General features: G+C 45.5%; 100 protein-coding genes, 5 tRNA genes, 4 rRNA genes, 2 pseudogenes and 1 riboswitch (1 of these 112 running past the window's edge). Of the genes and pseudogenes, 61 read left to right on the top strand and 50 right to left on the bottom strand.

What is annotated here, in order from left to right; translation table 11 throughout:
• The 6 genes from rpmJ to rplQ form a co-directional block, all read left to right on the top strand.
• Nucleotides 1–68, top strand: the 3' portion of a protein-coding gene (rpmJ, locus tag MKS89_RS01580; protein ID WP_039969906.1) for a 50S ribosomal protein L36. 46 nt of this gene lie to the left of the window's left edge; only the last 68 of its 114 coding nucleotides appear in the window; the start codon falls outside the window, past its left edge; the stop codon is at nucleotides 66–68.
• Between the two features lie 148 nt (nucleotides 69–216).
• Nucleotides 217–573, top strand: coding sequence for a 30S ribosomal protein S13 (rpsM, locus tag MKS89_RS01585; protein WP_021019663.1), 357 nt, complete (start codon nucleotides 217–219; stop codon nucleotides 571–573).
• Between the two features lie 18 nt (nucleotides 574–591).
• Nucleotides 592–981 (top strand): 30S ribosomal protein S11, encoded by a 390-nt coding sequence (gene rpsK / locus MKS89_RS01590; protein WP_001118870.1) that lies wholly within the window; start codon nucleotides 592–594, stop codon nucleotides 979–981.
• A 27-nt stretch (nucleotides 982–1,008) separates the two neighbouring features.
• A complete protein-coding gene (gene rpsD / locus MKS89_RS01595) occupies nucleotides 1,009–1,629 on the top strand; it encodes a 30S ribosomal protein S4 (RefSeq protein ID WP_021019664.1) in 621 nt (206 codons plus the stop codon).
• 24 nt (nucleotides 1,630–1,653) lie between these two features.
• Entirely contained in the window at nucleotides 1,654–2,646 is a 993-nt protein-coding gene (locus tag MKS89_RS01600) for a DNA-directed RNA polymerase subunit alpha (RefSeq protein ID WP_038179109.1), read from the top strand.
• A gap of 26 nt (nucleotides 2,647–2,672) precedes the next feature.
• The gene (rplQ, locus tag MKS89_RS01605) at nucleotides 2,673–3,053 is read left to right on the top strand and encodes a 50S ribosomal protein L17 (protein WP_021019666.1); all 381 of its coding nucleotides are present in this window, start codon (nucleotides 2,673–2,675) and stop codon (nucleotides 3,051–3,053) included.
• Nucleotides 3,054–3,159: 106 nt separating this feature from the next.
• Here the strand turns inward: rplQ and MKS89_RS01610 are convergent, their stop codons facing one another.
• Both MKS89_RS01610 and bamJ read right to left on the bottom strand, forming a co-directional pair.
• Nucleotides 3,160–3,654 carry a DUF2780 domain-containing protein gene (locus MKS89_RS01610; RefSeq protein ID WP_072959066.1) on the bottom strand — a complete coding sequence of 165 codons (495 nt, stop codon included), beginning with the start codon at nucleotides 3,652–3,654 and terminating at the stop codon, nucleotides 3,160–3,162.
• A 109-nt stretch (nucleotides 3,655–3,763) separates the two neighbouring features.
• Complete coding sequence (bamJ, locus tag MKS89_RS01615; RefSeq protein WP_072959063.1) at nucleotides 3,764–4,384, bottom strand: BamJ family beta-barrel-assembly machinery protein; 621 nt, start codon at nucleotides 4,382–4,384, stop codon at nucleotides 3,764–3,766.
• 228 nt (nucleotides 4,385–4,612) lie between these two features.
• Here bamJ and MKS89_RS01620 point away from each other — a divergent pair, with 228 nt between their 5' ends.
• A complete protein-coding gene (locus MKS89_RS01620; protein WP_072959060.1) occupies nucleotides 4,613–5,230 on the top strand; it encodes a LysM-like peptidoglycan-binding domain-containing protein in 618 nt (205 codons plus the stop codon).
• A gap of 105 nt (nucleotides 5,231–5,335) precedes the next feature.
• On the opposite strand, the gene MKS89_RS01625 is transcribed toward MKS89_RS01620, so the two are convergent.
• The gene (locus tag MKS89_RS01625) at nucleotides 5,336–5,791 is read right to left on the bottom strand and encodes a GNAT family N-acetyltransferase (protein ID WP_072959057.1); all 456 of its coding nucleotides are present in this window, start codon (nucleotides 5,789–5,791) and stop codon (nucleotides 5,336–5,338) included.
• Between the two features lie 185 nt (nucleotides 5,792–5,976).
• A complete protein-coding gene (locus MKS89_RS01630) occupies nucleotides 5,977–7,947 on the bottom strand; it encodes a bifunctional 2',3'-cyclic-nucleotide 2'-phosphodiesterase/3'-nucleotidase (RefSeq protein WP_072959054.1) in 1,971 nt (656 codons plus the stop codon).
• A 232-nt stretch (nucleotides 7,948–8,179) separates the two neighbouring features.
• Between MKS89_RS01630 and cobA the strand changes: the two genes are divergently transcribed.
• The 5 genes from cobA (at nucleotide 8,180) to cysC (ending at nucleotide 13,985) form a co-directional block, all read left to right on the top strand.
• Nucleotides 8,180–9,067: a uroporphyrinogen-III C-methyltransferase gene (gene cobA, locus MKS89_RS01635; protein WP_072959051.1), complete on the top strand. Its 888-nt coding sequence runs from the start codon at nucleotides 8,180–8,182 to the stop codon at nucleotides 9,065–9,067.
• Between the two features lie 95 nt (nucleotides 9,068–9,162).
• Complete coding sequence (gene cysD / locus MKS89_RS01640) at nucleotides 9,163–10,071, top strand: sulfate adenylyltransferase subunit CysD (protein WP_021019673.1); 909 nt, start codon at nucleotides 9,163–9,165, stop codon at nucleotides 10,069–10,071.
• A 17-nt stretch (nucleotides 10,072–10,088) separates the two neighbouring features.
• The gene (gene cysN, locus MKS89_RS01645) at nucleotides 10,089–11,516 is read left to right on the top strand and encodes a sulfate adenylyltransferase subunit CysN (RefSeq protein ID WP_072959048.1); all 1,428 of its coding nucleotides are present in this window, start codon (nucleotides 10,089–10,091) and stop codon (nucleotides 11,514–11,516) included.
• A 43-nt stretch (nucleotides 11,517–11,559) separates the two neighbouring features.
• On the top strand, nucleotides 11,560–13,284 hold the full coding sequence (locus MKS89_RS01650; RefSeq protein WP_072959046.1) for an SLC13 family permease: 1,725 nt from the start codon (nucleotides 11,560–11,562) through the stop codon (nucleotides 13,282–13,284).
• 71 nt (nucleotides 13,285–13,355) lie between these two features.
• Nucleotides 13,356–13,985, top strand: a complete 630-nt coding sequence (gene cysC / locus MKS89_RS01655; protein WP_072959044.1) for an adenylyl-sulfate kinase — start codon at nucleotides 13,356–13,358, stop codon at nucleotides 13,983–13,985.
• 25 nt (nucleotides 13,986–14,010) lie between these two features.
• On the opposite strand, the gene MKS89_RS01660 is transcribed toward cysC, so the two are convergent.
• The 7 genes from MKS89_RS01660 to msrA form a co-directional block, all read right to left on the bottom strand.
• Complete coding sequence (locus MKS89_RS01660) at nucleotides 14,011–14,904, bottom strand: TIGR03899 family protein (RefSeq protein ID WP_072959041.1); 894 nt, start codon at nucleotides 14,902–14,904, stop codon at nucleotides 14,011–14,013.
• Between the two features lie 245 nt (nucleotides 14,905–15,149).
• Entirely contained in the window at nucleotides 15,150–15,650 is a 501-nt protein-coding gene (locus MKS89_RS01665; protein ID WP_077316196.1) for a DUF3299 domain-containing protein, read from the bottom strand.
• Nucleotides 15,651–15,658: 8 nt separating this feature from the next.
• Complete coding sequence (locus tag MKS89_RS01670) at nucleotides 15,659–16,918, bottom strand: ABC transporter permease (RefSeq protein ID WP_072959039.1); 1,260 nt, start codon at nucleotides 16,916–16,918, stop codon at nucleotides 15,659–15,661.
• Nucleotides 16,919–16,920: 2 nt separating this feature from the next.
• Nucleotides 16,921–17,631, bottom strand: coding sequence for an ABC transporter ATP-binding protein (locus MKS89_RS01675; protein ID WP_072959036.1), 711 nt, complete (start codon nucleotides 17,629–17,631; stop codon nucleotides 16,921–16,923).
• A gap of 61 nt (nucleotides 17,632–17,692) precedes the next feature.
• Nucleotides 17,693–18,355 carry a zinc uptake protein ZrgA gene (gene zrgA, locus MKS89_RS01680; protein WP_072959033.1) on the bottom strand — a complete coding sequence of 221 codons (663 nt, stop codon included), beginning with the start codon at nucleotides 18,353–18,355 and terminating at the stop codon, nucleotides 17,693–17,695.
• Between the two features lie 233 nt (nucleotides 18,356–18,588).
• Entirely contained in the window at nucleotides 18,589–18,903 is a 315-nt protein-coding gene (locus MKS89_RS01685; protein WP_072959030.1) for a DUF2607 family protein, read from the bottom strand.
• A gap of 86 nt (nucleotides 18,904–18,989) precedes the next feature.
• Nucleotides 18,990–19,619 (bottom strand): peptide-methionine (S)-S-oxide reductase MsrA, encoded by a 630-nt coding sequence (msrA, locus tag MKS89_RS01690; RefSeq protein WP_072959027.1) that lies wholly within the window; start codon nucleotides 19,617–19,619, stop codon nucleotides 18,990–18,992.
• 445 nt (nucleotides 19,620–20,064) lie between these two features.
• Between msrA and tamA the strand changes: the two genes are divergently transcribed.
• The 3 genes from tamA (at nucleotide 20,065) to MKS89_RS01705 (ending at nucleotide 26,070) form a co-directional block, all read left to right on the top strand.
• Nucleotides 20,065–21,783 carry an autotransporter assembly complex protein TamA gene (gene tamA, locus MKS89_RS01695; RefSeq protein WP_072959024.1) on the top strand — a complete coding sequence of 573 codons (1,719 nt, stop codon included), beginning with the start codon at nucleotides 20,065–20,067 and terminating at the stop codon, nucleotides 21,781–21,783.
• Nucleotides 21,780–25,559 carry an autotransporter assembly complex protein TamB gene (gene tamB, locus MKS89_RS01700; protein ID WP_072959021.1) on the top strand — a complete coding sequence of 1,260 codons (3,780 nt, stop codon included), beginning with the start codon at nucleotides 21,780–21,782 and terminating at the stop codon, nucleotides 25,557–25,559. Before tamA ends, tamB begins: the two co-directional genes overlap by 4 nt.
• A 160-nt stretch (nucleotides 25,560–25,719) precedes the next feature.
• The gene (locus MKS89_RS01705; RefSeq protein ID WP_072959019.1) at nucleotides 25,720–26,070 is read left to right on the top strand and encodes a gamma-glutamylcyclotransferase family protein; all 351 of its coding nucleotides are present in this window, start codon (nucleotides 25,720–25,722) and stop codon (nucleotides 26,068–26,070) included.
• Between the two features lie 86 nt (nucleotides 26,071–26,156).
• Here MKS89_RS01705 and ppa read toward each other — a convergent pair whose 3' ends face one another.
• On the bottom strand, nucleotides 26,157–26,687 hold the full coding sequence (ppa, locus tag MKS89_RS01710) for an inorganic diphosphatase (protein WP_038179066.1): 531 nt from the start codon (nucleotides 26,685–26,687) through the stop codon (nucleotides 26,157–26,159).
• Nucleotides 26,688–26,822: 135 nt separating this feature from the next.
• On the bottom strand, nucleotides 26,823–27,836 hold the full coding sequence (fbp, locus tag MKS89_RS01715) for a class 1 fructose-bisphosphatase (RefSeq protein WP_072959016.1): 1,014 nt from the start codon (nucleotides 27,834–27,836) through the stop codon (nucleotides 26,823–26,825).
• Nucleotides 27,837–28,140: 304 nt separating this feature from the next.
• Between fbp and mpl the strand changes: the two genes are divergently transcribed.
• The 5 genes from mpl (at nucleotide 28,141) to thiQ (ending at nucleotide 33,671) form a co-directional block, all read left to right on the top strand.
• Nucleotides 28,141–29,505, top strand: a complete 1,365-nt coding sequence (mpl, locus tag MKS89_RS01720; protein WP_072959013.1) for a UDP-N-acetylmuramate:L-alanyl-gamma-D-glutamyl-meso-diaminopimelate ligase — start codon at nucleotides 28,141–28,143, stop codon at nucleotides 29,503–29,505.
• Nucleotides 29,498–30,121, top strand: a complete 624-nt coding sequence (locus MKS89_RS01725; RefSeq protein WP_021019691.1) for a flavin prenyltransferase UbiX — start codon at nucleotides 29,498–29,500, stop codon at nucleotides 30,119–30,121. Before mpl ends, MKS89_RS01725 begins: the two co-directional genes overlap by 8 nt.
• Before the next feature lie 40 nt (nucleotides 30,122–30,161).
• Nucleotides 30,162–30,298, top strand: a riboswitch (TPP riboswitch).
• A 55-nt stretch (nucleotides 30,299–30,353) separates the two neighbouring features.
• Complete coding sequence (gene thiB, locus MKS89_RS01730; RefSeq protein WP_072959010.1) at nucleotides 30,354–31,364, top strand: thiamine ABC transporter substrate binding subunit; 1,011 nt, start codon at nucleotides 30,354–30,356, stop codon at nucleotides 31,362–31,364.
• 14 nt (nucleotides 31,365–31,378) lie between these two features.
• On the top strand, nucleotides 31,379–32,977 hold the full coding sequence (gene thiP, locus MKS89_RS01735; RefSeq protein ID WP_072959230.1) for a thiamine/thiamine pyrophosphate ABC transporter permease ThiP: 1,599 nt from the start codon (nucleotides 31,379–31,381) through the stop codon (nucleotides 32,975–32,977).
• Nucleotides 32,964–33,671, top strand: coding sequence for a thiamine ABC transporter ATP-binding protein (thiQ, locus tag MKS89_RS01740; protein ID WP_072959008.1), 708 nt, complete (start codon nucleotides 32,964–32,966; stop codon nucleotides 33,669–33,671). The genes thiP and thiQ overlap by 14 nt, the downstream gene beginning before the upstream one ends.
• A gap of 311 nt (nucleotides 33,672–33,982) precedes the next feature.
• Here thiQ and yjgA read toward each other — a convergent pair whose 3' ends face one another.
• Entirely contained in the window at nucleotides 33,983–34,510 is a 528-nt protein-coding gene (gene yjgA, locus MKS89_RS01745; protein ID WP_072959005.1) for a ribosome biogenesis factor YjgA, read from the bottom strand.
• A gap of 109 nt (nucleotides 34,511–34,619) precedes the next feature.
• On the opposite strand from yjgA, the gene pmbA reads away from it, so the two are divergent.
• From pmbA to MKS89_RS01770, 5 genes are all read left to right on the top strand, one after another.
• Nucleotides 34,620–35,966 (top strand): metalloprotease PmbA, encoded by a 1,347-nt coding sequence (pmbA, locus tag MKS89_RS01750; protein ID WP_072959002.1) that lies wholly within the window; start codon nucleotides 34,620–34,622, stop codon nucleotides 35,964–35,966.
• A 254-nt stretch (nucleotides 35,967–36,220) separates the two neighbouring features.
• On the top strand, nucleotides 36,221–37,105 hold the full coding sequence (locus tag MKS89_RS01755; RefSeq protein WP_072958999.1) for a hypothetical protein: 885 nt from the start codon (nucleotides 36,221–36,223) through the stop codon (nucleotides 37,103–37,105).
• Nucleotides 37,105–37,578, top strand: a complete 474-nt coding sequence (locus MKS89_RS01760; RefSeq protein ID WP_072958996.1) for a DUF1240 domain-containing protein — start codon at nucleotides 37,105–37,107, stop codon at nucleotides 37,576–37,578. The genes MKS89_RS01755 and MKS89_RS01760 overlap by 1 nt, the downstream gene beginning before the upstream one ends.
• Before the next feature lie 42 nt (nucleotides 37,579–37,620).
• Nucleotides 37,621–38,055 carry a DUF1240 domain-containing protein gene (locus tag MKS89_RS01765; RefSeq protein WP_072958993.1) on the top strand — a complete coding sequence of 145 codons (435 nt, stop codon included), beginning with the start codon at nucleotides 37,621–37,623 and terminating at the stop codon, nucleotides 38,053–38,055.
• A 158-nt stretch (nucleotides 38,056–38,213) separates the two neighbouring features.
• On the top strand, nucleotides 38,214–38,708 hold the full coding sequence (locus MKS89_RS01770; RefSeq protein WP_021019046.1) for an Hcp family type VI secretion system effector: 495 nt from the start codon (nucleotides 38,214–38,216) through the stop codon (nucleotides 38,706–38,708).
• Between the two features lie 83 nt (nucleotides 38,709–38,791).
• Here MKS89_RS01770 and mgtE read toward each other — a convergent pair whose 3' ends face one another.
• The 12 genes from mgtE to MKS89_RS01830 form a co-directional block, all read right to left on the bottom strand.
• Nucleotides 38,792–40,150, bottom strand: a complete 1,359-nt coding sequence (gene mgtE, locus MKS89_RS01775) for a magnesium transporter (RefSeq protein ID WP_021019047.1) — start codon at nucleotides 40,148–40,150, stop codon at nucleotides 38,792–38,794.
• A 112-nt stretch (nucleotides 40,151–40,262) separates the two neighbouring features.
• Nucleotides 40,263–40,541 (bottom strand): HPr family phosphocarrier protein, encoded by a 279-nt coding sequence (locus tag MKS89_RS01780; RefSeq protein ID WP_072958990.1) that lies wholly within the window; start codon nucleotides 40,539–40,541, stop codon nucleotides 40,263–40,265.
• A 40-nt stretch (nucleotides 40,542–40,581) separates the two neighbouring features.
• The gene (gene rapZ, locus MKS89_RS01785) at nucleotides 40,582–41,448 is read right to left on the bottom strand and encodes an RNase adapter RapZ (protein ID WP_072958987.1); all 867 of its coding nucleotides are present in this window, start codon (nucleotides 41,446–41,448) and stop codon (nucleotides 40,582–40,584) included.
• Nucleotides 41,449–41,466: 18 nt separating this feature from the next.
• Nucleotides 41,467–41,916, bottom strand: a complete 450-nt coding sequence (ptsN, locus tag MKS89_RS01790; protein ID WP_072958985.1) for a PTS IIA-like nitrogen regulatory protein PtsN — start codon at nucleotides 41,914–41,916, stop codon at nucleotides 41,467–41,469.
• Between the two features lie 2 nt (nucleotides 41,917–41,918).
• On the bottom strand, nucleotides 41,919–42,206 hold the full coding sequence (hpf, locus tag MKS89_RS01795; RefSeq protein ID WP_072958982.1) for a ribosome hibernation promoting factor: 288 nt from the start codon (nucleotides 42,204–42,206) through the stop codon (nucleotides 41,919–41,921).
• 26 nt (nucleotides 42,207–42,232) lie between these two features.
• Complete coding sequence (locus MKS89_RS01800) at nucleotides 42,233–43,705, bottom strand: RNA polymerase factor sigma-54 (protein WP_072958979.1); 1,473 nt, start codon at nucleotides 43,703–43,705, stop codon at nucleotides 42,233–42,235.
• A gap of 73 nt (nucleotides 43,706–43,778) precedes the next feature.
• On the bottom strand, nucleotides 43,779–44,504 hold the full coding sequence (gene lptB, locus MKS89_RS01805) for an LPS export ABC transporter ATP-binding protein (RefSeq protein WP_021019053.1): 726 nt from the start codon (nucleotides 44,502–44,504) through the stop codon (nucleotides 43,779–43,781).
• Nucleotides 44,505–44,507: 3 nt separating this feature from the next.
• Complete coding sequence (gene lptA, locus MKS89_RS01810) at nucleotides 44,508–45,005, bottom strand: lipopolysaccharide transport periplasmic protein LptA (RefSeq protein ID WP_072958976.1); 498 nt, start codon at nucleotides 45,003–45,005, stop codon at nucleotides 44,508–44,510.
• Nucleotides 44,986–45,549, bottom strand: coding sequence for an LPS export ABC transporter periplasmic protein LptC (gene lptC / locus MKS89_RS01815; protein WP_072958973.1), 564 nt, complete (start codon nucleotides 45,547–45,549; stop codon nucleotides 44,986–44,988). The genes lptA and lptC overlap by 20 nt, the downstream gene beginning before the upstream one ends.
• Nucleotides 45,546–46,103, bottom strand: a complete 558-nt coding sequence (kdsC, locus tag MKS89_RS01820) for a 3-deoxy-manno-octulosonate-8-phosphatase KdsC (RefSeq protein ID WP_072958970.1) — start codon at nucleotides 46,101–46,103, stop codon at nucleotides 45,546–45,548. The genes lptC and kdsC overlap by 4 nt, the downstream gene beginning before the upstream one ends.
• Nucleotides 46,103–47,074 carry an arabinose-5-phosphate isomerase KdsD gene (gene kdsD / locus MKS89_RS01825; protein ID WP_072958967.1) on the bottom strand — a complete coding sequence of 324 codons (972 nt, stop codon included), beginning with the start codon at nucleotides 47,072–47,074 and terminating at the stop codon, nucleotides 46,103–46,105. The genes kdsC and kdsD overlap by 1 nt, the downstream gene beginning before the upstream one ends.
• 21 nt (nucleotides 47,075–47,095) lie before the next feature.
• Entirely contained in the window at nucleotides 47,096–48,061 is a 966-nt protein-coding gene (locus MKS89_RS01830; RefSeq protein ID WP_072958965.1) for a calcium/sodium antiporter, read from the bottom strand.
• A 545-nt stretch (nucleotides 48,062–48,606) separates the two neighbouring features.
• On the opposite strand from MKS89_RS01830, the gene mlaF reads away from it, so the two are divergent.
• The 8 genes from mlaF (at nucleotide 48,607) to MKS89_RS01870 (ending at nucleotide 54,034) form a co-directional block, all read left to right on the top strand.
• Nucleotides 48,607–49,410: a phospholipid ABC transporter ATP-binding protein MlaF gene (gene mlaF / locus MKS89_RS01835; RefSeq protein WP_072958962.1), complete on the top strand. Its 804-nt coding sequence runs from the start codon at nucleotides 48,607–48,609 to the stop codon at nucleotides 49,408–49,410.
• Nucleotides 49,400–50,191 carry a lipid asymmetry maintenance ABC transporter permease subunit MlaE gene (mlaE, locus tag MKS89_RS01840; protein ID WP_072958960.1) on the top strand — a complete coding sequence of 264 codons (792 nt, stop codon included), beginning with the start codon at nucleotides 49,400–49,402 and terminating at the stop codon, nucleotides 50,189–50,191. Before mlaF ends, mlaE begins: the two co-directional genes overlap by 11 nt.
• 2 nt (nucleotides 50,192–50,193) lie before the next feature.
• The gene (mlaD, locus tag MKS89_RS01845) at nucleotides 50,194–50,703 is read left to right on the top strand and encodes an outer membrane lipid asymmetry maintenance protein MlaD (RefSeq protein ID WP_072958957.1); all 510 of its coding nucleotides are present in this window, start codon (nucleotides 50,194–50,196) and stop codon (nucleotides 50,701–50,703) included.
• 3 nt (nucleotides 50,704–50,706) lie between these two features.
• On the top strand, nucleotides 50,707–51,345 hold the full coding sequence (gene mlaC / locus MKS89_RS01850) for a phospholipid-binding protein MlaC (protein WP_072958954.1): 639 nt from the start codon (nucleotides 50,707–50,709) through the stop codon (nucleotides 51,343–51,345).
• The gene (locus MKS89_RS01855) at nucleotides 51,342–51,650 is read left to right on the top strand and encodes an STAS domain-containing protein (protein ID WP_072958950.1); all 309 of its coding nucleotides are present in this window, start codon (nucleotides 51,342–51,344) and stop codon (nucleotides 51,648–51,650) included. Before mlaC ends, MKS89_RS01855 begins: the two co-directional genes overlap by 4 nt.
• Nucleotides 51,651–51,667: 17 nt before the next feature.
• A complete protein-coding gene (gene ibaG, locus MKS89_RS01860) occupies nucleotides 51,668–51,922 on the top strand; it encodes a BolA family iron metabolism protein IbaG (RefSeq protein ID WP_072958947.1) in 255 nt (84 codons plus the stop codon).
• 9 nt (nucleotides 51,923–51,931) lie between these two features.
• Nucleotides 51,932–53,197: a UDP-N-acetylglucosamine 1-carboxyvinyltransferase gene (gene murA, locus MKS89_RS01865; protein ID WP_072958944.1), complete on the top strand. Its 1,266-nt coding sequence runs from the start codon at nucleotides 51,932–51,934 to the stop codon at nucleotides 53,195–53,197.
• Between the two features lie 93 nt (nucleotides 53,198–53,290).
• A complete protein-coding gene (locus MKS89_RS01870; protein ID WP_072958941.1) occupies nucleotides 53,291–54,034 on the top strand; it encodes a 1-acylglycerol-3-phosphate O-acyltransferase in 744 nt (247 codons plus the stop codon).
• 114 nt (nucleotides 54,035–54,148) lie between these two features.
• Here MKS89_RS01870 and MKS89_RS01875 read toward each other — a convergent pair whose 3' ends face one another.
• From MKS89_RS01875 to MKS89_RS01915, 9 genes and pseudogenes are all read right to left on the bottom strand, one after another.
• Nucleotides 54,149–54,535 carry a RidA family protein gene (locus tag MKS89_RS01875; protein WP_072958938.1) on the bottom strand — a complete coding sequence of 129 codons (387 nt, stop codon included), beginning with the start codon at nucleotides 54,533–54,535 and terminating at the stop codon, nucleotides 54,149–54,151.
• A gap of 86 nt (nucleotides 54,536–54,621) precedes the next feature.
• The gene (gene pyrI, locus MKS89_RS01880; RefSeq protein ID WP_021019068.1) at nucleotides 54,622–55,086 is read right to left on the bottom strand and encodes an aspartate carbamoyltransferase regulatory subunit; all 465 of its coding nucleotides are present in this window, start codon (nucleotides 55,084–55,086) and stop codon (nucleotides 54,622–54,624) included.
• A 14-nt stretch (nucleotides 55,087–55,100) separates the two neighbouring features.
• A complete protein-coding gene (gene pyrB, locus MKS89_RS01885) occupies nucleotides 55,101–56,030 on the bottom strand; it encodes an aspartate carbamoyltransferase (protein WP_072958935.1) in 930 nt (309 codons plus the stop codon).
• Between the two features lie 273 nt (nucleotides 56,031–56,303).
• Nucleotides 56,304–57,308, bottom strand: coding sequence for an ornithine carbamoyltransferase (gene argF / locus MKS89_RS01890; RefSeq protein ID WP_072958932.1), 1,005 nt, complete (start codon nucleotides 57,306–57,308; stop codon nucleotides 56,304–56,306).
• A gap of 291 nt (nucleotides 57,309–57,599) precedes the next feature.
• The gene (licT, locus tag MKS89_RS01895; RefSeq protein ID WP_072958929.1) at nucleotides 57,600–58,445 is read right to left on the bottom strand and encodes a BglG family transcription antiterminator LicT; all 846 of its coding nucleotides are present in this window, start codon (nucleotides 58,443–58,445) and stop codon (nucleotides 57,600–57,602) included.
• A 97-nt stretch (nucleotides 58,446–58,542) separates the two neighbouring features.
• Complete coding sequence (locus tag MKS89_RS01900; RefSeq protein WP_072958926.1) at nucleotides 58,543–60,411, bottom strand: beta-glucoside-specific PTS transporter subunit IIABC; 1,869 nt, start codon at nucleotides 60,409–60,411, stop codon at nucleotides 58,543–58,545.
• A gap of 213 nt (nucleotides 60,412–60,624) precedes the next feature.
• A complete protein-coding gene (locus tag MKS89_RS01905; protein ID WP_072959228.1) occupies nucleotides 60,625–62,016 on the bottom strand; it encodes a glycoside hydrolase family 1 protein in 1,392 nt (463 codons plus the stop codon).
• A gap of 403 nt (nucleotides 62,017–62,419) precedes the next feature.
• Complete coding sequence (locus MKS89_RS01910) at nucleotides 62,420–63,796, bottom strand: PhoH family protein (RefSeq protein ID WP_072958923.1); 1,377 nt, start codon at nucleotides 63,794–63,796, stop codon at nucleotides 62,420–62,422.
• A gap of 164 nt (nucleotides 63,797–63,960) precedes the next feature.
• Nucleotides 63,961–64,152, bottom strand: a pseudogene (locus MKS89_RS01915) (PhoH family protein); the annotation flags it as partial.
• Between the two features lie 482 nt (nucleotides 64,153–64,634).
• On the opposite strand from MKS89_RS01915, the gene rapA reads away from it, so the two are divergent.
• Nucleotides 64,635–67,541: an RNA polymerase-associated protein RapA gene (gene rapA / locus MKS89_RS01920; RefSeq protein ID WP_072958917.1), complete on the top strand. Its 2,907-nt coding sequence runs from the start codon at nucleotides 64,635–64,637 to the stop codon at nucleotides 67,539–67,541.
• 112 nt (nucleotides 67,542–67,653) lie between these two features.
• Here rapA and MKS89_RS01925 read toward each other — a convergent pair whose 3' ends face one another.
• The gene (locus tag MKS89_RS01925) at nucleotides 67,654–68,943 is read right to left on the bottom strand and encodes an NRAMP family divalent metal transporter (protein WP_072958915.1); all 1,290 of its coding nucleotides are present in this window, start codon (nucleotides 68,941–68,943) and stop codon (nucleotides 67,654–67,656) included.
• Nucleotides 68,944–69,283: 340 nt separating this feature from the next.
• On the opposite strand from MKS89_RS01925, the gene rluA reads away from it, so the two are divergent.
• From rluA to MKS89_RS01945, 4 genes are all read left to right on the top strand, one after another.
• The gene (gene rluA / locus MKS89_RS01930) at nucleotides 69,284–70,021 is read left to right on the top strand and encodes a bifunctional tRNA pseudouridine(32) synthase/23S rRNA pseudouridine(746) synthase RluA (protein ID WP_072958912.1); all 738 of its coding nucleotides are present in this window, start codon (nucleotides 69,284–69,286) and stop codon (nucleotides 70,019–70,021) included.
• A gap of 50 nt (nucleotides 70,022–70,071) precedes the next feature.
• Nucleotides 70,072–71,034 (top strand): D-2-hydroxyacid dehydrogenase, encoded by a 963-nt coding sequence (locus MKS89_RS01935; protein WP_072958909.1) that lies wholly within the window; start codon nucleotides 70,072–70,074, stop codon nucleotides 71,032–71,034.
• A gap of 205 nt (nucleotides 71,035–71,239) precedes the next feature.
• Nucleotides 71,240–72,409, top strand: a complete 1,170-nt coding sequence (locus tag MKS89_RS01940) for a YjgN family protein (protein ID WP_072958906.1) — start codon at nucleotides 71,240–71,242, stop codon at nucleotides 72,407–72,409.
• 2 nt (nucleotides 72,410–72,411) lie between these two features.
• On the top strand, nucleotides 72,412–73,407 hold the full coding sequence (locus MKS89_RS01945; protein ID WP_072958903.1) for a M48 family metallopeptidase: 996 nt from the start codon (nucleotides 72,412–72,414) through the stop codon (nucleotides 73,405–73,407).
• 94 nt (nucleotides 73,408–73,501) lie between these two features.
• Here MKS89_RS01945 and MKS89_RS01950 read toward each other — a convergent pair whose 3' ends face one another.
• From MKS89_RS01950 to pepA, 3 genes are all read right to left on the bottom strand, one after another.
• Nucleotides 73,502–76,363, bottom strand: coding sequence for a valine--tRNA ligase (locus MKS89_RS01950; protein WP_072958900.1), 2,862 nt, complete (start codon nucleotides 76,361–76,363; stop codon nucleotides 73,502–73,504).
• 95 nt (nucleotides 76,364–76,458) lie between these two features.
• Entirely contained in the window at nucleotides 76,459–76,908 is a 450-nt protein-coding gene (locus MKS89_RS01955) for a DNA polymerase III subunit chi (protein ID WP_072959225.1), read from the bottom strand.
• Nucleotides 76,909–76,977: 69 nt separating this feature from the next.
• A complete protein-coding gene (gene pepA, locus MKS89_RS01960) occupies nucleotides 76,978–78,489 on the bottom strand; it encodes a leucyl aminopeptidase (RefSeq protein WP_072958897.1) in 1,512 nt (503 codons plus the stop codon).
• Between the two features lie 191 nt (nucleotides 78,490–78,680).
• Here pepA and lptF point away from each other — a divergent pair, with 191 nt between their 5' ends.
• Nucleotides 78,681–79,790 carry an LPS export ABC transporter permease LptF gene (gene lptF / locus MKS89_RS01965; protein ID WP_072958894.1) on the top strand — a complete coding sequence of 370 codons (1,110 nt, stop codon included), beginning with the start codon at nucleotides 78,681–78,683 and terminating at the stop codon, nucleotides 79,788–79,790.
• Nucleotides 79,783–80,856 (top strand): LPS export ABC transporter permease LptG, encoded by a 1,074-nt coding sequence (lptG, locus tag MKS89_RS01970; RefSeq protein WP_072958892.1) that lies wholly within the window; start codon nucleotides 79,783–79,785, stop codon nucleotides 80,854–80,856. Before lptF ends, lptG begins: the two co-directional genes overlap by 8 nt.
• Nucleotides 80,857–80,879: 23 nt before the next feature.
• Here lptG and MKS89_RS01975 read toward each other — a convergent pair whose 3' ends face one another.
• Nucleotides 80,880–81,362 (bottom strand): RDD family protein, encoded by a 483-nt coding sequence (locus tag MKS89_RS01975; RefSeq protein ID WP_072958889.1) that lies wholly within the window; start codon nucleotides 81,360–81,362, stop codon nucleotides 80,880–80,882.
• Between the two features lie 200 nt (nucleotides 81,363–81,562).
• Here MKS89_RS01975 and MKS89_RS01980 point away from each other — a divergent pair.
• The 12 genes from MKS89_RS01980 to MKS89_RS02035 all read left to right on the top strand — a co-directional run bounded on the left by MKS89_RS01980 (nucleotide 81,563) and on the right by MKS89_RS02035 (nucleotide 91,802).
• A tRNA-Leu gene (locus MKS89_RS01980) sits at nucleotides 81,563–81,647 on the top strand.
• Nucleotides 81,648–81,926: 279 nt separating this feature from the next.
• Nucleotides 81,927–83,402 carry a hypothetical protein gene (locus MKS89_RS01985; RefSeq protein WP_072958886.1) on the top strand — a complete coding sequence of 492 codons (1,476 nt, stop codon included), beginning with the start codon at nucleotides 81,927–81,929 and terminating at the stop codon, nucleotides 83,400–83,402.
• Nucleotides 83,403–83,768: 366 nt separating this feature from the next.
• Nucleotides 83,769–85,043 carry a cyclic di-GMP phosphodiesterase gene (locus MKS89_RS01990; RefSeq protein WP_072958883.1) on the top strand — a complete coding sequence of 425 codons (1,275 nt, stop codon included), beginning with the start codon at nucleotides 83,769–83,771 and terminating at the stop codon, nucleotides 85,041–85,043.
• 357 nt (nucleotides 85,044–85,400) lie between these two features.
• Nucleotides 85,401–86,942: ribosomal RNA gene (locus MKS89_RS01995) — 16S ribosomal RNA — on the top strand.
• Nucleotides 86,943–87,124: 182 nt separating this feature from the next.
• A tRNA-Glu gene (locus MKS89_RS02000) sits at nucleotides 87,125–87,200 on the top strand.
• 17 nt (nucleotides 87,201–87,217) lie between these two features.
• Nucleotides 87,218–87,293, top strand: a tRNA-Lys gene (locus MKS89_RS02005).
• A 32-nt stretch (nucleotides 87,294–87,325) separates the two neighbouring features.
• Nucleotides 87,326–87,401 (top strand) — tRNA-Val (locus MKS89_RS02010).
• Between the two features lie 358 nt (nucleotides 87,402–87,759).
• Nucleotides 87,760–90,649, top strand: a 23S ribosomal RNA gene (locus MKS89_RS02015).
• An 82-nt stretch (nucleotides 90,650–90,731) separates the two neighbouring features.
• Nucleotides 90,732–90,847 (top strand): 5S ribosomal RNA (gene rrf / locus MKS89_RS02020).
• Between the two features lie 185 nt (nucleotides 90,848–91,032).
• Nucleotides 91,033–91,108 (top strand) — tRNA-Thr (locus MKS89_RS02025).
• Between the two features lie 25 nt (nucleotides 91,109–91,133).
• Nucleotides 91,134–91,249 (top strand): 5S ribosomal RNA (rrf, locus tag MKS89_RS02030).
• The 16S, 23S and 5S rRNA genes sit together here with 4 tRNA genes alongside, the layout of an rRNA operon.
• A gap of 127 nt (nucleotides 91,250–91,376) precedes the next feature.
• On the top strand, nucleotides 91,377–91,802 hold the full coding sequence (locus MKS89_RS02035) for a helix-turn-helix domain-containing protein (protein WP_159439587.1): 426 nt from the start codon (nucleotides 91,377–91,379) through the stop codon (nucleotides 91,800–91,802).
• On the opposite strand, the gene MKS89_RS02040 is transcribed toward MKS89_RS02035, so the two are convergent.
• Entirely contained in the window at nucleotides 91,799–92,755 is a 957-nt protein-coding gene (locus tag MKS89_RS02040; RefSeq protein WP_072954044.1) for an IS110 family RNA-guided transposase, read from the bottom strand. The two genes, MKS89_RS02035 and MKS89_RS02040, sit on opposite strands and share 4 nt — an antisense overlap.
• Nucleotides 92,756–92,971: 216 nt before the next feature.
• Here MKS89_RS02040 and MKS89_RS02045 point away from each other — a divergent pair.
• Nucleotides 92,972–93,599: pseudogene (locus tag MKS89_RS02045) on the top strand (IS630 family transposase); the annotation flags it as partial.
• 114 nt (nucleotides 93,600–93,713) lie between these two features.
• Here the strand turns inward: MKS89_RS02045 and leuD are convergent.
• From leuD to leuA, 4 genes are all read right to left on the bottom strand, one after another.
• On the bottom strand, nucleotides 93,714–94,316 hold the full coding sequence (gene leuD, locus MKS89_RS02050) for a 3-isopropylmalate dehydratase small subunit (protein WP_072960283.1): 603 nt from the start codon (nucleotides 94,314–94,316) through the stop codon (nucleotides 93,714–93,716).
• A gap of 2 nt (nucleotides 94,317–94,318) precedes the next feature.
• Nucleotides 94,319–95,734, bottom strand: coding sequence for a 3-isopropylmalate dehydratase large subunit (leuC, locus tag MKS89_RS02055; protein ID WP_072960281.1), 1,416 nt, complete (start codon nucleotides 95,732–95,734; stop codon nucleotides 94,319–94,321).
• A gap of 59 nt (nucleotides 95,735–95,793) precedes the next feature.
• The gene (gene leuB, locus MKS89_RS02060) at nucleotides 95,794–96,891 is read right to left on the bottom strand and encodes a 3-isopropylmalate dehydrogenase (RefSeq protein WP_072960279.1); all 1,098 of its coding nucleotides are present in this window, start codon (nucleotides 96,889–96,891) and stop codon (nucleotides 95,794–95,796) included.
• 100 nt (nucleotides 96,892–96,991) lie between these two features.
• Nucleotides 96,992–98,539, bottom strand: coding sequence for a 2-isopropylmalate synthase (leuA, locus tag MKS89_RS02065; protein ID WP_072960276.1), 1,548 nt, complete (start codon nucleotides 98,537–98,539; stop codon nucleotides 96,992–96,994).
• A 725-nt stretch (nucleotides 98,540–99,264) separates the two neighbouring features.
• Between leuA and MKS89_RS02070 the strand changes: the two genes are divergently transcribed.
• From MKS89_RS02070 to ilvN, 5 genes are all read left to right on the top strand, one after another.
• Complete coding sequence (locus tag MKS89_RS02070) at nucleotides 99,265–99,798, top strand: phosphatase PAP2 family protein (RefSeq protein WP_072960273.1); 534 nt, start codon at nucleotides 99,265–99,267, stop codon at nucleotides 99,796–99,798.
• Nucleotides 99,795–100,841 carry an MJ1255/VC2487 family glycosyltransferase gene (locus MKS89_RS02075; RefSeq protein ID WP_072960315.1) on the top strand — a complete coding sequence of 349 codons (1,047 nt, stop codon included), beginning with the start codon at nucleotides 99,795–99,797 and terminating at the stop codon, nucleotides 100,839–100,841. The genes MKS89_RS02070 and MKS89_RS02075 overlap by 4 nt, the downstream gene beginning before the upstream one ends.
• 404 nt (nucleotides 100,842–101,245) lie before the next feature.
• Entirely contained in the window at nucleotides 101,246–102,214 is a 969-nt protein-coding gene (gene leuO, locus MKS89_RS02080; RefSeq protein ID WP_072960270.1) for a transcriptional regulator LeuO, read from the top strand.
• A gap of 490 nt (nucleotides 102,215–102,704) precedes the next feature.
• Complete coding sequence (locus MKS89_RS02085; RefSeq protein WP_072960267.1) at nucleotides 102,705–104,426, top strand: acetolactate synthase 3 large subunit; 1,722 nt, start codon at nucleotides 102,705–102,707, stop codon at nucleotides 104,424–104,426.
• Nucleotides 104,426–104,920 carry an acetolactate synthase small subunit gene (gene ilvN / locus MKS89_RS02090; RefSeq protein ID WP_021020489.1) on the top strand — a complete coding sequence of 165 codons (495 nt, stop codon included), beginning with the start codon at nucleotides 104,426–104,428 and terminating at the stop codon, nucleotides 104,918–104,920. Before MKS89_RS02085 ends, ilvN begins: the two co-directional genes overlap by 1 nt.
• 59 nt (nucleotides 104,921–104,979) lie before the next feature.
• Here the strand turns inward: ilvN and pdxR are convergent, their stop codons facing one another.
• The 3 genes from pdxR to MKS89_RS02105 form a co-directional block, all read right to left on the bottom strand.
• Nucleotides 104,980–106,773, bottom strand: a complete 1,794-nt coding sequence (pdxR, locus tag MKS89_RS02095; protein WP_072960264.1) for a MocR-like pyridoxine biosynthesis transcription factor PdxR — start codon at nucleotides 106,771–106,773, stop codon at nucleotides 104,980–104,982.
• 125 nt (nucleotides 106,774–106,898) lie between these two features.
• On the bottom strand, nucleotides 106,899–108,176 hold the full coding sequence (gene gabT, locus MKS89_RS02100; RefSeq protein ID WP_072960262.1) for a 4-aminobutyrate--2-oxoglutarate transaminase: 1,278 nt from the start codon (nucleotides 108,174–108,176) through the stop codon (nucleotides 106,899–106,901).
• A 43-nt stretch (nucleotides 108,177–108,219) separates the two neighbouring features.
• Entirely contained in the window at nucleotides 108,220–109,647 is a 1,428-nt protein-coding gene (locus tag MKS89_RS02105; protein WP_072960312.1) for an NAD-dependent succinate-semialdehyde dehydrogenase, read from the bottom strand.
• A 219-nt stretch (nucleotides 109,648–109,866) separates the two neighbouring features.
• Here MKS89_RS02105 and MKS89_RS02110 point away from each other — a divergent pair, with 219 nt between their 5' ends.
• Genes MKS89_RS02110 through MKS89_RS02120 form a run of 3 tightly spaced genes read left to right on the top strand, consistent with a single transcriptional unit; the run spans nucleotide 109,867 to nucleotide 112,898 of the window.
• On the top strand, nucleotides 109,867–110,886 hold the full coding sequence (locus MKS89_RS02110) for a TRAP transporter substrate-binding protein (protein WP_072960259.1): 1,020 nt from the start codon (nucleotides 109,867–109,869) through the stop codon (nucleotides 110,884–110,886).
• Between the two features lie 55 nt (nucleotides 110,887–110,941).
• Nucleotides 110,942–111,589 (top strand): TRAP transporter small permease subunit, encoded by a 648-nt coding sequence (locus tag MKS89_RS02115; protein WP_072960256.1) that lies wholly within the window; start codon nucleotides 110,942–110,944, stop codon nucleotides 111,587–111,589.
• Nucleotides 111,579–112,898: a TRAP transporter large permease gene (locus MKS89_RS02120; RefSeq protein ID WP_072960253.1), complete on the top strand. Its 1,320-nt coding sequence runs from the start codon at nucleotides 111,579–111,581 to the stop codon at nucleotides 112,896–112,898. Before MKS89_RS02115 ends, MKS89_RS02120 begins: the two co-directional genes overlap by 11 nt.
• 179 nt (nucleotides 112,899–113,077) lie before the next feature.
• Here the strand turns inward: MKS89_RS02120 and serA are convergent, their stop codons facing one another.
• Nucleotides 113,078–114,307, bottom strand: a complete 1,230-nt coding sequence (gene serA / locus MKS89_RS02125) for a phosphoglycerate dehydrogenase (RefSeq protein ID WP_072960251.1) — start codon at nucleotides 114,305–114,307, stop codon at nucleotides 113,078–113,080.
• 249 nt (nucleotides 114,308–114,556) lie between these two features.
• Nucleotides 114,557–115,213 carry a ribose-5-phosphate isomerase RpiA gene (gene rpiA / locus MKS89_RS02130; RefSeq protein ID WP_072960249.1) on the bottom strand — a complete coding sequence of 219 codons (657 nt, stop codon included), beginning with the start codon at nucleotides 115,211–115,213 and terminating at the stop codon, nucleotides 114,557–114,559.
• Between the last annotated feature and the right edge of the window lie 130 nt (nucleotides 115,214–115,343).

Below are 115,343 nucleotides of genomic sequence, written 5' to 3' on the forward strand. Positions count from 1 at the left end.
TTATCAAGCGTAACGGTGTCGTTCGCGTGATTTGTAGTGAGCCAAAGCATAAGCAACGCCAAGGCTAATTAGCAGAATTTTTTACTTGAAAAAACAAGGTTGGTCGAGTATATTCCTCGGCCTACCTTTTGTGTGCAAAAGAAGTAGTATCCCGCAACGTATCCTCTACGGGCTTTGTTGCGGATAATTCTTTGATGAAAGTACTAGGAGTGAATAGTGGCCCGTATAGCAGGCATTAACATTCCTGATCATAAACATGCTGTAATTGCATTAACTGCAATCTACGGCATCGGTAAGACTCGTTCACAAGCTATCTTGGCTGAACTGAGCATTGCTGAAAGTGTTAAGATCAGTGAACTAACTGAAGAGCAGATCGATCAACTGCGTGATGGTGTAGCTAAGTACACTGTAGAAGGTGATCTACGTCGTGAAGTATCAATGAACATCAAGCGTCTTATGGATCTTGGTTGTTATCGTGGTCTTCGTCATCGTCGCAGTCTACCTCTACGTGGACAGCGTACTAAAACCAACGCTCGCACCCGTAAGGGTCCGCGTAAGCCGATCAAGAAATAATCGGGAAGGTAGAGTACAATGGCTAAACAACCAACTCGCGCACGTAAGCGCGTACGCAAGCAAGTCGCAGATGGCGTGGCGCATATCCATGCATCTTTTAACAACACAATCGTAACCATTACTGATCGTCAAGGCAATGCTCTAGCTTGGGCAACTGCTGGCGGTTCTGGTTTCCGCGGTTCTCGTAAGTCTACTCCGTTCGCTGCACAGGTTGCTGCTGAGCGTTGTGCTGAAATGGCTAAAGAATATGGCCTTAAGAATCTGGAAGTTATGGTGAAGGGTCCAGGTCCAGGTCGTGAATCTACTGTTCGCGCACTGAACGCTGCTGGTTTCCGTATCACAAACATTGTTGATGCGACACCAATCCCTCATAACGGTTGTCGTCCACCTAAGAAACGTCGCGTTTAACGTTTCGAGGAAGATTGGAGAAAGATCATGGCAAGATATTTGGGTCCTAAGCTGAAGCTTAGCCGCCGCGAAGGTACCGACTTATTCCTTAAGTCAGGCATTCGTGCGATAGATACCAAGTGTAAAATAGATAACGCACCAGGTGTACACGGCGCTCGTCGCGGTCGTCTATCTGATTATGGCGTTCAGCTTCGTGAGAAGCAAAAAGTCCGTCGTATGTACGGCGTTCTTGAAAAACAATTCCGTAACTACTATAAAGAAGCAGCCCGTTTAAAAGGCAACACTGGTGAAAACCTACTTCAGCTTCTTGAAGGTCGTTTGGATAATGTTGTTTACCGTATGGGCTTCGGTGCTACTCGTTCAGAAGCACGTCAGCTGGTTAGCCACAAAGCTATTCTGGTTAACGGTAAAGTAGTAAACATTCCTTCTTTCAATGTTACGGCAAACGACGTTGTTGCAGTGCGTGAGAAAGCTAAAAAGCAATCTCGTATCACAGCAGCTCTAGAAGTTGCAGAACAACGCGAAAAACCAACTTGGATTGAAGTGGATGGCAGCAAAATGGAAGGTACGTTCAAGCGTTTGCCAGAACGTTCAGATCTATCAGCTGACATCAACGAACAATTGATCGTCGAGCTTTACTCTAAGTAAGGTTTAAATTAAAGAGAGGACACAATGCAGGGTTCTGTAACAGAATTTCTTAAGCCACGTCTTGTTGATATCGAACAAATCAGCACGACACACGCAAAAGTAACTCTTGAGCCGTTAGAGCGTGGTTTCGGCCATACTCTGGGTAATGCACTTCGCCGAATTCTTCTTTCGTCTATGCCAGGTTGTGCCGTGACTGAAGTTGAAATTGAAGGCGTACTACACGAGTACAGCACCAAAGAAGGTGTTCAAGAGGATATCCTAGAGATCCTTCTGAACCTGAAGGGTTTAGCTGTTCGCGTTGCCGAAGGCAAAGATGAAGTGTTCATTACACTAAACAAATCAGGCTCGGGCCCTGTTGTTGCAGGTGACATCACTCATGATGGTGATGTTGAGATCGTAAACCCTGAGCACGTTATTTGTCATCTTAATGATGACAATGCTGAGGTCGCAATGCGCATCAAGGTTCAACGTGGTCGTGGTTATGTTCCGGCTTCTGCTCGTATTCATACAGATGAAGATGATCGTCCGATTGGTCGACTACTTGTTGATGCTACTTACAGTCCGGTGGATAAAATCGCCTATACTGTAGAAGCAGCACGTGTAGAACAGCGTACTGATTTAGACAAGCTTGTCATCGATATGGAAACAAATGGCACAATTGAACCTGAGGAAGCTATCCGTCGTGCAGCAACAATTCTTGCTGAACAACTGGATGCATTCGTAGATCTACGTGATGTACGAGTTCCTGAGGAGAAAGAAGAGAAGCCTGAATTCGATCCGATCCTATTGCGTCCTGTAGACGATCTTGAACTAACAGTTCGCTCTGCTAACTGTTTGAAAGCAGAAGCGATTCACTACATCGGTGATCTAGTACAGCGTACTGAGGTAGAATTACTTAAAACACCTAACCTCGGTAAGAAATCTTTAACAGAGATTAAAGACGTGCTTGCATCACGTGGTCTTTCTCTGGGTATGCGCCTAGAAAACTGGCCGCCAGCATCTATCGCTGAAGATTAATCGATACAAGTTAGAAGGATTTGGTCATGCGCCATCGTAAGAGTGGTCGTCAACTCAACCGCAACAGCAGTCATCGCAAAGCGATGTTTAGCAACATGGCTAGCTCTTTGGTACGTCATGAAGTTATCAAGACTACTTTGCCAAAAGCTAAAGAGCTACGTCGCGTAGTTGAGCCTTTGATTACACTAGCTAAGACTGACAGTGTTGCTAATCGTCGTCTAGCATTTGCTCGTACTCGTGATAACGAAGTCGTTGCAAAATTATTTAACGAACTAGGTCCACGTTTCGCTGCTCGTCAAGGTGGCTACACTCGTATTCTAAAGTGTGGTTTCCGTGCAGGTGACAAAGCTCCAATGGCATACATTGAGCTGGTTGATCGCCCAGAAGCTGCTGAAGCTGCTGAGTAATCAGTTCGTCATTTAGGAAAGCCGAGCGTATGCTCGGCTTTTTATTATCACTTAATTACTGCTTAGACAGTGGTGATTATTTTCCTGATTATGTATATCCCCTGAATTAATGTTGCCATAACTGAGTGAGCGAGCTCATTAATCCTTCACTTGCGCCCCGAGTATTGAGATATTTTAAGATAAGAGGGACGAATTTTGACACCATATCCGGACTCAATCCCAGCTGTTTGAACGTGCCGATGACCGCATTCATATCATTTATACTTGATAATCCATTCTTTATCCCAGTCTGATTGAGACTTGATAGATTTTCCATTCCGGGAATAAGTTGATTCAGTTCGGTATTATTCTGATCGGACAATCGATTCTGTGCTAACGACAATAATGCACCAACTCCACCGGTTGCTTGCTGACCGGAGACAGGAAGCTGCTCTGCGACCTGTGAAATCAGTGTGGAACTGTTTCCTGTGAGTCCCAGCGTTTTGCCGATGGTGCTGTTAAGATCTTCCGTATGATTACCGAGTTTGAAAAAAGCGTAGCTTGGGGATGTCAGTGTGGTACTTAACATCAGCGTCCATATCAGAGTGCGTGTCGTTGTCATAAATGGTATTCCCATTATTGTGAGCTGATGTTTAAGTTTAAATAAAAAAAAGCGGTGCTGAGCACCGCTTGATGTTAATTCTTTGCTAATTTATGGATAGCAGATTCGTTTACAGAATGTCGAGTAACTCGACTTCAAAGACCAACGCTGCGTATGGTGGAATTGCAGCACCAGCGCCGCGCTCGCCATAAGCAAGATCTTGAGGAATATAAAGTTTCCACTTTGATCCGACAGGCATAATTTGTAGTGCTTCTACCCAGCCTTTAATCACACCCGTTACAGGGAATTCGACTGGCTGACCACGAGTTACAGAGCTATCGAATACTGTGCCATCGGTTAGTTGACCATGGTAATGAACACGAACAGTCTTATCAGAAGTTGGGACTTCACCTGTACCTTCTGTTACGACTTCATACTGAAGGCCTGATTCTAAAACGGTCACTTCAGGACGGAGTGCGTTATCTTTCAGGAACGCTTCGCCATCAGCGGCAGCGACTTTCGCAGCTGATTCACGCACTTCTTGAGCTTTTGCATGAACGGCTTGCAATGCCTGATTAATGTCGTCGATTTCAATTGCTGGCATGTCACCAGTTAATGCTGTCGCGATACCAGCAGCGATCGCATCAACACTGAGTCCTTCTAAACCGCTACCAGCAAGCTGTTGGCCCATTTGCAAACCAATACCGTAGCTTGCCTTCTGTTCGTTTGTTTCAAGTTGTACGTCAGACATAACTGTCACTCTTTTGCGTTAAAACGCTAGAGAATAACAGTTATTAATAAATGATGAAATGAAGAACGGGGAGAATATTTCATTGCATAGCTTGATGTGACACATCTCCAAACTTAAGTGAAATTTTTTCAAGATTGTGTCAACATTTTAGTTATAGCTGTGATTCCCCTATACTCACTAAGCGCGAGTTTTTATACTAGCCGGAATAAGCATGGGAGAAGTGAATTCGTGAATCGCCGACGGGAAAAAAAGGTGCAAGGTGGCTATCTTGCTGTTGTTCAGGGCAAATGGTCAGCTATGAATTTTCAGCAGTCATTTCAGTCCGTTGTCAGACAGTGTCGTGGTCTATGGTGTAAATTACCGAAATTGCATCAACGTTTACTGATGGTTTTGGTGCCTGTAGTCATACTTCTTGTTCTGCTGCCTTGGCCGAAAGAGGAGCAAGTTGCATCTGAACAGCCGATTGTGGAGCCGTCTGTTGGCGAGCAGCGTGTTGCGCTGGCGCTTGATCCCGATAGCCTGAAGGAACCCACTGAATCTGTCGCATCCCCGCAAGCGGTAAAATCAGCTTCAGAACCTCGTACCACGACATGGGTTAACTATACGGTAAAAAATGGTGACACGCTTTCTAAGGTGTTCCGTACCAACGATTTATCATTGGCTGACTTGAATGCACTTGTTCAGGTCGAAGGTTCTGATAAGCCACTCAGTAATATCAAGCCGGGACAATTGATTCGTTATAAGCTGACGACGAAAGGTGATCTGGATATTTTGCAAATCGAACAAAAGGATCAATCGATCATGTTCTTTCGTTTATCCAATGGTGGATTTGGCCGGAGTAAATAACGTCAGCAACATGAAGGGGAATCGAGATGGGTTCTGTTCCCCTTATATATCGTTCACGTTTGGTATCCGTAAAGTGGCCATTGTGTCGATGCTTTGAGAGAGTATCTACGGACACATTCTCTTCATGTCGATATGTGAAATACCATCTTCAAGATAAGGTTCGGATGTCGGAACAAATCCATATTGGCGGTAAAATGTCTCTAATTGCGTCTGTGCGCCAATTTCGATGGATGTCTCCGGCCACAGATGCTCACATCGCTCAATGGCATGAGTCAGTAGCTGATGTCCAACACCTTCTCCTCGGACACATGCATGGGTTGCTATTCGACCAATACTACTTCCCGGATAGCTAATACCGGCTGGCATTAACCGGGCACAGGCAACGAGCTTTTCATCTTGATATCCCAGCAGGTGATGGACTCCGGGCATATGATCTTTGTCGTCTAATTCAGGGTAAGGACAGGTTTGTTCGACAACAAATACATCAATCCGTAGTTTGATTAACTGGTATAGCTGTGTCGTTGTCAGCTCGGGAAAGGAAAGTAGATGCCAAGTTATCATCGAAGTACCGACTAAGTGAATGAACGTGATGTTCGACAATCTACATCAACATGATGTGATTATCATTAAAAAATATTTCCCCACGAGTCGTCAAAAAGCACTGTTTTCTCTGTCAGCCTCTCAAAGCATGATCGTACAGCCGCCACTTTTGTTACGGCTGTACGATGATTCAGTCAGGTCTATTTTTATAGCTGAACCTGATAGACGGCGAAGCCGGTTTCATCTGTCATGAGCTGCTTCATCGGGTAACGCCCATATTGCTGAATGAACTGCGAAGCTTTGTTTCCCGGAGCCGTCTCGAAGCGGATATCAAGATTTTTGGTTGCTTGAATTGGCGCTAAACGCCAGTTGTTATCCGCTTTAGGATGAATTTCACCATGTTGCTTACTCATCTGAGCAATGTAATTGGCCAGAATTGTCCGGTTTTCATCTGGCGCGTCAAAAGCGACATGTGAGGCCCCGGTGCCGGGAAACTTGTTGCTATAGGCGCGATAGTTATTGGTGGCAATCAGGAATACTTGCTTATCTGGAATCGCCTTCCCCTGATAAGACAGATTGACAATTCGTCTGCTATCAGGAGCAACCAATTGACAGTTACCGTCATATCGGGCCGGCTGCGTGACATCAATCTGATATTCGATCCCATCAATGACATCAAAGTTGTAGGTTCTGAACCCATCCCAGTTGATGAGATATTGAGGGGTAGTTCGAGTCGGATCAATACGATTGAACTGGCCCGCGGAGCATTCCAGCCATTCTTTCAGCTCTCGTCCGGTGACTTTGAGTGCCACTAATGTGTTTGGATAAAGGTACAGATCAGCGGCGTTGCGGAATGTCAGTTGCCCGGATTCAACTTCGGTATAGTTTGAGGGATCATTTTTTCGGCCGCCGGCTTTAAATGGTGCAGCAGCAGACAGCACTGGCAATCCATCTAAATCCGGATCGCCCTGAATCATTTTTTCAACGTAGGCTTTCTGTGCCAGATTGACGATTTGAATGGTCGGATCATCCTGAACGAGCGCCAGATAACTATACATTTTATCACTGGCTCTGCCGATGGGTTGATTGACGAACTGTCGTGTTGCTTGGTGATCCGATTGAACGGCTTGACGAAGCTGAGCGTCAGCGGATACCAAAGCATGATGTGCGATATTGTCATAAATCGGACGTGCTTCTGATTGGCTGTCAGTCACTTGCCAGTGGTGATCTTTTTTCTCTACTGTCAGATCAATAATACCGACATGGCTGCCCCAGCGTCCGGGCATCACCGCCGCGACACCGTGAATTGTCCCTTTTTGGTTATCCACATCTGGCAGATCATTAAAGTCTTTGCCGGGGAAAACCGCATGCGCGTGACCAAAAGCGATAGCATCAATATCGGGGATTTCTGCGAGATAGTAAACCGAGTTTTCAGCACCGACATGATAAGGCGTGGTGGCAATTCCCGAATGGGGAATGGCAACAATGATATCAGCACCTTGCTGTTTCATTTGAGGGATCAGGGCCTTCGCTGTTGCTTTGATATCTTTGGTATAAACGTTGCCCGCTAAATTTTTCTTATCCCATACCATAATCTGAGGCGGAGCGAAGCCAATATAGCCAACCTTTAACTGCTGAGGTTTTCCATCGGTATCGGTCAATGTATATGATTTGATCAGGTAAGGACGGAAATAGTGCTGATCCGTTTTGGCGTCAAATATATTGGCATTGATATAAGGAAAATTGGCATCGTTGAGCGTTTCTTTAAGGTATCCGAGTCCGTAATTAAACTCGTGGTTACCAATATTTCCGACCTCGTAACCGAGGAGGTTCATTGCTTTATAAACCGGATGAACTTCTCCCGCCTTGATGCCTTTGGCTGCCATGTAGTCACCCATCGGGCTGCCCTGAATCAGATCACCGTTATCAATCAAAAGTGAATTCGGATTCTCTTCACGTGCTTTTTTGACAAGACTCGCGGCCCGGAGTAAACCAATTTTGTCTGACGATTTGTCTTTGTAATAGTCATAGTCCATGACATTGGCATGGATATCCGTTGTTTCTATGACTCGAAGATGGATGGTTTCTGCATTGACTGAGAATGATAGTGCTGATGAAGCAAGTATCAGCAACTCACTAAGTAATGACAGTGCGAGAATTTTTTTTGGCTGTTTCATACCCGTCTGATCCATAACAAATAAATAATCTGGCTAATGTAGCAAATATGGATGAAACCTATATTTCAATAAGTTAGAAAATGTGATGCGTATCATCCAATGTATAAACAGGCTTTTTTGTTGAAAAAAATGTTTCCTTATCAGTTTTTCGAATAAAAAATGAAATTTTAGAATTTCATGTCATATGTAGAGGTCGCCATAATGCACATATTCAATTTAGGTGGAGTGTGTTATGGCAAAGGATCAGGTTGTGACTCGTTTACCCGTCAAACAAGTGCGTTCGTCTGTGAAGGTCGATGCGTCAGAACAAATCAGCTACCACTTCACGAAATCTCAGTTGCAGGCCGGAGAAGTCGCATTGGTCGGTGCTGGCCCGGGGGATCCGGAATTACTCACTGTCAAAGCGGTTAGCTTTCTGCAGCAAGCCGATGTCGTTTTATATGACTATTTGGTCTCAGAGGAGATTATGTCTCTGGTGCCGGACAGTACGATTCTGGTGTGTGTCGGGAAACGAGCCGGCCATCATAGTGTGCCGCAGGATAAGACCAATCAGCTGTTGGTTGATTTTGCCAGACAGGGACACCGGGTCGTGCGAATTAAAGGCGGAGACCCGTTTATTTTTGGACGAGGCGGTGAAGAACTGGAGCGTTTGTTCGATGCCGGTATTCGCTTTCAAGTCGTTCCCGGTATTACCGCAGCCGCTGGGGCGACCGCCTATGCCGGGATTCCTCTGACACACCGGGATTATGCGCAGTCTGCCATTTTCGTTACCGGCCATGTCCGTGCTGAGCAAGATGAAATGGATTGGTCAACCTTGGCTCGGGGACGGCAGACTCTTGTGATCTATATGGGATTGATGAAATCCGGATATATCAGGGAGCAGTTACTTCAGTATGGCCGGGATGGCAAGACGCCTGTTGCCGTGATTGAACGAGGAACACAAGCCGCGCAGAAGCTGTTTCGTGGCACATTGAATCATTTGCCACAGTTGGCTGCTCAGGCTGATTCGCCCGCTTTAATTGTAATTGGTGAAGTGGTTTCACTGGCCGACAAACTCAATTGGTTCAACAGCACACGGGAAACAACTGCCAGTTCTTTGTATGCAGAAATAAAACAATAGGTATCCAGTCATTCAGGTTCAGTCATGGATGATTTATTCACTCAGAAACCGAATTGCATAACACACTCATCTTGTGAGTCAAAAGGAAGCAAGAGATGGATCAACAACGATTAACTCATTTAAAACAACTAGAAGCTGAAAGTATTCACATCATTCGTGAAGTTGCAGCCGAATTCGGCAACCCGGTGATGATGTATTCCATCGGAAAAGATTCATCGGTGATGCTACATCTGGCTCGCAAAGCTTTCTATCCGGGCAAAATTCCGTTTCCGCTCCTGCATGTCGATACGAACTGGAAGTTTCGTGAAATGATCGATTTCCGCGATAAAACCGCACAAAAGTACGGCTTTGAGCTTCTGGTCCATAAAAACCCCGAAGGGCTCGAAATGGGGATCAACCCGTTTGTTCACGGGAGTTCCAAACATACCGATATTATGAAAACTCAGGGCTTGAAACAGGCATTGAACCAATATGGATTCGATGCTGCATTCGGTGGCGCCCGTCGGGATGAAGAAAAGTCCCGTGCCAAAGAGCGAGTCTATTCATTCCGGGATAAGAATCATACCTGGGATCCCAAAAACCAGCGTCCGGAGATCTGGCATACCTACAACGGGCAGATTAACAAAGGTGAGAGTATTCGGGTGTTCCCTTTGTCAAACTGGACTGAACTGGACATATGGCAATATATCTATCTGGAAGGCATTGATATTGTGCCGCTTTACTTCGCTGAAAAGCGGCCTGTCGTCGAACGTGATGGGATGTTAATCATGGTTGATGATGATCGGATGGAGATTTTGCCGGGTGAAGTGATCGAGAATAAATCAGTCCGTTTCCGGACACTTGGGTGTTATCCGCTGACCGGAGCCATTGAATCGACGGCAAGTACATTGCCTGAAATCATCGAAGAGATGCTGGTGGCAACGTCCAGTGAGCGGCAAGGACGAGCGATCGACCATGATCAGTCCGGATCCATGGAATTGAAAAAACGTCAGGGCTATTTCTAAGGGGCGAGGGAAGTTTTATGAATAGTGCAGTTCAAGCTCAGTTAACTGAGTTGGGTATTGAAGGTTATTTGGATCAACACCAACACAAATCGTTACTTAGATTTCTGACATGTGGTTCTGTCGATGACGGTAAGAGTACGTTGATCGGCCGTTTGCTTCATGATTCAAAGCAGATCTATGAAGATCAGCTGGCGGCTGTTCATTCAGACAGTCAGCGCGTCGGTACAACCGGTGAGCGTCCGGATCTGGCATTGCTGGTGGATGGATTGCAGGCTGAACGCGAGCAAGGGATTACCATTGATGTCGCATATCGCTATTTTTCAACGCAAAAACGCAAATTCATTATCGCCGATACGCCGGGACATGAGCAGTACACGCGCAATATGGCAACCGGTGCTTCGACATGTGATTTGGCGATTATTCTGATTGATGCACGGAAAGGCGTGTTGGATCAGACTCGTCGTCACTCGTTCATTTCCAATCTCTTGGGCTTGAGACACTTTGTGGTGGCGGTCAACAAGATGGATTTGGTCGATTATTCTCAGGAGCGTTTTGAAGCCATTCGTCAAGAATATCTTGAATTCTCCCGACATCTACAGGGAGACACGGACATTCAGATCATTCCGATCTCCGCGTTGGAAGGGGACAATGTTGTTGAAAAAAGTCAGCACATGCATTGGTATCAAGGCCCCTCTCTGCTGGATTTATTAGAAACTGTCGATGTTGATCAGCTCAAAGGAACGGGGGCATTTCGTTTCCCGGTTCAATATGTCAACCGACCAAATCTCGATTTTCGCGGGTTTGCCGGCACTGTTGCATCGGGGATTGTCCGGGTTGGCGATCAAGTCAAGGTGCTACCGTCTGGTAAATCTTCCACCGTTGCCCGTATCGTCACTTTTGATGGTGATTTGGAACAGGCATATACCGGTCAAGCGGTGACGCTAACGCTGAATGATGAAATTGATATCAGCCGTGGTGATTTGATCGTTCTTGAGGATGCCCAGCTCGATACAACCAACCATCTATTGGCAGATGTCGTTTGGATGACAGAGCAGCCATTGCAAGCCGGGCGGGATTACGACATCAAAATTGCAGGCCATAAAACGATTGGTCAGGTGACATCGATCCGTCACCAATACGATATCAATAACCTTTCGACTTATCAGGCCGAATCTCTGCCGCTCAATGGAATTGGTTTATGTGAATGGCGGTTCAATCAGGCGATCGCTCTCGATAGATATCTCGACAGTGCTGATACGGGTGGCTTTATTATTATTGACCGACTGACCAATGTAACCGTTGGCGCAGGACTGGTTCGTGACAGCCTACAAACGGTGGCGCAAACGCAGGGCGATGTCTCTGAATTTGAGCTGGAACTGAATGCACTGATTCGTAAGCACTACCCACACTGGGGTGTGAAAGATATCAGTCAATTACTGAAATAGGCTGCTTGAAAGGGTGATTTTCACCCTTTCTGAGGGATGAGAGATGTGGGAACAAGGGGTGATAATTGCAATTCTATGCGGTGTGGTTGCCTGTTTGCTGCTTACGCGAGTTAAACCGAGTTTGATCTTTGCAGGCGCTGCTTTTATCACGTTTATTGCAGGTCTGATTGATATCAATGATTTAGCCGCAAATTTCACCAACTCATCCCTACTGACGCTGATTTTGTTGATTCTGGCTTCTGCCGGACTGGAAAAGACGCGGCTCATCAGTTGGATCAGTCGTAATATTTCTGAAGGGCGGCTCGGCACCGTGATCGCGAAGCTGGGTTTATCGACCGCTTTTCTCTCTTCTTTTACCAATAACACCGCTGTCGTCGTTTCTTTGATTGGTGCGATTAAACGCAATCAGCAACATGCACCTTCAAAGTTATTAATTCCGCTGTCTTACACGGCTATCTTTGGCGGTACGCTGACTTTGATTGGTACATCTACCAATCTGATCATCAATAGTTTTGTGGAAGATGCGGGATTGCCGAGTCTCGACTTCTTCGCCCCGACGATGATCGGTCTGGCTGTGCTTCTCGGCGGCGTATTGATTCTGATTCCATTGAGTTATCTGTTACCGAATAACGATGAATCAGGGCAGGATGAATTACCTTATTTTCTGGAAGCGAGTGTCGGTGAGACGTCACCATTAGTCGGACGCAGCATTGCCGAAAATAACCTGCGGGCGTTACGCAAGTTATTCTTAGCTGAGGTGATTCGAAATGGTGAGAGTGTCCCTTCCGTCGGACCTGATTTTGTCTTACAGGCACAGGATCGGCTGCTGTTTTGTGGTGATGTCGAGAGTGTATCGACACTTCAGGAAATCAAAGGGTTAACCTTGTTTGGTCAGCACCACCTTAACGGTCAGAATTTTGTTGAAGTAGTGGTGAGTTCTTCCGCCAGTTTTTGTCATAAAACACTGAAATCCAGTCATTTTCGCGAGCGGTTTGATGCCGTCGTCGTAGCCATTCGTCGGGGGCATGAACGTCTGGAAGGCGGGCTGGGAAATATTACGTTGACGGCTGGCGATACGCTGGTACTTGTACCGGGAAAAGCGTTCGAAGCGCAACGTCAGGCGCTGCATCGCGAATTCCTATTCATTAATGATTTGGATTCGAGTGCCCGCTTGGACAGCCATAAATCGAGTCTGGTATTACTCGGATTTATGGCGGTGATTGGTGCGGCATTGCTCCATTGGCTACCGATTATTAAAGGACTTGCGATCTATCTGATTCTGTTAGTTATTTTTGGCATCGTACACATCGGTGAATTACGTCGTCGTTTCCCTATCGATATTGTCGTGATTGTCGGTTCAGCATTATCGATTGCTCAGTTGATGATTTCATCGGGACTGTCACAACGCATGGGCGATTTTTTTATTCATACTATGAACGGTTGGGGCGTGTTTGGTGGCTTGGTCGCCACCTATCTGATTACCTTAGTTCTGACGGAGCTAATCACGAACAATGCTGCGGCTGCGCTGGCTTTTCCGTTGGGATACAGCTTGGCTGTCGGCTACGGGGTAGATCCGATGCCATTTATCATGGCGGTGTTATTTGGTGCCAGCGCGAGCTTTATTTCTCCCTATGGTTATCAGACCAATCTGCTGGTCTATAGTATCGGTAACTACAAAATGAGTGATTATGTCAGAATCGGTATTCCAATATCTTTGGTCTATTCTTTGCTCGTTCTGACCTTAATCCCGGTATTTTTTCCGTTTTAATCCATATTGTTTTTAATCAATATCGTTTTTAAACAATGTATTGATAAGTTTACGTATAAAGGAAGAGTGTTATGAGTATCGCGCCAAGTGAAAAAGAGCAACATATCGTCTGGCACCAGCACCCGATCGATAAAACATTTCGTGCGACGCTGAAAAAACAGAAACCCGCCGTGCTTTGGTTTACCGGATTATCAGGGGCTGGCAAATCAACGGTTGCTGGCGCACTGGAAAATCGTCTTGCACAATTGGGCTATCATACTTACCTGCTTGATGGTGATAATGTCCGGCACGGGTTATGTCGTGACCTCGGTTTTTCCGCTCAGGATCGTCGGGAAAATATCCGTCGGATCGGTGAACTGGCGAAGCTGATGGCTGATGCCGGACTGATCGTGCTTACTGCATTTATCTCACCACATCGAACTGAACGCCAGATGGTGCGGGAGTTACTGCCGGAAGGGGAATTTCTGGAAGTTTTCGTCAATACCACACTGGAAGTTTGTGAGCTGCGCGATCCGAAAGGGTTGTACAAAAAAGCCCGTGCGGGTGAGATCACCAACTTTACGGGCATTGATGCTGAATATGAAGTGCCGTTACAGCCTGAAATCGATTTACCTGCCGGTGAAATGGGCATCGATGCATTGGTTGAACAGTGTCTGACAGAACTGAGTCAACGCGGCATTATTGATGTTTCATCGCATTAATCAGTGGTTTCCGGCAGAAATTGAATCAGACTGTATGGTGAATGCTGCCGGTAGCATCGGTATGGATCATGAATTTTTGCCCTAACAGGGCAATTGTTTGATCATAGTATTGTTGGTTGAGCTTATTGCCCAGTAGTTTACATAACTCATTACCGGTGGGACTAAAACGATAATAGAGTAAATGTATCCCCTTGCTCATTGCCTGAAGAGACAGGTTTTTGCCCTGATAATGAAAGGGAAGCGCTGATTCTTGCTCGATTTCACCTGAGGCGAGCTCGGTAGCATGCAGTAAGCCGAGCTCGATCATGACAAGCAAACTTGAGTAGGGAAGCTGAAAACTACCCAGACTCAGCGTAATCGTGGTATCACGCTTGCCAAAGGTAAAAATCCCATTGTGTGCCCGTATCCCAACAAATAGTTTACGACTGCTGTCTTGCCCGAAACTACAAGCCAGTGCGGCTGATTTTTGGAGGATCTGAGCTTCTTTCGGTGTCATGTCTTTCAACACTTGCAAGGCTTTCATGGATGTGGAGCCCGGATTGGTGACTTCCCGTTTGAGCACTTGAGCCCACAGTCGCTGCATTGAAGAGTTATGGATATCCTGAGCCATATCGAAAAAGCGGTAGAGCCAGTCTTGATCGGGATCGCCAGCCGTTTCGTTTTTACAGGATTTATGGGCAAGTCTGACAATGCTCTCAAGGTTTTTTTGCCGCTGTTCTTTGCGTTTGCGTTCCCGCTTTAAGGCTCTGTCCAGTGGCGAAATGTCGGTTTTTTCTTCACAAATCAGCGCATCAAGACCATGATCTTTGGCAATATTTTGGATCCGACGACCACTATCTTTGATATAGCGTCCTCTTGAATGAGACTTTGTTGTCTCATCATCCTGATGTTCAATGACCGTGGGTGTGCGTTGTTCCATGAATAATTTGATACCGACTGACAATTGAGAGCAATAGTAACAATTTAACGCGGAATGCGAGAGACATCTAGCCGAATTGATCAAATTACGCTACTCAAAATGATAATATTTTGTTAAAATTGTTACCACTTATAATTTTGAACATTGATGATTCTAGTGAAAAAGGCTCTGTCTATCACCGTAGTATTTATTCTTTACTTTGCTTTACTCGGCTATCTCTCAAGCTTCCTTGTCGTATAACGCCCTTACTGATCATCGTAAGGTTCAATACGACTCCCCTCGATCTTATATCCGGCATCAGCAACGTCACTGCTGACAGGCTCCGCTTTTAGTTTACCCACGACATAAATGACATCCCACAATTCCTGAACGGGTGCGCCTTGAGGGAATTTAACATAGATAATCTGGTTGGGTGGCGGCGGTGGCACATGGATACATGCTCCGAAATAAGGCACCAGTAAGAACTCAGTGATAGTCTGATCGTCTCCTTCCAAAGGGATGACAAACCCAGGGATTTTGACATACTTTCCATCGAGTTCTGGTCTGACAGCACCGATATGACTCTGCTTGGCCGGAGTGTTACCGTTATGATTCACGGTCGGCATTCCTTGTTGATCAAACTGATGACGTTCTTGCTTCGGGATCAGATCCATCCAATCAAGCGTCAGCGGTTTTTGCGCCCCCAAGACTGAAACGGAGCATAGGGTCATGCACAGGAGCATGACCGATGAAAAAGCGTTTCTCATTAAATTTCCTATATTCTTATTGTCATACCATCGCTGAGTGATTGTCTGTAGGCTCGTAGTGCGGGGACGACCCCAATCAGAATCCCTGCGAGTTGTACGTAACCGAGCAATTGCCATTCATGATAGCTCAAACGGTCAAGTGTTATCATGATACCGTATTGTGCATGAATCAATGGTGCAATGATCGACATTAAACCATATAAACCCGCCACGCCAACAAGAATGCCGGCAAAGGTTAACGCACTGGCTTCACTGATCAATAAAGCAAAGACATGTTTGGGTTGTGCGCCCATGGCCCGGAGAATTGCCATCTCACGTCGCCTTTCTTGCAAACTGGTTAACAGACTGCTGAGCATTCCCATCAATCCGGCAATCACGACAAAGATCGAGACGGCCATTAACGCTTGTTCTGCCACCGACATCATGCCCCATAATTCCTGTAATGCGACCCCCGGAAGAATTGCACTCAAGGGCTCTTTACGATATTCATTGATTTCTCGTTGTAATGCAAATGTTTGAATACGGGATTTTAAACCCAGATACATCGCTGTAATTTGAGTGGGTTGAAAATGTCGTTTTTCCAGCACGGCTGCATCCGGTGTTTTGCCAATATGCGCACCAGACTCCCAACCGACATGGATCGCTTCAATGGCGCCCAGAGACACATGAACCGTTCGATCGACCGGTGTCCCTGTCGGGGCCAGAATACCCGTGACGGTAAAGGGAAGGTGATCGTGGCGGCTGAATCCGACATCACTAATCCCATGAGCAATGATAATTTTGCTGCCGATATGATAGTTGAGCTTTTTAGCGACATCAGCACCAATTACTGTGTCGAACAGCCCGTGGAATGGTTGGCCGGCCTGAAAAGTCAGATGCTGTTTATGTCCGTATTGATAGAATTTAAAATAATCCTGATTGGTCCCCATGACCCGAAAGCCTTTATGAGAATCGCCCAATGAAATCGGGATCGCCCACTTTACCGCACGATGATGACTGAATTCCTGAAAACTTTTCCAATCAATATTGTTCGTCGCATTGCCGATCCGAAAGACGGAATAAAGGAGCAGATTGACTTGACCGGAGCGCCCACCGACGATCAGATCAGTGCCGGAGATCGTATTGGCAAAGCTGCTTTTGGCCTGCGTACGGATCCGTTCTACACCCATGAGCAGAATGACCGAAATTGCCACCGTTAAAATCGTTAAGAGTGCCGTTGTTTTACGATTGAGGACGCTCTTCCACGCCAGATTCATAATGATTTTCATGTTTAGTTTCCTACCCGATTCAGTTGCGGCAGACTGATACTGCGGTTAAACATGGACTCCAGTGTTGGATCGTGGCTGACAAAGACCAAGGTTGCATTGACTTGATCGGCTTCTTCTAGCAGGAGTTGAATAAAAGCGCTACGGTTATCGTAATCCAGCGCCGAAGTCGGCTCGTCAGCAATGATGAGCTTCGGTGAACCAATCAACGCCCGTGCCGCAGCAACGCGTTGTTGTTGTCCGATACTGAGTTCAACCACCGGCTGATTGAGTAAATGTTCCGGCATTTTTAATCCAGTCAGCAATTGATGGGCTTTGTCTTGCAAAGTGCCGGCAATTTGGTCACGACGCCGTGCTGAAAAGTGACAGGGAAGCACCACATTGTCGATCACCGATAAATACGGGAGCAGATTGAATTGTTGAAATATATAGCCAATATGATCCGCGCGGAAGCGGTCACGTTGTCTGGATGGTAAATCAGATAAGGCATGACCTAAGACAGAGAGTGAACCGGACTGACACGTATTGATCCCTGTCAGGAGAGCAAGCAGCGTCGATTTGCCGCAGCCACTCGGTCCCTTGATGAATAGATGCTCACCAGCACTGACGGTCAGATGCTCAATATCAATTGTCAGTGGTGCATCAGTAGCCCACCGAAATTGCACATTGCGGAGCTCGATGACGTATTCTGAGCCAGATGGTTGTGAATCCTTCATTACTCGAAATCCTCTGAGAAGGCAGGACATTTGATGTCCTGCCGATGCGTGGAGTTTGATGTTACAAAGATACCTCAGTCTGATCCGGATTCAGCTTAATGGCAGTCTGCTGACGATCCGTAAAGACATTGGTATGAATTTCATGTGAGCGAGGGAAATGGCTAAACCACTGGGTGGAGAGATGATCCAACTTTCCGCTGTCTCGGCAGGTGTATGTATATTGAATTGAGAAGGCTGTATGCATGCCATGCTCGTGCTCATCACCGTCGTGGTCATGATGATGTTCTTCATGATGGTCTGCATCTTCATCGTGATCATGATGATGTCCGCTTTCATGGGCGCCTTCATCATGGTCGTGGTGTTCGTGGTCATGGTCTGCATCATGATCATGATCGTGGTGGTGAGAGGTCTGACGAACATTGCTATGTTCAAGTGTACAGCCAGCTGCTGAGTTGATCGTGATGAGATCATCGGCTTGTTCCAGCAATGCCATTGCTTGATCGAGCGCCTGATGCTCCTGGCTCGTTTGTGGCGGATGTTCAAAACCAACGACATCCATTCCCGGTGCCGTAATTTCAACTAACAATGCATCAGCATCCTGAGCAACATTCATTTCGACAACGCCGTGAACATGCGCTTCGTGCTGACGAAAACCTTCTTCGGCTTGTGCGGATACTGCGGTGATGAGCCCTGCAAGCAGTGCAAGGTTATGTGTTTTTAACATGAAAAAAACTCCGTCGTTAAGATGATTCAAATACAATTCACGATAAAACCTCGGTTTGGGGGGATGTCCGATTGAATGCAGTGATCACTTTATTTTTGATCGTGGCTGATTTGATAGCCATTCCGTCTATCTTGAAAGTGGAACGGGTTATAAAAATCATGCGCCGTCTGCAAATCGTGACACAGCGAAGCCCGCCTGATATATCGCGCAGGGGGAATGTCCCGAATTGAGGTTTACTGAACGACTAGCGGAGGTGAGCGCGCAAAATAAGCTAAAAATGGTAGGCTTATTCTGATGATTTCAGAGGTCGGCTCGCTATATCCGTGAGACGCGATAACCGGCAGAATCGGCACGAAAGATTGAATGGCATGATAAATCCCGGCAAATAACTGACAGTCATGGTGTTGATGATGCTCCGCCAATGTGTCAGCTTGATGAATAATGTAAGCCGCGCTGAGCCAGAGCATCAAAAAGATAGCTGCAAGAGCAACCATCTTTCTGGGGAGACACGTCATTGGAGGACGAATCGTTTTACTAGCAGCCAACATGAGACATCCGCAATGAATGGAAAAATGTTATACTATAACAATTAATCAGAGGTGCAAGTATTATTCGTATGGCGTTCAGCAATCACTTAGAGTGGCATGAAGCAAACGCCTGTCCCCGCAAGTCCACAATAACCATTCGGATTTTTTGCCAGATATTGCTGGTGGTCACTTTCCGCAAAGTAATAAGGCCCGGCAGAGAGGATCTCCGTGGTGATTTGCCCTTTCCCCTCACTATTGAGTGATTTCTGGTAGGTTTGTCGCGAATGTTCAGCGATCAGGCGTTGTTTATCATGATAAACATAGATGACTGAACGGTACTGTGTGCCGAGATCATTGCCCTGACGCATGCCTTGCGTTGGGTCGTGGTTTTCCCAGAAGTAACCCAGTAGTGTTTCCAGCGAAATTTGCTGTGGTTGATAAATCACCCGCACGACTTCGGCATGGCCGGTTTGACCGGTACAGACCTCTTCATAGGTTGGGTTCGGTGTATATCCGCCCGAATAACCGACCGAGGTTGAAATGACCCCCGGAAGTTGCCAGAACAGTCTTTCCGCACCCCAGAAACAGCCCATCCCGAGCAATATTTTTTGTTGGCCTTTTTCTGGCTCAGCCGTAAGACGGGAGTGATTGACGAAATGACCGTCTTCTATTTCAAGGGGAGTGAAACGGCCTTTCAGAGCGGTTTCTTCTGTAACCATCTGTTGTTTGTCTGACATGAGTTTACCTTTCTCTTCTTCAGGTGAAATATGAATGCTGAACCTTGAGACCACCGAGTGTATAAATGTAGTGCATTTTTGATAAGGCGCGAGCCCGGTTATTGTTTTCCAGCGGTAAAATGAGCAGAACATGATGATGTTGTACTCAATCGACTGAAAACTGTCTTCCAAATGACAAGTGATAGCGCCCTATTTCTGCGGGAAAAAATTCTAGCGAATATATCCGTATTTTAGGGTGATTGATTCCGCATATCTACTGGATAAAGATGAACAGTCAGCATGGTCGAAGCATTGAATTGCAACAAACAATGTCTGAAATGACCCATGAATGAAATCACAAAGTGAGTGAAATGACAAAATTTACGTAGCACATACAGACGAATGACCTATCTACGGTTAAGATATTGTTTTGACGCTTTATCCTGTGACGTTACATAACGGTTGTATGAAACAATATTTTTTATTTTTTGGGTTACTGTTTGGACTGTGTTTCTCAGCTGTATCTGCGGAACGTCAGATATCCCTTTCCATCGATGGGCTGGACGGCGATTTGTATGATAATGTCGAAGCCTATCTGTCATCTATTTCTCCTAATGACTATGCCCCGAGTTTACGTTTTCAGGCTCGTCTCGAAGACGATATATCACAGGCGTTGCAGGCGCTTGGCTACTACCATCCGGTGATTCGTTTTGCATTCAATCAGGAAGATGCCGAAATCACGGTTCATGTCGATCCCGGTCCGCCGACACGAATCGACTCTGTCGATATTCAGCTCTTGGGAGATGCACAGCAAGATGAGTATTTTCAACGCGTTGTAAAAGCCAGTGCGCTGAAAAAGGGTGAAATTCTCAATCACGCTGATTATGAACAGCTGAAATCCCGGCTCCAAAGTCTGGCGCTAGAGCGCGGCTACTTTAATGCGAAGTTTGCCAAAAACCGTTTAGAGATTTTGCAAGACGACAATCTGGCTCGGGTGGTCTTGCACTTTGATAGTGGGCTTCGCTATCGTTTCGGCAAAACCATTATGGTGGGTAGTCAGATTGAACCGGAGCGAGTCGCGTCGTTACAGACTTATCGACCCGGAGACCCATATCTGGTGTCTAAAGTCGGCGAGTTTAACCAGCGTCTCGCGAGTACCGATTGGTTTTCTTCGGTGTTGGTCGAACCTGATTTAAGTCAGTTGGATACACAGCAAGAACTACCGATGCATGTGACCTTGGCGCCTGCCAGTCAAAATCAGATTGAAACGGGTGCCGGTTATTCGACAGACGTCGGGCCGACGGTGTTACTGAAGTGGAATAAGCCTTGGATTAACAATAAGGGGCATAGCTTCAGTAGCAGTTTTTCGTTATCAGATCCGGAACAGCTCGTGACAGCGAGTTATAAAATTCCCTTGGAAGATGTGTTGAATCAGTACTATGAGCTTCAGTACGGTCTGAAACGGGTCGACAAGTTAGATACGAAAAGCATTGAATCCAACCTCTCAGTTGAACGGCATTGGCAGTTGTCGAATGGGTGGCACCGGACGCTATTTACGCGTTATCTGATAGAAAATTATGAGTTGGGAACGCTGGATGATGTTGGCCAATTTGTTTTGCCGGGGATCACGTTTTCCCGGACTCGAGTTCGTGGTAAGCGCTTGCTTACTTGGGGCGATAAAGAAACCCTGACATTAGAATACGGGAATAAGAATTTACACTCAGAAACCGATATTTTGAGAATTCGAGCGGGGACGTCGTGGATTCGGACTTATGAGGAACGTCACCGCGGATTATTTCGTGTGAGGGGCGGTGCCAATTTGGTGGATGATTTTAACCGGGTTTCTCCATCGCTGAGATTCTTTGCCGGGGGGGATAACAGTATTCGCGGTTATTCGTATGAATCGATCTCACCGAGAGATGCAAAGGGGGCTCTGAGCGGTGCTAAATATCTTGCGACGGCATCGCTGGAGTATCAATACAATCTCTATGGTAACTGGTGGGCAGCTCTGTTTTACGATTATGGCGATGCATTCAACTCGACACCGAACTGGAAAAGAGGGACCGGCGTTGGCGTGCGGTGGGTTTCCCCGATAGGCCCGGTTCGTCTTGATTTTGCCTGGGGGCTGGATTCAACCCCGGGTGATGAATTCCATATTCACTTCACACTGGGGCCGGATTTATGATTCGGTTTGCGTTGCGTACCAGTCAATGGTTGATCATTGCCATCGTATTGTTGCTTGCGGTACTGATTACAGTGACGGGGGTTTTGCTTTATACGCCCGTCGGGTTACATCTGGCAGTCTCCGGAGCTGAGCGGTTTGTTCCCGGTTTGCAGATCAGCCGGGTAGACGGCATCTTAGCCGGGAAACTGGATTTGTATGATGTGGCATACCAAGACTCGCAGACTCAGATGAAGCTACAACTGGAACACGTCGGATTGTCGGTACGCAGTCGTTGTTTATTCCAGCCTGCGCTGTGTCTTGATTCTTTGACGGCCCGCCATGTGCAGGTTTCAATCCCGGAAAATGGTGCATCTTCTGAGCCGGATAAGAATACGTCGTCGCCCAAACAGCTCCTGAATCTGCCGATTCCACTGTCTGTGACTCATTTTTCTCTCGAAGATGTCACGTTGGACTTACCGCGAGTACGGCTTCAATGGCAGACATTAAAGGGTGGCGTGTCGTGGTATCGAAGCCGTCTGACGTTGGATAAAGTGGCCTTACAGCAGACGAAGATCGATGTCGAATCGGCACCGAAAGCACAACCGGCAGCAACTGCATCGTTGGCGACGTTTTCCTACCCGGCGCTGACATTACCCGACATATGGATTCCGCTGGATATCCGTGTGAATCAGTTCCGGCTCAATGACATGCAGATTCGCAGTGGTAGTGATAGTGAAAGCAAACATGAGATTGAAAAACTGCATTTATCCGCACAGGCATACCGTCACCGGATTCGGATTGAACATTTCGATGTAGCAACACCGGAAATTGCAGCAGATGGTCATGGCAATATGACGTTATCCTCAGATTACCCACTGGATATCCACCTGAATTCAATGCTGCATTTGCCGGAAATTCAGGGACAGCGTGTCACAGCCGCAGTGCGTGGTAGTCTGGCCAAAATGCAGCTTTCTGCCACATTGGCTGAACGGGTTCAGGGAAGCATTTCTGCACAGCTTGAACCGCTTTCGGCCGGATTTCCGTTCAACATCGAGATTGACGATCTTGCCGGGCAGTGGCCTTTGTCGGGGGATGCACAATACCAGCTTGATCTTGGACATCTGAATCTTGAAGGACAACTCAATCAATATCAGCTCGCCTTACAAGGATTGGTACACGGCAAAGCGATTCCCTCGACTCAGGTTGATGTTTCAGGTCAGGGAACACTCACTCAGCTTGAACTTTCAGCATTACAAATCAAGACGCTTAACGGGGTGATTTCGGGGCAAAGTCAGTTGGCGTGGCAAAAGGCATTCACGTTGGGTTCACAGTTATCATTCCGGCAGATTGAACCTCAGGCTCAGTGGCCTGAGGTGTCGGGAAAATTGAATGGGCAGATCGATCTTAAGGCGTCTGTGTCCGGACCCAAATGGCAGCTCGATGTGACTCAGCTTGAACTGAATGGGGCGTTGCAACAATACCCACTGCATGTGTCAGGACCATTGACGGTTTCCGGTGAGACGGAGGGAAACCAGATCCACGCCATGACACCGGCGCTGGTTGTTGCTCATGGTAAAAATCAGCTTCGGGTCGAGGGGACTTTGGATCAACGTTGGGATATGAATGTACACATTTCTGTCCCAGATTTGTCGAAAAGTCTGCCTGAGGGGAAAGGCAATATTCAAGGCGATATCCGTTTACGAGGAAATTTGCGTCATCCTGAAGCGGAGGTGTCACTGACCGGTACTCAACTTCAGTGGCAAGATTTAATCCAAGCCAACAATGTCTCGTTGCATGGCAAAATCAGTGATTTGAATCAGGTACATGGGAATGTCATTCTGAATTTGCAGCAGGGGCGTTATCAGCAGTATATCTTGAAGACCGTTACCTTAAGCGGGCGCGGTGACTTATTTCAACATGTGGTGAATCTTGATGCGGACACGTCGGAAGGGCGTGTGCAGCTTGAGGTTACCGGATCGACTGACCGTGAGTTTCATCGCTGGCAAGGGACGCTCGCACGTGCCACGTTATCGCGAGAAAAGCATCGACTGACGCTTCAGTCGCCAGTGCAAATTGATTTGCTGCCATCAGAGCAACAATTGAGTATTCAGGCGCATTGTTGGCAGGATCTGTCTTCTTCTCTATGTCTTGATCAAGACATCACGATTCAGCCATCGTCAGGCCAGCTTCATGTGTCATTGCATCAGCTTGATTTAGCTCGCTTAGCCTATGTGTTGCCAGAAGAAACAACATTAAAAGGACGCGTCGATGCTGAAGCGTTTCTGAAATGGGCTCAAGGGAAGGACCAACAGTTACCGCCTCAAGCTGAGTTAACCGTGCTTGTCGAACAAGGTCAGTTACAGCAGCAGATTGCTATGAAGCCTTTGGTGGTGGCATGGCAGCAGATGAAGTTTCAAATGGATCTCAAAGACAACCATCTTGCTGCTACCGGCCAGATTGATCTGGCCGAACATGGTGCGCTTGATTTGACGGTCAAGATTCCCGATATCAAGCAGCAACAGAAACAGGTGACGGCAAATATCGATATCAATCGGTTGGATTTGAGCCTGATGCAATCTTTGTTAGGGGATTACAATGAGTTTCGTTCTATCGCTGATGGACACCTGAAAGTACATGGCGATCTGTTACATCCTCAAGTCACGGGAAAACTGGCTGTCAGTCGAATTCAGTTGCAAGGGGAAGTGACACCGGTCGATATTCAGCAAGGGAATATTGATATTCAGTTCGAAGGGTATCAGGCTCGACTTGCGGCTTTGGTGAAGACCCCGGAAGGCGAGCTACATCTTTCAGGGGACGCTGACTGGACGAAACTCGACGACTGGGCGGTTCATTCCCGATTATATGCTGACGGGGTGGATATCGATTTTCCTCCTTACGTGAAGCTAAAGGCGATCCCGGATATGACACTGACACTGACCCCGGAAGTCGCGCGAGTTGAAGGCTCTATTGAGTTACCTGAAGGAAAGATTACCGTTGATAAACTACCGGACAGTGCGGTTAAGGTCTCTCCTGATCAAGTTATTATTCAAGATTCTCAAACGGTTAAGCAGACGCAATCTTTGCCGTTTAATCTGGAAAGTAAAGTGACGGTGAAGATTGGTTCAGGGGTTCGGCTGTCAGCCTTCGGACTGAATGGGAAGCTGCAAGGCGAACTGAGAATTTCACAGCGAGACAATACCCCATTCATGACCGGAGAAGTCAATATTCTGAACGGGACATACCGCTCGCTGGGACAAGATTTGGTCATTCAACAGGGTAAAGTTATTCTGAATGGGCCGATCAGTCAGCCTTATGTGTCGATTACCGCCATTCGTAATCCGAATAATATTGCTGATAATGTCACGGCAGGGATCAAAGTGAACGGACCGGCGGATAATCCATCCGTGTCAGTCTTTTCGGAGCCGGCCATGGCGCAGGCGAATGCGCTCTCTTACTTAATTCGCGGACAAAACCTCGATGCAGAGTCGAATAATGGCGCGTTGACGACGAGCTTGATTGGTTTGAGTCTTGCCCAGAGTGGGAAATTGGTCGGAGAGATCGGGCAGGCATTTGGTGTTCAAGATCTCCAGTTAGATACATCCGGCTCGGGAGAACAGTCTCAGGTTACAGTGAGTGGTTATGTTCTACCGGGATTGCAAGTGAAATACGGGGTTGGTATTTTTAACTCTGTCGGTCAGTTCACAGTGCGTTATCGCTTGATGAGTGATTTGTATGTTGAAGCGATCTCCGGGTTGACGAGTACCATGAATGTCTTGTATCAATTTGAGTTTAATTAAAGACAGAGTGATGACTTGATGTCATCCATCAACTTTCACCGTGAAAAGTCGCTATGTTGCATGATTTCTGTGACGAGAGCGTCTATGGTTAGAAATGTCGCTGTGAAAGGATGAAGTCAGACTCAGATAAACGTGATGAGAGAATAAACAAGGAGTGTTTATGCAGCAGCATTTAGTATTTGTCTACGGGACGTTGCGTGATGGAGAATATAATCACTGGTATTTGGGTGAAAGTTCGATGCTGGGATATTACGAAACGCCACCGGAATTTTCCTTATATGATCTCGGGCCTTATCCGGGGTTAATTGAAGGACATCAGTCGGTCATGGGCGAGATCTATGTCGTGGATGATCAAACCTTATCCCGTTTGGATGAGTTGGAAGATGTTCCCGTTGAATACCGCCGTGAACAGATTGAAACGCCCTTTGGGATGGCTTGGATCTATTTTTATCAGGATGTCTCTAAGTTAAGTCAGGTAATTGCATCCGGAGATTGGTGTCAGCGGATCTGAGTTCATTGCACAATCAGCTTCTATCTTCATATAAAGAAAAAGGAGAGATAAAAATCTCTCCTTATGCTTCTCAGTCAACAGACGAATTATTTGTTTTGTGCGCGCTCATAAGAGGATTGGATCTCTGCGCGAGCTGATGCTGCATCTTCCCAGCCATCAACTTTTACCCATTTGCCTGATTCAAGCTCTTTATAGCGCTCGAAGAAATGTTTGATTTGTGCTTTCAGCAACTCAGGCAGATCATTGACATCTTGAATATGGTCATATTCTTTGGTCAGTTTTGAGTGAGGCACGGCAACAACTTTTGCATCTTCACCGGATTCATCCGTCATTTTCAGTACACCGACAGGACGGCAGCGAATGACTGCACCGGGAACCAGCGGATAAGGTGTCGGAACCAGCACGTCAACCGGGTCACCATCCAAAGAAAGCGTATTGTTTACATAACCGTAGTTACATGGGTAGAACATTGGTGTAGACATGAAGCGGTCTACAAATACAGCACCAGACTCTTTGTCTACTTCATATTTGATTGGATCAGCATTCGCCGGGATTTCAATGACGACATAGATATCATCAGGCAGAGATTTACCTGCTGGTACGTTATTCAAACTCATGAATGTATTCCTTACTGTTTAGCGGACGTTTTGAAGCGCCTATTATTATTCACTTCACCGTTGAACGCAAAAAGTGTTGATCACTGAACCGTGATGGGACAAGAAAAAGCGCCCGGAGGCGCTTTACAGAGAGATTTAATCGTCTTGATGGGCTTCCAGAAACGCTTGGAGTTTGGTGACCATGTTTTTTGAACCGACAAAAAACGGTACACGCTGGTGTAGCTCTTGCGGGTTAAGGTCAAGAATCCGGTTGGGGCCATCAGTGGCAATACCGCCGGCTTGCTCCATCAGGAACGCCATGGGATTACATTCGTACAGTAGGCGGAGTTTACCTTGTGGGTGACTGAGTGTACTTGGATACAGGTAAATACCGCCTTTGAGGAGGTTACGGTGAAAATCCGCAACCAGCGATCCGATATAGCGTGACGTGTAGGGACGATTATCTTCCGGCACGTTTTCCTGACAGTGTTTAATATATTTTTTCACCCCGGTCGGGAAACGAATGTAGTTCCCTTCGTTAATCGAATAGATTCTGCCATCTTCCGGAATCATCATGTTTTCATGGGAGAGACAGAAGGTGCCTAACGACGGATCGTAAGTAAACCCATTGACGCCATTGCCGGTGGTGTATACCAGCATTGTGGAAGATCCATAAATGACGTATCCGGCTGCGACCTGTTTATGACCCGGTTGCAGAAAGTCTTCCGCTGTCGGAGTGGTACCAATCGGAGAGACACGGTGGTAAATCGAGAAAATGGTTCCGACCGACACATTCACATCAATATTGGTTGAGCCGTCAAGCGGGTCCATCAACACGACATACTTAGCATTCTTATTCAATTCTTTATTGAATATGATCGCTTCGTCTTCTTCTTCACTGGCGACACCGCAGACCTGGTCTCTGGCTTCAAGTGCTGCTTTAAACTTCTCATTGGCGTAAACATCGAGTTTTTGCTGATCTTCGCCCTGAATATTTTCTGTACCGACAGCCCCGGTAATATCGACGAGTCCCGCTTTGTTGATTTCACGGTTTACGATTTTTGCTGCCAAACGTATCGAAGCAAGAAGGGAAGAGAGCTCTCCGCTTGCGTGAGGAAAATCAGTTTGTTTCTCAACAATGAATTCTCCTAAGGTTCTCATCTCTGACATGTTATTTCCTTGAAAAGCAATCATGAATACTTGCCATTCGTCTGAAAGACAGCAAATTGGCATTATGCAAATGGGCGATGGATGCCCTTTAAATAAGATTCTATGATCCGGATCTTATTTAAGGTAATAAAGTAACTGACCTAGATCTCATTTTTCATACAAGATGGCGACAAGCGTGAATCCTGCCAGACTGAGGGTAAAATCTCTGTCGGATTGTTGATTTCCGGCTCGCTTTTATGATGTGAATCATGATAATGAAGGGCAGTAAGATGAGCGAAAATCAGAGCAGAGGACTGAGGGATTCATGCACATACATATACTCGGAATTTGTGGCACATTTATGGGTGGCGTCGCGACGCTGGCTCGTCAGATGGGACATCGGGTCACCGGTTCCGATGCCAATGTTTATCCACCAATGAGCACGTTGCTGGAATCTCAAGGCATTGAAATTATAGAGGGTTTTGATGTCGAACAACTCAATCCTCGGCCGGATTTAGTGGTGATCGGTAATGCACTGAGTCGGGGGAATCCCTGTGTCGAGTATGTCCTCAATCATCGTCTGCCCTATACATCCGGACCACAGTGGTTGAGTGAGTTTTTGCTGCGGGAACGATGGGTACTGGCGGTGGCTGGAACACATGGTAAAACCACGACTGCCAGTATGTTGAGCTGGATACTGGAATATTGTGGTTATCAGCCCGGTTTTCTAGTCGGTGGTGTGCTCGGTAACTTCGGCATTTCTGCCAGACTGGGTGAAAGTGACTTTTTTGTCGTCGAAGCCGATGAATATGACAGTGCTTTTTTCGATAAGCGATCTAAGTTTGTTCACTACCATCCGAATACGCTGATCCTGAACAATTTAGAGTTCGATCATGCTGATATCTTTGACGATCTTGAGGCAATTAAGAAACAATTTCATCATTTGGTTCGGACGGTTCCCGGCATTGGTCGTATCCTTTCTCCCCAAAATGATACTGCTTTAAATGATGTTTTGGCACAAGGTTGCTGGAGCGAGCAAGAACTTTGCGGTGAGAATGCAAACTGGAATGCAACAAAATTAGAAAAAGATGGATCTTCATTCCAGATTTTATTAAATGGGGAGACAGTTGGCACCGTGTCATGGGATTTGATCGGGGATCATAATGTGCATAACGCTATCATGGCTGTTGCGGCTGCCCGCCATGTCGGTGTTGTTCCGGAGATGGCTTGTGAAGCGTTGGGGCAGTTTATTAACACCAAGCGTCGTCTGGAACTGCGTGGTGAGGTACATGGTGTGACGGTTTATGATGATTTTGCTCATCATCCGACAGCCATCCAACAAACCTTAGCAGGGCTACGAGCAAAAGTCGGTTCACAGCGGATTATCGCGGTATTGGAACCTCGCTCGGCAACCATGAAAATGGGCGTGCATAAGCAGGTTCTGGCCGATGCCTTGGCTCAGGCGGATATGGTATTCCTTTACCAGCCGGAAGAACTGACATGGCCGGTTGCTGATGTGGTTGCACAATGTCACCAGCCGGGCTATGTGGCCGATGAGATTGATGCTTTAGTACAACAAGTGGTTCAGGTTGTGCATCCCGGAGATTCAATTTTGGTGATGAGCAATGGTGGTTTCGGCGGTATTCATGACAAACTGCTGTTGCAATTGGAGAGAGGCTATCATGCGTGATCTTCAGCAAGAAAAAGCCATCACACTCGCTTGGACGGGGGCTTCCGGTGCGCCTTACGGATTACGTTTGCTTCAGCATTTGTTAGCTGCGGATTATCAAGTTTATCTGCTTATCTCGTCAGCGGCGAGAGTGGTACTGGCGACGGAGCATGGTTTGAAGCTTTCCGCAGCACCGGACAAAGCCCACCAGACCTTGGTTGAGCATCTTCAATGTCGTCATGAGCAATTGATTGTGTGTGGCAAAGAAGATTGGTTTTCTCCGGTTGCTTCCGGTTCGTCAGCACCAAAACAGATGGTGGTTTGTCCTTGTTCAGCCGGCAGTGTGGCTTCGATTGCTTATGGCATGTCTGATAATTTGATTGAGCGCGCGGCAGATGTGGTCATCAAAGAAAAAGGACAGCTGTTGCTAGTGGTACGGGAAACGCCTTTTTCAACCATACACTTAGAAAATATGTTGAAGCTGTCTCAGGCTGGCGTGACCATCATGCCGGCTGCGCCCGGATTTTACCATCAGCCAGCGTCGATCGATGATCTCGTCGATTTTATGGTTGCGCGGATTCTTGACCATCTGGGGATCGAGCAGACTGTGGTACCACGCTGGGGGTATCAGCACTGAATCATCAGTAGCACATTGATTCAATTCACAGTAAAATCATCCGCACTCATCGGGGAGCTTCCATGACACATTAACCGATTCGGTATTTTGTCATGGTGCTGAGATTGGGCCATTGCCCAGAACCCGCAACGACCTGAACCAGATAATGCTGGCGTAGGAATTGAGTTTGGTCTGCCCTCTGAGGCCTGCCTCAACCCTGTGCCGCTCGTATCAAGGAGAGCGAGCCGTGACAATGAACAATTCCAAAGCCTCGATTTATGCAGGCATCTTCATCTTGAGTTTAACCACTGGCGTGGTACAGGCTCAGTCCCCTGAACTGACCGTGTATACCTATGATTCTTTCACCTCGGAATGGGGCCCCGGACCTGCGATTAAGCAAGCATTTGAGGCACATTGCCAGTGCAAGCTGAATTACGTCGCACTCGATGACGGGGTCTCGATTCTCAACCGTCTGCGCCTTGAGGGAAGTCATAGTCAGGCGGATATTGTTCTGGGGCTGGATGACAGCCTGATGGCAGAAGCGAAACAGACCGGTCTGTTAGCGAAGCATCATGTCGATACCGCAGCGTTAACATTGCCCAATGGATGGCATGATGATGTTTTTGTCCCTTACGATTATGGTTATTTTGCCTTTGTCTATCGTCAGGATTTACTACCTAACCCGCCCAAGAGTCTCAAAGCACTGGTTGAGCAGTCACCTGAGCTGAAAATCATCTATCAGGATCCCCGAACATCAACACCCGGTCAGGGGCTTTTGTTGTGGATGAAATCCGTCTACGGTGATCAGGCTGCTCAGGCTTGGCAACAACTGGCGAAGAAAACGGTCACGGTGACCAAAGGTTGGTCTGAAGCCTACTCGATGTTTCTGAAAGGTGAGTCGGATATGGTTCTGTCGTACACCACCTCACCAGCGTATCATCAGATTGCTGAACAGGATGATCGATATGCTGCGGCTGAATTTTCGGAAGGGCATTACATGCAGGTCGAAGTGGCTGCGAAGTTAGCAGGGAGTCCGCATCAGGCGCTTGCCGATCAGTTTATGCAGTTTATGTTGAGTGATGAATTCCAGTCAGTCATCCCGACGACGAACTGGATGTATCCGGTGACTTCGGTCACGCTGCCGGACGCTTTCCGTCACTTATCTGTACCGGAAAAAACATTGCGGTTTTCGGCAACGGAAGTTGCTAAAAACCGGAGACATTGGATTCGTGAATGGCAAACAGCACTCACACAGGCTCGGTAGCAGCGACTGTGATTATTCAACGCGCTCCCCGCATCGGGCTTTGGGTCGCCACTGGGGTGGTGATCTTTATTCTCAGTGCGTTCGGGGCATTGCTGGTTCATGCATCCGGGCTTGAACTGACCGCGGTACTGAGTGATCCGTATTATCTCCATGTCACGCGGTTCAGTTTTTATCAGGCATTGCTATCCACTTTGTTGAGTGTGATTCCGGCCATTCCGGTTGCCTTGGCGTTGCACCGTCGTGCATTTCCCGGCCGCAACTTGCTGATCAAGTTATTTTCGACCACGCTGGTGATGCCGGTGTTAGTCGGGGTATTTGGTTTACTGGCAATTTATGGACGCAGCGGTTTTTTAGCCAGTGTACTGCATACACTACATCTGGATTTCAGCTTTTCAGTCTACGGCCTGAATGGCATCTTACTGGCTCATGTGTTTTTTAATCTGCCTTATGCCAGCCGACTGTTTTTACACTCTTTGGAAATGATCCCGAGAGAGCAGACCTTATTAGCCTGTCATCTGGGAATGACCCCGTGGCAAATATTTCGTTATGTTCACTGGCCGCGGATTCGTCAGCAGATACCTCATGTGGCCGGATTGGTCTTCATGTTGTGTTTTACCAGCTTTGCCACAGTGATGGCCTTGGGTGGCGGTCCGCAGTCTACGACGATCGAATTGGCTATCTATCAGGCGATTAAGTTTGATTTTGATCTTCGTGCCGGTGCCATACTGGCGCTATGGCAAATGTTACTGTGTGGTTTGTTGGCTTTCATACTACAAAGCATCACGAAAACCATCAATGTGGGAAGTCAGGGCGACTCTCCCCGTCAGCCTTTATTCCGCGATAGTGGTCTGGCGCGTTACTGGGATTGTGGATGGATTGTTTGTTGTGGCTTGTTGGTGCTACCGCCGCTGGTGATGGTGCTTATTTCCGGAGTCAATTCACATTTGTGGCCTGTGCTGAGTGGTGCGGGGTTTTGGCAGGCGCTTGCCAGCTCTTTACGCGTTGCCGGTGTCGCCGGTTCACTCGCTCTGGCGGCCGGCATCGGCGTCTTGCTGACGAGTCGGAGCTGGCGACTGAACCGTCAGGGACGACGTGCCGATATACTGGAAACAGTCGGCATGATGGTTTTGGTCACACCGGGCTTGGTGATTAGTACCGGACTGTTTCTGCTGTTACGTGTGTTTACCAATGCGTTTGACTTTGCCTATGGGGTCGTCGTGGCCGTCAACGCGATGATGGCTTTACCTTATGTGATTAAAACCCTGCAACAACCGTTGTGGATGTTAGCGCAGCAATATCAGTCTCTGTGTGACAGTCTGGGAATGCGGGGATGGCGTCGCCTTTGGCTGGTGGAGTGGCGTGCCGTGCGAAAACCGATCATTCATGCGTGGGTGATCAGCTTTTTGGTGGCGATGGGGGATTTAAGTGCCATTGCGTTATTCGGCAGCCAAGAGTTCAGAACCTTGCCGCTTTATCTTTATCAGTTATTGGGAAGTTATCAGATGGAATCGGCTGCGGTTGTGGCAAGTTGTTTATTGCTGATCAGTCTCGGATGCTTTTTCGTTGTAGAGCGTCTGTTCCGGCGCGGGGAGTATATCAATGCTGACACTTGATCAGGTGCGTTATGAATATCAGCAAGAGTGGTTTGATTTCTCGCTCTCGGTGTCTCAAGGCAGTATTTGGGCTTTGATGGGGCCGAGCGGTGCCGGGAAATCGACGTTGTTAAGTCTGGTCGCCGGTTTTATTGTTCCGAAGTCCGGTGATATTCGGGTCAATGATCAGTCTGTGTTGTCGTTGCCACCGTATGAGCGCCCATTCTCGATGCTGTTTCAGGAACACAACCTTTTTCCTCACTTGTCTGTGCGTGACAATATCGGATTGGGGTTACACCCCGGGTTAAAACTGACGCGTCAAGACTGGGATAAAGTCGTCCATGCGGCGCATCAAGTGGGTATCGAAACGCTGTTAGATCGACGGCCGGCGCAGTTGTCCGGCGGGCAAAGACAGCGCGTCGCACTGGCACGTTGTTTTGTGCAGGAACGTTCACACTGGTTGCTGGATGAACCTTTTTCAGCATTGGATCCGATTTTACGAGCAGATATGCTGGCCTTGGTCAGACGCTTGGCCAACGAGCGGCATATCTCAGTTTTGATGGTCACCCATCATGTCAGTGATGCGAAGAATATGGCCAGTCATTTTGCTTATATCGATGAGAATCATATACAGGTGACGGGGGGCATTGAGTCGTTGAGTGAATCGCATTCAAATGCGTCGCTGAATGCATTTATCCGCGCAGGAAATGGCTAGGGGCTGTTGACCCTTCGTGATGGTTTTTGCAGCAATTTGTCGTGCATTTAGTCAAGGCAGGTCATGTGAAGTGTAGCGCTCTACATGAACCATGACCTAACGCTGGATAAATGAGCGACAAATGCTGCCCAGAGGGTTCATCTGAACGTGTCTTGCTCTTTGTTGCGGGTCATTTGCTTAGGATAGCTAAGCGGCATGCCCCGCGCCGCGATCAATACCCGTTCAGATTGAACAAAATTTAACCACGAAAGGTCAGCAGCCCCTAACGATAGCGTCATGCCTTCATCAGGACATGACGCCTCGAATGGTCATTATTGTGGCGCTTCTTCTAACGTTTTCAGCAGTTGAAAAATCTCTCGGGCAGCTTTTGATGATTTTCCGCTCTGTTGTTCTTTCTTTGCCTGACGAACCAGATGACGGAGTTGTTGGCGGTCGACTTCAGGATATTTTTCAATGACGGCATTGATCGCGGTGTCACCTTCCTCAATCAATTGATCCCGCTGCTGTTCCAGACGATGGAACGCAGCAGTTGCCTGTGCATGTTTGTTCCGGTATTTGTCCAATGCAGCCTGAATCGGTTCTACATCGATATGACGCATCAAACGGCCAATGTACTGAAGTTGTCGTCTTTTTGCTTCATTCTTAAAGCGTTGCGCATCTTCGATTGCCTCGGCAAGATCCGCGGGTAACGGGAACTTTTCCAAAGCGGCCGGCTTGAGTTCAACCAGCGCTTCCCCGAGTTGTTGCAACTCAATCATGTCATTTTTCATTTCGGTTTTACTGACCCAAATGATCTCTTCTTCTTCTTCCCAGGGAGCTTTTTGATTTTTGCGCGCCATAGTCTCTAACTTATCTGCTTATCAATGTCCGTTATTTTAGCAAGAATCGTGGGGAGAACGAGCATTTCTTGTTATGCTATCGAAATAGTTTCAAGAAGAGACATCAGTTATGAATGTAAAACAGCAAGTTGCACAACAGCGCAGTGAGCTTGAAGCTGCGGTCGCGAAAGCTTTAGAGCTTGCATCGTCACAAGCGGACGCCGCAGAAGTGGCGATCACCAAGAGTACGGGGCTCAGTGTTTCAACCCGTTTTTGTGAAGTCGAGAATGTCGAGTTCAACAGTGATGGTGCCTTGGGGATTACAGTGTATCGGGGGCAACGCAAAGGCAGTGCTTCGACATCCGATCTGAGTGAACAGGCGATTCAACAGACTGTTATGGCTGCATTGGATATTGCTCATTATACCTCGGAAGACCCGTTTGCCGGCCCTGCGCCGAAAGAATTGATGGTGAAAGATATTCCGGATCTGGACTTATTTCACCCGGATGAACCCAATCCGGATCAGGCTGCCAGTATTGCGATTGCCGCAGAAAGAGCGGCACTGGATTACAGCACCAAGATAAAACAGAGTGATGGTGCGAGTTATGACAGTCACTACGGTGTAAGGGTTTACGGAAACAGCCATGGTCTGCTCGCCAGCTATGCATCCAGCCGTCACAGTATCAGTTGCTGTGTGATTGGGCAGGGTGAACAGGATCGTATGGAGCGGGATTACAGCTATACCATTGCACGGCATAAAGATGATCTGTGGACTCCCGAGCAAGTTGGTCAGCTTGCGGCCGAGCGAACTGTGGGTCGGTTGGATCCGCAAAAACTGAAAACCGGTCATTATCCGGTGATGTTTGCACCAGAAGTTGCGACAGGCCTGATCGGTCATTTCGTGATGGCGATTTCCGGAGGCAATTTGTACCGTAAATCTTCATTCCTGTTGGATCATTTAGGCGAGAAAGTTTTCCCGGACTGGTTCTCGATTGCTGAGCGGCCGCATATCTTGCGCGGGTTGGCTTCGAGCCCGTTTGACAGTGAAGGGTTGGCGACCCGGGATCAGGATATCGTGACTGATGGCGTATTAGGGACTTACTTGCTCTCCAGCTATGCGGCAAGAAAGCTCAATATGACGCCGACCGGTCATGCCGGCGGCATTCATAATTGGTTTGTGAAATCCTCCGGTGAACAGAACTTCAAGCAGATGCTGCAAGCAATGGGCACCGGCTTTTTAGTCACAGAAGTGATGGGGCAGGGCGTCAATATTGTCACCGGAGATTACTCCCGTGGTGCTGCCGGGTTCTGGGTTGAAAATGGAGAAATTCAGTTTCCAGTCTCTGAGATCACCATTGCCGGTGGGTTGAAGGATATGTTCAGCCGGATTATCGCTGTCGGGAATGATGTGGATGTGCGTTCTCAGATTCAGACCGGTTCTATTCTGATTGAATCAATGAAAGTCGCCGGAGAATAGTGATTGTTCTTGGCCAAACCTCAAGTTGACAGAAAAGCGAGCTGAATAGCTCGCTTTTTTGATTACTACCATAACTATCAATTCCTGATAGTTATTTTGAGTAAAATATCACGAGTCATAACAATTGGACGTAATGTTTTGAATTGTTGTGTTAATTTATAGCAAATTTTTTCCGGTTCTCCTTTATGGTTTTCAGCGCAGTCCCGTGTATGGCGTTGAACGAATCATCGACGTTGTCGATAAGGAATAAAGTGATGCTATCCCCTCAAGAACGCGCAGCAATCAAACAAGATATTCAATCCAACCAGCATGAAATCTACGTCATCTCTTTTGAAGAGATGGATAATATTGTGAAATCTAACTTTTGTTATTCCAGTTCAGCGAAACAGTCGTGGAAAAAAATAAAAAAATGTACTGAATATGGTGCTGGATACTACTCTTCTGCTGATGATATCCGAACTTTAAGTAAACTCGTTGGTGACTTGGGGGGATGGGCTAAGGGCTGGAGTGGTCGAGCATATATCAAACACTATGGTGGTAAACCGCATATTATCTTGAAGGGGAATCCCCGTTTAAGAAAGGTGTTAACCGGGACGAAATATGGGGTGAACAATGCCAAGGTTGTGACAATGGGGTTAGGAAGTTCAGCGGCTATTAGTGCTGCTAAATCCGGTGGTATTGTTTCGATCATTCTTATGACTGCTTATCGAGTTGTTGATTATTTTTTAACTGATGAAGCAACTTTGTCTCAGTTAATCGGTTCTCTTGCAACAGATGTGGTAAAGATTGGGATTACCACAGGAGTTTCTATTGGTGCTGCTTATATGATGGGATTTTTCTCTTTGGCTATTGGCCCTATTGCTGTTGTTGTCGCTGTTGGGTTTGGTTTGTCATTTTTATATGATTATGTAGAAGACCGCTATCATATTACTGACCAAGTTATTTCAGTATTAGATGAGATGAGTAGTAATATTAATACTTATCTTATCCGAGCTAAACATAAAATTGAAGATGATATAGCGCGAGTTGCTGGTTCGGTGATTGATTATGTATTGGACTCAGCACAACATATAGTGATTGATTTCGCCAAACATTCGTTCAAGAGAATGTTATCTCCACAACCTAGAGCCAATTTTTAATGAAAAACGAAATTACTATCCCCAAAGCATTATTAGGAATATTGTTATTTGGTGGAATAGCTGTACCTTGTTTGGTTCTGTTCTATTTAGCCTTACATGATTTGATTGATAGCTTGATTCATTTACCAATAGTCATCGAGTTCAGACGGGGTGCTATGTATGGATTAGGGGCTGGGATTGTGACACTAAGTGTTTTTTTGGGATTTATTGTTTTACTTTTTCATAGACGGATATCTGTAAAAGCAGAAAATAGAATGGGAAAAGGAATTGTTGTAGGGCTTGTATTGACATTTATGTTTCCTATTTTAGCTGGTTTTGTTATTCCTAAATTTATTGAAGATGAAAATTATCATCGTTGTGAAAAGGCAGAGCCTAAATATTCCTGGCCGATATTTCGTACTCATATCTATACCGATAGTCAGCAAGATTGTGATCAACTGATAAGAGAAAAAATCAAGAATAATGAATATTAATTTATTTGTTTATTGGAATCTCAGTTTAAGAGTCTATTTTGAATGAAAGAAGAAACGACGATATCTCAAATATTGATAGGACTATTGATAAGTGGCAGTTTAGCCTTGTTTTCTTTAATTTATTTTACTTTTTATCTATTTAACTTGGTTGATCATTTTATCCACCCTTCAACGGTCATTGAATATAATAGAGGAGCCATGTATGGAATCGGTGGCATTGGGCTTCTCAGCTTTTTTTGTGGTTTTCTAGTGTTGTTATTTTATCGGAAGTTATCTCCAAAAGCTGAAAGTCGGATGGGGAAAGGTATAATTATCGGAATTATATTAATGTTTATCTTTCCTCTTGTATCTAACTTTACAGTACCATCACTCATCGAAAATTCTGGCTATCAACGCTGTGAAAAAGCAGAGCGCCGAGCATCGTGGCCAATTTTTCGTATTCATATCTATACCGATAATCGACAGGTCTGTGAATAATTAATAGAAGAAAAGCAACAAGCCGGAAGATATTAACGAAAAGGGCTGAATCAATGTTGTCTTCAGTCTTTTTTAACAGCGATTATGTTCTCTATAACAATAGATCGATTTGATGAAAAAGAGACATAATCATTTTCATGATAAAAAGGTTGGTTTTTATGGCGCACATCGCATACATGACAATTAATGGGGAAAAACAGGGCTTAATTTCCAGCGGATGCAACACCAAAGATTCAATGGGAAATAAGTATCAGGAGTCTCATGCCGATGAAATCACAATTCTTTCCTGTGATCATCATATGGCGAAAGCTCCGCATCAACATGGTAAAAGTCATGCCCCCATCCGTATGATTAAAAATATTGATAAATCGAGCCCGCTGCTATCCACAGCATTTGCTCGGCAGGAGCACCTCGATTGTGTGATTCATTTTTATCGTACCAATGAGCAGGGCTATAACGAAAAGTTTTATTCGATTGAACTCAAAAAAGCGATTATCAGTGGGATGAGTTTTGCGTTGCCACATACTGTCCATGCGCATCAGGAAGAGATGCATGAGGTGATTGAATTTAGTTATCAGGAAATTACCTGGCAACATAGCATTAGCGGGACGATGGGGTTTGATAATTGGGATCAGGGCGGTTGGAGTGCGTAATCTCACAGCTTAGATTGAAGTGGCTGTAAGGCCACTTCGTTGCTAAAAGAGCACAATACCGTAAAGCTTATATGATTAAGACATCATGCAATAAAAATGGTTGCCAGTCCGAGGAACACGAACAGGCCAATCACGTCGGTGACGGTGGTGAGAGCCATACCGCCAGCGAGTGCCGGGTCAATTTTCATCTTTTTAAGGATGATCGGAATGGTCACCCCGGCAATACCCGCGACCGTCAGGTTGGTCAACATCGCTGCGGAAATAATGCCGCCAAGTAACCAGTTACCCTTCCATAGCACGACAATACCGCCAATCAGCAAAGCCCATAGACAACCGTTGAGCAGACCGACAGCCGCTTCTTTGAGAAGTAGTTCTCGTTTGTTACTGTCACCGATGTGTCCCAAAGCCAGCCCGCGGATCACCAGAGCAATGGTTTGGTTGCCTGCAACCCCGCCCATCGAGGGAACAATGGTCATCAGCACTGCGATCGAAGCCATCTGTTCGAGCGTGGTCTCAAACATATTGGAGACTGACGCTGCTGCCAGCGCTGCAAGGACATTCGCCCCCAGCCAGACACTCCGTTTACGGGCCGATTTCATGACCGGTGCGAACGTATCTTCTTCATCGTCCATCCCCGCTAAACTCATCATTGAGTGCTCGGCATCTTCACGGATGACATCGACCACGTCATCAATGGTGATCCGGCCTAACAGGTGTTGTTCAGCATTAACGACTGGCGCGGAGACCCAGTTTCGACGTTCAAACAAGCTGGCAACGTCAGAATCTTTAGCATCGACTTGAATCGCTTCATCAGCATCTTCCATAATGTCGCAGATACGGATATCCGGCTGACTGGTTAATAAGCTGGAAAGCGAGAGGTGACCGATGAGTTTACTCTCTTCATCAATCACATATAGAGCATCGGTTGCCTGTGGCAACTCACCTTTCATCCGTAAATAACGGAGCACGACATCCACATCCACATCGCCGCGGATCGTGACGAAGTCGGTGTTCATCAGTCCACCGGCTGTATCCTCCGGATATGACAGCGCCATTTCGACCCGTAAACGGTCGACATTATCCATCTGGGATAAAATTTCTCGGGAGAGACCATCAGGCAGACTTCGCAACACGTAAGCAAGGTCATCGGTATCCATGCCTTCAGTTGCTTCTGCCAGCCGTTCCGGTGCCATTTTTGACACCAGTGCGTCTTTAACGTCTTCACTGAGTTCATCGAGGATTTCACCGTAGTCTTCTGGGTCGGTCAGTTGCCAGAGGACATTACGGCTTTTACGCGGTGAGGCTTCCAGAAGATGAGCAATATCTTCTGGTTCCATGTCCTGAAGTTGGCGACGAACATGGACAAAACGACCATTTTCTAAAGCTTCTGTGACTTCCCGGAGGGTAAGGTGAGCCTGATCAAACTCAATATGCTCTGCCATAACTTCCCCCTGTGTTGTATTTATTATGTAAGTGACATAGTAACTTAATTCTATGCCTGATTTAATCAGAAGTTATTACAGGATGAAATTTATTTTGCGTTGAAATAGTCGGTTAGTCTTCTTCTTCGAATTTATCTTCGATCAAACAGCAAACCGCGTCTAATGCCGGCTCTGCTTCACTGCCTTCTGCTGAAATAGTGACATATTGTCCTTGAGCGGACTCAAGCATCAGTAGTCCCATAACACCATCAGCGGTGGCTTCTTTTCCTTCCTGACTACGAATGGTCAGGATGACATCAAATGATTCTGCCAGTTCCACAAGTTTAACGGCCGCTCTGGCATGAAGTCCTAGCTTGTTCTGAATTAAAACCGTTTTACTGAGCTGTGGCATTGCATGATCCTCTGTTGGCTTGTCTCAAGAAGTGTTGGTTTCAGGAGTGATGTTGTTCAAGAGACGTATGGCGAATTTGTACCTGATGCCCAAGTTGGGAGAAGTATTCACCGATTTGTTGAGTCAGATAGACAGAACGGTGTTTTCCACCGGTACAGCCAATGGCTATGGTCAGATAACTCCGATTATTCTTCTCTAAAGAAGGGAGCCAATAATCAATAAATGACTGAATATGCTGGCGCATGTCAATCACATCGGAGTGTTGTTCCAAGAACGATTTTACGGGCGCATCAAGTCCGGTAAATGCACGTAATTCAGGTTGCCAGTGGGGATTGGGCAGAAAACGAACGTCGAAAACAAAATCAGCGTCATTGGGTAAGCCATATTTAAAGCCAAAAGATTCAAAGACGATAATCAAATTCTTACGCTCTCTTCCCTCGACTCGCATACGAATGGTTTCACTCAGCTCATGAATCGATTTATCGGTACTGTCGAGCAGCATATCGGCCTGTTGTTTCAACGGTGCGAGGATGCGTTTTTCTTGAGCGATGGCTTGTGCCAGCGTTAAATTACTGTTGTGTAAGGAGAGCGGATGGATCCGGCGGGTTTCGCTATAGCGTTTGAGTAGTGTATCTTCGGTGGCATCAAGGAACAGGACATTGACATTATGCGAGACGGACTGTTTCAGTGAGAGGAAAGTCTCGCTGAGCAGTGATGGGTCGCGGGGTAAGTTACGGATATCAATACTGACTGCCACATTCTGCTTGCTACCCTGCACCGATTGAAGGAAAGCATCCAATAAATCAATGGGGAGGTTATCGACACAATAGTATCCAAGATCTTCCAGCACCCTTAAGGCGACACTCTTACCGGCACCGGATTGACCACTAACAACAATTAAGCGCATCGTGACATACTCAGAAAATCAGGACTGGTTGACCATGATATCATAAAGTTCTTGATCGTTTTCAGCTTTACGAAGCTGCTTTAATACTTGTTTGTCATTCAGTCGTTCAGCCATTTGAGCGAGAGTTTTTAAATGAATTTGGCATTGATCTTCCGGTACAAACAAGGCAAATAGAATATCAACAGGGCGATTGTCGATGGCATCAAAACCAATTGGTTCCTCACATTGAATGAGAACTGCCACCGCATTTTCACTCAATGTCATTCTTGCATGTGGAATGGCAATGCCGTTACCGATGCCGGTACTACCTACTTTTTCTCGGGAGAGCATATTTTCAAACAGTTCGGTAGCATTCTTACCCGTATAATTGGCTGCGATTTCACTGATGATTTCTAATGCTCGCTTTTTGCTCGAACATTGGACTGCACTTTTCGTGCAGTCCAGAGATAGAACTTCATTGAGTTGCATGATTAATGACTACTTAATTTTTCTTTATGCTTATTCAGCTGACGGACTAACTTGTCAACCAGATTATCGATTGCTGCATACATGTTTTCATCTTCTGCGGTCGCATGGATCTCGCCTTGATTAACATGAAGCGTCGCTTCAGCGATTTGTTGAAGTTTTTCAACACGTAAGATGACCTGTATGCTGTTGATATGGTCAAAAAAACGCTCAAGTTTATCAAATTTTGAGTGAACATAGTCTTGCATTGAATCGGTCAGATCAATGTGGTGGCCATTAATGTTGATTTGCATAGACTTTCCTTCTCTGTTGAGCCTCGCTATAGCAGGCGTTTACGCTGACTCGATGGGGATATACCCAAAGACTCTCGGTACTTTGCAATGGTACGTCTAGCGACCTGAATCCCCTGATCAGCTAGTAGTGTTGCAATTTTACTGTCACTGAGTGGCTTGGCCGGATTTTCTGCGGCTACCAGTTTTTTAATCAGTGCACGAATTGCGGTTGATGAACATTCTCCACCATTGTCGGTACTGACATGGCTAGAGAAAAAGTACTTCAACTCGAATATGCCCCGAGGGGTATGCATAAACTTTTGGGTTGTGACCCGTGAGATGGTTGATTCATGCATGTCAACGGCAAGGGCGACATCATTCAGAACCATCGGTTTCATTGCTTCTTCCCCATACTCGAAGAAATCGTGTTGATGTTCAACTATACACTTGGCAACTTTGAGCAACGTCTCGTTTCGACTCTCTAAACTTTTAATTAACCATTTTGCCTCTTGTAAATTCGTTCGGATATAATTACTGTCTGCGCCATTTCCCCGCCCCAGCGCTGCATATTGCTGATTGATTTTTAGTCTTGGCATGCTGTCCGGATTGATGGTGACGACCCATTTCCCCCGGTCTTTGAAGACCGAAACATCTGGAATGACATATTCCGCATGTTCTGCATGAATATCATTCCCTGGACGTGGGTTGAGTTCTTGAATGAGTTGCAAAGCGGCTCGTAATTCATCTTCTTTTAGCTTTGCTTCTTTTTGGATCAGTTTGTAATCTCGGTTTCCCAATTGATCAATATGATCCGTCAGCAGGCGTCTGGCTTCGTTGAGCCATGGCGTATCACAGGGATATGTTGCCAGTTGCAATAACAGGCAGTCCTGTAGATTCACGGAGGCAACACCTAAAGGATCAAATTGCTGAATGCGTTTTCTGACCGCCTCGACTTCATCCAGCTCGATATCGTCTTCTTCTTCACTTTGAACACTTTCCAGAATGTCTTCAAGAGAGAGTGTCAGGTAGCCGTAGTTATCGATGGCATCAATGAGTGCCAGAGCAATGGCTCGATCCGTGTCACTGAAGGGGGTTAAATCTAATTGCCACAGGAGGTAATCTTGTAGTGTTTGCGTGGTTTCGCCCTGATAGACCGGCGTATCTTCATCGAGTGAAATACCGGTACTACCTGTATTGGCACTGTATACATCATCCCAAGTTGTATCGATTTCAAGCTCATTGCTGATTTCTGATTTTTCAATCATTTCTGAACTGTCTTGTGGCTCCGGCTCGCTATCGACCACATCCGCAGTTGCTTCTTTTAACGCTTCTGCTTTTTCTTCTTGGGAATTGACTTCATCCTGTGCATCTTCAACATCAAGTAGTGGGTTGGAATCGAGTGCTTCCTGAATCTCTTGCTGGAGATCTAACGTCGAAAGTTGCAGCAATCGAATCGCTTGCTGCAACTGAGGTGTCATGGCTAACTGTTGACCTAACTTGAGTTGTAGTGACGGTTTCATTCAGTTTCGATTGCCTTATTCTGTGTTGCCGTATTTTGATGTTTGTCCGGCCAAAATCCCGTTCTTGTTTTAATCATAGACGGAATTGTTCTCCGAGATAAACCTGTTTGACCTGTTCGTTATTGAGAACTTCTTGAGGTGTTCCTTCTGCGATTAGGTTTCCTTGGCTTACGATATAGGCTTTTTCACAAACATCCAAGGTTTCCCTGACATTATGGTCAGTAATCAAAACGCCGAGTCCCCGATCCCGGAGGTGTTCAATAATCTTTTTGATATCAATGACTGAAATGGGGTCAACTCCGGCAAACGGTTCATCCAACAAAATGAATTGTGGGTTGGCAGCCAAGGCGCGAGCGATTTCTACGCGGCGTCGTTCACCACCGGAGAGAGCCATACCTGCACTATAGCGAATGTGTCCGATATGGAATTCGTCCAGCAAGTCTTCGAGTTTGTCCTGACGCTCCTCGCGTGACATTTTCTCCCGTGTTTGCAACACCGCCATGATGTTGTCTTCAACGGAAAGTTTACGAAAAATAGAAGCCTCTTGTGGCAGGTAACCGATGCCCATGCGAGAGCGCTGGTGCATGGGCAGCACACTGATGTCTTGGTCATCAATTTGGATCGAACCTTCATCGCGGGCGACGAGGCCGACAATCATGTAAAACGATGTTGTCTTGCCTGCACCGTTTGGACCAAGTAAGCCGACAATTTGTCCTGACTCGACCTGTAGACTGACATCAGAGACGACTTTTCTCTTTTTATAGCTTTTGGCTAAATGCTCTGCTTTTAGTATGGCCATGGTTTATTCTTTATTTGTTGCCTGCGGTTGTAGGACTGTTGATACGCGCTCGTTTGAATTTCCGTCTGCAATAAGTTTTTGTGCAGAAATCTTATAACGGATTTTGGTACTCCGAATCACACTGTCATCTTGTGACAGCATTGCTTTATCTGTCATGGTCAATTGATCCGCAGCCATTTGATAATTGAGTTTCTTAGCTTCGCCATAGAGGGTTTTCCCTTCATCGGTCAACTGAGAAAACGTGGCCAGATCACCGAACCCCTGAATTGCCTCAATCTGTCCGTCTTGAGGATTTCGAGTCACGATTAATTTGTCAGCATGAATATTGATGCTTCCTTGTTTGAGGGTTACATTGCCCATAAACGTCACCTGATTACTTTTTAAATCAAGTTGCTGACTATCCGAATCGATGTAGACCGGTTGTTCGGTATCTGTTGATAATGCCAAAGCGCCGCTTGAGATAAATAGACAAGCGAGCAAACTAAGGTGCGAGATTTTCATATCTACCCTGTACATGGTTATAAAGTAAGGCGCTATGATCGGCAAAATTGCCTTTCATCGCCTGACCTTGTGTTTCAAATAGTGGACCTTTCAGTAAGACGGGTGTGTCTGTCCAAAAATCACGGTTATCCAATTGCATACTGAGTTTTGCTGTTTCGAGTGATTCAAAACTGGAATTCTCAAGTAAGTTTTTACCAATCACGTTGTCGTAAAGCGTTAATATTTTATTCTTTGTCAGAATTCCCCGTTGGGCCGTCACTTTCCATTCAATGACCCGCCCATTGCGGTAAACCTGTAAAATCGGATGATCGAATATGGTGTTGCCGCTTTTGGCATAATAATCCAGATGCGTTGATGTGATGGTATAACTTCTCACACCGTCTGCACCATACGAAATATTTGAAAGATGTTCGCCACTAAACATCGGTAGCTCCGTATTCGGCGCTACTTGTACATTCGCTTTTCTTTCATTATCGAGCAGGTAGTAAATTGACCAGCAGATAATGAAAAATAAGAGTATATAGATCGTACGAGCCAGACTCATATACTCAAACCTTTGTGCATTTCCAGCTCACCCCGGGACTGTAAGATTAAATCACAGAGTTCCCGTACAGCACCATGGCCGCCTGAAATTGTCGTGACGTAGTTTGCTCTTTTGACCAGTAATGGATGACCGTCGGCAACACAAACTTTTAACGCAACTCGCTCCATAACTGGCCAATCAATCAAATCATCACCGATATAAGCGGTATGTTCCGGTAAGATCTGCGTTTTTTGACAAATGTCAGTGTATGCGCTCACTTTATCATCTTGCCCCTGATAAATCAGTGAAATCCCCAGAGCTTTCATTCGGCTTTCGACTATTTTTGAGTGTCTGCCGGTCACAACTGCAACTTCAATACCTGCATTCATCAGCGATTTTATGCCATAGCCATCTCGAGTATGAAAGGCTTTCAGCTCTTCCCCCTGATTACCTAAATAGATTCGGCCATCGGAAAAAACACCATCAACATCACAGATAAGTAATTGGATTCGGCTTGCTACTTCCCAAATAGATGACGTCACTGAGCCATAAAGTGTTTCAACCATACCTGTCACTACATCACTCCTGCTTTGAGAAGGTCGTGCATATTGAGAGCACCGACCAGTTGGCCGTTTTCAATTAACATCAAACCGTTGATTCGTTTTTCTTGCATTAAATTTAGCCCTTCAACGGCAAGAATATGAGGTGATGCAATGGTTGGGTTTTGGGTCATCACATCACAAATTTTTGTACTGTGAATATCAATACGTTTGTCTAAAATTCGTCTGAGATCGCCATCGGTAAAAATACCGAGTAGTTTTTGTTGTTGATCAACCACGGCTGTCATGCCTAACCCTTTTTGGCTGATCTCCATCAAGGCATCACGAATCAAAGCATCAGGACTGACGAGAGGTAGTTGATTACCGGAATGCATAATGTCACCCAGTTTGAGTAACAATTTACGACCCAAGGCGCCTCCCGGATGTGAGAGTGCGAAGTCTTCCTGAGTGAATCCGCGCGCTTGTAAGAGCGTAATCGCAAGAGCATCGCCCATCACCAGCGTTGCAGTGGCACTGGATGTTGGTGCAAGCCCTAACGGACAAGCCTCTTCCGAGACGGAGACTTGTAAATGGATATCCGCAAGTTTAGCCATATTGGATTGCGGATTACCGGTCATACTGATGATGCGAATCGAGCGACGCTTTAATACCGGATACAGCGGCAGTATCTCTGATGATTCTCCCGAATAGGAGATTGCAATCACGATATCGCCATCAGAGATCATGCCAAGATCCCCGTGAGCGGCTTCGCCCGGATGAACGAAAAATGATGGTGTTCCGGTACTCGCGAAGGTTGCAGCCATTTTTTTACCGATATGACCGGATTTGCCCATGCCCATGACAATGACTTTGCCCTGTGTATTACTCAGAATCATGTCGCAGGCTTGGCTGAAATGCTCATCAATATATTGTTCTATTTGTTGTAAGCATTTTATTTCTATATTTAAAACCTGTTTTGCCGACTGAGTGTAGTTCAGTTGTGACATTCTCAACTCCGTTCTTTTTTATTACGCGCCCATATTCATGAACAAATAAGTCTGATAAATAATAAATATAGCGAACAGAATAAATCCTTCGATTCTGTTGATGCTTCGTGATTTTCCTAATGCCATCAAGACCAGAAGCAGAGAAAGCCCCAACATGACCCAAAAGTCTCTTCCCATGGCATGTTCGCTGATAATTGAAGGATTCAGAATACCGGGGATACCCATCACCGCTAGAATGTTGAACACATTCGAACCGATAATATTCCCCACTGCCATATCATCTTCACCTTTCAATACCCCAGCCAGTGAGGCGGCGAGTTCAGGCAGGCTGGTTCCAATTGCAATAATTGTCAGACCGATAACAAGATCACTCATACCAAAGTATTTGGCAATGATGACGGCATTATCCACGAGAATCTCAGCAGACAGTGGTAATAGAATCAGACCGACAATGACCCAGAACAGCGCTATTTTACTATTGATACCTTCTGGTACTTCCGACTCTTGTTCAGCCAGAAGCCGATCTTTCTGATTGCTTTCACTGCGACTGATTTTGAGCATTGCCAGAATAAATATGGCAAACACCACAAATAGCAAGACGCCTTCGTAGAAACCAAGGTGTCCATCCCAAAGAATCACACCAGATAATAATGTGACTCCAATCATGAATGGAAGTTCTCTGCGTAGCAGTTCTGAGTTAATCGATAATGGTTTAATGAGAGCCGTTATACCTAGAATTAATGCGATGTTGGCAATATTCGAACCCAGAATATTACCAACAGCGGTATCGGTCTTGTTGGCGAGCGCTGCTGTTGCAGAAACCATCATCTCTGGCGCTGATGAGCCCATTGCAATGATCGTCATACCAATCACCAACGGTGAAATCCCAACATTGCGTGCCAGCGCTGCAGAGCCAAAAACCAACCGATCTGCACTCCATACCAGTAAGATGAGTCCGACAATCAATAAAGCAACAGCTGTAAGCATGTGTATTCCTAGTGGGTAAAGATAAAAATATTTAACCGTCGATTTTGACGTTTTGGTTTGCAAAAGAAAAGTGAAACCTATTCATTTATTCACCAAAAAATTGCAGATTTAGATTCATTTCTCTTTCTGAGTGAATTCAAAATGTTGTTCAGCAAATTATGTCAGTGACCGGATGGTATTCTCTATCTATATTTGTCGGACACCTGTAGGCGCCCTGACAAAGGAAGAGCATATTACCATCAAAATGGAAAATAGGGATGTCAAACTGGTGCGGGTTGTCTGTTTTTTCGACAGGGCGATGGGACGAGATTTGATGCAATAAGATTTGATGCAATAAAGTAAGGCAATGATTCTTGCGCCAGTGATGGTATGATACAGCTCGTCTGGCGTGATGCTCAGCGTTGATGTTTTAAAGGCGTGATGAGGTCAGTTGCATCATGATGCAGTGCTTTAAATTTTTGAAATTATACTTATTATTGCATTTTTTGTTCATGATGCATGACGTCATGAATAATTGAACATAGGAAAGGAACGATAGGCTGTGTATGTCCGAGTCTGATCTGGTAACGATTAACAATCTGACGTTTTCTCGTGGTGACAGAAAGATTTTTGATGATGTGTCACTCCACGTCCCTCAGGGAAAGGTCACCGCGATTATGGGGCCTTCAGGTATTGGGAAAACAACTTTGCTCCGTTTGATTGGCGGGCAACTGCTGCCTGAATCCGGAGAAATCTGGTTTGATGGTGTAAATATCCCGGCTTTGGGGCGCAGCAAGCTTTATCAGGCACGCAAGAAAATGAGTATGCTATTTCAGTCCGGTGCGTTATTTACCGATCTGGATGTGTACGAAAATGTGGCATTCCCGCTACGCGAGCATACCGAGCTGAGTGAAACATTCATTCGTACGTTGGTATTGCTCAAGTTGGAAGCGGTCGGTTTACGAGGTGCAGCGCATCTGATGCCGAGTGAGTTATCTGGTGGGATGGCACGTCGTGCCGCACTTGCTCGGTCAATTGCACTGGATCCCGAGTTGATTATGTTTGACGAGCCATTCGTCGGACAGGATCCAATGACCATGGGCGTATTGGTTGAATTGATTCGTCATCTGAATCAGGCTTTGGGGATCACATCGATTGTTGTCTCTCACGATGTTCCGGAAGTGATGAGTATTGCGGATTGGGTATATATTCTCGCCGACGGGAAAGTCATTGCCAAAGGTTCACCCGAATCATTGAGACAGAACAATGATCCCCGGGTCAGACAGTTTTTACAGGGTGAAGCTGACGGACCGGTTCCTTTCCGCTATCCTGCGCCATCACTTGAGAAGGACCTATTTCATGTTGGCTAGTTTTATTCAGTTTGCCGTTCACACCGGGCGGAGAACATTTGATATCTGTGAAGCATTTGGTCGTGCGACATTTATGTTGCTTGGTGCGTTACTGAGCCGGCCTCACCCAGTGAAGAACTTTCCGCTGCTCGTCAAGCAAATCTATAGTGTCGGTGTGCTATCCATGGCTATTATCATTGTGTCGGGATTGTTTATCGGCATGGTTGTGAGTTTGCAGGGGTATGTCATTCTGGTCGATTATGGGGCAGAAGGTAGTTTGGGAACACTGGTTTCTCTATCGTTATTACGCGAATTAGGGCCGGTTGTGACCGCCTTGTTATTTGCCGGACGAGCAGGTTCGGCCCTGACGGCTGAAATTGGGTTAATGAAAGCCACCGAGCAGTTGTCGAGTCTTGAAATGATGGCTGTTGATCCATTGAAGCGCGTTATCGCACCTCGGTTTTGGGCTGGTGTGATTTCAATGCCAGTCTTGGCGATGATCTTTATGGCTGTCGGTATCTGGGGTGGACAATTGGTTGGTGTGGACTGGAAAGGGATTGACGATGGGAGTTTCTGGTCAACCATTCAGGCAACCGTCGAGTTGGGTCATGATATTGGTAACAGTATGGTGAAATGCTTTGCGTTTGCTTTTACCGTCGTATGGATTGCTCTGTTTAATGGGTATGATGCGATGCCGACCTCTGAAGGTATCAGTCGAGCGACAACAAAAACAGTGGTCTATTCGTCTCTCGCTGTTTTAGGTCTTGATTTTGTTTTAACTGCACTGATGTTTGGGAACTAAACATGCAACAAACACGAAAAATAGAATTTTGGGTGGGCACTTTCGTTATTGCCGGAATTTGCGCAATTTTGGTGATGATTTTTCAAGTCGCTGATGTAAAAGGTCTGGGAGCGGATGATACTTACCAACTGACCGCAGAGTTTGACAATATTGGCAGTTTGAAAATCCGTTCTCCTGTTAAGGTCGGCGGTGTGGTTATCGGTCGGGTGTCTGACATCAGTTTGGATCCACAGTCATTGAAGCCGATGGTAAAATTATCAATCAGCAGTCAATATAAAGAATTTCCCGCGACGTCTAGTCTGCAGATTTTGACATCCGGGTTGATTGGTGAACAGTATATTAGTTTAGTACCCGGATTTGTCTGGGGAGATGAAACCGAGTTGCTGGGTAATGGCGATAAGGTTGAAGATACGAAGTCTGCATTAGTGCTGGAAAATCTGATCGGGCAATTCCTCTATCGGAGTGGTAATTCCGGTAATGATAATAAAAATCAGGCAGGTACGAAGGAGTAAGGGATGTTAATGCGCTATATGATGTTACTGGTGGTTTTGTTCTGTTCTATGACCAGTCAGGCGGAAACCATTGATATGCACAATCCTTATCAGATGATGAAGCAAGTGTCAGAAAAGACGTTTCAGCGTTTGAAATCCGAACAAGGTAAAATTCATCAGGATCCGAACTACCTGAAAGTGATCGTCAAAGATGAACTGATGCCTTATGTCAACTACCAGTACGCGGCACTAAAACTGTTAGGTCCTTACTTGAAGGGTGCTAAAAGAGATGATGTACTGGCATTTATCGATGCGTTTCAAGGATATCTCATTAGTAGTTATGCGCAGGTTTTAACGCAATACAGTGATCAAGACATTCAATTCGGACCGGCGCCGAAGATTGATGCAACAGACCGGATTACGACCGTGATGGTCAACATTATCGATACACCGAATCCTGATATTAAACTTGAATTTAAACTGAGAAAATCGAAGGCGGGCGAATGGCAGGCTTTCGATATGATAGCTGAAGGTATCAGTATGCTATCTAGTAAACGCTCGGAGTGGAGTGGTAAAATTAATAACGATGGTATATTAGCTGTGGCAAATGAATTGAAAGATCTCTCTCAGCAACCCATAACAATTGAGAAGAAAAAGTCATGACACATCCGCAGTGGCATCCGCTTGAGCAGGGTAAGATTGAGTTAAGTGGGGCGCTGGATCGGGAAACTGTCCCCGGACTGTGGCAGTTTCTGCAGCAGTGGCAGCCAACTGATGAGCAAATCATGCTTTCACTTGAAAATGTGGTACGGGTCGATTCCGCAGGCATGGTATTGCTGATCCACCTAATAGAACATGCAAAAAAACGAAACTGTCATATAATGCTCAGTTTCGTGCCAGAGCAACTTCACATGTTATTTCAGTTAAGTAACGTTGAGTCGCTCGTAACAAACCATATTTCAGAATAAGTAATTAGGGGTAGATAGTGGATAGTGCACAAGTACAAGAGATTTTAGATGAGGCACTTCATCTTCACGAAATCCATGTTAAAGGGGAAGGCAGCCATTTTGAAGTGATCGCAGTTGATGAGTGCTTTGATGGCGTGAGCCGAGTGAAGAAACAGCAGATCATCTATACCCCCTTAATGACATATATTCAGCGTAATGAAATTCATGCCGTTTCCATCAAAGCCTACACCCCGGCAGAGTGGGAACGCGATAAAAAACTGATGTCTTTGTAAGGTTGATTCATGGAAAAATTTCGAGTAACCGGATCAGACCGACCTTTGCAGGGAGAAGTGGTTATTTCCGGGGCTAAAAATGCAGCGCTTCCGATTTTGTTTGCATCAATTCTGGCTCAGGAACCGGTTGAAGTCGCCAATATTCCCCATCTGCGTGACATTGATACAACCATGGCTTTATTGCAGCAGTTAGGCGCAAAAGTAGAAAGAAATGGTTCAGTGCACGTTGATCCCAGCCATATCAATCAATACTGTGCACCCTATGATTTAGTCAAAACGATGCGCGCCTCCATTTGGGCGTTGGGCCCACTGGTTGCCCGTTTTGGTCAAGGACAGGTTTCTCTGCCAGGCGGTTGTGCGATTGGTGCGCGCCCTGTGGATTTACATATTCAGGGGCTAGAGCAACTGGGCGCTAAAATCGTGTTGGAAGACGGCTATGTGAAAGCGACTGTGAATGGTCGTTTGCAAGGCGCACATATTGTCATGGATAAAGTGAGTGTCGGTGCGACAATCACCGTGATGTGCGCGGCAACACTGGCTGAAGGCGTGACTGTTTTAGATAATGCCGCACGTGAGCCGGAAATTGTTGATACTGCAATGTTTTTGAACACATTGGGGGCAAAAATTTCTGGTGCAGGAACGGATACAATCACCATCGAAGGGGTTGAACGGTTAGGCGGTGGTAAACATACCGTTGTGGCTGACCGGATTGAAACCGGTACATTTTTGGTCGCAGCAGCCGTTTCTGGTGGCAAAATCGTTTGTCGCAATACGCATGCGCATCTGCTTGAATCAGTCTTAGCGAAATTGGAAGAAGCCGGTGCATTGATTGAAATCGGTGAGGACTGGATCTCGCTGGATATGACCGGAAGAACATTGAAAGCGGTATCGGTTCGGACGGCACCGCACCCGGGCTTTCCGACTGATATGCAAGCGCAGTTCACGTTGCTCAATATCATGGCAAAAGGCGGTGGTGTGATTACAGAAACGATTTTTGAGAATCGATTTATGCATGTGCCTGAGTTAATGCGAATGGGAGCGAGAGCTGAGATCGAAGGCAATACCGTTATCTGTGGTGATGTTGAGGAATTGAGCGGAGCTCAGGTCATGGCAACCGACTTACGTGCATCAGCCAGTCTGGTGATTGCCGGATGTATTGCCAAAGGTGAAACCATTGTTGATCGAATTTATCACATCGATCGCGGATATGAACGTATTGAAGATAAATTATCCGCACTGGGCGCTCGTATTGAACGGTTCAGTGACGCCGGTTAATCAATATGTTGGACTGAGTCGAAACCGTCGTGTTTCGGCTTTTTTATTGTATGGAGCTGCCCGTATGGAGGGGAGCTCTTGTAGGAGAACAGAATGATTGCACTATTACGTGTATTAGCTGTCGTGATATTTGCGCTATTCATGTTTGTCTTCGGATGCGGTTACTGTTTGTTGAGTCCCCGTAATCCGAAGCATGTTTATACATTTGGGCGGTTGTTTGCTCGAATGTCCCGGATTTTCGGAGTTAAGCTTGAGTTACGTTTGCCGGAGAATGCTCTTCAGCAGACGCAAAGTATCTATATCGCTAATCATCAGAGTAACTGGGATATGTTTACCGTTTCTGCGGCTGTGACACCGAGAGTGGTTACGGTTGGGAAGAAAAGTCTGGTATGGCTTCCTTTCTTTGGGCAGCTCTATTGGCTGACGGGCAACATCTTGATTGATCGCGCCAATAAAGCAAAAGCGAAAGGTACGATTGATCAGGTGGTCGATAGTGTCAAAAACAATCGTGTTTCTGTGTGGATGTTTCCGGAAGGGACACGCTCTCGTGGACGTGGATTATTGCCTTTTAAAGTCGGTGCATTTCATGCGGCAATTGCTGCGGGTGTGCCGGTTGTACCGATTGTGTGTAGTTCAACCAATCATCTGAAATTAAACCGCTGGAATAACGGCCATGTGATTGTTGAGATGATGGCACCGATTTCGACGGAAGGCATGCAAAAAGAAGATGTGCGTCGCTTGGCTAAGGAATCTCATCGAGTGATGAAAGAGAAACTTGAGTTATTGGATCAAGAAGTCTCTGTTTTAAATCAAGGCCGAGGATCAGTGACGAACTGATACGAACGACGCGTTTATCTTAGTGATGAAAAAGGTTGATATTGCTATCAACCTTTTTCTTTTTCGATGTAGGCGTATCAGTCTATTCAACCAAACCAGATACACTAAATCGGCTTAACGCACAGCGATAGCTTCAATTTCAATTCCAACATCTTTGGGTAAACGTGCGACTTCAACGCAAGACCGAGCCGGATAGTTTGCAACGTCATGTTCATCGAAAAACTTGCCATAGACTTCATTGACGGTTGCAAAGTCACCCAGATCTTTGACAAAAACTGTCATCTTCACAATATTGGCCACCGTTAAACCAGTCGACTCAATAATTGCTTTGACGTTTTCCAGAGACTGGCGAGCTTGTGCTGCAATCTCGACCGGTACTTCGCCTGTCACCGGGTTTACCGGGATTTGTCCGGATGTCATGATGAGATTACCCAAATCAACACCTTGAACGTAGGGGCCGATAGCTGCTGGCGCTGATTCCGTATGAATTACTTTTGTCATTGTTTTCTATCCATTACATGTTGCTTCAGAAAGGTCAGTTTGCCTTGATTCAGAGTTGAGGTAAAGCCTCAATCGCTGGCGTAGGATTAAGTACGCTCTGTGACAATTTCTCTTGAGAAAACCTTTTCACAATACTTACATTTCAACCGAATATCATGCTTCTTCTCCACAATGCTAAAACTACTTTCTACAGGTTCATCATGGGAGATACAGTTGGTATTTGGGCAAGCAAAAACATTATTTATACGTTGTGGTAGTTTCAGCGCGAGTTTTTTGACAACTTTGTAGTTTTCAATTTGGTTGACGGTGGCATGAGGTGCATACAGCGCCAGTTTGTTGGCTTGAGATTCGTTAATGAACACATTCTCGATCTTCAACAAGTCTTTAATGCCTAATGCTGATGAAGGCAGATTGAGGCCGATAGTCACCTTTTGCGAGGATTGATGCATATCGAAAAGCTTCAACACCTTGATGCCGATTTGTGCAGGGATATGGTCGATAACAGTTCCATTTTTAATGGCTTCTACCTGTAATTGTGAATCTTTTGGCATGATCAGTTACTCCCTTACAGTGTTTCATTCAGCACAAGCGCCAGCAGTGCTTCGCGTGCGTATACGCCATTTTCTGCCTGTTGGAAGAAATAAGCGTGTGGTGTTTGATCGACATCCGTAGTGATTTCATCGACGCGTGGCAGTGGATGAAGCACTTTCATATTCTCTTTTGCGTTCTGAAGTTGGGCTGCATTAAGAATATAAGCCGAGCGAATATGCGCATATTCTGATTCATCAAAGCGCTCCTTCTGTACCCGGGTCATATAGAGAATGTCCACTTGGGGAATCACGCTCTCGATATCGGTATGCAGGCTATATTCATGACCTGCTTCTTCCAGTTCTTCTAAGATATAGTCGGGCATCGCCAGTGCATCCGGTGCGATGAAGAAGAAACGGTTGTTGTTAAATTTGGCGAGTGCCTGAGTCAAAGAATGCACGGTACGTCCATATTTAAGGTCACCGACAAATGCAATGTTTAGCCCATCGAGACGACCTTGTGTTTCGGTAATCGTAAAGAGATCGAGCAAGGTCTGAGTCGGATGTTGATTGGCACCATCACCAGCATTGATGACGGGGACACCATTCGAGAACTCAGAGGCCAGACGTGCAGCACCTTCCTGTGGGTGACGCATCACAAAGGCATCAACATAGGAAGAAATAATCTGTACCGAATCTGCCAACGTTTCGCCTTTTTTCGCCAACGATGTATTACCACCGTTATCGAATCCAATCACGTTACCACCAATACGTTGGATCGCGGTTTCAAAAGAGAGGCGTGTCCGTGTTGATGGTTCAAAAAAGCAACTGGCAATGACCTTATTGCGGATCAATTCCGGTTGAGGTGTTGCTTTTAGCTGACCTGCTGTATTAACAATCAACTCTAACTCATCACGTGTAAGTTCAGAGATTGAGATGATGTGCTTTTTGTATAGCGAATTCGTCATGATCATCTTCCCTAGTATTTTCTGACAGGCATAAAAAAGCCCCCCGATCAGGGAGGCTTTCAAAAAGAGTAACAAAGGAGAACCATAAGATGAGGCAAGTGTATTTGCTTACCCCAATGCAGCGTTGACAAGCGTATGTTGCGGTATGATCCCGAACGCCCATGATGTTCCCTCTGAGACAAATTGCTCGGCATTATACGCTTAACTTGATTGAGTGCAAGCGATTACATCGTGTCCGCAAAGAATTAATTTCAGCCTCTGCGATGCAAGCAGTTAAGCGCCGAGCGTTGCGACCATCACCGCTTTGATGGTGTGCATTCTGTTCTCTGCTTCATCAAACACAATTGAATAACCCGACTCAAAGACTTCTTCGGTTACTTCCAGCCCTTGCATGCCATATTTCTCAGCGATTTCTTTACCGACGACTGTTTCATCATTGTGAAATGCCGGGAGACAATGCATAAATTTAACGTGAGGGTTTTCCGTTAACTGGATGGTTTGCATATTGATTTGGTAAGGCGTCATCAATGCGACACGCTCGTCCCAAGCCTCGGGAGCTTCACCCATTGATACCCAGACATCGGTATAGAGAAAATCACACCCTTTCACACCTGCGGCAACATCTTCGGTCAATGTAATGGTTGCGCCTGTAGTTTTGGCGATTTCTTGGCAAGTTTTGACAAGCGACTCTTCCGGCCAGAATGATTTAGGGGCGACGAGACGAATATCCATCCCCATTTTAGCGGCACCAACCATTAGCGAATTTCCCATGTTATTACGGGCATCTCCCAAATAGGCAAATGAGATTTCATAGAGATGTTTGCCACGGCTATGTTCTTGCATGGTGAGAAAGTCAGCCAGGATTTGAGTGGGGTGGAACTCATCAGTCAACCCGTTCCAGACGGGAACACCTGCGTAAGCGCCTAGTTCTTCGACGATGGACTGACCATAACCGCGATATTGAATCCCATCATACATTCTGCCAAGGACCCGGGCGGTATCTTTCATCGATTCTTTATGACCAATCTGAGAACCGGATGGGCCAATATAAGAGATCTGTGCTCCTTGATCATATGCAGCGACTTCAAACGAGCAACGGGTTCTGGTGGATGATTTTTCAAAAATCAGCGCAATATTTTTGCCCAGCAGTTTTTTCTGCTCGGTACCGGTATATTTTGCTTTTTTCAAATCTGCTGCCAGATCCAGCAAAAATTGGATCTCGGTTGGCGTAAAATCGAGAAGTTTGAGAAAATTGCGGTTGCGTAAATTAAAAGCCATGCTTCAGTCCTGCAAATGGTCACCACGAATATGGCTAGTAAACCACAGAACACCCCATTATGTGAATAATTAGTTTAAAAAAATGGCGAATTATTCATGTTGATCCGCGTTTTTTGCTCTTTACTGCATATATCAATAAATTGAGTCTCAGTTATTGCAGAGCAATTGTTGCTTGATCGTGGTGCATCAAGGACGGGTAAGAGAGGTTTTTTGGTCATTGATTGATGCGATGCCTTTCTATCTCTGATTGACTTTAATCGAGCATCAACATCCGTATACTTGACATGACAGCTATGAATTGGACAAATTTATGTTACGCACACGTTCTATATGTATGGTTAAAAATGCCTTTTCATCATAAGTTAGAGTATAACTATGTTTTTTATTTAAATAAGTTTCAATTTTATTCACTGTATTCCAAGATAAACTTAATCGTTGGTCGATGTCGTCATATAAAGATACCTGATCGTGATCAACCAGATTCTTATTAGAAAGACGTTGAGCGAAAGACTTTAAATGTGTCAGCAGGCGCTGATAGTTGATATCTTGAACATTCCAATTAATATTTAAATCATATTTTATAATACTTAATATATCTTTCACTATTTCAGTCTTTTGTATAACATTTTTCATGTTATTTTCACCAGCAGCATTGACAAGATGAAGCGCAATAAAAGCGGCTTCATCTGTTGGGATGTCAAGTTCTAATGTCTTGTTGATCAATGCTAAAGCTTTTTCTCCGACTGAATATGCTAAAGGGTAGAATTGCTTAATTTCCCAATAAAACTGATTACGGATAGTCATCCCTTTTTTGTAACGTAAAACAGCAAAATTAATATGGTCACAGAGAGATAAAAATAATGTATCCTGGAGCTCGATCTGTAGATCCTCACGTGCCATTTTGATCACTTGATCAGTCAGAGTAAGGTAGATGGGAGGCATCTCAGACAGAATATCAGCAAAAAAATCATGAATGCCACCCTGAGATTTGAAAAAATGGCTTTCAATATCAGATTCTTGGATGATGTCGCCTTTCTTTTTGTTCCATCCGATACCACGACCTAATGCAACGGACTCACTGCCATTATCTGTAATGACAAATACTGCATTATTATTTAAAACTCGGTCAATTTTCATCATCTCACCTAAGAAATTCAACAATAATCATATGTTAATATGATTATTGTTGATTTTAATTCCTGATATTAATTAAAGTTTATTGTTGACTATATTGTCAAGATGCATGAGGTGTTAAAGTTGATGTTTCGGGCTCTTGAATTGTGGCAACGTTAGTAATTACAAACGGTGTTACAACTTGGTAACCCGCACTGATTATCGAATCTTTATCAAATTCAATTAACAATTGTCCTTCTACGACACGATCACCTTCTTTGACATGCATCGTAAAATATTTGCCTTGTAACTGTATGGTATCAATGCCGACATGAATCAAGATTTCTGCGCCAGTATCTGAAAGTAATCCAATGGCATGGCCGCTATCGTAGGTATGAGCAATTATTCCATTTGTTGGTGCATACACGAGCCCTTCTGCCGGTATGATTGCAATACCATCACCGACGGCGCCGGAGGAAAATACTTTATCATCAACACTCTCCAGTGCAATAACCTCACCTTTAATCGGAAGACTCATCATTTCATCAGCAACAAGCAGTTTGTCTCCGACAACTTTCGGTAACTCATTTTGCGTAAGATTAGTCGGTGCAGATACCTCGGGTTGCTCTTTAGTTGTAGCTGTATTCTGAAAGCCAACAATCAAAGTCAGTATAAAACTGACCACAAAAGCGATGAGACAGCCTAAAATAAATCCAGTGAAGCCCGGGCCGTAAAAAATAGGTATGGTTAGTAAGCTGGTCATTCCCATAGAAATCGCAGAACTTTGAGCATAGCCGACGATGGCGCCACCACAACCTGCTGCAATGACTGCACATATGAATGGTTTTTTCAGCTTCAGTGTCACACCATAAACACCGGGTTCGGTAATACCAAATAATGAAGTAATAAATGCAGCCCCGGCTAAGGCTTTCATTTTTTCATCTTTAGTACGTATCATAACGGCTAATAAGGCACCTGATTGTGAAAATACAGCCGGTCCGGTCGCGGCTTTCAGATAACTTCGACCAAGAATCGATAAATCGTTGATGAAAAGCGTAACAAAGCCCCAATGAACGCCAAAAATAACAAAGATTTGCCAGAATGCTGCGAATAGTGCGCCTGCGATGATTGGGTTGAATTTATATATACCAACAAAGACCTCAGCGACAGCTGTACTGACAGTTACACTGACAGGACCAATACACATTAAAGTCAGTGGTACCATGATTGTCACTAACAAAAATGGTGTCACTATATTGCGAATACTATCGTGGAATAAATCTTTTAATTTTTTCTCTAAATAGCTGGTTACCCAGATGCAAAGGATAATTGGAAGCACTGAACCTGTATATTTCATTAAAATAACAGGGATACCAAAAAATGCCACATCTTGACCGCTTTCATAGAGAGCTTGAATCGTTGGATAAATCATCGCTCCTGCAATAGAGACAGAGACAAAAGTATTGGCACCAAATTTTCTTGAGGAGGTGATTGCTAATAGGATTGGTAAGAAATAAAAAATACTATCAGATGCAGCGGAGAGTATAACATATTCATTTTGTGTATGAGATAGTAGACCCAGTGCCGTTAGAATCGAGAGGACCCCTTTCAGTACACCTGATGCTGCCATCGCACCTAATAATGGTGTAAAAATAGATGAAACAACATCGACAAGATTTTCTAGTATGTTTCCTTTGTCTTCTGGTGCATCATTATGTGTATTTGATTTTTTATTTTCGCTCAAAATTGATGAAATAGAACCAAATTCCATGTAGACATCTGAAACTCGATTGCCAATAACAACTTGAATTTGTCCAGCAGAGTTAATCGCTGTGATAACGCCATCTAGTTCATTAAGTGCATTCATGTTTACTTTATTTATATCTAAAATTTTAAAACGTAAACGTGTCGCGCAATGAACTAACGAAGCTACATTACTTTCACCACCAACTTCTTGCAAAATGTTGGAGGCTAGCTCTTTAGTGTTCATAAGAATTCCTCTTAATAATAAGGTACTGAACAAATTTATATATTAAAGATCATAAATCCATGAGAATATTGTGCGGCTACAAATAAGATTCAATAGAGTCACAACATCCAATCCCAATAATTTAAATAATTAGAAAGTTTAAATTTGTCTTGTCATATATGCCCTAGATGTTAGGGCATATATTAAATTATGTATTTTTACGGTATAAGATATTTACAAACATTCACCATTACTTGAGATGACTTTTTTATACCAATAAAAACTGTCTTTGCGTCTACGAATTAAAGTTCCATTTCCTTGATCATCACGATCAACATGAATAAAACCATAACGTTTTTCCATTTGAGCTGTACCAGCACTCACCAGATCAATTGGTCCCCAACTGGTATAACCTAGCATCTTAACGCCATCTTTTATCGCTTCTTTCATTTGAGCGATATGTTGGCGTAAATATTCAATACGGTAATCGTCATGGATACTACCATCTTCTTCAACGACATCTCGTGCACCAAATCCATTTTCTACAATGAAAAGTGGTTTTTGATAACGATCATACAACTCATTCAGTAAGTAACGTAAACCTTCTGGATCAATTTGCCAGCCCCATTCGGATGCTTTTAAGTGCGGGTTAGGAATGAGTCGGATAATATTACCTCGAGACCCCTCATATTTTTCAGGTTCCCAAGTCGAGCAGCCACTCATGTAATAACTGAAAGAAACAAAGTCAACAGTATTCATTAAATCTGCATAATCACTTTCAGTGATATCGAGATGAATATTATTTTCACTGAAATATCGTTGTATCCATGCCGGATAATCACCACGAACCTGGACATCACCGAAGAATAGCCATTCTCGGTTTTTCTTTTGCATTTCTAACATATCTTTAGGGTGACAGGTCATCGGGTAACGTAAGGCTCCCAGTAACATATTGCCAATCGAGGCATCAGGAATGATGTCATGAAGAGCTTTTACTGCTCGGGCACTTGCGACTAACTGATGATGAATTGCCTGATAAATTTGTTGTTCATCAGGGCTACCTTCAAGTCCAACACCTGTAAAAGGAGAATGGAGAGACATGTTAATTTCATTAAAAGTCAGCCAGTATTTGACTTGATTTTTATAGCGCTTAAATACTGTTACAGCATATTTTTCAAAATGATCGATTGTTGCGCGGTTAATCCATCCACCTAATTTTTTTACCAGACCATATGGCATTTCATAATGAGATAATGTAATTAAAGGCTGGATATTGTATTTAGCCATCTCGGCAAATAATTGCTCATAAAATGCTAACCCGGCTTCACTGGGCTCAGCTTCATCCCCATTGGGATATATTCTTGACCACGCAATTGATGTCCGTAATACCTTAAAACCCATTTCGGCGAAAAGTTTGATATCTTCCGGGTACTGATGATAAAAATCGATCGCAATATCTTTAATGCACTCTACATCAGAGTTTTCTCTGTGAGTGATCGCTCCATGAATGCCATTTAATTGCATATCTGAAGTTGATACACCTTTTCCGCCAACATTCCATGCGCCTTCTACCTGATTTGCAGCGACTGCTCCGCCCCATAAAAAATCTTCTGGAAAGCCTTTCATCTTTATCTCCCGATTCATCATCCGGTTTTCATTTCCGGAATCCAAAAAAAAACCTGAGATAAACGCAGTGTTTAACTACGTTTATCTCAGGTTTCGCCCAAAAAAAGGTAACGCCCTTTTATTTTTATAAACCATAAACAAATCAATAGAACAAAAAAACTAGCATAGTGTAATTATGTGATGATTATCACATGGAATAATTGATAGTTTGATCGTTATAACATATTAGCGATACTGATTGCTTATAGGGTTATACCCAAGTAACCTCAAGATGCAGGATTCAGAGTGTCTTCAATCGGCGTCATTCAAGGAAAATGTCGGCAGGAATGGCCTTCCCATTTCAATGGCATTTGACGTAGAAAGGCTCGCCATAGAATATTTACCGCGAGCCTTCCGTTTAAAATTAAAAATATGTTTCTGTGAACTCAGCGAGTGAACTTCTTTCTACTTCATCAAAGATGAGAATAGAGCCTTTTTCATAGTTTTTATAAACATTGACCGCTGCGGATAAACCACTGGATGCGGCACTCACAAATTTATCGTCAATCTGACTCAGATTGCCAAGTAATATCGTTCTACAATTTTTTCCGCCTCTGCTCAGCATTCCTTTGACTTGCGCACGCGTCATATTCTGTGCTTCATCAATGATTAACACCGCATCGTCGAGTGATCGTCCTCTAAAGTAAGCCATACTTGTAAATTCAATGTTAGCCCGCTCGATGATGTGCTCGACCGTTTCATGAACATTACAATCCTCACCTTCGTCGGAATGCATGGATACAAGAGCATCAGTGATACCGACCATGAGCGGGAGGGATTTCTCTTTTAAGTCACCGGGTAGAAATCCCGGATCGTCATCCATAAAATCCCGGCTTCTGACCACGACAATTTTCTTATATTGCTTTGTTTCGATCACTTGATGTAATGCGGCTGCGACCGCTAAGAATGTTTTCCCTGATCCCGCAGGACCCAGCATGATATTCAAGTCATAATTGGGGTCGGTTAACTGATTTAATGCAATTGCTTGTCTTTGATTTTTAGGACTAATTCCCCAGACTTTTCCGTGTTTTTTCGGTAACAGCTTTGTGATGACATGTGTTGAGGTTACTTGTGTCACAACCCCGATATGCTGTTCATCATCAAACCAGTACATATTTTTTTGAACGTCTTCATTAAATAAATGGCGATCGAATTGATAACAGTCACCGGATAGTTTGAAATCTTTATCCGTCTCTATCCGATTAAATAAATCGCCTTCAAAATATTGTACTCCGGAATAAAGCAAGTCGATGTCTGTTATTTGATTATCAATCGGCACATCTTCAGAGAATACGCCAATCGTTCGGGCTTTCAGTCGCATATTGATATCGCGGCTGACCAACGATACATCTCTGCCGAGCTTTTTCTGCAGTTGGAAGGCAAAATTAATAATGTGGTTATCGGCATCACTGCCAATCCCGTGACGAAGGGATTCTTCGACTTCAATATTGGTATCTACAGCAATAAATAATTTGCCTCTTTGACCGACTTCACTCGATGGTAGGTCAATACCTGCTTGTAACTCTTCCGCATTATGACCATTGACTAAATCTTCGAGCATTCGTATACAGACGCGAGCATCGGCACTGACTGATTTTTCTCTGCGTTCTTTTAGATTGTCCAGCTCTTCGAGTACGGTTAGACAAATATAAACATCATCTTGATATGCGAGTAAACTTTTCGGGTCGTGGACTAATGCTGAAGTATCTAAAACTCGGGGAGTGTTGGTTCTTGATATCATAATCTGTTTCCTACATAGAATGGAAAGACCGATGTTTCTGCCATCATGATTTATCTAATGATTTCATCTCTGTTGTGAGAGACCGGGCACTGCGTTTTGAAGGTCTGTATCGTGCGAATGTATTGTCCTTTTTGACATCGATCGCTTCTTTTCTGGTACTGAGAGTCCAAAGCACGGATTGTGACGCGAGCATCCCTTGTGATATCTGGTTTATCGTCTTGAATTCGGCTGGGGTCTTTGGGGGGAGAAATTGGGACCACATCATGTTGCTGGAAGGAATTAATCGCCAGCGGTTGAGAGGGGAGGATCTTGGTATCCAAGACCAAGACAAATCGTTTCCGGTCGGTATCGTCCATAAGCGTCTCCTTGCCGTTAAGCGGCGACTGAGAAGGATAGCTTGTCAGCACCTGTCAGAGTCATACCGGGTTGGGTTTGTATGCCTCTCGACGTACTGCAAACCTTTTAACAAACCTGTGCAACAAACGCAGTTACTGAGACTGGCTTGTTGCTTACTACGCTATTTGTTGTGGGCATCATGTCAACTGAATGACCCGATTCATACACTTCCATTGTGCTGCCCAAGTTTCAAATTCTGAAAGTCTGATTGCTATATACCGAATGGTGTAAGTATAGCAATCAATCTATTTACAAATGACATCATTTTTTTACATTTTTATGTCATCCCGCAGCGGAGTGGATTTCACGTGACCTGTATCACAGCATCAAGTAAGATGAGCCCCCTTTTTCTGCACCTTGGTGGAATCACGGTCATAATGATACGGGTTAGTAAAGGGCAGATTTTTTAGTGATACTTTGATCAAAATGAGGTGGTTGATTCATGGCTTTTGCGTTGGGGCAGCGTTGGATAAGTGATACCGAAAGCGACTTAGGATTAGGAACTGTGGTGGCATTAGATGACAGAACCGTCACATTAATGTTTGCTGCATCAGAAGAGAATCGGGTTTATGCACGCCATGATGCGCCGGTCACCCGAGTTATTTTTCATACTGGTGATACCGTCGATAGCCAAGAAGGATGGACGTTACTGATTGAACAGGTGAGTGAAGACAATGGGGTGCTCACTTATATCGGTACCCGTCAGGATACGCAGGAAACTCAGGTTGAATTGCGAGAAATATTTTTAAGCCACCAAATTCGATTTAATAAACCTCAGGATAAACTGTTTGCCGGTCAGATCGATCGGATGGACAATTTCGCATTGCGCTACCGTGCATTAGTCAATCAGCATCAGCAGCATAAAAGCCCAATGCGCGGACTTTGTGGTGGCCGTGTTGGTTTGATTACCCACCAACTTTACATTGCTCATGAGGTCGGGCGGCGCCATGCGCCTCGCGTTCTGCTGGCTGATGAAGTCGGATTGGGTAAAACGATTGAAGCGGGAATGATCATCCACCAACAAGTATTGGCGGGCAGAGCAGAAAGAATTTTGATCGTTGTCCCTGAAACTCTTCAATATCAGTGGCTGGTCGAAATGATGCGTCGTTTCAACCTGCACTTTTCGATTTTTGATGAAGAGCGCTGTATCGAGTCACAGAGTGAGGCTGAAAATCCGTTTGAAACTCAGCAGTATGTGCTCTGTTCTCTTGATTTTCTCCGGCAATATCCGCAGCGTTTTGAGCAAGCCAAAGCGGCAAGCTGGGATTTGATGGTCGTCGATGAAGCGCACCATCTGGCATGGGAGGTTGATCAGCCTAGCTCTGAATATCTGATTGTTGAAGCGCTGGCGCAACAGATTTCCGGCGTTCTGTTATTGACTGCAACGCCTGAACAGCTGGGCCGGGAAAGCCACTTTGCCCGACTACGCTTATTAGACCCTGACCGCTTTTATGACTTTGATGCATTTATTAAAGAAGAAGCGTCTTATGAACCCGTTGCCGAAGCAGTGTCTGCACTGGCTGAAGAGCGGGCGTTATCCAATGAATCGAAAAATCATATTGTCGAGCTGCTTTCTGAGCAGGATGTCGAACCGCTTTTTCGGATCATTGACGGCAATACCAGCAGTGAAGAAAAAGTCAGTGCGAGAGATGAGTTAATTGGTAACTTGATGGACCGTCATGGGACCGGACGAGTACTGTTTCGTAATACGCGCGCTTCCATTCAGGGATTTCCACAGCGTTGTGTCAATCTGATTCCACTGGCGCAGCCGCTGGAATATCTAGATTTCATCGAGCAATATATTGCTTCACTTGATTCCGCCCATCACCTGAAAATCGAAAGCGGTATGTACCCTGAACGTGCTTATCACGCTCAGGCGCATAGCTCGCAGGTGTGGTGGATGTTTGATCCGCGGATCAACTGGCTGCTCGATAAAGTGAAGTCGAAGCGTAGCGATAAAATTTTGGTGATTGCCGCCGAGGCGGAGACCGCACTTCAGATTGAACAGGCATTGCGTGAACGCGAAGGCATTCGGGCGACGGTTTTTCATGAAGGTATGTCGATTATTGAACGTGATAAAGCCGCTGCTTATTTTGCCCAGGATGAAGGCGGGGCGCAGGTACTGGTTTGTAGTGAGATTGGTTCTGAAGGACGAAATTTCCAGTTTGCCAGCCAGTTGGTCATGTTTGATTTACCGATGAACCCGGATCTGTTGGAACAGCGTATCGGACGTCTGGATCGGATTGGCCAAAAGCAGGATGTTGAGATCCACGTGCCTTATTTACAGGGCTCGTCACAAGAAGTCATCGCCCGTTGGTATCATGAAGGTTTGAATGCTTTCGCGGAGACTTGTCCGACGGGGAATACTGTATTTGAATCCTTCGCTGAACGTTTGATGGCGCAGTTATCGTCATCAGATCAGCACCAGTTGGATACGTTGATCAGCGATGCCCGTAAGATGAATCACGACTTGAAAGCGGCACTGGAACACGGGCGAGATCGTTTACTGGAAATGCATTCTCATGGTGGTGAAAAAGCGGAACAAATTGTCCGTGACATTGCAGCAACGGATGGTGATACCGAATTGGTCGCTTTTGCGCTGAACCTGTTCGATACCATTGGGCTGAATCAGGATGATCGTGGTGAGCATACGCTGGTGGTTACCCCTTCTGAGCACATGATGGTACCGAGTTATCCTGGGTTACCTTATGAAGGTGCGACGATTACTTTTGAGCGGGAAACAGCACTCTCGCGGGAAGATATTCACTTTATGACATGGGAACATCCGATGATTCAGGGAGGGATTGATCTCCTCCTGAGTGAGGGGGTCGGAACGTCAGCCGTTTCTTTGTTGAAGAATAAAGCACTGCCGGTCGGGACGATTTTGCTCGAGTTAGTCTATGTCGTGGATGCTCAGGCACCAAAAAGCAGCGGTATCGGCCGCTTCTTACCTAAAACACCAATTCGTCTGATGCTGGATGCGCAGGGCAATGATCTGTCATCGCAGGTGGCATTCGAAGGGTTCAATCGCCAACTGAGTCCGGTTAACCGCCATTTAGCAAACAAGCTGGTGACCTCCGTTCAGCAAGAGGTTCATCAACTGATTCAGCGCAGTGAAGCGGTGATCCAGTCGAAGGTGGAGAGCATTCGACATACGGCTCAAGAGGAAATGGTCTCGGCCTTGAATCGCGAGCTCGAACGTTTACAGGCGTTGAAAGCGGTCAATCCGAATATTCGGGAAGAAGAAATCGAGATTCTGGGTAATCAGATTTCAGTGTTGTCCGTGTTGATTCAGCAAGCGCAGTATCAGTTGGATTCACTACGTTTGATTGTGGTTTCACATCAATGATTGTGGTTTGATATCAGTCAGTCGTATTCATCACCATACAAGCACAAAAAAGCCATCAGCAATGATGGCTTTTTTTGATACTCAGAAGTACTGAACCGAGCGTATTGACCGCTTACATGAACCATTTCCACCAGAGGAAGAGTGCAAGGAAGCCAAATAAATAAATCAGCCCGGTAATCGACAATAATTTCATTTTAGGCCCCAGTGTCAGTGATTCCGGCAACGGTGTTCTGGTGACCAAAATATAGTTGAGCAGGGCAAAAACGGGCGTCGTAACGAAGGCCATAATCATGGCGAAATTCAGCATCGGCAATAAGGCTGATTTAGCAAAAGCAAGAATGCTCAGCGCTGCTACCGAAACGATCAGCATCCAGGGCGAAAGATAACGATGTTTTTCCACATCTGTTTTCTCATCGGTTGCTTGCTGTGTTAACAGACGTTGTGACTCGGCTATCACGCGCGAATAGCCATCGATGACGGTAATCGTACTGCCAAAAATACAGAAGAAAGCGATGACTGCAATCAGGTAACGGGCCCATTCACCAATGGTCGATGCGTATAAGTTGACTAACTGGTGGGTAAATCCAATCCCTGATTTCGACAATTCAGTGCCCGTGCCATGAATCAGTAATGCGCCGAGCGCCAGAAAGATAATGGCCAGAATCGCAGTCCCGATATAGCCGATATTAAAATCGAATAGTGCTGATTTCGGTGTGACATTCTGTTGTGCGCACTGATTTTTCAGCCAAATTGAGGTAAGACTCGAGATCTCAATCGGGGCTGGCATCCATCCCATGGTCACAACCAGAAAGCCGATTGCCGCAAGTGTCCAAGGCGATGGATCGGGTGCGTCTGGCACGGTTGCTGCGGGATGACCAATGGCAATAACGACGGCTGATAGCGTGGCAATCGTGAGCACTGCCATGATCACTTTCGCCAGTGAATCGAGCGCTTTATAGTGGCCGGCAAATAAAATGATCAAACAGGTGGTGACGACCATGATCGATAAAGTCAGGCTGGATAGTTCAAACGGCATGAAATATCCCAACAGACTGGCACTAAAGAGCGTCAGGGCTGCCGTATTGATCACGGCCGAAATGACACTCAGCAGCATGAAAATCCACAGATAAGGTTTGCCGAGTTGTGCATAACCGTGCACCAGACATTCCCCTGTGCCCATGGTGTATTGAATACCAGCTCGGAAAAAAGGGTATTTAAAAAGATTCACGAGCAAGATTAAGGCTGCCAGTTGCCAGCCATAGATTGCCCCAGCTTTGGTTGATGCCACGAGATGCGATCCACCGACGGCAGCGGCAGCCATCATAATTCCGGGACCGAGTGATTTGATCACTCTGGACAATGAAAATCCCTGTGGAGAGGGATAAGCGGCAGCATTTTCCATTCTTGTTCCTTAGTTTAAAGCAATTGTTTGCAGCGATGTTGTGTCGTTTTTATTCTGTGTGTTTGCGCTATCGTTGGTGACGACAGATTGACCATGTACGCTATGTTTTTCATGCGTGTTTTTGTTGTTTTGTCAATAAATAACATGAATATCATATTTGTAGTATGTGTCAATTTATATATACATTAAATGTTAAGAAATGAAGATGAATCATGTGGTGGTACGATCTCTTGATGATAACTTTGTCGTATTGACCTTCATGTAAAGCCAAACTAACCGGACTGCATCTTGCGCTGATTTCGGTATATAATGCAGCGCGTTTTTTCCTAGAGATGCTGATATGGCAATGACATCGTACACGCCTCCGACCACACCGTGGACGGAGATTATTTATCAAGACGAGCATATTTTGGCGGTCAATAAACCGTCTGGCTTGCTTTCTGTGCCCGGCAAAGATCCGCAACACTATGACAGCATGTGGTCTCGCTTGGTGGATGACTATCCGGAAATTCAGATCGTTCACCGTCTGGATATGGCGACGTCCGGACTGATGCTGTTTGCCAAGAATAAACATGTAGAAAGTGCATTGAAAAAACAGTTTCAGTATCGATTAACGCATAAGGTCTACTATGCACGAGTGTGGGGCAATGTTGCGCAGGATGAAGGTGAAGTTGATTTACCATTGATTTGTGACTGGCCGAATCGTCCCCGTCAGAAAGTTTGTTTTGAAACCGGTAAGCCGTCCCGGACTTTATTTCAGGTGGTCGCAAGAGAAGCGTTGACGACGGTTGTCCGTCTTTTCCCGGTGACGGGGCGTTCCCATCAGTTGCGAGTTCACATGCTGGCAATTGGCCATCCGATTGTGGGGGATGAGTTTTATGCGCCAGAAGAAGCTAGAGCGTTTGCCGCGCGACTCCATCTACATGCCGCAGAACTGAGTTTCTATCATCCCAAAAATCATTGGTTGAGACGTATATTCGTGCCGTGTGAGTTTTATCCGCCAGCGGAAGAGATTATTTTCGAACATTTTGACCCAGAGAGAAAACTGCCGGATTATAAGAAGCTGCCGAGGCCATAGTCGGGTTCCCAACCTAGATTCGGGTTCCTAACCTAGATAAGGAGAAAAGGATGTCATTACCGCGAGTCGTATTTGTTGATCGAGCCACGATCCCCGCTCATATTTATTTTCCTGAGCTTCCTTTTGAACATCAGTGGGTGAGTTATGATGAAACATCACCGTCGCAGTTACTGGAAAGAGTTCACGATGCAGACGTGATTATTACCAATAAAGTGGTGCTCAACGCGGATTCATTGTCTCAACTTCCCAAATTACGTCTGATTGCTGTTGCGGCAACTGGCGTGAACAATGTCGATATCGAGTATTGTCGGGCGCATGGCATCGCGGTCACGAATGTGCAGGGATATGCGACACGTTCCGTGCCCGAACATGTCATCGGTATGATCTTCGCACTCCGTCGTCATTTGATGGCCTATCATCATGATATTGGCCGGGGAGAGTGGCAACAGCGTCGTCAGTTCTGTTTTTTCACGCATCCAATCGGTGATGTGGCCGATAGCACCATCGGGATTATCGGTCATGGCACGCTGGGACAAGCAACCGCTGAACTGGCCCGGGCCGTCGGGATGCAGGTTATCTTTGCTGAGCGTAAAGGGGCATCCGTTTGCCGAGAAGGACGTTTGCCGTTTGAAACGGTGTTACGTCAGGCTGATGTGGTTTCATTACATTGCCCTTTAACTGAAGAGACTCACCATTTGCTTGGTGCGGATGAGCTATCGATGATGAAAGCCAACGCGATTCTGATCAATACCGGAAGAGGGGGGCTTGTGGATGAAGCCGCACTGGTTGATGCGTTGACGTCTGGCACGATTGCCGCTGCCGGTGTCGATGTATTTACGCAGGAGCCTGCCGATGAGCGCAATCCACTGGTCGCCAATATTGATTTACCGAACCTGTTATTGACGCCTCATATTGCTTGGGGCAGTGATTCTGCGATTCAGCAACTGGTTCAGCGATTAGTCGACAATATTACGGTATTTCATCAAGGGCAAAAACAGAACCGAATTGTTTAGTCAGTGATGAATGTCATCACGTTAAATAAGTAAATGGGGATGTCAGTGCGCTATTTTTTGGCAAGATATCTCACATTTATGAGCTTGTCGTTTAGACGCGTGCAGGCTATTCGTATTGTTGATAACATTGCCATTCTATATGATTTAGCCAAATCATCACGCTGATGATTTGGCGCTATATTGAATATAACGTCAGGATTGACTCATGAACGAAAATAATACTGTGAATCCTCTCCGTTTTAATGGACGGACTGGGGAGTTTTTTGGCATTTGGATTGTAAATATTTTGCTCTCCGTAGTGACTTTGGGTGTCTATTCGGCTTGGGCCAAAGTAAGAACCAAACGTTATTTCTATGGCAATACCTATCTCGCGCAAGATAACTTTGAATATCACGGGACACCGAAACAAATCCTCAAAGGGCGTGCAGTTGCCATGCTGTGTTTATTAATTTGGGTGATGTTAAGCTCTGTTTCTGAAGTGGCGTCTGCTGTCTTATTAATTTTGTTTTATCTGGTATTGCCTTGGATGATGTGGAGTAATGTCCGCTTTGATTCGGCAATGACCAGTTACCGAAATACTCACTTTGCTTTTGCAGGCACACTGAAACAAGCTTATATCACTTTTATGGGGCGTGGTGTGGTTGCCATTCTCGGATTTATTCTGGGAATTGCTGGTATCGTGATTATCACACGGATGGTCAATAGTGTTTTGTTGACTGTCGTGATGGCAATTGCTTTTGTTGCGTTGTGTGCATTTATTCAAGCATGGGTGATGACCGGAGTATGGCGCTATTTTATGAATGGCTACCGATATGGTAATGCTGAATTTTCCGCGGTTCTTACCAGTAAAAATCTATTTTTCATTAATTTAGGTGCGATTGGTATTTTTATTGGTGGCGCGTTGATGATGTTAGTACTGGGCAGCATTTTCTTTTATTCAGTGGTGATGAATATCATCATGGATATCGACAGCTTCATGTATTCGATGAATGATACCATGCTCGGGGGAATCATTATTGGTTATCTCTTGTTGATTATTATTGGGATGATTTCCGCTGCTTATATGAGTGTCCGGATTCGAAACTACGTTTATTCTCAAACCGCTGTTTCATTGGATAACCAGTCACTTAAGCTTAATTCCAGCTTTTCAGTGTTGAAGTATGTGGGGTTATTACTGACCAATATGTTGGGGTTAATTTTCACCTTGGGGTTAGCGCATCCGTGGGTGAAAGTGCGTATGGCGAATTATGCCGCTGAGCAGACACAAGTGATCGGTAATTTAGATATGATCGAGGCTGTGGATCAAGATTCAGATGTGCGCTCTGCACTGGGAGATGAGCTGGTGCAAGCCTTTGATATCAATTTAGGCATTTGATAATGCGAGTCGAAGGGGCGGCTTATCCGCCCCGTTTATCACAGCGGTGTTCTGCGGATATCGACATCTCCGCAGAGCAGATCGAATTGCGTTGTGATAACGAGTTGGTCAGTCAGACTTCGTTTGAGCTGTTAACGCTCAGTGACAGTGTTGGTAATCTCCCCGTACGCATCACTTTTCCCGATGGGTGGGTTTTTGTCCCTGAGCAAAATAAAGATATTGATTGTTTGCTGCAAAAGAAGGGCAAAAAATCACTCAGAATCCGCCAGGTTGAATCTAACCTATGGTTGATTCTAGTGAGTATTGTTTTCTGTATCGCGATGCTGTTTACCGGTTATCGGTATGGGATTCCATGGGTGAGTCATTACGCGGCTCGAATGTTGCCTGAGGGCGTCCCTGTTTTCGTCGGAGAAAAAATCCTCGACCAGCTGGATGAACAGTTTGCAATGAGCCAGATTCCGCTCAAGCAGCAACAAGCCATCAGAAAGCGGGTCGCTTTATTCCAACAGCAACTCCCACCAATGCCTTTCCCTATACAGATTGAGTTTCGCGACAGTGAGATCGCCAACGCATTCGCGTTGCCCGGTGGCAAAATCGTACTCCTTGATCCTTTGGTTGAACTTGCCCAGAGCGATCAGCAACTCGATGGGGTGATTTTGCATGAGATGGGGCACGTTTATCATCGTCATATGATGACGCGGTTGGTTGAGTCGAGTTTGACAGCGGTCGTCGTCGCTTCGTTAACAGGAGATACATCAGGTGTCGTGCATCAGATGATTGGTGCCGGTGTTTTTGTGATGAACACGGGTTTATCGCGAGATATGGAGCGTCAGGCCGACCATTTTGCCAAACAGGCAATGTTGAAGATTTATCATACCAGTGAGCCAATGGCTGAGATGTTTGAATTACTTCGGCAGCAACAAATGCAACATATGCCGGACTGGCTGAGTTCACATCCTAATTTCTCTGAACGGATTGAATCGATGCGCAAGCCATAGGAAAACAAACCGATGGATTTGATGATAATCGATGATTCGATGCAATAAAAAAACAGCGGCATTGCCGCTGTTTTGGTCTCTGTCGTCTTGGCGATTACAGGGCTGCAATCGTCGTTTTTTGTTCTTCCAGTTTCACCAATGCTTCTTGATAGCCGGCGAGTTTTTCTCGTTCTTTGGCAACCACCGCTTCAGGTGCTTTGGCGACAAACCCTTCATTACCGAGCTTGCCTTCAATCCGTTTGATTTCACCCTGAGTTCTGGCAATCTCTTTGGTGAGACGATCCAGCTCCGCAACTTTATCAATCAAACCAGCCATTGGAATCATCAGTTCAGATTTACCCACTAATGCGGTCGCACATGCCGGTGTTTCTTCACCCGCGTTTAAGATGCGTACATCTGCCAGTTTTGCCAGAGAGGTTAACACTTGTTGGTTTGCTGCCAGACGAGCAGCGTCGTTTTCATCAGCAGCTTTGAGCATGACAGACAACGGTTTACCCGGATTAATATCGTATTCGGCACGCAGGTTACGAATGCTGGTAATAAAAGATTTCACCCATTCAATGTCATCAAGCGCTTTCTGGTGGAAGTTTGCTTCATCATATTGTGGCAGCGCCTGCAACATGATTGTCTCCCCTTCAATACCAGCAATCAGCGGTTTGATACTCTTCCAAATCGTTTCAGTAATATAAGGAATGACAGGATGAGCCAGACGCAATGTTTTCTCCAGTACGGTAATCAAGGTACGGCGAGTTGCGCGTTGCTGATTTTCAGTGCCTTTCCACAAAATCGGTTTGGTCAGTTCCAGATACCAGTCACAGAATTGGTTCCAAATAAACTCGTACAGGGTATTGGCTGCCATATCAAGGCGGAAGTTGTCGATATGGAGATTAAAGCTCTTGGCTGCCAGTTCAAACTGAGATTCGATCCACTGATCGGCCAGCGAGTATTCAAGCTGTGCATCCGCTGCGAATCCGCAATCCTGATCTTCAGTATTCATCAGCACATAGCGGCTAGCATTCCAGAGTTTGTTACAGAAGTTCCGGTAACCTTCCAGACGCTTCATGTCCCAGTTGATATCTCGTCCGGTTGACGCCATTGCGGCTAGTGTGAAACGCAGCGCATCGGTGCCATAAGCTTCGATACCATTTTCGAAAGTCTTGCGCGTATTCTTCTCGATCTTGGCCGCCAGTTGAGGCTGCATCATATTGCCGGTTCGTTTGGTAACCAGCGTTTCGAGGTCAATGCCGTCGATCATATCGATAGGATCCAAAACATTACCTTTGGACTTCGACATTTTATCGCCGTTTTCATCCCGAATCAGTCCGGTAACATAGACCGTTTTAAACGGTACTTGTGGTTTTCCGTTTTCGTCTTTAATGAAGTGCATCGTCATCATGATCATCCGGGCAACCCAGAAGAAAATAATATCGAAGCCTGTGACTAGTACATCTGTCGGGTGATACATTTTGAGTTCAGGTGTTTGTTCCGGCCATCCTAGTGTACCGAAGGTCCACAGCGCAGAAGAGAACCATGTATCCAGCACATCTTCATCTTGATGGAGTTCAACGTCCGCAGCAATATCATGTTTACGACGCACTTCTTCCTCATGACGGCCAACGTAAACATTGCCCTGATTGTCATACCAAGCCGGAATACGGTGGCCCCACCAAAGCTGGCGTGAAATACACCAGTCTTGAATGTCTCGCATCCAAGAGAAGTACATGTTTTCATACTGTTTGGGGACAAACTGAATTTCACCGTCTTCAACCGCTTTGGTTGCGACACTAGCCAATGGCGCTGTACGAACATACCACTGATCGGTCAGCATTGGTTCAATCACCACACCACCGCGATCACCATACGGAATCGTTAAGTCATGATCTTTGATTGCTTCGAGCAAACCGAGTGATTCAAATTCAGCAACGATGAGTTTCCGAGCTGCAAAACGCTCGACGCCTTGATATTTTTCCGGTAACTCAGATGGATAATCTTCGCTGGCTTCTCCTTTGCTGGTAAAGACTTCAGCGTCTTGACGGATATTGGCATCGAAAGTAAAAATGTTGATCATCGGTAGGTTGTGACGCTTGCCGACTTCATAGTCATTGAAGTCATGGGCAGGAGTGATTTTTACACAGCCCGTTCCTTTTTCCATATCGGCATGTTCATCACCGACAATCGGAATCCGACGATTAACGATCGGGAGCAAGATTTGCTTACCAATCAGATCTTGATAACGCGGATCTTCGGGGTTGACCGCAACACCGGTATCGCCCAGCATGGTTTCAGGACGTGTTGTTGCAACGACAATATAGTCTTTGCCATCTGCTGTTTTCACGCCATCGGCTAATGGATAGCGGAAGTGCCACATATGGCCTTTTTTATCTTTGTTTTCAACTTCGAGATCAGAGATGGCCGTATGCAGTTTCGGATCCCAGTTGACCAGACGTTTACCCCGATAGATTAAGTCTTCTTCATACAGTCGGATAAAGACTTCTTGAACGGCAGCATAAAAGCCTTTGTCCATGGTAAAACGCTCACGATCCCAATCGACAGACGCACCTAAGCGGCGTAACTGTTGTGTGATGGTTCCGCCGGATTCACCTTTCCATTCCCAGATCTTGTCAATAAAGGCATCCCGACCATAATCGTGTTTGGTTTTACCTTCTTCTGCAGCGATTTTGCGTTCGACAACCATCTGCGTTGCAATCCCAGCATGGTCGGTGCCGACTTGCCAGAGTGTATTATTCCCTTTCATACGCTGGCAACGGGTCAGGGTATCCATGATGGTATCTTGGAAGGCATGACCCATATGCAGGCTACCTGTGACGTTCGGCGGCGGAATCATAATGCTATAGGATGCTTTTGATGTGTCACCGCTAGGCTTGAAATAGCCTTGCTTTTCCCAAGTCTGATAGAGAGCTTGTTCAATTGATGTCGGGTTATATGTCTTTTCCATAGTACTCTTCGATGGATACTGTCTGAATTAATCGGGATTAAACGTTATGACTGAGGTCTCTGTATGCAGAAAACCTGAGCGATAATGTTTTTCAATCATGGGTAAGCGATTTCAATTGTTTGGAGCTTATACCCGTTTTGGCGGTAGATTTTATACCGTTCTCTGGCCAGATGTCTGGCATTTTTTTCGCAAGGGACGAAGTCTATCACCTCTGTAAAGCGATCCGCAAAGGTTGTGTTATTTTCTGCCATATTTATGACGATTTGCCGATTCCAGGACGGAGAGACCTGCGGATAACCGATTTCAACGGGCGTGCCATTTTTCGGGCCTTCTCCAACGAGATTATGGGCCAGAAACGTCTCAGCAGGAACTTGCCAGAAAAGCTCGGCAATCAATTCTGCTTCGTCACGGTGATGGCAGTTCAGATAAATTCTTGCCCCTTGATTGGCAAAATATTGGGCGAGAAAGAGCACATATTCCCGAAACCCTTCGGGCTGTGCCTGACGGCTATCAGGTGAGATCAGATAAAATGTGGCTGTTTTCATTGGCATGTCGGACAAATATCAAAAATAAAGAGGGTCGGTGTGACCCTCTTCTGTTCGGTAACCATCAAGTTACTCTTCGCTCTCGATCAGTCCACTACGATTGAGTAAGAACTGAACCAGCAGTGGGACAGGGCGTCCCGTTGAACCTTTCAATGCACCGCTGCGCCAAGCTGTACCCGCGATATCAATATGGGCCCAGTTATATTTTTTGGCAAACTTAGACAAGAAGCATCCTGCGGTAATGGCTCCGCCCGGACGACCACCAATATTCGCCATATCTGCAAACGGACTCTTTAACTGCTCTTGATATTCATCGGTAATCGGTAAGCGCCATGCTCGGTCGCTGGACTGCTCTGCTGCATTGATCAACTCGTGTGCCAACGGATTATGATTAGACATCACACCACTCAGATGGTGACCCAATGCAATCACACAGGCACCGGTCAGTGTCGCAACATCGACCACGCAATCGGGCTCAAAGCGTTCCGCGTAGGTCAGGACGTCACAGAGAACCAAGCGTCCTTCTGCATCAGTATTCAATACTTCAACCGTTTGTCCGGACATCGTGGTCAAAATATCTCCGGGGCGGTACGCGTTACTACCCGGCATGTTCTCACAACCTGCGAGAATACCTGTTACGTTGAGTGGCAGATTCAATGCGGCAATCGCTTTCATTGTACCGAAAACCGAGGCTGCACCACACATGTCATATTTCATTTCATCCATGGCTTCTCCGGGTTTCAGTGAAATACCGCCAGAGTCAAAAGTCAGCCCTTTACCAATCAGGACGATAGGTTTGCTTTCTGGATCAGGATGCCCTTTGTATTCGATCACCGACATCATCGATTCATTTTTAGAACCGCGCCCGACGGCAAGGTAGGATGTCATGCCGAGCTTTTCCATCTCTTCTTCACCGATGATTTTGGTGGTGACACTGGTGTAATCATCAGCGAGGCGACGTGCCTGCGAAGCCAGATAAGCCGGATTGGCAATATTCGGTGGCATGTTGCCGAGGTCTTTACAGGCATGAATTCCGGAAGACACCGCTAATCCATGATTGATCGCTTTCTCACCGAGACTCAGCTCCCGTCTAGTCGGCACATTGAACACTAGTTTGCGCAATGGGCGACGCGTTTCAGGTTTGATACTTTTAAACTGATCAAATGTATACAGATTACCTTTGGTTGCTTCGACAGCTTGACGAACCTTCCAGTATGTATCCCGACTTTTGACATGCAGTTCGGTTAAGAAACATACGGCTTCCATTGAGCCTGTTTCATTCAGGGTACTAATCGTCTTCTGGATAATTTCCTTGTACTGACGTTCTCCTAACTCTCTTTCTTTCCCACAGCCAACGAGCAATACGCGTTCGGAAAGCACTCCCGGAACTTGATGCAGCAGAAGCATCTGTCCCGGTTTTCCTTCCAGATCACCGCGTCGTAGCAACGAACTGATATAGCCATCGCTGATTTTATCAAGCTGTTCAGCGACTGGAGAAAGTCGGCGTGGTTCAAATACTCCGACAACAATACATGCGCTGCGTTGCTTCTCCGGACTGCCGCTTTTTACACTAAACTCCATGCGTACTCCTACATCGTGAAGACAAATAGAACTAAATCGTAGATAATGCACTCTTACTGGCTGAACGACAGCGAAATCCGAATCATTTTTACTCAGCTTCCGAGAGGCATAAGATTTTAAAAAATACATGTTTCAACGAAAAATTATAGTGATTCGATTAAAAAAACAAGTTTTTCATAGGTAATTTCAGTGTGATTATCGTTAGATATTTGATCCGAGAGACACTAAAAAGCCAATTGGCGATTTTTTTCATCCTCTTTTTAGTATTTTTGAGCCAAAAATTTATCCGTGTTCTGGCTGATGCATCCGACGGAGAGATCCCTGCCAGATTGATCTTTTCGATCGTTGGATTGAATATGCCAGCGATGGGGCAATTGATGCTGCCATTAAGCTTATACATCGGTATTTTGATTACCTTTGGTCGGCTGTATGCGGAAAGTGAAATTACGGTGATGAACGCAACCGGCATCGGTAATAAATTTCTGGTGCGTGCGGCATTATACCTAGCGATTATTACCGCTAGTGCAGCGGCCATTAATTCACTCTGGTTGTCACCGTGGAGTCAGGATCGTGAGGCGCTGTTGATGGATAAACTCGCGGCTGAGAATAGCGTTGATTTACTTCAGGAAGGGCACTTTCAGCGTACGCCGGATGGTTCGTCCGTGGTGTTCATCGATAATATTGAAGACAAGAAACTACGCAATGTGTTTGTGGCGCAACTGACACCGAAAGACTCGATATTACCCAGTGTAATTTTTTCTGATTCGGGAAATGTAAAAGAACTCAAAGATGGTCGTCAGATCATCAGTTTACAGCATGGTATTCGTTATGAAGGTATTCCGACGCAGGTCAGTTATATGGTGACCAAGTTCGATGAATATGAAGGCTTGATTGGTCAGCGCAAGGTTGAAAACCGAGGACGAGACTGGGAAGCTATACCGACATTGGAACTGCTGAGGAGCCCGGATAGACATGCTCAGGCTGAGTTACAGTGGCGGATTTCTCTGGTCATTTGTATCCCGCTGTTGACCATGCTGGTTGTTCCGCTGTCCGCTGTGAACCCTCGGCAAGGGCGATTCGCGAAAATGGGGCCTGCGATTTTAGTCTATCTGACTTATTTCTTAGCGATCAGTGCAACGAAATCAGCCATTGAAGATGGTGGGATTCCCCCCAGTGTCGGGATGTGGCCGTTGAATGCTGCATTGCTGGGGACCGCTATATTGATTAATAGCCTGGATAGTGTATTTGTCCGCCGATTGAAAGATCGGTACAGACAGAGAAAGGTGGCAAGTCGTGTTTAAGATTTTAGATTTATACATAGGGCGAACGATCATTGCGACAACCAGTTTAGTACTGGTTACTTTTGTCGGCTTATCCGGGATTATCAAGTATGTCGAACAACTACGAAAGGTGGGTCAGGGAAGTTATGATCTGATTAAGGCGTTGTTTTTTGTGGTGCTAAGTATTCCCCGGGATATCGAAATGTTTTTCCCGATGGCAGCTTTGCTGGGGGCTTTGATTGGTCTTGGGATGCTGGCGGCCAGTTCCGAACTTGTGGTGATGCAGGCATCCGGTTTTTCTAAACTTGATATCGGACTTTCGGTGCTGAAAACAGCAGTGCCATTGATGATTGTAATTACCTTATTAGGACAATGGGGAGCGCCTCAAGCGCAGAAGATGGCGCGTGATTTACGTTCGTTTGCTACGTCTGGTGGTCAACTGCTTTCTGTTCGTATGGGGGTTTGGGCCAAAGATACCAATGACTTTATTTTTATCAATAAGGTCAATAATGACAAATTGTACGGTTTGAATATCTGGCGTTTTGATGAGCACAAGAAGTTGCGTGAAGTGATTTTTGCCACCGAAGCAGACTATGAAAAAAGTAACCAGCAGTGGAAAATGAAGAACGTCCATATCACCAATATGAGTGATGAAGTTGTCATCTCGAAACAGGAATTCTCTACTTATCCGTGGCACACTTCTCTTGAGCCGAATAAATTAGCGGTTGTGACGGTCAAACCAGAAGAGCTCTCTCTCAGTGGTTTGTATGACTATGTGCATTACCTGAAAATTTCTGAACAGGATTCGTCCCGTTATGAGCTGGCATTATGGCGTAAAATCACCCAGCCCATTTCGATTGCAGTGATGATGTTGATGGCGCTTTCGTTCATTTTTGGCCCGTTGCGCAGTGTGACGATGGGGGCGAGAATCTTGTCAGGTGTGATTGCCGGTTTTACCTTCTATATTTCCAGTGAGTTTTTTGGGCCACTGAGTCTGGTGTACGGTTTTCATCCGGCAATCGGGGCAATTGCCCCCAGTATCGTTTTTCTCTCGGTTGCATTGGTGCTGTTACGTCGGAAATTGTAATCTCTCTTCGGAGTCAGCGCGCCTTACGAATCATCTTTGGGGATGACATAGATATTGGTTTTAGCCCAAATATCATGGAATCCCCGTTTTTGAGGATCGAGCGGAACGGTCAGGTTAGATAGACCGAATCCAGAGGTAAATAAGCGAATTAGCGCTTGTGTAATCGTGATGGATGTACCATCTTCATTGCTGACAATCAGTCGCCATGCTTTCATACCAAGTGTTTGTCTTTTTTGAGTCCAAAACCAAACAAAAAAACCGATCCAGATAATTGCCAGATAAGCGGTAAATATGGAACTCCATAATGGGTGGTGTGTTAAGAAACTGCTGACATCTTTGTAGGTACCATAGTGGATTAGTCCAATGGCAACCATCGCTTCAAGAATGGCAATGATCACTCCTGCTGCCAGAATTTCCAAAACTAAAATCAGACAAGTATCGTAAATAAGCGCACCGATGCGGCGGATAAAGCCAGCGGTTTGCAGGTGATGAGGTTGATGTGACATCGTTTACCTATATTTCAGTAAAATAATTCCCGAGAGGATAGTCATTATTGAGAGGGTAAAAAAGAGGGGAAACCGAGTAAATAGACATTTATGGTGAAATAATCAACAATCAATTGAATTTTAGCTTTTTTTCGATTTTTATTATTGCGCTGATTCATTTCTTCCGTATAATTCACCTCACTAAAGGGGTAGCCCTTAATGCCGGTGTGGTGAAATTGGTATACACGACGGATTCAAAATCCGTTGCCTTCGGGCGTGGCGGTTCAAGTCCGCCCACCGGTACCATGATTTAGATGATAAAACCTCGACGAAAGTCGGGGTTTTGTTATTTCTGGATGTCAATGATTCCTTCGACATCGCCGGTTTCATCTCTTCCATATTCCATCTCTTTTTTGCTGACGCATCTCTGCCTATTCATCACTTTAATCTATTGATTCATTTATTTTTATAATCATCAAATTGTTATATGTATGATCAAATAAAGTAAAAAAAGCCCTGAGTCAGGTAAATGAATTGCATATGGAGTGATACAGTTATTTTTTATTCACTCATTATGGAGGCAATATGCGTAAACAGTTGTCATGGTTCTTATTATTACCAAGTATTTTCAGTGGATATGTAATGGCTAAAGCTGACAATGCTCCTTATTTGGATCAGTTACTCTCAGCAGATCATGCTTGGTTGAGTAAACAAGTCGCGCCAATTGACTCAGCGCAGCATCGCGCCTTTGTGCCGATGGATCTCGATTTATCAGATAAAGCATCTATCCAGCCTCAAATCGGGGAATTGAAATCCTTAGCTGAACATGTGTCTGCAGCATCGACGCAAAGCCTTCAGCTATCTGCAACAACTGAAGATGAATCGGATACGGTGACACCTTTATGTGACACATTAGAGGTGGGGAATCTATATACGTTGAGTGGTGTAAAAAAGGATGGCGTCTACTGTTATCATTTTGAAGTCAAACAGCGGTCAAAAATTATGGCGTTGTTGGTCAACCAAGATGAAACGACTGACATGAGACTGTCAGTGCTCAAGCACGGTGCGAATGACCAGCTTTTGATTGTTGGTACGTCCGATCAACCCGGTAATGCTGATGAGGTTGTTTCCGCAGTTGTTGAACCGGGGCACTATTATTGGTACATGGAAGCGAAAGCTGCGGAGAATGCCAGTATTCAGTTTGGTGTTTCGGTGAACTCGTCCATTGATGCCTATGAGCCGAATGATACGCCCCAGACTTCAACACTATTACCTGAAACGCGTAATATGATTGTGGGGAATATTGATTTGACAACGGATAGTGATTATTACCTTTATACGGTAAATAAAGGCAAAAAAATTGACATCACGATTGATCAAAGTGCATCTCCTGGACAGTGGTTGTTTAACTCTGTTGTACTAAGTGGCTCAGTTGAACGTGAAGAAAATACATATCACTATACGGCGACGGAAGGCACGCAAATACTTATTCAAGTTTCACATAATCCGGCAAAAAATGTCGCTCCGAGTAAACAATATCAGATTCTTGTTGGTCCCTCTGTTGCGTCTATGTCTTCCAGTAAGGTTGATGGCGAATCTAATGTGATTCGGTTAAAACTGAGTGAGACATCAATGTATCCGAATATATTGCCGAATGGGCCCTCAGGACTTTATTTAACGACACAGGCGTATAATCAGTTAACTTGGCAGGTGAAACTGATTGACTCTGCCGGGCAACCGGCATCGAATGCAGCCGTGGTTTTACAATATGATGTAAATCTATTTGATGGGGAGTGGAATCCATCGAACTCTATTGTCTATACAGATAAAACGGGAACCGCAAAAGGAACGGTTACGCTTGGTCGGAAAAATTGCCAGAATGAATTATTTACCAGGCAAGTTGCCTATGTGTATAACAGTAAGGTGACATATAGAACAGGTTTTGATGCAGGTCTATGGAGAATATTGGTTCCGGGAACTTCAATTGGTGTGGGTGGTTCTAACGTCCCTGGAGTGACACTCGGTCATATTTGTACTCAGGATGTACTTAAAGTAGAGTAACTTTTCCTGACTGAATAGAGTCATCATCTCTATGTCATAAGGGAGGCCAAGGCTTCCCTTTTTCCTCTTTATAGCGCGTGCTGCGCATACTCCACACCATGTCGTTCAAATCAATCTTTTACCCATCCCAAAATGGTTTTGTACTTTTTACTTGATTATTTCTTTAAATCACATCAATTTTGTGATCTTAATTCCTTTAACTTTTTGAGTTTTTTATCATACAGTAACGCACTGCGTTATTGATTCATTAGCGTTCGGCTTGATGAACGAGTGGTTTGAATCGTGAGACGGATGCAGTTGCATACAGTTACATCTACAATGTAAAAGTCATAGATAGTTCTTATAAATAAGAGTGTTAATTCGATTGTGGCAAATATAAAAATAACAGTAGACAGATTACAGCCGGGATTACACATCCGCTTGCCCGTGAAGTGGAATGATCATCCATTTTTGCTGAATAGTTTTAAAATCAAAAACCAAGATCAGATTAATATTATTAAGCATCTTGGTATTCAGCATGTTTATTTGAATCCCGCTCAAAGTGATACACAACCATTACCTCCGCAAACAGTGGAAAGTCAAGGTAATGATGACCAAATGGTGCCAGAGGATGAATCCGACATTGATGATGAAGCTAAAAAACTCTGGCAAGAGAAAGAAAGCCGGATTGATAAACTGAAAGCCTACCGGCGTCGTGTCGTTCGTTGTGAAAAAGAATTCGAACGTTCTCTGGCTCGGATTCGAAGTGTGACGAATAAGATTCGCAATCGTCCTCAGGATGCAGTGGAGGAAGCCACCCAACTGGTGGCGGATGTTGTTGATGAGTTGTTGGCTGAAGACAGTGTGACTCTCCACCTGATGAACAGTAAAAGTGAGTTTGAAGATATCTATTTTCATTCGCTGAATGTGTCAGTGATTGCAATGATGATTGGCCGGGTTAAAGGGTTTGATGTAGAGAAGATCAGAGAATTAGCTTTTGCTGCGCTGTTCCATGATATCGGTAAGATTAAAGTACCAGCTGCCATTGTCAGGAAACAGACACCACTTACGGAACCAGAGAAAAACTACCTGAAGCAACATACGCGTTATGGCGTTGACATTGCCAATGGTATTGAAGGATTTCCAGAGAGCGCGAAACGGGTGATTAGTCAGCATCATGAACAGATGGATGGTTCCGGTTATCCTGAAGGGCTGAAAGGTGATGATATCGATGAGTTAGCGCAGATTATTGCTGTAGCAAACGCTTTTGATTCATTGTGTCATTGCAATATAGTCAGTGAGCAGAAAATTCCGTATGCAGCACTCTCGCATTTATATAAAAACTGCCGAGATTTATACAATTTTGACAATTTAAGTATTTTAGTGAAGTTTATGGGCGTTTATCCACCGGGGACGGTTGTGCAATTATCAAATGACATGGTCGGGTTGGTGATTTCGATTAACTCAAATGATTTACTTTATCCGAGTGTCCTGATTTATGACCCATCAGTACCAAGGACGGAAGCGCCAATTGTGGATTTGGCAGAGAAAGAGTTAACGATTGTCAATGTCATTTTACCAGCAAAACTACCGGATAAAGTGCGTGAATATTTGAACCCTCGCTCACGAATTTCGTACTTTTTTGATAGTGATGAACAGTAATTGTGTTTGAAAAAACAGCAAATCATAAAAAAATCTAAATCATCCATAAAAAGTGTTTGACTCTAGAATTTATCCCGTTAGAATGGCCGCCTCTTCGAACGGAGAACGTTTTGAAGAATCGCTCTTTAACAATATAGACCAATCAATCTGTGTGGGCACTCGTCGATAAATATCCAATAAGATTTTATCAATGAATCGAGTGACCAATATCAAGTTGGAAAGCAGTTTACTGTTATCTGACAAGAGCACAGTCAATTCAACATTACTTATGTAATGTCACTTTTTGCTTCTGTTTTTTTAAAAGCGGAGACGAAAAGCAGTATTCATTGAGCCGACACTTCGGTGTCACAAAAACTTTAATTGAAGAGTTTGATCATGGCTCAGATTGAACGCTGGCGGCAGGCCTAACACATGCAAGTTGAGCGGTAACAGAAAGAAGCTTGCTTCTTTGCTGACGAGCGGCGGACGGGTGAGTAAAGCCTGGGAAATTGCCCTGATGTGGGGGATAACCATTGGAAACGATGGCTAATACCGCATAACGTCTACGGACCAAAGAGGGGGACCTTCGGGCCTCTCGCGTCGGGATATGCCCAGGTGGGATTAGCTAGTTGGTGAGGTAAAGGCTCACCAAGGCGACGATCTCTAGCTGGTCTGAGAGGATGATCAGCCACACTGGAACTGAGACACGGTCCAGACTCCTACGGGAGGCAGCAGTGGGGAATATTGCACAATGGGCGCAAGCCTGATGCAGCCATGCCGCGTGTATGAAGAAGGCCTTCGGGTTGTAAAGTACTTTCAGCAGTGAGGAAGGATATAGCTTTAATAGAGTTATATTTTGACGTTAGCTGCAGAAGAAGCACCGGCTAACTCCGTGCCAGCAGCCGCGGTAATACGGAGGGTGCGAGCGTTAATCGGAATTACTGGGCGTAAAGCGCATGCAGGTGGTTTTTTAAGTCAGATGTGAAAGCCCGGGGCTTAACCCCGGAGTTGCATTTGAAACTGGGAGGCTAGAGTACTGTAGAGGGGGGTAGAATTTCAGGTGTAGCGGTGAAATGCGTAGAGATCTGAAGGAATACCGGTGGCGAAGGCGGCCCCCTGGACAGATACTGACACTCAGATGCGAAAGCGTGGGGAGCAAACAGGATTAGATACCCTGGTAGTCCACGCCGTAAACGATGTCTACTTGGAGGTTGTGGCCTTGAGCCGTGGCTTTCGGAGCTAACGCGTTAAGTAGACCGCCTGGGGAGTACGGTCGCAAGATTAAAACTCAAATGAATTGACGGGGGCCCGCACAAGCGGTGGAGCATGTGGTTTAATTCGATGCAACGCGAAGAACCTTACCTACTCTTGACATCCTCAGAAGAGACTGGAGACAGTCTTGTGCCTTCGGGAACTGAGAGACAGGTGCTGCATGGCTGTCGTCAGCTCGTGTTGTGAAATGTTGGGTTAAGTCCCGCAACGAGCGCAACCCTTATCCTTGATTGCCAGCACTTCGGGTGGGAACTTCAGGGAGACTGCCGGTGATAAACCGGAGGAAGGTGGGGACGACGTCAAGTCATCATGGCCCTTACGAGTAGGGCTACACACGTGCTACAATGGCGTATACAGAGGGTTGCCAACTTGCGAAAGTGAGCGAATCCCAAAAAGTACGTCGTAGTCCGGATTGGAGTCTGCAACTCGACTCCATGAAGTCGGAATCGCTAGTAATCGTGGATCAGAATGCCACGGTGAATACGTTCCCGGGCCTTGTACACACCGCCCGTCACACCATGGGAGTGGGCTGCAAAAGAAGCAGGTAGTTTAACCTTCGGGAGGACGCTTGCCACTTTGTGGTTCATGACTGGGGTGAAGTCGTAACAAGGTAGCGCTAGGGGAACCTGGCGCTGGATCACCTCCTTACGAAGAGATATTTTGGATGAGTGTCCACACAGATTGATTTGGTTTATGTAGAGTGCATTGCAATATGATTTTTCTTAGTTCGAGGAAGGCAATTGACGAAGGAAGGCGTTTACTGTTGTAAATAACTGACTGAGGATAAGCCGCCTGACACGGAAATAAGAGAAAGCATGAAGCAAGAAATTGTCCCGTTCGTCTAGAGGCCTAGGACACCGCCCTTTCACGGCGGTAACAGGGGTTCGACTCCCCTACGGGATACCACTTCCCTAGTGAAGTCTGGGTCGTTAGCTCAGCTGGTAGAGCAGTTGGCTTTTAACCAATTGGTCACAGGTTCGAATCCTGTACGACCCACCATTTTCCTTCTGTTTGGGGAAACGCCTGAAAGTGGGCGATTAGCTCAGTTGGGAGAGCACCTGCCTTACAAGCAGGGGGTCACTGGTTCGAACCCGGTATCGCCCACCACTTTCTAACTATTTTTGGCTCGACGACTCAAACCAGCGGTTTTAACCGATGTGGTTCGATTTTGTGGCGCTGAAAGTCATTAGAAAGTGTTGCTTGAAGTAACAAGTATTGCACTTTGCTCTTTAACAATTTGGAAAGCTGACAAAATAATGTGTGTTTCTTTGGAAACAGACGATTATTTGTAAAAGTTCTCAATACTTTCTCGAAAGAGAAAGACCAACACAATCAAGTGTTCTTGGAATGACACAATTTAGTGTCTATTCAATTGAGTCCGGCAAAACCAGTCTCTCGCTCATGTAAAATAATGAGAGACACCTAGGTTACTGATAATGCAGCTCGAAACTTCTTCGGGTTGTATGGTTAAGTGACTAAGCGTACACGGTGGATGCCTTGGCAGTCAGAGGCGATGAAGGACGTACTAACTTGCGATAAGCGTAGATGAGGCAGTAAGAGCCACTTGAATCTACGATTTCCGAATGGGGAAACCCACATGCAGCAGCATGTATCATCAGGTGAATACATAGCCTGATGAGGCGAACCGGGAGAACTGAAACATCTAAGTACCCCGAGGAAAAGAAATCAACCGAGATTCCGACAGTAGCGGCGAGCGAAATCGGAGTAGCCCTTAAGCTTTTACAGCGTTAGGTGAAGTGTCTGGAAAGGCACGCGATAGAGGGTGATAGCCCCGTAACCGAAGGCGTTGTTTGAGTGAAAACGAGTAAGGCGGGACACGTGATATCCTGTCTGAAGATGGGGGGACCATCCTCCAAGGCTAAATACTCCTGACTGACCGATAGTGAACCAGTACCGTGAGGGAAAGGCGAAAAGAACCCCTGTGAGGGGAGTGAAATAGAACCTGAAACCGTGTACGTACAAGCAGTAGGAGCACCTTCGTGGTGTGACTGCGTACCTTTTGTATAATGGGTCAGCGACTTATATTCAGTGGCAAGGTTAACCGATTAGGGGAGCCGTAGCGAAAGCGAGTGTTAACTGCGCGTTTAGTCTCTGGATATAGACCCGAAACCGAGTGATCTAGCCATGGGCAGGTTGAAGGTTGAGTAACATCAACTGGAGGACCGAACCGACTAATGTTGAAAAATTAGCGGATGACTTGTGGCTAGGGGTGAAAGGCCAATCAAACTCGGAGATAGCTGGTTCTCCCCGAAAGCTATTTAGGTAGCGCCTCGGACGAATACTACTGGGGGTAGAGCACTGTTAAGGCTAGGGGGTCATCCCGACTTACCAACCCTTTGCAAACTCCGAATACCAGTAAGTACTATCCGGGAGACACACGGCGGGTGCTAACGTCCGTCGTGGAGAGGGAAACAACCCAGACCGCCAGCTAAGGTCCCAAATTACAGCTAAGTGGGAAACGATGTGGGAAGGCTCAGACAGCTAGGATGTTGGCTTAGAAGCAGCCATCATTTAAAGAAAGCGTAATAGCTCACTAGTCGAGTCGGCCTGCGCGGAAGATGTAACGGGGCTAAGCTGTAAACCGAAGCTGCGGCAATGCGATTTATCGCATTGGGTAGGGGAGCGTTCTGTAAGCCGTTGAAGGTGTGTTGTAAAGCATGCTGGAGGTATCAGAAGTGCGAATGCTGACATGAGTAACGACAAGGGGGGTGAAAAACCTCCCCGCCGGAAGACCAAGGGTTCCTGTCCAACGTTAATCGGGGCAGGGTAAGTCGACCCCTAAGGCGAGGCTGAAAAGCGTAGTCGATGGGAAACGGGTTAATATTCCCGTACTTGTTGTGAATGCGATGGGGGGACGGAGAAGGCTAGGTGGGCCTGGCGACGGTCGTCCAGGTTCAAGTGCGTAGGCTGTAGAGTTAGGCAAATCCGGCTCTACAATAGGCTGAGACACGATGTCGAGCATCTACGGATGTGAAGTCATTGATGCCATGCTTCCGGGAAAAGCCTCTAAGCTTCAGTTCACAAGAAATCGTACCCCAAACCGACACAGGTGGTCGGGTAGAGAATACCAAGGCGCTTGAGAGAACTCGGGTGAAGGAACTAGGCAAAATGGTACCGTAACTTCGGGAGAAGGTACGCTCTTGACGGTGAAGTCCCTTGCGGATGGAGCTGATGAGAGTCGCAGATACCAGGTGGCTGCAACTGTTTATTAAAAACACAGCACTGTGCAAAATCGTAAGATGACGTATACGGTGTGACGCCTGCCCGGTGCCGGAAGGTTAATTGATGGGGTTAGACTACGGTCGAAGCTCTTGATCGAAGCCCCGGTAAACGGCGGCCGTAACTATAACGGTCCTAAGGTAGCGAAATTCCTTGTCGGGTAAGTTCCGACCTGCACGAATGGCGTAATGATGGCCACGCTGTCTCCACCCGAGACTCAGTGAAATTGAAATCGCTGTGAAGATGCAGTGTACCCGCGGCTAGACGGAAAGACCCCGTGAACCTTTACTACAGCTTGGCACTGAACATTGAGCCTACATGTGTAGGATAGGTGGGAGGCTTTGAAGCAGTCACGCTAGTGATTGTGGAGCCGACCTTGAAATACCACCCTTGTATGTTTGATGTTCTAACTTGGCCCCATTATCTGGGGTGAGGACAGTGCCTGGTGGGTAGTTTGACTGGGGCGGTCTCCTCCCAAAGAGTAACGGAGGAGCACGAAGGTGGGCTAATCACGGTTGGACATCGTGAGGTTAGTGCAATGGCATAAGCCCGCTTAACTGCGAGAGTGACGGCTCGAGCAGGTGCGAAAGCAGGTCATAGTGATCCGGTGGTTCTGAATGGAAGGGCCATCGCTCAACGGATAAAAGGTACTCCGGGGATAACAGGCTGATACCGCCCAAGAGTTCATATCGACGGCGGTGTTTGGCACCTCGATGTCGGCTCATCACATCCTGGGGCTGAAGTCGGTCCCAAGGGTATGGCTGTTCGCCATTTAAAGTGGTACGCGAGCTGGGTTTAGAACGTCGTGAGACAGTTCGGTCCCTATCTGCCGTGGGCGTTGGAGAATTGAAAGGGGCTGCTCCTAGTACGAGAGGACCGGAGTGGACGAACCTCTGGTGTTCGGGTTGTGATGCCAATCGCATTGCCCGGTAGCTAAGTTCGGAATCGATAACCGCTGAAAGCATCTAAGCGGGAAGCGAGCCTTGAGATGAGTTCTCCCTGGCGCTTAAAGCGTCCTGAAGGGTTGTTCGAGACTAGAACGTTGATAGGCAGGGTGTGTAAGCGCTGTGAGGCGTTGAGCTAACCTGTACTAATTGCCCGTGAGACTTAACCATACAACACCGAAGGGGTTTTAGGGCTCATTAAGAGACTTGATTGTGTAGAGAGAGAATCAGCTTTTCGAATTGAAAGAATTTGCTTGGCGACGATAGCGTTTTGGACCCACCTGACTCCATGCCGAACTCAGTCGTGAAACGAAACAGCGCCGATGGTAGTGTGGGGTCTCCCCATGTGAGAGTAGGACATCGCCAGGCTTTAATTTATCGTTTGTCTACTGAAGCTTGATGCTTTTGATAGCTGCGATGCTCATGTGCACTTGCACACTGCGCGTCTCACTTCAAAATCCTCATCGCACAGCGACAAACGTCTAAATAAAGCAGTTTTTGAGAGTAAGACTTTATTTAGTAAATGTCTGTAGAGACAAGCTATTACCCAATTTGCTGATATAGCTCAGGTGGTAGAGCGCATCCTTGGTAAGGATGAGGTCCCCAGTTCGAGTCTGGGTATCAGCACCATGATACAAACGAATATTAAATTTTGTTTAGCGGCCATAGCGTTTTGGACCCACCTGATTCCATGCCGAACTCAGAAGTGAAACGAAACTGCGCCGATGGTAGTGTGGGGTCTCCCCATGTGAGAGTAGGTCACTGCTAAACACCAATTGAAAGCCCTGACATCGTCAGGGCTTTTTTCGTATGGTCTTATTTATTCGTGTATTCTCTCGATGATTTATACCAATCGCACTAATTTTATGATCTAATGTCAACTTCAATAGGAGCTGATATGATGACCTCTGACTTCCCAAAACTTATTCGTGAAACATCTGATGCTAGGATGCGTACGAGACTTCTTGCTATATCTCATTTCGTGGATGGAAAAAGCCGCACTCAGATCGCCAAATATTTAAAAGTCAGTCGTACCAGTGTCAATAACTGGGTGGTGACTTATTTGAAGAACGGTGTTGAAGGCTTAGTAGAAAAGCAGCATACAGGCCGTCCTCCACGACTGACTGAAGACCAGCTATCTCAGTTAAAGCTGTACATAACTTCCAATGCGATTAAGCCTGAAGGTGGAAGACTACAGGGAACAGATATTATTGAATTCATACATGAGGAATTTGGCCTATCGTACAGCTTATCAGGTATCTATAAAATATTGAGAAAGCTTGATTTAGTTTGGATAACAAACGAGTATGGCGTCAATAGTTAATTTTTCGCCATATTTTCATTCCACATAGTTCCGTCTCTTAGCATTGAATTCAGGATCACAACCATCTTTCTAACACAGGCAATGATGGCTACTTTTTTGGGTTTTCCTGCTTCCAGTAATCGCTGATATGTGGTCTTAAAAACAGGGTTAGATTGCATTGCAGACATCATCGCCATATACAGGACTGTACGCACCTGAGCACGCCCACCTTGGATAATTCGTTTGCCTTTATAGCGGCCACTTTCTCTATTCATGGGAGCAACACCTATTAGAGAAGCCGCTTGTTTATTGTTGATGTAACCCAGCTCAGGAACGTTGCTAATGATGGCGGCCGCACTCACTTTCCCGATGCCTGGGACACTTTGTAAAATGATATTTTTGCTCTGATAAGAAGGCGTTTTTTCAATGAGAGCAATGATGAGTGTTTCGATCTTCTCTATCTGATTTTTGAAGGAAGTAATGATAGGATTGATTGTGGAATGAAGCGTTTTAGGGAGTTGTTGTAAGCGATTCTTTTCCATGGTTTGCATCGTTAAAATTTGATGTCGACGGGCGACTAAATCACTCATTAATCGCATGATTTCTGGTTTTAACTGGGTCAGTTGAGGTTGAATGGCTTCGCTATAATGAGCGATTAATTGAGCATCCAGTTTATCCGTTTTAGCTCTGCGGCCAATAGCGCCAGCGAAGCGTTTAATGTGGATAGGATTGGCAATTACAAAAGGTAAATTGGCTTTGGAACAGGCGATAATAAAAGGCATTTCAAGGCGGCCGGTTGCTTCGATAACGATGCGTTCAGGCTGATGTTTCTTGATGACTTTTACCGCTTCTTTTATTCCTTTACCATCATTAGAAACCGTAAAAAAGATATCAAGTGGGCGGATATAGATATCTAGATTTGCTTTGCCGGTATCAACACCGACATTAATATTTTGAAGTGTGTTTGTATTCATAATAAGCTAACTCTTGCTTGCGTAATGCGGGTTCGAGACCCAGTCGAGTATTCGAGTTTAGTGCTTGGAGTTCTATGTCGCGTTCATGTTTGTTATCGGTCTCTCGATAGAGGAGCCAGCGTTCAATCGAACTACGACATAGAAAGCTTTAGTTGCAGCTAAAGCCTGGGTCTCACATTACCCGAAACAGGTCGATTAATGGGGATAATTTCCCATACAACGCGTTCAAAGCACCCAAAGCAATCTGTAGAAGCGCAAGAAGCTTTTAAAAAAATTCCAAATCGAAACGATCCTTAAGATCCCAGGACATGTGGCTTTAAAAGATGTTCAAATCTGGTTTCAAGATGAAGCCAGATTTGGCCAGCGCAACACAACCACCCGAATATGGGCAGAAAAAGGGACTCGCCCCAGAGCGGTACAACAACAGCAATTTGAGTATGCGTACCTCTTTGGAGCGGTGTGCGTTAATACCGGAGAAACTGAAGCTATTGTTGTGCCGATGAGCAACATGGAAGCAATGAAAGAGCAACTCAGGCTCATTTCTCAATCAACACCCACGGACAAACATGCTGTCGTCATCATGGATCAAGCCAGTTGGCATCAAAGTTATCTTGCCGATTCATTCAAGAACGTGACTATCATTCATATACCGTCCTATTCACCGGAACTGAATCCAATAGAGCAGGTATGGAGTTGGTTACGTCAGAACGAAATAGCCAATAGGTGTTTTGAATGTTATGACGATATTGTCGACAAGCTGTGTAGTGCTTGGAATCGTTTTTGTGCAGACAAAAGCAGAGTCATTTCACTCTGCTTTAGAGATTGGACCATGTTGACCAATTAATTAGTGCGATTGGTATTATCTGCAAATAAAGAAAAAGCTGATGTATAACATCAGCTTTCAATCACTTCTATAAAATGGCTTTGTACGCATCTGGCTATTACCAGTCGATACTTTTTAGTTTAAGAAGCTTGGGATTTTTGATTCATATTCGGCAATTTTATCTTCATGCTGAAGTGTCAGGCCGATATTATCCAATCCGTTCAGAAGACAGTGGCGACGGAATTCATCGATTTCAAAACTGTATTCTTTACCATTTGCCGACACTTTCATCGCTTCCAGATCAACGGTAATCTCAGCACCTTCATTGGCTTCAACATATTGGAAAATCGCATCGACTTCGCTTTCTTTCAGGCGAACCGGCACCATTTGGTTGTTGATTGAGTTGCCGTAAAAAATATCAGCAAAGCTTGGCGCTATCATCACCTGAATCCCGTAATCAGCCAAAGCCCATGGCGCGTGTTCACGGGATGAACCACAACCAAAGTTCTCACGAGCTAGCAGAATACTGGCTCCCTGATAACGGGGGGCATTCATCACAAACTCAGGGTTGGGTTGTTGGCCGGCATCATCTAGGAAGCGCCAGTCATGGAATAGATGTTTACCAAAACCGATACGGTTTACTTTTTGTAGAAACTGCTTCGGGATAATCGCATCAGTATCGACGTTCGCTGCATCCAGCGGAACGACTAAACCTGTATGTTTTTTAAATCCTGACATCATTATTCCCCTTGCTCAAGTGTACGAATATCAACAAAGTGTCCAGCGATTGCTGCTGCTGCCGCCATTGCAGGACTGACAAGATGCGTGCGACCAGCTCGCCCCTGACGTCCTTCAAAGTTTCGGTTCGATGTTGATGCACAGCGTTCTCCCGGCCCTAGGCGATCATTATTCATCGCCAGACACATTGAGCATCCCGGTAAACGCCATTCAAACCCGGCATCGGTAAAGATTTTATCTAAACCTTCTGATTCAGCTTGTGCTTTGACCTGCTCTGAACCCGGCACAACGATTGCCTGTACGTGCGATGCGACTTTTTTACCTTGAGCAATGTGTGCCGCTGCACGCATGTCTTCAATCCGGGAATTGGTACAAGAACCGATGAAAACTTTATCGACGTTATAGTCGGATAGCAGTTTGCCTCCTTCAAGCCCCATATAGTTCAGTGCTTTGGTCGCAGATGATTGCTCGATTAAATCAGTAAAATTTTCCGGAGCCGGAATAGGGGCATCAATCGAAATGACTTGTCCTGGGTTGGTACCCCATGTTACTTGAGGTTTAATGTCTGCTGCATCTAATGTCACCACGGCATCGTATTCGGCACCATCGTCAGACTGCAATGTTTGCCAGTATTCGACTGCTTTGTCCCAGTTTTCACCTGTCGGTGCAAACTTACGACCTTTGATGTAGTCATATGTCGTTTGATCCGGCGCTATCAGGCCGGCTTTGGCACCCATCTCTATCGCCATGTTACAAACGGTCATTCGACCTTCCATCGACAGATCTTGAATGGCCTGACCACAGAATTCAACGACATATCCGGTCCCGCCTGCTGCTGTGGTTTTACCGATGATCGCCAGCACGATATCTTTTGCAGTAATCCCCTTCGCAACCTTGCCTTTGACTTCAATTTTCATTGTTTTGGCACGTGCTTGCTTGAGGGTTTGCGTGGCAAGGACGTGTTCAACTTCAGACGTCCCGATCCCGAAAGCCAGTGAGCCGAATGCTCCGTGTGTTGCCGTATGAGAATCACCACAAACAATGGTCATTCCCGGTAGGGTAATCCCCAACTCTGGTCCCATGACGTGCACGATACCCTGATATTTGTGATTGATATCGTAGAGTGTGACACCGAACTCTTCGCAGTTTTTTGAGAGCGTTTCCATCTGGATCTGAGCCATCTCACCGGAAGCTCTGATGTCTTTTGTGGTTGTAGAGACGTTATGGTCCATAGTGGCAAAGGTTTTGTTGACCTGACGGACAGAGCGACCTTTTTCCCGGAGCCCGTCGAAAGCTTGTGGTGACGTGACTTCATGAACTAAATGACGATCGATATACAAAATCGGGTTTTCACCTTCAGCGGCGACCACGACATGTGCATCGTAGATTTTTTCGTATAATGTTTTTGCTTTTGACATTGCTTCTACCTTGAGCTTGTTCGTGGACCGAGAATCCTCTCGGTCACATGCTTATGCACTTAAGCTTTTTCACTTAATATATAGGCTGCGATTTTGTCGCCCATTTCAGAGGTTGTCAGTGCCGGTTTATCCGTTGCCAGATCCGCGGTTAGCTCCCCGGCGGATAGTGCCTTGCTGACGGCAACCTCAATATCTTGAGCCGCTGCTTCTTCACCCAGACTGTAACGGAGCATTAATGCTGCCGATAAAATCTGAGCAACTGGATTGGCAATGTTTTTCCCTGCGATATCTGGTGCACTGCCACCTGCGGGTTCATACAGCCCGAAATTGCTTTCGTTCAGACTGGCTGAAGGAAGCATTCCCATTGAACCAGTGATCATGGCGCACTCATCAGAGAGAATATCACCAAAGATATTTGAACATAGCATGACATCGAACTGAGCCGGATCTTTAATTAGCTGCATAGTTGCATTGTCGATGTACATATGGGACAACTCGACATCCGGATAATCTTTGCCAATTTCGCTCACGACTTCTCGCCATAAGATAGAGCTTTGCAGGACGTTTGCTTTATCAATCGAGCATACTTTCTTACGACGTAAACGGGCTGATTCAAAAGCAATTTTAGCAATACGTTCAATCTCATAGCGGTGATAGACTTCCGTATCAAATGCTTTTTCATTGGCGCCTTCACCTTCGCGCCCTTTAGGTTGACCAAAATAGATCCCCCCAGTGAGCTCGCGTACAACCACGATGTCAAATCCATTGGCCGAGATATCTGCACGTAGTGGCGAAAACGTTTCGAGTCCCTGATGAATTTGTGCCGGGCGTAAGTTGCAGAACAGTTGAAAATGCTTACGCAATGGTAATAAAGCACCGCGTTCAGGTTGTTCATTTGGTGGTAGATGTTCCCATTTTGGTCCTCCGACTGAACCAAACAAAACTGCTTGCGCCTGTTCACATCCCTTCAGTGTTTGTTCCGGAAGTGGACTGCCGTGATTATCGATGGCAATACCACCAACGTCGTATTCAGTCCGGTCAAAAGCGATGTTGTATTTTGTTTGAATCGCATCAAGTACTTTATGAGCCTGTTGCATGACTTCCGGGCCGATGCCGTCACCGGGCAGTACTGCAATTTTATAAGTTTTGTCTGTCATGTGAGTCCTTGTTCACTCTCGTATTTATTGATTTTTTACCTACGTCGGTCTGTGTGACACAATGAGACCGACGCCTAGGGGCTTATATTTATTGTTGCTATTATACTGTAGCTATTTTTTTCTTTTTAATGACTTCGATCTGATCGGCTCGTTGAATACTGTTGATCACATGTAATAATGCTTCTCCCGAAGCTTCAACGATATCGGTGGATATTCCCGTTCCGTGGTATTTTCGGCCTTTATAGTTGGCGATAATATCTGCTTGTCCTAAACCGTCTTCACCTTCTCCTTTCGCGGTCAGATCGAATTTATCGAGGACGATATCGTAACCAGTAACACGGTAAATGCATTGATACAATGCGTCTACCGGACCGTTACCGACAGCGGCTTCGCATTTTTCTTCATCGCCACATTGCAGTTTTATCGTGGTGGTTGCCATCACGCTGCCTGATTGAACGCTCAGATAGTTTAGTTTGTAGAAGTCGTCTTCTTCACGCAAATTGGAGAAGAACATCAAGGATTCTAAGTCATAATCGAACACCTGACCTTTGCGGTCAGCAAGTTTTAGGAAATCTTCATAAAGTGCATCCAAATTATATTCATCTTCCTGATAGCCCATTGCATCCATATGACTTTTCACCGCAGCCCTGCCACTACGACTTGTCAGATTTAATGCCTGATTTTTCAGACCAATCGATTCTGGGGTCATAATTTCATAGGTATTCTTATTTTTCAGCATCCCATCCTGATGGATGCCGGAGGAATGGCTGAATGCATTGGTGCCCACGATTGCTTTGTTGCTTTGGATCGGCATATTACAAATCTGGCTGACCATTTTACTTGTTCGGTGGATTTCCTCGTGTTTAATGCCAGTATGAACACCTAAAAGCTCTTGGCGAGTCTTGATGATCATCGCGATCTCTTCCAGTGCACAGTTTCCGGCACGTTCACCGATACCGTTGATTGTTCCTTCAACCTGACGGGCTCCGGCTTGAACAGCAGAGATCGAGTTGGCAACGGACATTCCCAAATCATCGTGGCAGTGGACAGAAATAATTGCCTTATCAATGTTGGGTATACGGTTGAATAATGTCTGAATGATACCACCGAACTCCCCAGGAACTGTATAGCCAACGGTATCAGGGATATTAATTGTTCTGGCTCCGGCCTCAATTGCGGCTTCAACCATGCGGCATAAGTTGTCGATTGGGGTTCGCCCTGCGTCCTCACAAGAGAATTCAACATCATCCGTATAACGACGAGCATGTTTGATCGCTTTGACCCCCATCTCTACCACTTGGTCATAGCTACGACGAAGCTTGTCCTGAACATGAACCGTTGAGGTTGAAATGAACGTGTGAATTCGGAATGCTTCAGCAACTTTTAAGGCTTCGCCTGCGGCATCAATGTCTTTTTCTACAGCGCGGGCAAGTGCACAGACTCGGCTGTTTTTGATGTTTTTAGCGATGGTTTGTACCGATTCAAAGTCGCCCGGAGAAGAGACCGGAAAGCCGGCTTCAATCACATCCACTCCCAGTCGTTCCAGAGCGTAGGCAATTTGTAATTTTTCTCTCACCGTTAAACTGGCAGATAATGCTTGTTCTCCGTCCCGTAGGGTTGTATCGAAGATAATGACCTGATCGTTCATATTGGCTGGCTCCTAGACCGATAAGTGGTTGTGTTTGCTCACTTGATATTTTTTTGTTAAGTACTTTTAGCTATAAAAAAACCCGCATTTCGATGCGGGTTTTTGTGATTCTTTGTGGTGTTTTCTGTCCACTGGCTACCCGCGCGATTGATACACGATAAGGAGGAGGCCTAGTAGGAGAGAAGTTTTCAATGTCATGTTCATTTACTTTCCACAAAATTCAATAACAAATTAGTACCGCACCTGATACATTACGTCAACCCAAAATTGTATATTTATTGGTAGTACCTGTTTCAGTCGTGGACCGTACTTCGTGTATTTCGATGGTCGGATATGATTTTATTCCGAGCTTAGATGAGACTGAAATCGTAACGGGACGATTATTCTCCGTACAAAAATATGGGGGTCTTGAGAGACGGAATCTCCCCCTGAAACTACCCATCTTTTATTGAGTATCCATCTTACTGTCTTATCGTTTTCAATTCATATCATGCACTGTTTTTGTCGATGCAAGGTTTTTGCTGATACAAATGTCTACCTGACCGCTGAGGGTCTCTACCCATGATGCTCATCGATTCGCTAACAGACTGCATTCATTGATTCAACAACATTCATACTTTCGGCAACAACAATGTTCATACTTTCGACAACAAATAGTCACACCGCTGTCATCTGGACTGATTAGTGTCTTGGATATAAAGGGGTTGAACTACAGGAATGCAGTCATGAGAGTTATTGAACCGATTGTGAAATTTGATCTGGCCTTGTCACTGTTCTGTCTGCAACACAGATTCAGTTATCCATTGGCACGTATTAGCCGAGCTGTCTCCCATACCGGAGATGGTCATTTATATGTTGCCATTGGTGGTGCTGCTTTTTTGGTTGATGAGATTGCAGGTCAGGCATTACTCATCACTGGATTGATCTCATTTCTGATTGAGTTGCCGCTTTACTGGTTGTTTAAAAACCTTTTTCAACGGCGTCGTCCTCAAGAGTTCTCCTCAAGAGTCATTGCTTATATTACGCCTTCTGATCGGTTTAGCTTGCCTTCTGGGCATACGAGTGCCGCTTTTCTGATGGCAACACTCATTGCTTCCTTTTATCCATCATTGTCAGTGATGGTGTTTATCTGGGCTGGGTGTATTGGTGCCGCTCGTATTCTGCTGGGGGTTCATTTTTTCACGGATGTACTGATTGGTGCTTTACTCGGTATGAGTTGTGCGCAAGCTGGCCAACTGGTTATGGAGTGGATGATTTGAAAATTCTCTATGGTGTTCAGGGAACCGGGAACGGCCATACGGCACGAGCCAGAGTGATGAGCCATGCACTCCGTCAATATCATGATGTAGATGTCGATTTTATTTTCAGTGGCAGAGAGCAAGATAAATATTTTTCAATGGACTGCTTTGGCAGTTATCAAACCCGTCGTGGGTTGACGTTTATGACCGAAAAGGGACGGGTCGATTATTTAAAAACCGCCAGAGAGAATCGGTTTGGTCAATTGATTTCCGATATCCGCCAGCTTGATCTCAGCGCTTATGATTTAGTGATCAGTGATTTTGAACCGATTACATCGTGGGCGGCAAAATTACAGCACAAACCCTGTATCAGTCTTAGTCATCAGAATGCTTTTCGTTATCCGGTACCGTCAAAGGGAGCCAACTGGCTTGATAAGAAGATTATTACCAATTTCGCACCTGCTGATCATTATCTTGGGTTGCACTGGTATCACTTCGAGCATCCGATTTTACCGCCGATTATTCATACCTGCGGGGCGGCAGCAGAGAACCAACCTTTCATTTTAATCTATCTTCCATTCGAATCACTGGAATCCATCATGGATCTGTTCTTTCGTTTCGGTCACTATCAGTTTGTCTGTTATCACCCCATGGTTGATGAAATGAAGCAGACAGAGAACATGACACTTCATCCATTATGCCATGAGAGTTTCCAAGAGCATTTACGTTGCTGTGCCGGCGTGATTGCCAATGGTGGATTTGAACTCCCTTCTGAAGCCATGTCGTATGGCAAAAAATTACTCCTCAAACCTTTGATGGGCCAATTTGAGCAGCAGAGCAACGTGGCGACACTTGAAATACTGGGGCTCGCTTCTGCGATGGAATCGCTTGATGTTGCCGTAATTCGGCAGTGGCTCGATGAACCGAACGCAGAGCGAGTCGTTTATCCTGATGTTGCTCAAGCCATTGCTGAATGGGTGGTTCAGGGGCGTTGGGATAGTCATCAGCAACTGTGTCATTCGCTCTGGAAACAGGTTAACTTTCCTGATTATGTCATGGTGTAATACTGATGAATCATTGATCAGCGTTAATCTATTTTACTTACCATATATGAAATGAATAGTTATAGATTTTCTGTTGCAAACCTATAACTCACGTCAATTAATTTTGTGAATACTATAAAATCAGCGATTTTATCTTTTTTGATGTTTTTTTAACGATATGATTTTTATGGTAATTTTTCAAAATGAGGTAAAATAAACTGACTTTTTATCAATCCAGTTGCCTTTTGTACATCAATTAAAAGATAGTGAATTACACAGCCTACTCATACGAACTATCAATAGGTTGGTCAAAATAGAATCACGTTGAGTCACTTTATCTGATGTATGTCACTTCGCCTGACAAGAGCGTTATTCCTAGCGGGATAACGAAAGTGATGACTGAAGCAAAATAAGAGGCATTCTAAATGTTAGAAAAAAAAGAAGTTATCCAACCAGTCGCCAGCTATCGGATGGAAAGTACGCTACGAGGCGTTGATTTGAATCTGCTCACCGTGTTTGATGCCGTGATGCAGGAACAAAATATTACTCGAGCAGCTCATAATTTAGGGATGTCTCAGCCAGCAGTAAGTAACGCTGTGGCACGCCTGAAAGTGATGTTTAATGATGAACTATTCATGCGGCAAGGACGAGGTATTCAGCCGACTCAACGTGCCCGACAGCTTTTTGGCCCGATTCGCCAAGCATTACAGTTAATTCGTAATGAACTACCGAATTCTGTTTTTACGCCTGAATCTTCAACCAGACAGTTCAACTTAGCGATTTGTAGTCCGAATGATTTGCGCTTCGCACCGAAGATTTTCTCGTCAATTCACGATCAGGCACCTCAAGTGCAACTGCATTTGGAAGCGGACTCGAACCAACAACTTGCTGAACGGTTACGTTATCAGGAAGTCGATTTTGTCATTGACTATGCGCGTTTTGAAGAATCCGGTTTCTGTAGTACCGAAATTTTCCAAGATGAGCTGGTGATTGTTGCTTCTAAGCAACACCCTCGTATTCAAGGAGCGATTACCTCAGCACAGGTCATAGAAGAGCAACACGCGAAGCTCTCTCAGGCGCATGGTATTCGGAGTTTCAGTGAACAGGCTTACCGAGATATCGATTGCCATTCCCACTATGAGGGGACAAGCTTAAGCAATGTGCTTTATGTTGTCAGTCAGTCAGAACTGATTACCATCGCACCACGTTGGTTGGTGGAAGCGTCACCAAATAGAGAGCAACTTCAAACCATTGCTTCACCATTTGAACGTAAACAGATCAGTGGTTACCTGAGCTGGCACGAATCGAATGAAAAAGATAAAGGACACGGTTGGCTGAGAGAACAGCTCATGATGATTTGTGGTGAAATTGTCAGTGCTCCTGTGACACATTAATCTGTGTTTCATCCTGATGTTGCCGACCCGATGAAAATAAGGGAAGGCAACGTCTGTTTTTGCCTTTCTCTTTACTCTTCCTCTTTCTTCTTCGAATTCTTCCTGATAAGCGTCGATTGGGTCGCTTACTTTATATCAACAGATTTGTTTCTTCTTTAGCATCTTGATGACTTTTGTTACATGGAATAAATATTTTATGTCTTTTTTGTTCTCAGGATTGACATGGTTATCTAACTTTAAATGTTTTTACCGTAGAGAGTTCTAAATAGGTGTCTATGTGCAACATATTCGCTAAATCGCGGTCAGAAACTGAATAGACCAATCTTTCTGAAGCGAGTAAAGTTGTTTTATCCCTTGCGGTGTTATGACCCTGCAAGGACATAGCCATTAGCGAATCGATTTCGATTAGGCTACGAATAAGCCCTAGACTATGTAACCAACCAGACTGTTGAACTGACCTCGGGATACAGTGGCTGGTAAGGAGAATAATATGGTAATGCTATCCGGTGCAGAGATGGTTGTTCAGTCTCTGATCGAAGAAGGTGTCGAGCAAATTTTTGGTTACCCCGGTGGATCCGTGCTTGATATCTATGATGCCCTTCATGAAAAAACCGACCAAATCAAACATGTGCTCGTTCGTCATGAACAAGCGGCCACACATATGGCTGACGGTTACGCACGCTCGACCGGTAAACCGGGTGTCGTGCTGGTTTGCTCCGGCCCAGGTGCAACCAATACCGTAACCGGTATTGCGACAGCTTATATGGATTCTATTCCAATGATTGTCATATCAGGCAATGTCCCCAACAGTCTGATTGGTAATGATGCATTTCAGGAATGTGACATCGTTGGGGTTTCCCGGCCAATTGTGAAACATAGCTTTTTGGTCAAAAAAGCTGAAGATATTCCCGAAACAATTAAAAAAGCATTCTATATTGCTTCGACCGGTCGTCCTGGCCCTGTGGTCATTGATTTACCGAAGGATGTTATGAATCCTCAGGTTAAATTGCCTTATCAATATCCGAAAACCATCAAGATGCGCTCTTATAATCCGACAACCAGCGGACATAAAGGGCAGATCAAGAAAGCACTCAAAGCGCTGTTAGATGCGAAAAAGCCAGTTTTATATGTTGGTGGTGGTGCGGTTATTTCTGAGGCGGATAAGCAGATTCTTCAATTAGCGGAAACCTTGAATTTGCCTGTGGTCAGTACCCTGATGGGATTAGGCGCTTTCCCCGGCACTCACGCAAATGCGCTGGGAATGTTGGGAATGCATGGGGTTTATGAAGCCAATATGGCGATGCATCATGCCGATTTGATTTTTGGTATCGGTGTCCGGTTTGATGACCGAACTACGAATAATCTGGAAAAATATTGTCCTCATGCCAAGATCATGCACATTGATATTGACCCGTCTTCAATCTCAAAGAACGTACCGGCGGATTTACCCATCGTCGGCTCAGCAGAAAAAGTTTTGGAAACGATGCTGAAGTTGCTGGTTGAGCAAGGGGGCTCGAATGATGCCAACGCGTTGGAACAATGGTGGAAAGAGATTCAGGTTTGGCGGGAGCGTCAGTGTCTTGCTTATCAGAAATCCAGTGAGCGGATTAAACCGCAACAAGTGATCGAAACGCTCCATCGATTGACCGAAGGGAATGCCTATGTTGCTTCTGATGTCGGGCAACATCAAATGTTTGCGGCTCTTTATTACCCGTTTAACAAGCCACGTCGCTGGATCAATTCTGGTGGCCTTGGCACGATGGGATTTGGTTTACCTGCCGGGATGGGCGTCAAATTCTCTCATCCGGAAGAGGAAGTCGTTGTGGTGACCGGAGACGGCAGTATTCAGATGAATATTCAAGAGCTGTCAACTGCACTGCAATATGATATTCCGGTCAAGATCATCAACTTGAACAACCGTTTCTTGGGGATGGTCAAACAGTGGCAAGATATTATTTATCAGGGACGTCACTCGAATTCATATATGAGTTCTGTGCCGGACTTTGCTGCAATCGCAGAAGCTTATGGGCACGTCGGTATCCGCATCTCAACACCGGATGAATTAGAAGCCGGATTGAAGAAAGCACTGGATATGAAAGATCGTCTGGTGTTTGTGGATATCAATGTCGATGAAACAGAGCACGTTTATCCGATGCAGATTAAAGGCGAAGGGATGGACAAAATGTGGTTGAGCAAAACGGAGAGAACCTGATGAGACACATTATTTCAGTATTAATGGAGAACCAACCCGGTGCTTTGTCTCGTGTGGTCGGATTGTTCTCCCAGCGTGGTTTCAATATTGAAACGTTGAATGTATCCCCGACTGACGATGAGACGTTATCTCGTCTTAACATCACGACTAAAACCAATGCGATGGAGCTGGAACAGATTCAGAAGCAGCTGCATAAATTGATTGATGTATTGAAAGTTCAAGAAGTGTCGGAGTTTGAACATATAGAGCGGGAATTGATGTTGGTGAAAGTGAGAGCCAGTGGTGCAGCCCGGGCTGAGGTGCAACGGACGGCGGATATTTTCAGAGGCCAAATTGTCGATGTTACCAGCAGTCAGTATACAGTTCAGATGGCCGGGACAACCGATAAACTAGATGCGTTTATTGAGGCTATCTCAGAAGTGACAGAAGTGCTAGAGGTTGCTCGCAGTGGCATCGTGGGTATCGCCCGCCGTGAACGTGCTCTGCGTGCGTAATATCATCGTCTGTCATGGCAAAACACAATAAAAAACCGGTATCAGCCGGTTTTTTATTGTTATCCCATTTGACTGGATATGAGCTGCGCTTCGCCAATAAAGTAGCCATCTTCATCAAATCGTTTCACTTCCCCGTTCTCGACAACGATGGTGATTTTTCGGATATCTGAAAACTGCCAGTTACGCCATTGGTAAACAAACTGATCGTGTTCAACCCACCAATAGCCCTCATCCATGTCATTAGGACGATCAGAGATCCCCGTCATTTTGCCGTCAGCCTGAAAGGTGATTCGGTACGGAATATTAAAACAGTCTTTAGTTAAGAGGGTTTGATTTTTCAACAGATGACGAATCGCTTTGCTATGGAGTGGCGGTTGCTGACATTCCTCAAGGGTTTCGATCGGCATAACCTGTTTGGCGATTTGGGAAAGGAGCGCAATCCCTTCCCGGATCTGTTCTGTCCCGATGGATTGGAAGCACAGCCGAAAGCTATTGGTCCGCTCATCGCAGTAATAGTATTTGGCGCCATTATTGATCAAAATACCATGCTGTTCAGCCAGTTGTTCAAACCTTTTAGCATCGAATCCCTGTTTATAGTCGATCCAGAAAGCCGTCCCTGCCAACGACGGTGTCACACCTGATTGTGGGAAATAGTAATTCAGCGCCTTTTCCATCGTCAGCCATTTTTGCCGATAACGTTTGAGCATTTTTTGAGCCAGTGCATCGTAATATCCGAGGCTGAGAAACAAGGCAAGGGTTTGACAGTTGTTCTTCGGCGGTAAGCTATGTGTTCTGAACTGAAGGGCTTTGATCTGTGAAATCAGGGGAGCGGGGGCCACGATATATCCGAGTCGCAACCCCGGAGCAATTGTCGAAGAAAAACTGGAGATATAAATAATACGCTCACTGGATGATTCACTTTTCAGTGGTGGGCAGGTGTCTTCAATGAAATTGATATCATGTTCAAAATCATCTTCAATGATCAAGAAGTCATGCTCTTCAGCCAACGTAAGGAGTTTCCTACGCCGACTGGCAGACAGGCGTACTGTGGTCGGAAATTGATTGCTTGGGGTGGTATAAACCAGTTGGCAGCCGGTAAGTCGTTCATCAATCACCATTCCTTCTTGATCCACATTGATCGGCACAATCTCAGCACGTCTGGCCTGAAACTGGTGCAATGCCTCGGGATAACCGGGATTCTCAACTGCAATTGAGGAATCGGCCGAGATGAGCAGTTTTGACAAATAATAGAGGCTGTTCTGGCATCCGAGAGTAATGGCGATATTATCTCGATTGACAAATATGCCACGCTTGGTCAATACGCGGGTGCGGATCTGTTCAATCAGATCATCATAGTCTGAGTCATTTGATGTCCAAGTGCGATGATTGATGCGATTGAGTGACTGAATACTGCATTTGCGCCATTCAGACACCGGGAATAAGTCCTCATCAACAACGCCACTGACAAAGAGATAAGGATAATTTTTGAGATCTTTGGCTTCGCGTTCCGAAACACTGTTTTCAGCGTTCAGATAGCGACTCCAATCGAGCTGAGTTGATTGTTCTTGTGGTGTTGCTGAAGCGAGCTGGGTAACGGAAATATCCAGCGTGGGATTGACAAAATAGCCTTTGCGTTCAATGGAGACGAGGATCCCTTCTTCGGTCAACTGCTCGTATACGCGCAAAATCGTGTTTCTGGAAACATGAAGATCTTTGGCTAACTTACGTGAAGAGGCAAGGGGAGATTGCTTTGGAATGAAGCCATCGAAGATTGCTTTGGCAAGGCTGCTTTTGATTTGATCTTGCAGTGTTTTTGAATCCTGCGGATCAAGGTGGATATACTGGCTTAGCATACGGCTCCTACAACTGTTTCTTGTGCCGCTGACGAATCCGAGTGAGGCAACGAAGATACGACCATGAAAAGCGACCGTATCTTCGTTGGATGTACTTTTATCTGAATGTACTTCTCTGAATATAATTAGTGAGCGAGCAACGCTTGTAATTCTGCTTTGATGATTTCAATACCTTTGACGATCAGTTCCGGCTCAATCGTCAATGGTGGTAGGAAGCGAATCACATTTCCTTTTACCCCACAAGATAACAAAATCACACCGGCATGGTTACTTTTTACCACAAGCTGTTTGGTTAAATCAGCAAGAGGTGCACCATTGTCGGGATCATTGAATTCGATGGCAATCATGGCCCCGACTTGACGGATGTCACCAATTTGAGGAATCTCTTTTTGCAATTCGGTCAATTGTTCCTTAAATTGCAAGCCAATATGTTGCGCTCTTTCACAGAGATTTTCTTTTTCAATGATATCGAGCACTTCTAACGCAGCAACACAAGCGAGCGGTGATCCTGCATAAGTCCCACCGACGCCTCCGGGATTGGCAGCATCCATAATTTCTGCTTTACCGACAACACCGGACAATGGGAATCCCCCGGCAATACCTTTAGCCATCGTGAACAGATCTGCTTCAATGCCGAGGTATTCTGTCGCAAACATTTTGCCGGTTCGGGCAAATCCGGTCTGAATTTCGTCACAGATTAAAACAATACCGTGTTTATCACATATTTCGCGGATTTTCTGTGCCCAAGATGCAGGTGCCTGATAGAACCCGCCTTCTCCCTGAATCGGCTCGAAAATGATTGCCGCGATACGGCTCGGCTCGATATCACAAGCGAATAAATCGTCCAAAGCACTCAGGCTTTGCGCTTCAGTGACGCCATGATAGTCATTCGGGAATGGCAGGTGATAGATTTCGTTTGGAAACGGCCCAAAACCAGTTTTGTAGGGCGCGACTTTTCCGGTAAGTCCCATACACATGTTTGTCCGACCATGGAAGCCGCCTTTAAAGGCTATGACGCCCGAACGGCCGGTATGTGCCCGCGCAATTTTCACCGCATTTTCTACCGCTTCAGCACCGGTGGTCACGAATGCCGCTTTTTTCTCAAAATTTCCCGGTGTTTTTGCCACGATTTTTTCAGCCAGTTCAACAAAGCTCGCATAAGGCGTGACCATTGAACAGGTATGACTGAAGTTGTCTAACTGCTTTTTAACGGCTTCAATAATCTGCGGATGAGAATGGCCGGTATTATTCACGGCAATCCCTGCGGCAAAGTCGATATACGTTTTGCCTTCAATATCTGTGATGAGCGCATTTTTAGCATTTGCCGCGTAAATCGGCGCCAGGTTAGCCATCCCTTTTGCAACGACTTTTTCCTTACGGGCTTGCCATTCCATATTTGTCATGAGTTTTATTCCTTCACATTCAAACAGTAGTTATTGTGAGATGTCAGAAGCCACCAAAGCAGAGATATTTAACATTGAGATATTCATCAATCCCTTGTTTGGCACCCTCCCGGCCAAAGCCGGATTGTTTTACACCACCGAATGGCGCGACTTCATTGGAGATAATGCCTTCATTAATCCCAACCATGCCGTATTCAAGCTGCTCGGCAATACGAAATGCGCGATTCAGCGTATTGGTGTAGAAGTAACTGGCTAATCCGTAAATCGTATCGTTGGCTTTTTCGACCAGGTCATCATCATTGGTAAAGCGAACAATTGGAGCGACCGGACCGAATAATTCGGTATGGACAATCTCCATGTCTTGAGTGACTTCAGTCAGAATGGTCGGTTCAACGAAGAGACCGTCCAAAGAGCGGCCGCCAAATGCGATTTTTGCGCCTTGTTCGACGGCTGTATTGATATAGCCCAATACGCTGTTTTTCGCTTTCATATCGATCAGCGGACCGATAACGACACCGGGTTCCACGCCATTACCGACTTTCAGGTTTGCCACGGCTTTGGCAAATTTTTCAACGAATTGATCGTAAACGCTGTCCTGAACATAGAAGCGGTTTGCACACACACAGGTCTGTCCGGCATTACGGAATTTTGAGGCGATGGCACCTTTGACCGCTTCATCGATATCTGCATCATCAAAGACGATAAACGGTGCGTTGCCGCCTAATTCCATTGAGGTACGCTTGATGGTTTCTGCACACTGTTTGATCAGGTGACTACCCACTTGAGTCGAGCCTGTGAAAGACAACTTCTTAATATCATCATGACTACAGAAAATATCACCAACAGCCACTGAAGAGTGGTTGTTCACCACAATTAAGAGCTCTTTTGGCAATCCTGCTGCGTACGCTAGTTCTGCAATGGCATAGGCAGAAAGCGGGGTTTGGTTGGCGGGTTTGACGATAAAACTACACCCAGCCGCCAGCGCGGGGGCTGCCTTACGAGTGATCATTGCGATGGGGAAATTCCAAGGGGTGATCGCCGCAGCGACACCAACCGGCTGTTTAATGGTCATTAAACGTTTGTTCGACGTCGGTGCCGGAATTGTATCACCGTAGGTGCGTTTTCCTTCTTCTGCAAACCACTGAATGAAAGATGCACCGTACATGACTTCGCCTTTGGCTTCCGCCAAGGGTTTCCCTTGTTCGAGCGTCATAATTCTGGCGAGATCATCACTGTTTTCAACCACAAGATCATACCAGCGCTTTAAAATTGCTGATCGTTCTGCGGCTGAACGCTGCTGCCAAGCTTGTTGAGCCTGCTTTGATTGCTCAATCAAAGTAAGGATATCCGTTGTTTGAACCGAAGGAATGTAAGTCAGCGTTTCATCGGTTGCCGGATTGAGGACTGCAATCGCATCTTCACTGAAAGGACACGTTGCCTTGAGTAAGTTTTTGTTAACAATTTGGTCCATCATTGTGTCTCTTTTGTTAGCTGTAAGGGGAATGGTAGATCTAAAAATGACACCACCCGAAGTACCAGTTAGATCAATTATGTGGTACCAGCGATAAGTTTCTGGCTGGTACCATACAAATTGTCTTTCTGGTTCTATTGCTTTGGTTTTGCTTTCTTCATATTAACCTGTGAAACAAATCAGTAACAAACAAGTAACGACACAGGAAGAGGAATTTCTATGTTTGGGTTAAAGGGAAAGAAGCTTGCGAAGGCATTACTGGCAGTCACGCTGGGTGTCAGCGCACTTGCGAGTTCTACGGTTAGTTTTGCCGCTGAATATAATTGGCGCTTTGCAAATTTATATGGCCGCGGTACTGCATTTGGTGCCGTTTATGAAGACTTGGCGAAAAATATTGAAACCATGTCCAATGGCCGCATTGCTGTGCAAGTTCTGTACTCCGGAGAAGGTGTGGGTACCAGTGGTATCTTAGGTGCTGTACGTTCCGGTCTGATTACAATGGGAGCACCTTTCCAACCGATGCACGCGGGTGAGTTTCCGGCTGGGGTTGTGGAAGTTGGTTTGCCTGGTGGAACATCGGATGCCAGTGAACTCATGACATTATTTCATGAACGGGGCTGGGGCGATGTGTTGAAGAAAGCCTATGCCTCTCAGGGGATCGTTTGGCTGGAACCTTATATTCAACCCCCCGTTTATATCATTACCAAAAAACCAATCAACTCGATTGCTGACTTTAAAGGCATGAAAATTCGTGCGCCGGGTGCTTATGGTAAGTTCCTGCGTAATCTCGGTGCGGCACCTGTTTCTCTGTCTTGGAGTGAAATCTATACGTCACTGGCAACCGGCGTTATTGATGGCTCTATCGGTTCAAATATGATTGACCACCGCGATGGTAACCATGTGGAAGTTGCAAAATACATGTATCCGCTACCCATTGCCGGCGCTCAGGTGTTGCCGATTATTGTCAACCAAAAAGCATGGAATAAATTGCCGAAAGATCTGCAAGCGATTGTGAAAGGTGCGACGGCCGAACATGCGATTGAGCAGTTGACTAAGTCAAAACTGTGGGAATCTCAGGCTGTGGCGGAGATGGAAGCCAAAGGATTGAAATGGAGTCCTGAGCCATCTGAAGCAGACAAAAAAGCTTGGAAAGCGGCCGGGGTGTCACTTGCACAGGAATATGCCAGTGCCGACCCTTACTCAAAACAGCTTGTTGAGATCCTCAATAAGAAGCAGTAACAAGGAATAATCAAGGTGAATCTGATGATTCACCTTGATTGGTTTGGGAGTTTATATGCTTGAATCAATTTTAAGAGGATATTGCCAGTTAGTCAGATATGTGGTTGGCCTAATCGGGCGTTCGGTATCATATCTGCTTCCTGTATTAGCCACGATTGTTGCCTACGAAGTTTTCGCCCGTTATGTGATTGATAGACCAACTATTTGGGGGTATGACACTTCACTTTTTCTGTTTGGATATATTGCCGCTTTAGGCGGTGCATATGCGCAACAACGTGAAGCACACATTAACGTGGACATCGTACACGGTAAAGTCTCGGAAAAGACTCGCCGGATTTTTGACCTGATCACTGCGGTTTTGGCAATAGGATTTTTAGTGGTCATGATCAAAACTTGCTATGGCATGTTTTTGGAAAGCCTTCAATATAATTACAGAACCAAGAGTGAATGGGCCCCACCGATGTATCACTTCTGGCTGATGATCTCTGTATCCGCAAGCATTTTTGTTGCCCAATATTCAACTGAATTGATCAGTAACCTGTTTTTTCTCATCACAGGACGCGAATTGAGCGGAACTGTGCATCCGCATGTCAGCTTAGATGATCAGCCTTTCCATGTCAGTTTAGATGATGAGCTGTTTCATGCAGAGGAGCATCCGGTAGAGAAGTCCGTTTGTGACAAGGAGAATTCAAATGGGAATTGAGATGTTAACCCTTGTTTTGCTGGCATGTATTCTGACCGCTTTTGTGCTAGGTGCGCAGGTGGGACTGGCATTGGGCGGCATTGCCATGGGTGTCGGTTATCTGGTTTGGGGAGAGGCGCTGTTTAATATTGTGCCGACCACCGTTGAGAGTACATTTTTTAATTTTATTCTGTTAGCGATTCCACTTTATATTTACATGGGACAGATCCTCACCCGCTCCGGGATTGGGGATGCCATGTTTAATGCCAGTCAACTGTTTATCGGCCGAGTGCGCGGTTCTTTGGCCATTAGTGTCATTGGGGTTTGTTCCATGATTGGAGCCATGGTTGGCATCATCGGTGCCGGTATCATGACTTCCAGTAGTATTGCTCTCAAACCAATGCTTGATCGTGGCTATGACAAGAAGCTGGCTCTTGGGGTGATTATGGCTGGTGGCTCTTTGGGTATTCTTATTCCACCGAGTATTCCAATGATCATGTTTGCTTCGGCGACACAAAATTCAGTTGGCAAAATGTTCTTGGGAGCCATGATCCCCGCGCTGATTACGATTGTTCTGTTGATCACTTACGTGGTGATCTCTTGCAAATTGAATCCGGAACGGGCCCCGCTTGATTCTGACAACGATATTCAGGTGCCGAAAGGATACGAGCGGTTTAAGACTATCCGCGACGGTGCGTCGTCACTTGCTCTGATCGTGGTGGTTCTCGGCAGTATTATCGCCGGGATTGCAACACCGACTGAATCCGGGGCTTTGGGTGTGATGGGGGCGATCCTGTTATCGATCCTGTTTAAGCGTTTTAAACCGGAGATGCTCAGACGTTCGGGAATGCAAACCGCGCTGCTGGTGAGCGTAGCAATGTGGATTATTCTCGGTGCATCGGTTTTCAGTAATTTTCATTTACTGATGGGAATTCAAGGGATGGTGTCCGGCTTTACCCAAGGGTTGGATTTACCACCAATCATGATCATTATCATGTTCCAGCTGATCATGCTGTTACTGGGATTCATCATCGATGAATTTATCATTGTACTGATGTGTGCCCCAATATTTACGCCGGTTGCGGTATCACTTGGCTACGATCCGATTTGGTTCGGTGTGTTGATGATTCTGAATATTGTGATTGCTGTTCAGACACCACCGTACGGTTTTGCGTTGTTCTATCTGAAAGGAATTGCCCCGAAAGGGGTGACCATGATGGATCTGTATAAATCGGTATTACCGTTTATTACCGTACAGTTTATTGTGTTGGTCATTTGTATGATTTTCCCGGATCTGGTGACTTGGTTACCGAACTTGGTCATTCATTAATGGCTTGTTCCATAGACGATTTTTATCCGTATTAAAGTATTAACCGTTTGATGAAAACCTGCCCGATGGCAGGTTTTTTACAATGTTTTTTACTGTATGTTTCGACTTGAACAAGGATGATAAAAGGAAAAGCCCTTTCCATAGAGAAAGGGCTTTGAACTTGAGATATCAAGCTGGGATTAATGCAGAATCCGTGCGCGGATTGTTCCTTCGATTTTCTTCAGCTTACGCAATGCTTCTTCTGAGCGGGCTGTTTCAACGTCAATGACCACATAACCGACATCAGCAGAAGTTTGCAGATACTGCGCGGCGATGTTGATACCATCCTCTGCGAAAATCGTGTTGATCTGATTGAGAATGCCCGGACGGTTTTTGTGAATATGAAGCAGACGAGAACATTCTCTGAGTTCTGGCAGCGATACTTCTGGTAGGTTAACACTGGATACGGTCGAGCCATTATCAGAGTATTTGACAATCTTGCCTGCCACTTCGATCCCGATATTTTCTTGCGCTTCTTGCGTTGAGCCACCGACATGCGGAGTCAGGATGACGTTGTCAAACTGAAGCAGTGGGGACTCGAACGGGTCTGCATTCGTTTTTGGTTCAACCGGGAATACGTCGATTGCCGCCCCTGTCACTTGTTTTGATTCCAATGCACCACATAGGGCATCAATATCGACGACAGTTCCCCGTGCCGCATTGATGAAAATTGAATTCGGTCTCATTTGAGAGAATTCTTTACTGGAAATCATATTTTTGGTGTCAGGTGTTTCAGGCACATGCAGAGTGATGACATCGCATTTACCGAGCAGCTCTGCCAGAGAAGCAACTTGGATTGAATTGCCCAGAGACAGTTTGTTCTCGATATCGTAGTAATAAACCCGCATCCCTAAGTTTTCAGCAATAATTCCCAGCTGCGTACCGATATGACCATAGCCGATGATCCCGAGATTCTTCCCGCGAGCCTCGAAGCTTTGATCCGCACTTTTTTTCCAGATACCGCGGTGTGCTAACGCATTTTTTTCAGGCACGCCCCGTAGCAGTAGCAAAATTTCACCCATAACCAGTTCGGCAACACTGCGGGTATTGGAGAAGGGGGCATTGAAGACCGGAATCCCGCGTTTTGCCGCCGCACTCAAATCAACTTGATTGGTTCCGATACAAAAACAACCGATACCAACCAGTTTCTTCGCTGCGTTGATAACATTCTCCGTCAGGTTGGTACGGGAACGAATACCGACAAAATGAGCATCCTGAATGGCTTCTAATAGTTTGGCTTCGGATAATGAACCTTTGTGATATTCGATATTGGTATAGCCAGCTTCCTGAAGCACCGCTACTGCAGAGCTATGAACACCTTCAAGAAGTAAAATTTTAATTTTGTTTTTTTCCAATGAAACCTTGGCCATTATTTTTGTCCTTAACGATGGAAAGATGAAGAAATGGGGTGCACTGTGGTCAAAACGGAGAATTTAGCATTTTATTAACAAGCAAACGTTTGCCTCGTGCATCTTCTCACCATAAAGTAACAAAAAAAATCCCTAATTGGTAAGAAATTTCCGTCATAAGGAATAATTTTTCTATAGCCAATAAAAAAACGGCACGCAACGTACCGTTTTCCATGATCTATTCATATTGGTGCAAAGAATTCTAATGATTTACTCAATAAATTGGGTGCCGTCGGGCGTACCGATAATCACGATATCTGCCCCGCGATGTGCAAACAGACCATTAGTTACAACACCGGGAATATTATTGAGGGCTGATTCCAAGGCTTTGGGATCAGTAATTTGCATATTGTGTACATCGAGGATGATGTTGCCATTATCAGTCAGCACTCCGTCACGATAAACCGGTTCGCCCCCGAGTTTTTTCAGCGCTCGGGAAACTTGCTCTCGAGCCATTGGAATGACCTCGATGGGCAGCGGAAACTGACCCAGTACATCAACCGTCTTGGTGCCGTCAACAATGCACACAAATGTATCGGAGATTGCAGCAACGATTTTTTCCCGCGTGAGGGCTGCGCCACCGCCTTTGATCATATCCCGCGTTGGGTTGATTTCATCGGCACCATCAATATAGACATCCAGTTTTTCAACATCATTACAGTCGTATACTTGAATCCCTAATGCCTCAAGTTTCTCTGTCGATGCTTTTGAGCTGGAGACAGCGCCTTTAATCTCATCTTTGACTGACCCTAAAGCGTCGATAAAGTGATTGACGGTCGAGCCGGTGCCTACTCCGATAATGCCTCCTTTGACGACATATTTGAGTGCAGCCCATCCCGCCTCTTTTTTCATTTCGTCCTGGGTCATGTATTGATCTCCTGCTGATTGCGCGTAAATGCTATCTGAATATGTAATCGATATTTCCGCGGAGGATTATATACTCATCTTCACAGGAGTTGCAGCGTCAATCCTTCTTTTCCGCTGTCTTGTATCACAT

It is taken from the genome of Vibrio gazogenes, assembly GCF_023920225.1.
Classification (GTDB): domain Bacteria; phylum Pseudomonadota; class Gammaproteobacteria; order Enterobacterales; family Vibrionaceae; genus Vibrio; species Vibrio gazogenes.

Coding starts and splice junctions, on each gene's coding strand:
- MKS89_RS01670 (WP_072959039.1), bottom strand. CDS start 16,918: ATGAAAATCATTATGAATCTGGCGTGGAAGAGCGTCCTCAATCGTAAA.
- leuB (WP_072960279.1), bottom strand. CDS start 96,891: ATGACAGACAAAACTTATAAAATTGCAGTACTGCCCGGTGACGGCATC.
- thiQ (WP_072959008.1), top strand. CDS start 32,964: ATGCTGACACTTGATCAGGTGCGTTATGAATATCAGCAAGAGTGGTTT.
- fbp (WP_072959016.1), bottom strand. CDS start 27,836: ATGTCAGAGATGAGAACCTTAGGAGAATTCATTGTTGAGAAACAAACT.
- rluA (WP_072958912.1), top strand. CDS start 69,284: ATGGCAATGACATCGTACACGCCTCCGACCACACCGTGGACGGAGATT.
- rpiA (WP_072960249.1), bottom strand. CDS start 115,213: ATGACCCAGGACGAAATGAAAAAAGAGGCGGGATGGGCTGCACTCAAA.
- MKS89_RS01945 (WP_072958903.1), top strand. CDS start 72,412: ATGCGAGTCGAAGGGGCGGCTTATCCGCCCCGTTTATCACAGCGGTGT.
- hpf (WP_072958982.1), bottom strand. CDS start 42,206: ATGCAAATCAACATTAATGGCCACCACATTGATCTGACCGATTCAATG.
- tamB (WP_072959021.1), top strand. CDS start 21,780: ATGATTCGGTTTGCGTTGCGTACCAGTCAATGGTTGATCATTGCCATC.
- MKS89_RS01940 (WP_072958906.1), top strand. CDS start 71,240: ATGAACGAAAATAATACTGTGAATCCTCTCCGTTTTAATGGACGGACT.
- rapA (WP_072958917.1), top strand. CDS start 64,635: ATGGCTTTTGCGTTGGGGCAGCGTTGGATAAGTGATACCGAAAGCGAC.
- MKS89_RS02105 (WP_072960312.1), bottom strand. CDS start 109,647: ATGGACCAAATTGTTAACAAAAACTTACTCAAGGCAACGTGTCCTTTC.
- rapZ (WP_072958987.1), bottom strand. CDS start 41,448: ATGCGCTTAATTGTTGTTAGTGGTCAATCCGGTGCCGGTAAGAGTGTC.
- MKS89_RS01855 (WP_072958950.1), top strand. CDS start 51,342: ATGACACATCCGCAGTGGCATCCGCTTGAGCAGGGTAAGATTGAGTTA.
- leuC (WP_072960281.1), bottom strand. CDS start 95,734: ATGTCAAAAGCAAAAACATTATACGAAAAAATCTACGATGCACATGTC.
- rplQ (WP_021019666.1), top strand. CDS start 2,673: ATGCGCCATCGTAAGAGTGGTCGTCAACTCAACCGCAACAGCAGTCAT.
- kdsD (WP_072958967.1), bottom strand. CDS start 47,074: ATGTCACAACTGAACTACACTCAGTCGGCAAAACAGGTTTTAAATATA.
- MKS89_RS01935 (WP_072958909.1), top strand. CDS start 70,072: ATGTCATTACCGCGAGTCGTATTTGTTGATCGAGCCACGATCCCCGCT.
- MKS89_RS02115 (WP_072960256.1), top strand. CDS start 110,942: ATGCTTGAATCAATTTTAAGAGGATATTGCCAGTTAGTCAGATATGTG.
- MKS89_RS01875 (WP_072958938.1), bottom strand. CDS start 54,535: ATGACAAAAGTAATTCATACGGAATCAGCGCCAGCAGCTATCGGCCCC.
- ppa (WP_038179066.1), bottom strand. CDS start 26,687: ATGAGTTTGAATAACGTACCAGCAGGTAAATCTCTGCCTGATGATATC.
- cobA (WP_072959051.1), top strand. CDS start 8,180: ATGGCAAAGGATCAGGTTGTGACTCGTTTACCCGTCAAACAAGTGCGT.
- mlaD (WP_072958957.1), top strand. CDS start 50,194: ATGCAACAAACACGAAAAATAGAATTTTGGGTGGGCACTTTCGTTATT.
- serA (WP_072960251.1), bottom strand. CDS start 114,307: ATGGCCAAGGTTTCATTGGAAAAAAACAAAATTAAAATTTTACTTCTT.
- yjgA (WP_072959005.1), bottom strand. CDS start 34,510: ATGGCGCGCAAAAATCAAAAAGCTCCCTGGGAAGAAGAAGAAGAGATC.
- licT (WP_072958929.1), bottom strand. CDS start 58,445: ATGAAAATTGACCGAGTTTTAAATAATAATGCAGTATTTGTCATTACA.
- pyrB (WP_072958935.1), bottom strand. CDS start 56,030: ATGACGAATTCGCTATACAAAAAGCACATCATCTCAATCTCTGAACTT.
- MKS89_RS02120 (WP_072960253.1), top strand. CDS start 111,579: ATGGGAATTGAGATGTTAACCCTTGTTTTGCTGGCATGTATTCTGACC.
- MKS89_RS02110 (WP_072960259.1), top strand. CDS start 109,867: ATGTTTGGGTTAAAGGGAAAGAAGCTTGCGAAGGCATTACTGGCAGTC.
- MKS89_RS01950 (WP_072958900.1), bottom strand. CDS start 76,363: ATGGAAAAGACATATAACCCGACATCAATTGAACAAGCTCTCTATCAG.
- mlaF (WP_072958962.1), top strand. CDS start 48,607: ATGTCCGAGTCTGATCTGGTAACGATTAACAATCTGACGTTTTCTCGT.
- MKS89_RS01910 (WP_072958923.1), bottom strand. CDS start 63,796: ATGATATCAAGAACCAACACTCCCCGAGTTTTAGATACTTCAGCATTA.
- zrgA (WP_072959033.1), bottom strand. CDS start 18,355: ATGTTAAAAACACATAACCTTGCACTGCTTGCAGGGCTCATCACCGCA.
- MKS89_RS01610 (WP_072959066.1), bottom strand. CDS start 3,654: ATGACAACGACACGCACTCTGATATGGACGCTGATGTTAAGTACCACA.
- MKS89_RS01650 (WP_072959046.1), top strand. CDS start 11,560: ATGTGGGAACAAGGGGTGATAATTGCAATTCTATGCGGTGTGGTTGCC.
- murA (WP_072958944.1), top strand. CDS start 51,932: ATGGAAAAATTTCGAGTAACCGGATCAGACCGACCTTTGCAGGGAGAA.
- MKS89_RS01765 (WP_072958993.1), top strand. CDS start 37,621: ATGAAAGAAGAAACGACGATATCTCAAATATTGATAGGACTATTGATA.
- argF (WP_072958932.1), bottom strand. CDS start 57,308: ATGGCTTTTAATTTACGCAACCGCAATTTTCTCAAACTTCTCGATTTT.
- pyrI (WP_021019068.1), bottom strand. CDS start 55,086: ATGCCAAAAGATTCACAATTACAGGTAGAAGCCATTAAAAATGGAACT.
- gabT (WP_072960262.1), bottom strand. CDS start 108,176: ATGACAAATATGGAATGGCAAGCCCGTAAGGAAAAAGTCGTTGCAAAA.
- MKS89_RS01705 (WP_072959019.1), top strand. CDS start 25,720: ATGCAGCAGCATTTAGTATTTGTCTACGGGACGTTGCGTGATGGAGAA.
- MKS89_RS01600 (WP_038179109.1), top strand. CDS start 1,654: ATGCAGGGTTCTGTAACAGAATTTCTTAAGCCACGTCTTGTTGATATC.
- MKS89_RS01975 (WP_072958889.1), bottom strand. CDS start 81,362: ATGTCACATCAACCTCATCACCTGCAAACCGCTGGCTTTATCCGCCGC.
- leuO (WP_072960270.1), top strand. CDS start 101,246: ATGTTAGAAAAAAAAGAAGTTATCCAACCAGTCGCCAGCTATCGGATG.
- MKS89_RS01770 (WP_021019046.1), top strand. CDS start 38,214: ATGGCGCACATCGCATACATGACAATTAATGGGGAAAAACAGGGCTTA.
- lptB (WP_021019053.1), bottom strand. CDS start 44,504: ATGGCCATACTAAAAGCAGAGCATTTAGCCAAAAGCTATAAAAAGAGA.
- mgtE (WP_021019047.1), bottom strand. CDS start 40,150: ATGGCAGAGCATATTGAGTTTGATCAGGCTCACCTTACCCTCCGGGAA.
- lptC (WP_072958973.1), bottom strand. CDS start 45,549: ATGAGTCTGGCTCGTACGATCTATATACTCTTATTTTTCATTATCTGC.
- MKS89_RS01625 (WP_072959057.1), bottom strand. CDS start 5,791: ATGATAACTTGGCATCTACTTTCCTTTCCCGAGCTGACAACGACACAG.
- MKS89_RS01755 (WP_072958999.1), top strand. CDS start 36,221: ATGCTATCCCCTCAAGAACGCGCAGCAATCAAACAAGATATTCAATCC.
- MKS89_RS01660 (WP_072959041.1), bottom strand. CDS start 14,904: ATGGAACAACGCACACCCACGGTCATTGAACATCAGGATGATGAGACA.
- MKS89_RS02070 (WP_072960273.1), top strand. CDS start 99,265: ATGAGAGTTATTGAACCGATTGTGAAATTTGATCTGGCCTTGTCACTG.
- leuD (WP_072960283.1), bottom strand. CDS start 94,316: ATGTCAGGATTTAAAAAACATACAGGTTTAGTCGTTCCGCTGGATGCA.
- MKS89_RS01905 (WP_072959228.1), bottom strand. CDS start 62,016: ATGAAAGGCTTTCCAGAAGATTTTTTATGGGGCGGAGCAGTCGCTGCA.
- MKS89_RS01955 (WP_072959225.1), bottom strand. CDS start 76,908: ATGAAAACAGCCACATTTTATCTGATCTCACCTGATAGCCGTCAGGCA.
- MKS89_RS01725 (WP_021019691.1), top strand. CDS start 29,498: ATGCGTGATCTTCAGCAAGAAAAAGCCATCACACTCGCTTGGACGGGG.
- MKS89_RS01630 (WP_072959054.1), bottom strand. CDS start 7,947: ATGAAACAGCCAAAAAAAATTCTCGCACTGTCATTACTTAGTGAGTTG.
- cysC (WP_072959044.1), top strand. CDS start 13,356: ATGAGTATCGCGCCAAGTGAAAAAGAGCAACATATCGTCTGGCACCAG.
- MKS89_RS01925 (WP_072958915.1), bottom strand. CDS start 68,943: ATGGAAAATGCTGCCGCTTATCCCTCTCCACAGGGATTTTCATTGTCC.
- tamA (WP_072959024.1), top strand. CDS start 20,065: ATGAAACAATATTTTTTATTTTTTGGGTTACTGTTTGGACTGTGTTTC.
- pmbA (WP_072959002.1), top strand. CDS start 34,620: ATGAATGTAAAACAGCAAGTTGCACAACAGCGCAGTGAGCTTGAAGCT.
- thiB (WP_072959010.1), top strand. CDS start 30,354: ATGAACAATTCCAAAGCCTCGATTTATGCAGGCATCTTCATCTTGAGT.
- mlaE (WP_072958960.1), top strand. CDS start 49,400: ATGTTGGCTAGTTTTATTCAGTTTGCCGTTCACACCGGGCGGAGAACA.
- MKS89_RS01900 (WP_072958926.1), bottom strand. CDS start 60,411: ATGAACACTAAAGAGCTAGCCTCCAACATTTTGCAAGAAGTTGGTGGT.
- leuA (WP_072960276.1), bottom strand. CDS start 98,539: ATGAACGATCAGGTCATTATCTTCGATACAACCCTACGGGACGGAGAA.
- rpsK (WP_001118870.1), top strand. CDS start 592: ATGGCTAAACAACCAACTCGCGCACGTAAGCGCGTACGCAAGCAAGTC.
- mpl (WP_072959013.1), top strand. CDS start 28,141: ATGCACATACATATACTCGGAATTTGTGGCACATTTATGGGTGGCGTC.
- cysN (WP_072959048.1), top strand. CDS start 10,089: ATGAATAGTGCAGTTCAAGCTCAGTTAACTGAGTTGGGTATTGAAGGT.
- mlaC (WP_072958954.1), top strand. CDS start 50,707: ATGTTAATGCGCTATATGATGTTACTGGTGGTTTTGTTCTGTTCTATG.
- lptA (WP_072958976.1), bottom strand. CDS start 45,005: ATGAAAATCTCGCACCTTAGTTTGCTCGCTTGTCTATTTATCTCAAGC.
- msrA (WP_072959027.1), bottom strand. CDS start 19,619: ATGTCAGACAAACAACAGATGGTTACAGAAGAAACCGCTCTGAAAGGC.
- MKS89_RS01870 (WP_072958941.1), top strand. CDS start 53,291: ATGATTGCACTATTACGTGTATTAGCTGTCGTGATATTTGCGCTATTC.
- MKS89_RS01685 (WP_072959030.1), bottom strand. CDS start 18,903: ATGTTGGCTGCTAGTAAAACGATTCGTCCTCCAATGACGTGTCTCCCC.
- MKS89_RS01760 (WP_072958996.1), top strand. CDS start 37,105: ATGAAAAACGAAATTACTATCCCCAAAGCATTATTAGGAATATTGTTA.
- MKS89_RS01800 (WP_072958979.1), bottom strand. CDS start 43,705: ATGAAACCGTCACTACAACTCAAGTTAGGTCAACAGTTAGCCATGACA.
- MKS89_RS02040 (WP_072954044.1), bottom strand. CDS start 92,755: ATGAATACAAACACACTTCAAAATATTAATGTCGGTGTTGATACCGGC.
- pepA (WP_072958897.1), bottom strand. CDS start 78,489: ATGGAGTTTAGTGTAAAAAGCGGCAGTCCGGAGAAGCAACGCAGCGCA.
- MKS89_RS01675 (WP_072959036.1), bottom strand. CDS start 17,631: ATGAAGGATTCACAACCATCTGGCTCAGAATACGTCATCGAGCTCCGC.
- MKS89_RS01780 (WP_072958990.1), bottom strand. CDS start 40,541: ATGCCACAGCTCAGTAAAACGGTTTTAATTCAGAACAAGCTAGGACTT.
- MKS89_RS01830 (WP_072958965.1), bottom strand. CDS start 48,061: ATGCTTACAGCTGTTGCTTTATTGATTGTCGGACTCATCTTACTGGTA.
- rpsD (WP_021019664.1), top strand. CDS start 1,009: ATGGCAAGATATTTGGGTCCTAAGCTGAAGCTTAGCCGCCGCGAAGGT.
- MKS89_RS02085 (WP_072960267.1), top strand. CDS start 102,705: ATGGTAATGCTATCCGGTGCAGAGATGGTTGTTCAGTCTCTGATCGAA.
- ptsN (WP_072958985.1), bottom strand. CDS start 41,916: ATGCAACTCAATGAAGTTCTATCTCTGGACTGCACGAAAAGTGCAGTC.
- MKS89_RS02035 (WP_159439587.1), top strand. CDS start 91,377: ATGATGACCTCTGACTTCCCAAAACTTATTCGTGAAACATCTGATGCT.
- MKS89_RS01985 (WP_072958886.1), top strand. CDS start 81,927: ATGCGTAAACAGTTGTCATGGTTCTTATTATTACCAAGTATTTTCAGT.
- cysD (WP_021019673.1), top strand. CDS start 9,163: ATGGATCAACAACGATTAACTCATTTAAAACAACTAGAAGCTGAAAGT.
- pdxR (WP_072960264.1), bottom strand. CDS start 106,773: ATGCTAAGCCAGTATATCCACCTTGATCCGCAGGATTCAAAAACACTG.
- ilvN (WP_021020489.1), top strand. CDS start 104,426: ATGAGACACATTATTTCAGTATTAATGGAGAACCAACCCGGTGCTTTG.
- bamJ (WP_072959063.1), bottom strand. CDS start 4,384: ATGTCTGACGTACAACTTGAAACAAACGAACAGAAGGCAAGCTACGGT.
- MKS89_RS01665 (WP_077316196.1), bottom strand. CDS start 15,650: ATGAGAAACGCTTTTTCATCGGTCATGCTCCTGTGCATGACCCTATGC.